This window comes from Centipeda felix, from assembly GCF_900186465.1.
Lineage (GTDB): Bacteria > Bacillota > Negativicutes > Selenomonadales > Selenomonadaceae > Centipeda > Centipeda felix.
On sequence record NZ_LT891958.1, the window covers coordinates 173,015 to 287,387 of the forward strand.

The 114,373-nt window shown below is 58.3% G+C and carries 119 protein-coding genes, 3 tRNA genes and 3 pseudogenes (2 of these 125 cut by a window edge); 13 read left to right on the plus strand and 112 right to left on the minus strand.

From position 1 onward, the window contains the following. The 8 genes from C1713_RS05185 to C1713_RS05220 form a co-directional block, all read right to left on the minus strand. Positions 1-194, minus strand: the 5' portion of a protein-coding gene (locus tag C1713_RS05185) for a methyl-accepting chemotaxis protein (protein WP_039981396.1). 367 nt of this gene lie to the left of the window's left edge; the window shows 194 of its 561 coding nt (coding positions 1-194); its start codon is at positions 192-194; its stop codon lies beyond the left edge, outside the window. A 106-nt stretch (positions 195-300) separates the two neighbouring features. After that, on the minus strand, positions 301-1,560 hold the full coding sequence (locus C1713_RS05190) for a copper amine oxidase (RefSeq protein ID WP_102493254.1): 1,260 nt from the start codon (positions 1,558-1,560) through the stop codon (positions 301-303). A 22-nt stretch (positions 1,561-1,582) separates the two neighbouring features. After that, positions 1,583-2,440: a polysaccharide deacetylase family protein gene (locus tag C1713_RS05195; protein WP_050341377.1), complete on the minus strand. Its 858-nt coding sequence runs from the start codon at positions 2,438-2,440 to the stop codon at positions 1,583-1,585. Further along, on the minus strand, positions 2,437-3,363 hold the full coding sequence (gene whiA, locus C1713_RS05200) for a DNA-binding protein WhiA (protein WP_050341379.1): 927 nt from the start codon (positions 3,361-3,363) through the stop codon (positions 2,437-2,439). Before whiA ends, C1713_RS05195 begins: the two co-directional genes overlap by 4 nt. A gap of 1 nt (position 3,364) precedes the next feature. Then, positions 3,365-4,660 carry a gluconeogenesis factor YvcK family protein gene (locus C1713_RS05205; RefSeq protein ID WP_102493255.1) on the minus strand — a complete coding sequence of 432 codons (1,296 nt, stop codon included), beginning with the start codon at positions 4,658-4,660 and terminating at the stop codon, positions 3,365-3,367. Between the two features lie 7 nt (positions 4,661-4,667). Then, a complete protein-coding gene (gene rapZ / locus C1713_RS05210) occupies positions 4,668-5,579 on the minus strand; it encodes an RNase adapter RapZ (protein ID WP_009754032.1) in 912 nt (303 codons plus the stop codon). A 9-nt stretch (positions 5,580-5,588) separates the two neighbouring features. Then, a complete protein-coding gene (locus tag C1713_RS05215; protein WP_061946301.1) occupies positions 5,589-6,383 on the minus strand; it encodes a Cof-type HAD-IIB family hydrolase in 795 nt (264 codons plus the stop codon). 4 nt (positions 6,384-6,387) lie between these two features. Further along, positions 6,388-7,224 carry a Cof-type HAD-IIB family hydrolase gene (locus C1713_RS05220; protein WP_102493256.1) on the minus strand — a complete coding sequence of 279 codons (837 nt, stop codon included), beginning with the start codon at positions 7,222-7,224 and terminating at the stop codon, positions 6,388-6,390. 118 nt (positions 7,225-7,342) lie between these two features. Between C1713_RS05220 and C1713_RS05225 the strand changes: the two genes are divergently transcribed. The 6 genes from C1713_RS05225 to C1713_RS05255 all read left to right on the plus strand — a co-directional run bounded on the left by C1713_RS05225 (position 7,343) and on the right by C1713_RS05255 (position 12,663). After that, on the plus strand, positions 7,343-7,831 hold the full coding sequence (locus C1713_RS05225) for a hypothetical protein (RefSeq protein WP_102493257.1): 489 nt from the start codon (positions 7,343-7,345) through the stop codon (positions 7,829-7,831). Positions 7,832-7,922: 91 nt separating this feature from the next. Continuing rightward, positions 7,923-8,261: a NusG domain II-containing protein gene (locus C1713_RS05230; protein WP_050341390.1), complete on the plus strand. Its 339-nt coding sequence runs from the start codon at positions 7,923-7,925 to the stop codon at positions 8,259-8,261. 1 nt (position 8,262) lies between these two features. Next, on the plus strand, positions 8,263-8,754 hold the full coding sequence (locus C1713_RS05235; RefSeq protein WP_102493258.1) for a Gx transporter family protein: 492 nt from the start codon (positions 8,263-8,265) through the stop codon (positions 8,752-8,754). A gap of 361 nt (positions 8,755-9,115) precedes the next feature. Then, a complete protein-coding gene (fumC, locus tag C1713_RS05245) occupies positions 9,116-10,480 on the plus strand; it encodes a class II fumarate hydratase (RefSeq protein WP_102493259.1) in 1,365 nt (454 codons plus the stop codon). A 205-nt stretch (positions 10,481-10,685) separates the two neighbouring features. Beyond that, positions 10,686-12,050 (plus strand): FAD-dependent oxidoreductase, encoded by a 1,365-nt coding sequence (locus C1713_RS05250; RefSeq protein WP_102493260.1) that lies wholly within the window; start codon positions 10,686-10,688, stop codon positions 12,048-12,050. A 10-nt stretch (positions 12,051-12,060) separates the two neighbouring features. Then, positions 12,061-12,663 (plus strand): hypothetical protein, encoded by a 603-nt coding sequence (locus C1713_RS05255; protein WP_050341397.1) that lies wholly within the window; start codon positions 12,061-12,063, stop codon positions 12,661-12,663. Between the two features lie 67 nt (positions 12,664-12,730). Here C1713_RS05255 and C1713_RS05260 read toward each other — a convergent pair whose 3' ends face one another. From C1713_RS05260 to C1713_RS05345, 18 genes are all read right to left on the minus strand, one after another. After that, positions 12,731-14,356, minus strand: coding sequence for a peptide chain release factor 3 (locus tag C1713_RS05260; protein ID WP_102493261.1), 1,626 nt, complete (start codon positions 14,354-14,356; stop codon positions 12,731-12,733). Between the two features lie 9 nt (positions 14,357-14,365). After that, positions 14,366-15,118: an exodeoxyribonuclease III gene (locus C1713_RS05265; RefSeq protein WP_009754022.1), complete on the minus strand. Its 753-nt coding sequence runs from the start codon at positions 15,116-15,118 to the stop codon at positions 14,366-14,368. Between the two features lie 14 nt (positions 15,119-15,132). Beyond that, positions 15,133-15,660, minus strand: coding sequence for a signal peptidase I (gene lepB / locus C1713_RS05270; RefSeq protein WP_009754021.1), 528 nt, complete (start codon positions 15,658-15,660; stop codon positions 15,133-15,135). Between the two features lie 132 nt (positions 15,661-15,792). Then, on the minus strand, positions 15,793-16,134 hold the full coding sequence (gene rplS / locus C1713_RS05275) for a 50S ribosomal protein L19 (RefSeq protein ID WP_009754020.1): 342 nt from the start codon (positions 16,132-16,134) through the stop codon (positions 15,793-15,795). A gap of 112 nt (positions 16,135-16,246) precedes the next feature. Next, complete coding sequence (locus tag C1713_RS05280; RefSeq protein ID WP_102493262.1) at positions 16,247-18,049, minus strand: GGDEF domain-containing protein; 1,803 nt, start codon at positions 18,047-18,049, stop codon at positions 16,247-16,249. 47 nt (positions 18,050-18,096) lie between these two features. Then, positions 18,097-19,197, minus strand: a complete 1,101-nt coding sequence (gene aroB, locus C1713_RS05285) for a 3-dehydroquinate synthase (RefSeq protein WP_102493263.1) — start codon at positions 19,195-19,197, stop codon at positions 18,097-18,099. A 1-nt stretch (position 19,198) separates the two neighbouring features. Continuing rightward, entirely contained in the window at positions 19,199-19,720 is a 522-nt protein-coding gene (locus C1713_RS05290; RefSeq protein ID WP_102493264.1) for a shikimate kinase, read from the minus strand. Next, the gene (gene aroC, locus C1713_RS05295) at positions 19,717-20,886 is read right to left on the minus strand and encodes a chorismate synthase (protein WP_102493265.1); all 1,170 of its coding nucleotides are present in this window, start codon (positions 20,884-20,886) and stop codon (positions 19,717-19,719) included. The genes C1713_RS05290 and aroC overlap by 4 nt, the downstream gene beginning before the upstream one ends. 116 nt (positions 20,887-21,002) lie before the next feature. Continuing rightward, a complete protein-coding gene (gene pilO, locus C1713_RS05300) occupies positions 21,003-21,539 on the minus strand; it encodes a type 4a pilus biogenesis protein PilO (RefSeq protein ID WP_102493266.1) in 537 nt (178 codons plus the stop codon). Beyond that, positions 21,539-22,699, minus strand: coding sequence for a PilN domain-containing protein (locus C1713_RS05305; RefSeq protein WP_102493267.1), 1,161 nt, complete (start codon positions 22,697-22,699; stop codon positions 21,539-21,541). The genes pilO and C1713_RS05305 overlap by 1 nt, the downstream gene beginning before the upstream one ends. After that, positions 22,677-23,141 (minus strand): hypothetical protein, encoded by a 465-nt coding sequence (locus C1713_RS05310; protein WP_102493268.1) that lies wholly within the window; start codon positions 23,139-23,141, stop codon positions 22,677-22,679. Before C1713_RS05310 ends, C1713_RS05305 begins: the two co-directional genes overlap by 23 nt. After that, entirely contained in the window at positions 23,131-23,652 is a 522-nt protein-coding gene (locus C1713_RS05315) for a PulJ/GspJ family protein (protein ID WP_102493269.1), read from the minus strand. The genes C1713_RS05310 and C1713_RS05315 overlap by 11 nt, the downstream gene beginning before the upstream one ends. Beyond that, positions 23,630-24,010 (minus strand): hypothetical protein, encoded by a 381-nt coding sequence (locus C1713_RS05320; protein ID WP_009754011.1) that lies wholly within the window; start codon positions 24,008-24,010, stop codon positions 23,630-23,632. The genes C1713_RS05315 and C1713_RS05320 overlap by 23 nt, the downstream gene beginning before the upstream one ends. Continuing rightward, the gene (locus tag C1713_RS05325; protein ID WP_102493270.1) at positions 24,000-24,500 is read right to left on the minus strand and encodes a pilus assembly FimT family protein; all 501 of its coding nucleotides are present in this window, start codon (positions 24,498-24,500) and stop codon (positions 24,000-24,002) included. Before C1713_RS05325 ends, C1713_RS05320 begins: the two co-directional genes overlap by 11 nt. Then, positions 24,500-25,060 carry a prepilin peptidase gene (locus tag C1713_RS05330; protein WP_102493271.1) on the minus strand — a complete coding sequence of 187 codons (561 nt, stop codon included), beginning with the start codon at positions 25,058-25,060 and terminating at the stop codon, positions 24,500-24,502. The genes C1713_RS05325 and C1713_RS05330 overlap by 1 nt, the downstream gene beginning before the upstream one ends. Positions 25,061-25,103: 43 nt before the next feature. Beyond that, on the minus strand, positions 25,104-25,514 hold the full coding sequence (locus C1713_RS05335; RefSeq protein WP_102493272.1) for a competence type IV pilus major pilin ComGC: 411 nt from the start codon (positions 25,512-25,514) through the stop codon (positions 25,104-25,106). A gap of 26 nt (positions 25,515-25,540) precedes the next feature. Beyond that, entirely contained in the window at positions 25,541-27,154 is a 1,614-nt protein-coding gene (gene ilvB, locus C1713_RS05340) for a biosynthetic-type acetolactate synthase large subunit (protein ID WP_102493273.1), read from the minus strand. Positions 27,155-27,214: 60 nt separating this feature from the next. Further along, entirely contained in the window at positions 27,215-28,075 is an 861-nt protein-coding gene (locus C1713_RS05345; protein ID WP_102493274.1) for an RpnC/YadD family protein, read from the minus strand. 250 nt (positions 28,076-28,325) lie between these two features. Here C1713_RS05345 and C1713_RS05350 point away from each other — a divergent pair, with 250 nt between their 5' ends. Continuing rightward, on the plus strand, positions 28,326-30,485 hold the full coding sequence (locus C1713_RS05350) for a PTS sugar transporter subunit IIABC (RefSeq protein ID WP_102493275.1): 2,160 nt from the start codon (positions 28,326-28,328) through the stop codon (positions 30,483-30,485). A 130-nt stretch (positions 30,486-30,615) separates the two neighbouring features. Beyond that, entirely contained in the window at positions 30,616-31,734 is a 1,119-nt protein-coding gene (locus C1713_RS05355) for a 5-methyltetrahydropteroyltriglutamate--homocysteine S-methyltransferase (RefSeq protein WP_102493276.1), read from the plus strand. Between the two features lie 69 nt (positions 31,735-31,803). On the opposite strand, the gene ttdB is transcribed toward C1713_RS05355, so the two are convergent. From ttdB to C1713_RS05370, 3 genes are read right to left on the minus strand one after another with little or no spacing between them, the layout of a single operon-like run. Beyond that, positions 31,804-32,415, minus strand: a complete 612-nt coding sequence (gene ttdB / locus C1713_RS05360) for a L(+)-tartrate dehydratase subunit beta (protein WP_102493277.1) — start codon at positions 32,413-32,415, stop codon at positions 31,804-31,806. Beyond that, positions 32,415-33,314, minus strand: coding sequence for a L(+)-tartrate dehydratase subunit alpha (gene ttdA, locus C1713_RS05365; protein WP_102493278.1), 900 nt, complete (start codon positions 33,312-33,314; stop codon positions 32,415-32,417). The genes ttdB and ttdA overlap by 1 nt, the downstream gene beginning before the upstream one ends. Before the next feature lie 46 nt (positions 33,315-33,360). Continuing rightward, positions 33,361-34,761 carry an anion permease gene (locus C1713_RS05370; RefSeq protein ID WP_102493279.1) on the minus strand — a complete coding sequence of 467 codons (1,401 nt, stop codon included), beginning with the start codon at positions 34,759-34,761 and terminating at the stop codon, positions 33,361-33,363. A gap of 175 nt (positions 34,762-34,936) precedes the next feature. On the opposite strand from C1713_RS05370, the gene C1713_RS05375 reads away from it, so the two are divergent. Beyond that, entirely contained in the window at positions 34,937-35,854 is a 918-nt protein-coding gene (locus tag C1713_RS05375; protein ID WP_061946258.1) for a LysR family transcriptional regulator, read from the plus strand. 228 nt (positions 35,855-36,082) lie between these two features. Here the strand turns inward: C1713_RS05375 and C1713_RS05380 are convergent, their stop codons facing one another. Next, entirely contained in the window at positions 36,083-36,502 is a 420-nt protein-coding gene (locus tag C1713_RS05380; RefSeq protein ID WP_102493280.1) for a rhodanese-like domain-containing protein, read from the minus strand. Between the two features lie 201 nt (positions 36,503-36,703). Here C1713_RS05380 and C1713_RS05385 point away from each other — a divergent pair, with 201 nt between their 5' ends. Next, a complete protein-coding gene (locus tag C1713_RS05385; RefSeq protein ID WP_071884716.1) occupies positions 36,704-36,889 on the plus strand; it encodes a type II toxin-antitoxin system HicA family toxin in 186 nt (61 codons plus the stop codon). A gap of 16 nt (positions 36,890-36,905) precedes the next feature. Beyond that, positions 36,906-37,301 carry a type II toxin-antitoxin system HicB family antitoxin gene (locus C1713_RS05390; RefSeq protein ID WP_061946255.1) on the plus strand — a complete coding sequence of 132 codons (396 nt, stop codon included), beginning with the start codon at positions 36,906-36,908 and terminating at the stop codon, positions 37,299-37,301. A gap of 170 nt (positions 37,302-37,471) precedes the next feature. Here C1713_RS05390 and C1713_RS05395 read toward each other — a convergent pair whose 3' ends face one another. Then, the gene (locus C1713_RS05395) at positions 37,472-39,055 is read right to left on the minus strand and encodes a flagellar hook protein FlgE (RefSeq protein ID WP_102493281.1); all 1,584 of its coding nucleotides are present in this window, start codon (positions 39,053-39,055) and stop codon (positions 37,472-37,474) included. 22 nt (positions 39,056-39,077) lie between these two features. Continuing rightward, positions 39,078-39,371, minus strand: a complete 294-nt coding sequence (locus C1713_RS05400) for a TIGR02530 family flagellar biosynthesis protein (RefSeq protein WP_232294868.1) — start codon at positions 39,369-39,371, stop codon at positions 39,078-39,080. A gap of 244 nt (positions 39,372-39,615) precedes the next feature. Between C1713_RS05400 and C1713_RS05405 the strand changes: the two genes are divergently transcribed. Next, on the plus strand, positions 39,616-39,810 hold the full coding sequence (locus C1713_RS05405) for a ribbon-helix-helix protein, CopG family (RefSeq protein WP_009753998.1): 195 nt from the start codon (positions 39,616-39,618) through the stop codon (positions 39,808-39,810). A 222-nt stretch (positions 39,811-40,032) separates the two neighbouring features. Here the strand turns inward: C1713_RS05405 and C1713_RS05410 are convergent, their stop codons facing one another. The 36 genes and pseudogenes from C1713_RS05410 to rny form a co-directional block, all read right to left on the minus strand. After that, a complete protein-coding gene (locus C1713_RS05410) occupies positions 40,033-40,791 on the minus strand; it encodes a sulfite exporter TauE/SafE family protein (RefSeq protein ID WP_061946977.1) in 759 nt (252 codons plus the stop codon). Between the two features lie 74 nt (positions 40,792-40,865). Beyond that, a tRNA-Glu gene (locus tag C1713_RS05415) sits at positions 40,866-40,940 on the minus strand. Positions 40,941-40,945: 5 nt separating this feature from the next. After that, a tRNA-Glu gene (locus C1713_RS05420) sits at positions 40,946-41,020 on the minus strand. A gap of 51 nt (positions 41,021-41,071) precedes the next feature. Further along, positions 41,072-41,221 (minus strand): annotated as a pseudogene (locus tag C1713_RS12565) (anaerobic C4-dicarboxylate transporter family protein); the annotation flags it as partial. A gap of 92 nt (positions 41,222-41,313) precedes the next feature. Further along, on the minus strand, positions 41,314-42,636 hold the full coding sequence (locus tag C1713_RS05425; protein WP_050341441.1) for an NAD(P)H-dependent oxidoreductase: 1,323 nt from the start codon (positions 42,634-42,636) through the stop codon (positions 41,314-41,316). Positions 42,637-42,814: 178 nt separating this feature from the next. Then, on the minus strand, positions 42,815-44,443 hold the full coding sequence (gene groL, locus C1713_RS05430) for a chaperonin GroEL (RefSeq protein ID WP_009753995.1): 1,629 nt from the start codon (positions 44,441-44,443) through the stop codon (positions 42,815-42,817). Between the two features lie 194 nt (positions 44,444-44,637). Next, complete coding sequence (gene groES / locus C1713_RS05440; protein WP_009753994.1) at positions 44,638-44,919, minus strand: co-chaperone GroES; 282 nt, start codon at positions 44,917-44,919, stop codon at positions 44,638-44,640. 255 nt (positions 44,920-45,174) lie between these two features. Further along, positions 45,175-46,899, minus strand: coding sequence for a methyl-accepting chemotaxis protein (locus tag C1713_RS05445; RefSeq protein WP_102493283.1), 1,725 nt, complete (start codon positions 46,897-46,899; stop codon positions 45,175-45,177). Between the two features lie 13 nt (positions 46,900-46,912). Further along, positions 46,913-47,833 (minus strand): sugar ABC transporter substrate-binding protein, encoded by a 921-nt coding sequence (locus C1713_RS05450; RefSeq protein ID WP_102493284.1) that lies wholly within the window; start codon positions 47,831-47,833, stop codon positions 46,913-46,915. Positions 47,834-47,863: 30 nt separating this feature from the next. Beyond that, positions 47,864-48,364, minus strand: coding sequence for an acetolactate synthase small subunit (gene ilvN / locus C1713_RS05455; RefSeq protein WP_009753991.1), 501 nt, complete (start codon positions 48,362-48,364; stop codon positions 47,864-47,866). A gap of 1 nt (position 48,365) precedes the next feature. After that, positions 48,366-50,048, minus strand: a complete 1,683-nt coding sequence (gene ilvB / locus C1713_RS05460) for a biosynthetic-type acetolactate synthase large subunit (protein WP_102493499.1) — start codon at positions 50,046-50,048, stop codon at positions 48,366-48,368. A 70-nt stretch (positions 50,049-50,118) separates the two neighbouring features. After that, the gene (locus C1713_RS05465; RefSeq protein WP_245871000.1) at positions 50,119-50,766 is read right to left on the minus strand and encodes a ComF family protein; all 648 of its coding nucleotides are present in this window, start codon (positions 50,764-50,766) and stop codon (positions 50,119-50,121) included. A gap of 786 nt (positions 50,767-51,552) precedes the next feature. Then, positions 51,553-52,605, minus strand: a complete 1,053-nt coding sequence (locus C1713_RS05475) for an L-threonylcarbamoyladenylate synthase (RefSeq protein WP_102493285.1) — start codon at positions 52,603-52,605, stop codon at positions 51,553-51,555. Between the two features lie 61 nt (positions 52,606-52,666). Next, entirely contained in the window at positions 52,667-53,545 is an 879-nt protein-coding gene (gene prmC / locus C1713_RS05480) for a peptide chain release factor N(5)-glutamine methyltransferase (protein WP_102493286.1), read from the minus strand. After that, positions 53,545-54,609, minus strand: a complete 1,065-nt coding sequence (gene prfA, locus C1713_RS05485) for a peptide chain release factor 1 (protein ID WP_102493287.1) — start codon at positions 54,607-54,609, stop codon at positions 53,545-53,547. The genes prmC and prfA overlap by 1 nt, the downstream gene beginning before the upstream one ends. Continuing rightward, a complete protein-coding gene (locus tag C1713_RS05490; RefSeq protein WP_102493288.1) occupies positions 54,603-55,526 on the minus strand; it encodes a DUF1385 domain-containing protein in 924 nt (307 codons plus the stop codon). The genes prfA and C1713_RS05490 overlap by 7 nt, the downstream gene beginning before the upstream one ends. A gap of 110 nt (positions 55,527-55,636) precedes the next feature. Beyond that, positions 55,637-55,837, minus strand: coding sequence for a 50S ribosomal protein L31 (rpmE, locus tag C1713_RS05495; RefSeq protein WP_009753984.1), 201 nt, complete (start codon positions 55,835-55,837; stop codon positions 55,637-55,639). A 213-nt stretch (positions 55,838-56,050) separates the two neighbouring features. After that, complete coding sequence (locus C1713_RS05500) at positions 56,051-57,334, minus strand: NAD(P)/FAD-dependent oxidoreductase (RefSeq protein WP_102493289.1); 1,284 nt, start codon at positions 57,332-57,334, stop codon at positions 56,051-56,053. Positions 57,335-57,486: 152 nt separating this feature from the next. Then, positions 57,487-58,854 (minus strand): MATE family efflux transporter, encoded by a 1,368-nt coding sequence (locus C1713_RS05505; protein WP_061946236.1) that lies wholly within the window; start codon positions 58,852-58,854, stop codon positions 57,487-57,489. 22 nt (positions 58,855-58,876) lie between these two features. Then, positions 58,877-60,049, minus strand: a complete 1,173-nt coding sequence (locus tag C1713_RS05510) for an N-acetylmuramoyl-L-alanine amidase (protein ID WP_102493290.1) — start codon at positions 60,047-60,049, stop codon at positions 58,877-58,879. Positions 60,050-60,224: 175 nt separating this feature from the next. Then, positions 60,225-60,833, minus strand: coding sequence for a MotE family protein (locus C1713_RS05515; RefSeq protein ID WP_009753979.1), 609 nt, complete (start codon positions 60,831-60,833; stop codon positions 60,225-60,227). A gap of 49 nt (positions 60,834-60,882) precedes the next feature. After that, positions 60,883-61,491 carry a lytic transglycosylase domain-containing protein gene (locus tag C1713_RS05520; RefSeq protein ID WP_009753978.1) on the minus strand — a complete coding sequence of 203 codons (609 nt, stop codon included), beginning with the start codon at positions 61,489-61,491 and terminating at the stop codon, positions 60,883-60,885. Then, a complete protein-coding gene (gene fliJ / locus C1713_RS05525) occupies positions 61,488-61,955 on the minus strand; it encodes a flagellar export protein FliJ (RefSeq protein WP_009753977.1) in 468 nt (155 codons plus the stop codon). Before fliJ ends, C1713_RS05520 begins: the two co-directional genes overlap by 4 nt. Continuing rightward, positions 61,952-63,328 carry a flagellar protein export ATPase FliI gene (gene fliI, locus C1713_RS05530; RefSeq protein ID WP_009753976.1) on the minus strand — a complete coding sequence of 459 codons (1,377 nt, stop codon included), beginning with the start codon at positions 63,326-63,328 and terminating at the stop codon, positions 61,952-61,954. Before fliI ends, fliJ begins: the two co-directional genes overlap by 4 nt. After that, on the minus strand, positions 63,325-64,116 hold the full coding sequence (locus C1713_RS05535; protein ID WP_102493291.1) for a FliH/SctL family protein: 792 nt from the start codon (positions 64,114-64,116) through the stop codon (positions 63,325-63,327). Before C1713_RS05535 ends, fliI begins: the two co-directional genes overlap by 4 nt. Beyond that, positions 64,109-65,128, minus strand: coding sequence for a flagellar motor switch protein FliG (fliG, locus tag C1713_RS05540; RefSeq protein WP_050341465.1), 1,020 nt, complete (start codon positions 65,126-65,128; stop codon positions 64,109-64,111). Before fliG ends, C1713_RS05535 begins: the two co-directional genes overlap by 8 nt. 2 nt (positions 65,129-65,130) lie before the next feature. Further along, positions 65,131-66,711 (minus strand): flagellar basal-body MS-ring/collar protein FliF, encoded by a 1,581-nt coding sequence (gene fliF / locus C1713_RS05545; RefSeq protein WP_009753973.1) that lies wholly within the window; start codon positions 66,709-66,711, stop codon positions 65,131-65,133. A gap of 69 nt (positions 66,712-66,780) precedes the next feature. Beyond that, positions 66,781-67,083, minus strand: coding sequence for a flagellar hook-basal body complex protein FliE (gene fliE / locus C1713_RS05550; protein ID WP_009753972.1), 303 nt, complete (start codon positions 67,081-67,083; stop codon positions 66,781-66,783). Between the two features lie 26 nt (positions 67,084-67,109). Then, positions 67,110-67,565 carry a flagellar basal body rod protein FlgC gene (flgC, locus tag C1713_RS05555; protein ID WP_102493292.1) on the minus strand — a complete coding sequence of 152 codons (456 nt, stop codon included), beginning with the start codon at positions 67,563-67,565 and terminating at the stop codon, positions 67,110-67,112. Positions 67,566-67,579: 14 nt separating this feature from the next. Beyond that, complete coding sequence (flgB, locus tag C1713_RS05560) at positions 67,580-67,999, minus strand: flagellar basal body rod protein FlgB (protein WP_061946229.1); 420 nt, start codon at positions 67,997-67,999, stop codon at positions 67,580-67,582. A gap of 147 nt (positions 68,000-68,146) precedes the next feature. Then, on the minus strand, positions 68,147-69,004 hold the full coding sequence (locus C1713_RS05565) for an Asp23/Gls24 family envelope stress response protein (protein ID WP_102493293.1): 858 nt from the start codon (positions 69,002-69,004) through the stop codon (positions 68,147-68,149). A gap of 27 nt (positions 69,005-69,031) precedes the next feature. Continuing rightward, positions 69,032-69,862, minus strand: a complete 831-nt coding sequence (locus C1713_RS05570; protein ID WP_061946225.1) for a PHP domain-containing protein — start codon at positions 69,860-69,862, stop codon at positions 69,032-69,034. 19 nt (positions 69,863-69,881) lie between these two features. Next, entirely contained in the window at positions 69,882-70,664 is a 783-nt protein-coding gene (locus C1713_RS05575; protein WP_009753967.1) for a TIGR00282 family metallophosphoesterase, read from the minus strand. 24 nt (positions 70,665-70,688) lie between these two features. Beyond that, positions 70,689-71,246, minus strand: coding sequence for a hypothetical protein (locus C1713_RS05580; RefSeq protein ID WP_170950781.1), 558 nt, complete (start codon positions 71,244-71,246; stop codon positions 70,689-70,691). A 25-nt stretch (positions 71,247-71,271) separates the two neighbouring features. Next, on the minus strand, positions 71,272-73,047 hold the full coding sequence (locus tag C1713_RS05585; RefSeq protein WP_102493501.1) for a sensor domain-containing diguanylate cyclase: 1,776 nt from the start codon (positions 73,045-73,047) through the stop codon (positions 71,272-71,274). Positions 73,048-73,161: 114 nt separating this feature from the next. After that, a complete protein-coding gene (rny, locus tag C1713_RS05590; protein WP_170950782.1) occupies positions 73,162-74,718 on the minus strand; it encodes a ribonuclease Y in 1,557 nt (518 codons plus the stop codon). Positions 74,719-74,923: 205 nt separating this feature from the next. Between rny and C1713_RS05595 the strand changes: the two genes are divergently transcribed. After that, entirely contained in the window at positions 74,924-76,000 is a 1,077-nt protein-coding gene (locus C1713_RS05595) for a M48 family metalloprotease (protein ID WP_039981378.1), read from the plus strand. Positions 76,001-76,053: 53 nt separating this feature from the next. Here C1713_RS05595 and C1713_RS05600 read toward each other — a convergent pair whose 3' ends face one another. From C1713_RS05600 to C1713_RS05810, 44 genes and pseudogenes are all read right to left on the minus strand, one after another. Beyond that, the gene (locus tag C1713_RS05600; RefSeq protein ID WP_102493295.1) at positions 76,054-76,506 is read right to left on the minus strand and encodes a hypothetical protein; all 453 of its coding nucleotides are present in this window, start codon (positions 76,504-76,506) and stop codon (positions 76,054-76,056) included. Positions 76,507-76,516: 10 nt separating this feature from the next. Then, positions 76,517-77,515: a flotillin-like protein FloA gene (gene floA, locus C1713_RS05605; protein ID WP_009753961.1), complete on the minus strand. Its 999-nt coding sequence runs from the start codon at positions 77,513-77,515 to the stop codon at positions 76,517-76,519. A gap of 37 nt (positions 77,516-77,552) precedes the next feature. After that, entirely contained in the window at positions 77,553-78,185 is a 633-nt protein-coding gene (locus C1713_RS05610) for an NfeD family protein (RefSeq protein ID WP_009753960.1), read from the minus strand. Positions 78,186-78,228: 43 nt separating this feature from the next. Next, a complete protein-coding gene (locus tag C1713_RS11995) occupies positions 78,229-78,504 on the minus strand; it encodes a hypothetical protein (RefSeq protein WP_138774477.1) in 276 nt (91 codons plus the stop codon). 334 nt (positions 78,505-78,838) lie between these two features. Beyond that, positions 78,839-78,915, minus strand: a tRNA-Pro gene (locus C1713_RS05615). 89 nt (positions 78,916-79,004) lie between these two features. Then, positions 79,005-79,736, minus strand: a complete 732-nt coding sequence (locus tag C1713_RS05620; protein WP_170950783.1) for a hypothetical protein — start codon at positions 79,734-79,736, stop codon at positions 79,005-79,007. 77 nt (positions 79,737-79,813) lie between these two features. Further along, positions 79,814-80,149 carry a hypothetical protein gene (locus tag C1713_RS05625; RefSeq protein WP_102493296.1) on the minus strand — a complete coding sequence of 112 codons (336 nt, stop codon included), beginning with the start codon at positions 80,147-80,149 and terminating at the stop codon, positions 79,814-79,816. 16 nt (positions 80,150-80,165) lie between these two features. Next, positions 80,166-81,764 carry a DUF342 domain-containing protein gene (locus C1713_RS05630; RefSeq protein WP_102493297.1) on the minus strand — a complete coding sequence of 533 codons (1,599 nt, stop codon included), beginning with the start codon at positions 81,762-81,764 and terminating at the stop codon, positions 80,166-80,168. A gap of 68 nt (positions 81,765-81,832) precedes the next feature. After that, on the minus strand, positions 81,833-82,588 hold the full coding sequence (locus C1713_RS05635) for a FliA/WhiG family RNA polymerase sigma factor (RefSeq protein WP_170950799.1): 756 nt from the start codon (positions 82,586-82,588) through the stop codon (positions 81,833-81,835). Between the two features lie 24 nt (positions 82,589-82,612). After that, a complete protein-coding gene (locus C1713_RS05640; RefSeq protein WP_102493298.1) occupies positions 82,613-83,038 on the minus strand; it encodes a hypothetical protein in 426 nt (141 codons plus the stop codon). Positions 83,039-83,053: 15 nt separating this feature from the next. After that, positions 83,054-83,539 (minus strand): chemotaxis protein CheD, encoded by a 486-nt coding sequence (locus C1713_RS05645; protein WP_009753953.1) that lies wholly within the window; start codon positions 83,537-83,539, stop codon positions 83,054-83,056. Between the two features lies 1 nt (position 83,540). Continuing rightward, the gene (locus C1713_RS05650) at positions 83,541-84,170 is read right to left on the minus strand and encodes a chemotaxis protein CheC (protein ID WP_009753952.1); all 630 of its coding nucleotides are present in this window, start codon (positions 84,168-84,170) and stop codon (positions 83,541-83,543) included. A gap of 59 nt (positions 84,171-84,229) precedes the next feature. Continuing rightward, entirely contained in the window at positions 84,230-84,694 is a 465-nt protein-coding gene (locus tag C1713_RS05655) for a chemotaxis protein CheW (RefSeq protein ID WP_102493299.1), read from the minus strand. A gap of 19 nt (positions 84,695-84,713) precedes the next feature. After that, positions 84,714-86,765, minus strand: a complete 2,052-nt coding sequence (locus tag C1713_RS05660) for a chemotaxis protein CheA (RefSeq protein WP_102493300.1) — start codon at positions 86,763-86,765, stop codon at positions 84,714-84,716. 18 nt (positions 86,766-86,783) lie between these two features. Continuing rightward, positions 86,784-87,401 carry a CheB methylesterase domain-containing protein gene (locus C1713_RS05665; RefSeq protein WP_102493301.1) on the minus strand — a complete coding sequence of 206 codons (618 nt, stop codon included), beginning with the start codon at positions 87,399-87,401 and terminating at the stop codon, positions 86,784-86,786. After that, a complete protein-coding gene (locus C1713_RS05670; RefSeq protein ID WP_102493302.1) occupies positions 87,394-88,086 on the minus strand; it encodes a flagellar brake protein in 693 nt (230 codons plus the stop codon). Before C1713_RS05670 ends, C1713_RS05665 begins: the two co-directional genes overlap by 8 nt. Before the next feature lie 18 nt (positions 88,087-88,104). Further along, entirely contained in the window at positions 88,105-89,049 is a 945-nt protein-coding gene (locus tag C1713_RS05675; protein ID WP_102493303.1) for a MinD/ParA family protein, read from the minus strand. Position 89,050: 1 nt separating this feature from the next. Beyond that, positions 89,051-90,451: a flagellar biosynthesis GTPase FlhF gene (gene flhF / locus C1713_RS05680; protein ID WP_102493304.1), complete on the minus strand. Its 1,401-nt coding sequence runs from the start codon at positions 90,449-90,451 to the stop codon at positions 89,051-89,053. After that, on the minus strand, positions 90,452-92,536 hold the full coding sequence (flhA, locus tag C1713_RS05685) for a flagellar biosynthesis protein FlhA (RefSeq protein ID WP_050341504.1): 2,085 nt from the start codon (positions 92,534-92,536) through the stop codon (positions 90,452-90,454). Positions 92,537-92,716: 180 nt separating this feature from the next. After that, positions 92,717-93,841 (minus strand): flagellar biosynthesis protein FlhB, encoded by a 1,125-nt coding sequence (gene flhB, locus C1713_RS05690; protein WP_009753944.1) that lies wholly within the window; start codon positions 93,839-93,841, stop codon positions 92,717-92,719. Beyond that, positions 93,804-94,586 (minus strand): flagellar biosynthetic protein FliR, encoded by a 783-nt coding sequence (gene fliR, locus C1713_RS05695; protein WP_009753943.1) that lies wholly within the window; start codon positions 94,584-94,586, stop codon positions 93,804-93,806. The genes flhB and fliR overlap by 38 nt, the downstream gene beginning before the upstream one ends. A 12-nt stretch (positions 94,587-94,598) precedes the next feature. Next, the gene (fliQ, locus tag C1713_RS05700) at positions 94,599-94,868 is read right to left on the minus strand and encodes a flagellar biosynthesis protein FliQ (RefSeq protein WP_006307428.1); all 270 of its coding nucleotides are present in this window, start codon (positions 94,866-94,868) and stop codon (positions 94,599-94,601) included. Positions 94,869-94,883: 15 nt separating this feature from the next. Continuing rightward, complete coding sequence (gene fliP, locus C1713_RS05705; RefSeq protein ID WP_102493305.1) at positions 94,884-95,633, minus strand: flagellar type III secretion system pore protein FliP; 750 nt, start codon at positions 95,631-95,633, stop codon at positions 94,884-94,886. Between the two features lie 28 nt (positions 95,634-95,661). Further along, entirely contained in the window at positions 95,662-96,174 is a 513-nt protein-coding gene (locus C1713_RS05710) for a FliO/MopB family protein (RefSeq protein ID WP_102493306.1), read from the minus strand. Then, a complete protein-coding gene (locus C1713_RS05715; RefSeq protein ID WP_009753940.1) occupies positions 96,174-96,536 on the minus strand; it encodes a response regulator in 363 nt (120 codons plus the stop codon). Before C1713_RS05715 ends, C1713_RS05710 begins: the two co-directional genes overlap by 1 nt. A 220-nt stretch (positions 96,537-96,756) precedes the next feature. Continuing rightward, positions 96,757-97,955, minus strand: a pseudogene (gene fliY, locus C1713_RS05720) (flagellar motor switch phosphatase FliY). Continuing rightward, a complete protein-coding gene (gene fliM / locus C1713_RS05725) occupies positions 97,948-98,949 on the minus strand; it encodes a flagellar motor switch protein FliM (protein ID WP_102493307.1) in 1,002 nt (333 codons plus the stop codon). Before fliM ends, fliY begins: the two are co-directional and overlap by 8 nt. Before the next feature lie 39 nt (positions 98,950-98,988). Further along, positions 98,989-99,510, minus strand: a complete 522-nt coding sequence (locus C1713_RS05730) for a flagellar basal body-associated FliL family protein (RefSeq protein WP_009753937.1) — start codon at positions 99,508-99,510, stop codon at positions 98,989-98,991. A 119-nt stretch (positions 99,511-99,629) separates the two neighbouring features. After that, complete coding sequence (locus C1713_RS05735) at positions 99,630-99,830, minus strand: flagellar FlbD family protein (protein ID WP_039981373.1); 201 nt, start codon at positions 99,828-99,830, stop codon at positions 99,630-99,632. A 168-nt stretch (positions 99,831-99,998) separates the two neighbouring features. Then, entirely contained in the window at positions 99,999-100,730 is a 732-nt protein-coding gene (gene recO / locus C1713_RS05740; protein WP_102493308.1) for a DNA repair protein RecO, read from the minus strand. Next, complete coding sequence (locus C1713_RS05745) at positions 100,731-101,408, minus strand: DUF502 domain-containing protein (RefSeq protein WP_102493309.1); 678 nt, start codon at positions 101,406-101,408, stop codon at positions 100,731-100,733. Between the two features lie 37 nt (positions 101,409-101,445). After that, positions 101,446-102,342, minus strand: coding sequence for a GTPase Era (era, locus tag C1713_RS05750; protein WP_102493310.1), 897 nt, complete (start codon positions 102,340-102,342; stop codon positions 101,446-101,448). After that, on the minus strand, positions 102,339-102,800 hold the full coding sequence (gene ybeY, locus C1713_RS05755) for an rRNA maturation RNase YbeY (RefSeq protein ID WP_102493311.1): 462 nt from the start codon (positions 102,798-102,800) through the stop codon (positions 102,339-102,341). Before ybeY ends, era begins: the two co-directional genes overlap by 4 nt. Further along, positions 102,763-103,770: a PhoH family protein gene (locus tag C1713_RS05760; RefSeq protein WP_061946181.1), complete on the minus strand. Its 1,008-nt coding sequence runs from the start codon at positions 103,768-103,770 to the stop codon at positions 102,763-102,765. Before C1713_RS05760 ends, ybeY begins: the two co-directional genes overlap by 38 nt. Before the next feature lie 12 nt (positions 103,771-103,782). Next, complete coding sequence (locus C1713_RS05765) at positions 103,783-104,412, minus strand: hypothetical protein (protein WP_009753930.1); 630 nt, start codon at positions 104,410-104,412, stop codon at positions 103,783-103,785. Continuing rightward, positions 104,409-105,314, minus strand: a complete 906-nt coding sequence (locus C1713_RS05770; protein WP_009753929.1) for a DMT family transporter — start codon at positions 105,312-105,314, stop codon at positions 104,409-104,411. Before C1713_RS05770 ends, C1713_RS05765 begins: the two co-directional genes overlap by 4 nt. 5 nt (positions 105,315-105,319) lie before the next feature. After that, positions 105,320-106,675: a phosphoglucosamine mutase gene (glmM, locus tag C1713_RS05775; RefSeq protein WP_102493502.1), complete on the minus strand. Its 1,356-nt coding sequence runs from the start codon at positions 106,673-106,675 to the stop codon at positions 105,320-105,322. 91 nt (positions 106,676-106,766) lie between these two features. Then, on the minus strand, positions 106,767-108,368 hold the full coding sequence (locus tag C1713_RS05780) for an NAD(P)/FAD-dependent oxidoreductase (RefSeq protein WP_102493312.1): 1,602 nt from the start codon (positions 108,366-108,368) through the stop codon (positions 106,767-106,769). Then, positions 108,365-109,294 carry a CdaR family protein gene (locus tag C1713_RS05785; protein WP_170950784.1) on the minus strand — a complete coding sequence of 310 codons (930 nt, stop codon included), beginning with the start codon at positions 109,292-109,294 and terminating at the stop codon, positions 108,365-108,367. The genes C1713_RS05780 and C1713_RS05785 overlap by 4 nt, the downstream gene beginning before the upstream one ends. Further along, positions 109,291-110,133 (minus strand): diadenylate cyclase CdaA, encoded by an 843-nt coding sequence (cdaA, locus tag C1713_RS05790; RefSeq protein WP_039981369.1) that lies wholly within the window; start codon positions 110,131-110,133, stop codon positions 109,291-109,293. Before cdaA ends, C1713_RS05785 begins: the two co-directional genes overlap by 4 nt. A gap of 217 nt (positions 110,134-110,350) precedes the next feature. Continuing rightward, positions 110,351-111,376, minus strand: a complete 1,026-nt coding sequence (locus tag C1713_RS05795) for a branched-chain amino acid aminotransferase (RefSeq protein ID WP_102493314.1) — start codon at positions 111,374-111,376, stop codon at positions 110,351-110,353. A gap of 69 nt (positions 111,377-111,445) precedes the next feature. Further along, a pseudogene (locus C1713_RS05800) lies at positions 111,446-113,033 on the minus strand (NAD(P)H-hydrate dehydratase). Beyond that, complete coding sequence (acpS, locus tag C1713_RS05805) at positions 113,033-113,407, minus strand: holo-ACP synthase (protein ID WP_009753922.1); 375 nt, start codon at positions 113,405-113,407, stop codon at positions 113,033-113,035. The pseudogene C1713_RS05800 and the gene acpS overlap by 1 nt, the downstream one beginning before the upstream one ends. Positions 113,408-113,494: 87 nt before the next feature. After that, on the minus strand, positions 113,495-114,373 hold the 3' portion of the coding sequence (locus C1713_RS05810) for a flagellar motor protein MotB (RefSeq protein ID WP_102493315.1). Its footprint extends 42 nt past the window's final position; 879 of the gene's 921 nt are visible here — the last part of the coding sequence; its start codon lies beyond the right edge, outside the window; it ends in the stop codon at positions 113,495-113,497.

A 114,373-nucleotide genomic window follows, 5' to 3' on the forward strand; every position in this document is an offset into this window, starting at 1 on the left:
AATTTCGCCTGCTGGACGGACTCCTGCCCTGCCTTTGCGAGCTCCGTCGCGCTCTTGGCGACCTGCTCGATCGCCTGAAAGACGGTCTGTGTCGACGTCGCGATCTGCTCGATCGACGTCATCAGGCGCTCGTGATCGATCTTCGCGCCTACCGTCTCCGCTGCACCCTTGGTCTCTTTCACTGCTTCTGCCATATCTCTTCCTCCCTGATCCACCCCGAGGATCATGCTCTCTTTCATTGTCACTTATTTATTCCACAGAGATAAAAAAATACCTTCTCATGATAAAGATTTTTTTCCGTTATTCGGGCAGGAGAATGATATTCACGGGCAGATTCGATGCCCCCGGCGGCGAGTAGGCAAAGGTGACGGGATGAACGGCGCTGTACGTCCCAAGATCGGCCAGCTCCGTATACTGCGTGAGGACGAGCAGTCCTTCCGTGCGTGCCTTTGCGATCTGCGGCGGTTCGGGCAGCGTCTGGTCGCCGAAGTACGCCCGTGACGCAGGCGTCTCGATGAGGCGGCTTTGTCCGTCGCTGACAGCCGTCACCGCGCCCGCATAGACGCCGCCGAGCGGGCTGAGGAAGCATCGCACCTGCCCGCGCCCCATAATGGGCAGTACAATGTGGTAGAGGATGCCGTAGTTGCCGTAGTTGACAACGGGCGTTCCATCCGTTGCATCCACGCCGCTGCGATAGAGATCGTGAACGTTGTCGCCGATGGGGAAATACGCCGCGCCGTCCCGCATAGGAGCGTAGGCGCGCGGCAGTGTGACGATGCGGTCCATACTCTGAAACGTGCCGCGCAGAGCGACCTCATCGCGCGGCAGGACACGCGCCGTGCGCAGGAAGGAAAACGGATCGACATCCGCCCCGTACATGACAACGGAGACGCGCACGGGGGCATTGGCGTGAAAGTCGTAGACACCGTAGACCAGCTCGCCGGGCGCAAGCACGGTCGTATTCATCACAGGGGAGAGAAGGCGCGGCCGCTCCTTTGCCACGTAGATGCGCTCCTCGTGCTGCGCGGGATCAAAGTAGGCGATCTGTGTTGCCTTGCCGACGCGCAGGTAGTCTGTGCTCGGCGTACTCGTGCCGCCGCGCGTAACGGAGACGATGGCGAGGTCGGCATCCGTCTCGAGGATGACTGCGACCTTCTTCGGCTGTGCCGTGTCGTTCAGATGATAGTAGAGAACGCGTGCATCGCCCTCCACCGTGTCGCGATAGAGGATGCCGCTCTCCTTGACATACTCCGGGCTGTCTGAAAAGAGCAGTGTCCCGCCGATATCCTCCGCCCTCACATCCCAGCGTCGCATCATGCGCGAGCTGCCGGAGGCAAATACACGGTTCTGCGGCGGCGTCGTTTCTCCGATGATGCCCGCGACGCGTTCACGGATATTCGTCTTTCCTGCCGTGCGCTCATGGATATTTTGTTCCGCCGCACCGCGCTCGCGTACCACAGTGGTCCCCTCGCTGTGCTGCGGGTCAGCTCCCGCATGCCCCGCGCAAAGAAGGACAGCAGCCATTGCTGCCGCCCATAGTCCCTTGATTCCCTTGTTCATTCCCCTATAGTCCCTTTCCTTATCAATGTCCACGCACCGCGCTGCACAGCTTCTCGATCGGTGCACGCAGTCCCTCGGGCAGCTCTGCCACCCGCACGGCGGCACGCGCCGCGAGGTCTGCCTTCAGCAGCCGCAGGCGGAACTCTGTCAGCCCGAGATGCGGCGCGGGGATGTTGACGCGATGCAGGCGATACGGATTCGTCTCGAACGTATTGAGTCCCGCCTCGCCCGTCACCGCCGTCAGGTAGTTCTCCTCCGCGAGCATGGCCACGACGGTATCGTCATACGCTCCGTTCGGATAGGAAAAGCTGTAGATCGTCTTCATCCCGCGCCACTCGAGGAGCAGCTTGGAGAGCCGCAGCTCGTCGCGCTGCTCTGTCGGCGTGAGCGTTGTGAGCGGGATGTGGTTCGCCGTATGACTGCCGATCTCCATACCGCTGTGCTCGAGATCAAAGAGGTTATCCCACGTCATGTAGCCGGGCTGTCCGATGTCGTTCGTCACGACGTAGAACACCGCCTTCATCCCGCGCTCCTGCAGCATCGGGAACACGACGCGCCAGTTGTCCTCATAGCCATCATCAAAGGAGAGGATCACGGGCTTTGCGGGCAGTTCCTGCTTGCCCTTGCGCGCGCGTGCATAGTCCTGCGGGGTGATGGTCGTATAGCCCTCCTGCGTGAGGTAGTCCAGCTGTGCCGCAAACTCGGCGGGGGGGACGGCGTAGCGCACCTCATCCGGTTTTGCGTCATCCTTCACCATGTGATATTCCAGTATGGGAAAGCCCGACGGCTGTGCCGTCAGCAGCCATGCAGCAGCCGCCAAAATAATGAGCAGCGGCAGCGGCAGTCCATGGGTGAGCCGCCGCGCAATACCTCGAATCAATCTGTTTCCTCCTCTGCCATCATGCGGAGTTTCCGCAGACGATGGCTCATTCCTGATTTGCTGATGTGGCAAAGCTCCGCCAGCTCCGCCATGCTGATCTCCGGATGGGCACGCCGCATCTCTGCTGTTTCGCGCAGCTCCTCCGGCAGGGCAGCAAGCCGCCCCGTCTCCTCCAGTCGCTCAATCGCCGCGAGCTGATCTGCTGCCGCATCCACCGCGCGCTGGAGGTTCGCCGTCTCGACGTTGACGAGGCGGTTCACCTGTGCGCGCACTTCTTTGAGGTTGCGCGCGACCTCGATCTCCTCTGCCGCCTCCTCCGCGCCGATGAGCGAGAGGAAATCCATGACGGCATCGCCCTCCTTGAGATAGACAACGTACATCTCGTGGCGGTCGGTCAGCCCGACAGGGAAGTGCAGGCGACGCAGGAGTGTATGGAGTGCGCGCGCCATCTCCTCGCTCCGCGCCGTGATCTCGAGGTGGCACGCTGCCTCGGGGCGGTTGACGCTGCCGCCGCCGAGAAATGCGCCGCGCAGATAGGCGGCACGACAGCATTTTTTACGAAGCAGGGCGAGATCGCTCGTGCTGCGCAGACTCCCTCCGGCAAAGCCGAGCTGCGCGAGCAGCGGCGTCACCGCTGCGCCGGCGGCAATATTGACGATGTAGGTGCGCCGCCGCAGCTGCGGCATGCGCTCCATCGCAACAGAGGTCTCAATCGCGCCGTCCATCGCGCGCAGCAGACGGATGACGCGGCGCGCCACAGCGGCACTCGCCGCCGTAAAGCGCAGCCCCGCCCCACGCGCACCGTCCGTCTGCACAGAGGCGCCCATGCGCAGGAGTGCCGCGAGCTCTGCCGTCTGGCAGCAGGCACGGTCGACATCCGTGCGCGAGAGCGCATTTTTCACATCCGCAGCAAAGGACGGCATCTCAGTTCACCCGAAAGTCGTAGACCATGCGCATGACGTTGCGGCTGAGCTTGTCGGGATCGTGGCGCACGGCATCCGTCTGACTGATGATGTCCGCCGCGACGAATCCGATGCCGAGGGCGTTGATCGCCTCCTCGTCCACGGCAACGGGGTAGATGTCCTGTGCGGCGTACTGTTTGCGCAGCTCGGCAGAGATCGGCGCGTTGTTGACGAGCATGAAGTCGATTGTCCCGCGCCCTGCGTGCCTTAGGATCGCCTCTGCGTGCATGGACGCTGTATAGCCGTCAGTCTCACCGGGCTGGGTCATCACGTTGCAGATGTAGATCTTGAGGGCATTGCTTTTGCGCAGTTCCTCGGCGACACCGCTGACGAGGAGGTTCGGCATGATGCTCGTATAGAGACTGCCGGGGCCGAGGATGATCGCATCCGCCGTGCGGATCGCCTCGAGGGCGGAGGGTACGGGCGCGACATTCTGTGGGAACAGGCGCACACGGCGGATGCGTCCCGGCGCCTCGGGGATGCGTGACTCGCCTTCGACGACCGTTCCGTCCTCGAGGATCGCGTCGAGCCGCACGGACTCCTTCGATGCGGGCAGGACACGTCCCTTGACCGCGAGAACCTTCGAGGACTCGCGCAGCGCCGTCTCCATGTCACCCGTGACCTCCGCCATCGCCGCGAGGAAGAGATTGCCGAAGCTGTGTCCCGCGAGGTCGCTTGAGCCCTCAAAGCGGTGCTGAAAGAGTTTTTCCATCAGTGGCTCGGTATCGGCAAGCGCGACGAGACAGTTGCGCAGATCACCCGGCGGGATGATGCCGAGCTCCTCGCGCAGGCGCCCTGAGGAGCCGCCATCGTCCGCCACCGTCACGACAGCGGTCACGTTGCTCGTCAGTTCCTTGATACCGCGCAGGAGCACCGAGAGCCCATGTCCGCCGCCGATCACCGTGACGGTCGGGCCGCGGCTGAGCCGCGTTTTTTCATAGACCAGATCAACGAGGCGCGCCGACGTTCCCTCGGGCATCAGAGCCGTGATGACGGAGCGGATAACGTGGCGCGTCGCCACGAGCATGAGTACACTGCCGACAAGAGACGCAAGCACGCCTGCCACAACTGTGAAACCGTAGTCATAGCTGCCCTGCCACGTATAGACAAAGCGGAAGATTGCCTCCTCGATGGAGTCAATGTACTTGTAGTTAAAGATTAGTGCAGCCCCGAGTCCGACAAGGAGCGTTCCGAGCGCAAAGACAAAGAGCCAGCGCTTGAACCCCATGCCGGGATAGAGCCATTTCATCAAATGCATGGATTCGTCATCCCTCGCTCACGTGTTCCCGCACCTCATTCTTCATGAGGTCACGATGTTCCAGATGCGCCGCATAGTGTTTCTTGATACGGTCATAGAGATGCTTTGCGATAAAGACACTGCGGTGCATCCCGCCCGTACAGCCGACGGCGATCACGAGCTGGCTCTTCCCCTCCTTCACATACTGCGGCAGGAGAAAATCGACGAAGTTGTCGAGATGTTCCTCGAACTTCTGCGTCACATCCCATGACTCGATGTAGGACGCGACCTGCGGAACAGTGCCGCTCTTGCTGCGGAGGGAGTCGATGTAGAACGGGTTCGGCAAAAAGCGCACGTCAAAGACGAGATCGGCATCGAGCGGGATGCCGTACTTAAAGCCAAACGACAGGATGTTCACGCTCATCTGCGCATCCGCGCCCGGCGCATCGTAGTGGCGGCGGATGATGTCGCGCAGCTCCGCCTTGCGCAGCTTCGATGTGTCGACGATCTGCGTCGCACGTTCCCGTATGGGCGCGAGGCGGTTCCGCTCGCGCGTCACGCCCTCGGAGATGCGCGCATCCGGGGCGAGCGGATGTGGCCGCCGCGTCTCCTTGTAGCGACGGATGATCACATCGTCCGAGGCCTCGATAAAGAGCAGCTCGTAGGGCACGCCGCCCGCATCCAGCTCACCGAGCACGCGCACGAAGTCGTCGAAGAACTCGCGGCTGCGCGTGTCCACCACGATGGCGGCACGACTGATCTGCCCGTGCGTCTCACGACAGAGATTAATGAACTTTGGAATGAATACCGGCGGGAGGTTGTCCACGCAAAAGTAGCCGAGATCCTCCATATAGCGCGCGGCGAGCGACTTTCCGCCCCCCGACAGTCCCGTCACGATCACGGGACGGAATTTCTCTGCGGGATGTTTTATATCCATCATCGTCACCTCCTACAGTACAAATTTTTCCACAGCGGCGGCAATTCCGTTTTCATCGTTGGATGCCGTGACATAGGATGCGTGCTCCTTCGCCACGGGGAGTCCATTCGCCGGGACGACAGAAAATGCGCCCATCGAGAGCATCTCCACATCGTTGTCCGCATCGCCTGCAACCATGACCTCATCGAGTGTCAGCCCCATCGCGTCCGCAAGCGCCTGCACGCCGACCGCCTTGTTGATGCCGGGCGGGTTGATGTCAACGCTCGTGCCCGTATTCTGCTGCGGCACAAGGCGTCCGCCGAAGTGCGCCCGCACCTCGCTGACGTAGGAGTCAACCCCGCTTTTCATCTCGCGCAGGACGAACTGCGGTACGTTCTCCGTGCAGCCGAGATAGCCGCTTCCCACCTCCGTCACCACGAAATTCGCCGTCGTCCGATAGGCGGTGAAATAGTCCTCCCGGTACGTGGGCGCATAGATCTCCGCCCCGCTGTACCAGTTCACATACCAGTCCCGCGCGTAGCAGAACGTCAGGAACTCCCCGACAAATGCGGGGTCAAAATAGCGGGCAAAGAGCGGCGCATCCGCCCCCGTGCCGACGTATGCCCCGTTGCAGCAGACGACGGGCGCACGCGAGCCGAGCAGCCGCGCGAAGTGGAGCGCGGAGCACAGCATCCGCCCCGTCGCAATGGTGACGGTGACGCCGCGTGCCATGGCGCGTGCAAGGATGTCCTTCGTCCGCACCGTAATCGTCTTGTCCGAGGTCAGGAGCGTGCCGTCGAGATCGAGTGCGATGAGTTTGATCGCCATGCCTTTATCCTCTCCGCATTGGTACAGGTGCATCCGCACCCATGCCGAGCACATACGTATAGATTGCCGCCGCAAGGCCATTCTCCGTGCAGGACAGCGTCTCGCAGTCTGCCTCCGCCTTGACCTCGGGGAAGGCGTTCCCCATTGCAACACTCGTGCCTGCTGCCTTCAGCATGGGCAGGTCGTTGTACGCATCGCCGATCGCCATTGTCTCCGCAATGGGGATATCCAGCTTTGCCGCGAGTGCCGTGAGTGCCGATGCCTTCGAGACGCCCTTCACAACGATCTCGACCAGCCGATCTGCCGAACGCGTCACGCCGATGTGTGCGCCGAACGCATCCAGGAGCATCTGTGCACGCGCCTCACTCACGGCGCGCCCCTCCGTCACGAGGAGCAACTTGCAGTTTCCTGTCACGTACGCAAGCATTCCATCTCTCCCAACAGCCTTGCCGGTGATCTTCTGTGAATCCTCGTAAAAACGCGACTCCTCACAGGTGACGGCATAGCGCAGCACACCACCGCTGTAGCTTTGAATGTACCAGCCCCGTGCCTGTGCAAAGGTGATAATGTCCCGTGCAAGCATCGGGTCGAGAGCATACTCCTCATAGATGTGTCCGCTCGGGCTCTTGATGAGCGCCCCGTTGTAGGCGATGATCGGCACATCGACGCCGAGCGCCTCAGCGACGGGCAGTGCCGCCTCGAACATGCGCCCCGTCGCAATCGTCACGGTGATCCCCGCGCGCACGGCACACTGCACAGCCGCGATATTCTCTGCTGAAACGACATTGCCGTTTGGCAGCATCGTACCATCCAGATCCGACACAAATAACTTTACCGCCATGATGGCTTCCCCTCCGTATCCATTTCCCAAGCATCCCCCCTGCACATCCCACGGGAAACTGCTGACAAAATCATTTCCCCTATGCTATAATCATCTCAATCAAGAAAGGAGCGTTCCTGTGCTCAGCATCTTTCGCCAACTGATCGTCGTCGTCGCCCTGCTCCTCATCCTCGTCGGCATCTTCGGGCTCTCGTACACGTACCGTATCGATCATCGCAGTGCGCGCAGTCTCTCTGCGTACGCGACCATTGATTTTCGCGCATCCTATACCGGAGAGGGCCGGCTTGAGGGCGCGACGCTGTCCCTGCTCGACTATCGCTACGACAGTGCGAAGTTTCTGCCCGACGTCATCCTCTACACCGACGGAGCGGCGTGGGAGATGAAGGCGGCGACAAAGTATACACCGCATCCCGTGGAGGGTGCGGACAGCCCCTACAAGAACGAGAACAAGATGTTCCTCGTGTTCCCGCGCGCCAGCCTGCCCGCCATCCGCAAGGCAGTGAGCGTTCGACTGCGCTTCTATTACGACAACGGGCAGACCGTCGACCTCCCGCTGAACGAGTCCGACCTCGCCTATTGGCAGCGCGAGCTCAGTCAGGGGATTTGAGAAAATTGCTGTTTATGGAAGCACTGATACATGCAGTAATTCCTTATTTATTGTACTGTGATAAAAAACATTCGTCAAGGCAGGACTGACCATGAAGAAAAATGACCTCATACTGATCGCTGCGCTGCTCCTCCTCTGCGGGATCGGCGCAATATTTTTTGCGCTGCGCACGGACGGTGCAGCACGTCACGCGGTCATCACGCAGGACGGCACACAGCTCTATGACATCCCGCTCACGGGACACACGGGGACGGAGGACATACCGATTGCGGACGCACACGGCGAGAACACGATCCGCATCGAGGGGGAGAGTATTGCCGTCGTCCATGCGGACTGCCCCGATCAGGTCTGCGTGCGGACGGGACGCGCGGAGAAAAAGGGCGACGTGATCGCCTGCCTCCCGCACAAACTCCTGATCGAAGTGAAATGATATGAGACCACTTCGTCTTACGGCGCGCATCGCCCTCCTCACTGCGCTCTCCCTCATCCTCTTCCTCCTAGAGGGCTTTCTCCCCCTGCCGTTTCCTGTACCGGGCGCGAAACTTGGGCTGGCCGCCATCGTCACCCTCATCGCGCTCCGCATCCTGCCGCGTACGCGCGACGCTGCCGCCGTCCTGCTCCTGCGCATCTTCCTATCCGCCTTCCTTGGCGGCGGATTCGCCCCACTCCTCTACAGCATGGCGGGCGGACTGGCGAGTTTTGCTGCGATGGCCCTCCTCCTGCGGCGCACACAGCTCTCCCTCGTCGGCATCAGCGCCGTCGGCGGACTCCTCCACAACATGGCGCAGCTGTTCGTCGCCGCCGCTGTCATGGAGAGCAGCGCACTCCTCCTCTACGCTCCGCTCCTCGGCGTTGTCGGCATCCTGACCGGCACGGGCATCGGCATCCTCGCGCAATCTACTATGAAAAAAATTAAATACTAGATAAATATTCTCAACCGCAATATTTTGTGCTATACTGTTCCTGTCGGAATATTGTGGTTCTAAACTGTCCCTGCAATACGCCTAGGGAATCACTGATAAAATGAGGTCTGCCAGATTGGCGTAGATTTTTCGTCCGAACGAGGTGGAAAACCGGACGCAGAGTGGTGCTCTGTGGAGGATTTTCCACCGAAGTGCGTGCAAAAAAGATGCGTCAAGATGGTTGTGCCGAATTTATCAGTGCTTCCCTAAGCCCCCCTAGTGAAGCAAGCGCACGACCACTTGCGCAACGAGGTGTTTGCGCGGCGTATGCAGACGACACACCGCAATATCTATCCTTTCTTGTGACAGGAGGTTCATATCCATGGAGTATCGCATTGAGCATGATTCCCTCGGCGAGGTCAAAGTCCCCGCAGACAAGTACTGGGCGGCGCAGACAGAGCGCAGCTTCGAGAACTTCCCCATCGGCATCGAGAAGATGCCCGCCGAGATCATCCACGCATTCGGCATCCTAAAAAAGTCTGCCGCTATCGCCAACCACACGCTTGGCAAGCTCGATGAGAAGCGGCTCTCCGCCATCTGCAAGGCATGTGATGAGATCCTCGACGGCAAGCTCGCCGCCCACTTCCCGCTCGCCGTATGGCAGACGGGCAGCGGCACGCAGTCCAATATGAACGTCAACGAGGTCATCGCGAACCGCGGCAACGAGATCGCGGGGGAGAAAATCCTCCATCCGAACGACCATGCGAATATGTCGCAGAGCTCGAACGACACCTTCCCGACCGCCATGCACATCGCCGCCGTCATCGCCATCGAGGACGGGCTGTTCCCCGCGATCGACCTCCTCGCCGCAACCTTCCGTCGCCTCATGGCAGAGAACGACGGCATCGTCAAGACGGGACGCACGCATCTGCAGGACGCCGTCCCCATCTCCTTCATGCAGGAGATCAGCGGCTGGCTTGATATGCTTGAGCAGTCGAAGAAACAGCTGCAGGCATCTCTCCCCTTCCTCCACGAGCTCGCCCTCGGCGGCACCGCCGTCGGCACAGGACTCAACGCACCGAAGGGATTTGATGTCGCCGTCGCACGCGCGGCGAGCGAGCTGACGGGCAAGCCCTTCGTCACTGCAGCGAACAAGTTCCACGCGCTCACGAGCAAGGATGCCGTCGTCTTTGCCCACGGCGCACTCAAGGGACTTGCCGCCAACATGATGAAGATTGCAAACGACGTGCGCTGGCTCGCCTCGGGACCGCGCTGCGGACTCGGCGAGATCACCATCCCCGCGAACGAGCCCGGCAGCTCGATCATGCCGGGCAAAGTCAACCCGACCCAGTGCGAGTCCGTCACAATGGTCGCCGTACAGGTCATGGGCAACGATGCTGCCATCGGCTTTGCCGCCTCGCAGGGCAATTTCGAGCTCAACGTCTTCATGCCCGTCATTATCTACAACTTCCTGCAGTCGACACGCCTGCTCACCGACTCCATCAAGTCGTTCAACGACCGCTGCGCCGTCGGCATCAAGGCGAACCGCGAGAAGATGCACGAGAACCTGCACCGCTCGCTCATGCTCGTCACGGCGCTCAATCCGTATATCGGCTACGAGAACGCCGCCAAGACGGCACACAAGGCGTTCGATGAGAACATCAGCCTGAAGGAGGCATGCGTCGCGCTCGGCTTCCTCACCGCAGAGAAGTTCGACGAGGTATTCCATCCCGAGGAGATGGTCTAAGGAAGCACTGACAAATTCGGCACGGCCATCTGGCATACCTCATTTTATCAGCGATTCCCTAAGGCATACAGATCCGCTCAGTACAATGGGGCTGCTGCAAACTTCATGCAGCAGTCCCGTTTTTTTCACAATAATTCTCTTTATGGGCTCAAAAAATGCTATAATAACTGCAGTGATACAAAGTTTAACAGAAACGGAGCACCCTATGCAAAATACAACATATCAAAACCTCATCATCGGCTTTGGCAAGGCAGGCAAGACGCTCGCGGGCTTTCTCGCGAAGAAGGGCGAGCGTGTCGCCCTCGTCGAACGGTCAAAGGAGCGCTACGGCGGTACCTGCATCAACGTCGCCTGCATCCCGTCGAAGTCGCTGGAGTACAGCGCGCGTCTCTCGGCGGCGGCGGGCGGCGACTTTGCGGCAAAGGCAGAGCGCTATCGTGCGGCGATTGCAGAGAAACGCCGCCTCACGAAAATGCTGCGCGAAAAGAACTACGCCAAGGTGACGGGCGCGGGTGCTGTCGTCATTGACGGAGAGGCATCGTTTGTCGATGCACACACTGTGCGCATTGTTGGAGCGGACGGAGCGCAGACCATCACGGCGGAGCGTATTTTCATCAATACGGGCGCGCTTCCCTTTGTCCCACCGATCAAAGGTGCGGCAGAGAGTACGCACGTCTACACAAGCGAGACGATGATGGAGCTGGACGAGCTGCCCGAGAAGCTCGTCATCATCGGGGGCGGCTACATTGGGCTGGAGTTCGCGTCATACTACGCCAACTTCGGGTCGTCCGTCACCGTCGTACAGGACGGCACGGCCTTCATCCCGCGTGAGGATGCAGAAATCGCCGCCCGCGTCCTGCAGCATACAAATGATCGCGGCATCCATATCCTGATGGGGGCAAAGGTGCAGCGCATCGAGGACAGCGCGGAGGCTGCGAACGTCGTCGTGCAGACGGCGGACGGAGAGAAGACGCTTGCGGCGAACGCCATCCTCATTGCCACGGGCCGCCGCCCGAACATCGAAGGGCTGAATCTTGCGGCGACGGGCGTTGCTGTGACGGAGCGCGGTGCGGTCGCCGTTGACGAGCATCTGCGCACGAACGTCCCGTATATATGGGCGATGGGCGATGTCACGGGCGGCCTGCAGTTCACCTACATCTCTCTCGACGACTTCCGCATTGTAAAGGATCAACTTGTGGGCAGCGGAACGCGCACAACGGCAAATCGCGGCGCCGTCCCCTACACCGTCTTCCTCGATCCGCCGCTCTCGCGCGTCGGCATGACGGAGGCACAGGCGGAGGCGGCAGGCTTTGACGTGCGCGTTCTCCGCCTAGAGGTCGCTGCCATCCCGAAGGCGCAGGTCTACAAGAAGCCCGCCGGCATGCTCAAGGCCGTGGTTGACGCAAAGACCGACATCGTCCTCGGTGCGCATTTCTTCTGTCCTGAGTCACAGGAGATGATCAACCTCATGAAAATGGCCATCGACCACGGCATTACCGCCGCCGCGCTTGGCTCTGCCATCTACACCCACCCGACCATGACCGAGGCACTGAATGATTTGTTTAGCTAAGGAGGCAACGATGACATTTGCACACAAAGCGGCGCGATTCTGCTGCGCCGCCATATTCGCCCCGCTGCTCCTCCTCGTGGCAGAGGCTGAGGCGGCACCAGAGACAGCCCCCATACCAGCGACAAGAACGGCGCCCGTCGAGAACACTCCTATACAGCAGCTCTCGATGGAGTTTCGCCATCCTGTCGCAGACGGCACGCTCATGCGTATGATCTGCCTGATCGACGTCCCCGCGAAAAATGCGCTCTCCGCTGAGGAGCTCGCGGCACGCGGCATCGACGGCGAGCACTTCATCACCTGCCTCGGCGAGTTCGTTGGCAAGGAGTTCTCAGACGGCCGCTTTCAGGATATCGCCGAGCACTACGTCCCATGGACAGAGGCGCGTGAAGCAGACTTTCGTGCGATGCTCGACGCGCACAATCTCGCTGCCGAGAACGACTACGGTGCACGGGCGGAGGCGGTGCAGAATCCCGCCTACAACATCGTCATCGCCTATCAAAGCGGACGCAGCCTGCACATCACCTCCGCAGGAGCGGCGCTGAACGAGCGCGAAAACGCCGTCGAGGACGCTGTCCTCACATGGGTGGATGACGCGTTTGCGGGGAAAAAATAAGGACACACTAAAACACAGGAGATCACAGCGCGCATTGACGTGATCTCCTGTGTTTTGTTGTTCCTATTCATGCCTCTTTACGGTCGAACGGTACTTGTCCAAGCTCAAGGTCGGGATTGTTCTCGCGGATCCAGCCAAGTGCCCACTCGTTGTTGACGAGGAGGACGGGATTGCCGTTGCGGTCGTGGACGAACATGCCGCGATCTGCGCCGCGCAGATCGGCGGGCTTTATCTCGCGCCCATCGGGGAACGCGAGCCAGCGCGCCGTCTCGAACGGCTGCATCTGCATCGTGATCTCCGTGTTGTACTCGTTCTTCAGACGGTATTCGAGCACCTCGAACTGCAGCGTGCCGACCGTGCCGACGATATAGCTGTCAAGCCCCGCACCGACCTGCTCAAAGAGCTGGATCGCGCCCTCCTGCGTCAGCTGCTCGATGCCCTTGACGAACTGCTTGCGCTTCATCGTATCCTTTGCCGCGACGCGTGCGAAGCGCTCGGGCGGGAACACGGGGAAGTCCTCGAACTTGAACTTGTGCGCGGGGTCGCAGAGCGTATCGCCGATGCCGAATACGCCGGGGTCAAACAGTCCCACGATGTCGCCTGGGTACGCCGTGTCGATGATCTGGCGATCCTGCGCGAGGAATTGCTGCGGCTGAGCGAGCTTGATAAGTTTTCCGCTCGGCGCGTGCCAGACGCTCATATTGCGGTCGAATTTTCCCGAGGTAATGCGGATAAAAGCGAGTCGGTCGCGGTGCGCGGGGTTCATATTCGCCTGAATCTTAAAGACGAATCCCGAGAACTGCTCATCGTCAGGCTCGATCACGCCGTCCGAAGACATGCGCGGTGCGGGCGTCGGCGCGAGACGGATATACTCCTCAAGGAAGTTCTGCACGCCGAAATTCGTCATCGCAGAGCCGAAGAACATCGGCGTCAGCTCACCCGCATCAATCGCCGCGCGGTCAAATGCCTCGCCCGCGTCGCGCAGCAGCTCGATGTCATCCGCAAGAGCGGCGGCGGCCTCCGCGCCGACACGCTCCTTCCACGCGGGATCATCCATCTCAAACACCTCGGAGACACGCGTCTCCTGCCCGTGGCTCGTATCCTCGGCAAAGAGCTCGATGCGATTCTTCTCGCGGTCATAGACGCCGCGATACGTGCCGTCCGTTCCGATCGGCCAGTTCATCGGGTAGGAACGGATGCCAAGTACGTTCTCCAGCTCGTCCATGAGATCGAGCGGCGCCTTGCCGAAGCGGTCGAGCTTGTTGACAAAGGTAAAGATGGGGATGCCGCGCTGACGGCAGACGCGGAACAGCTTGCGCGTCTGTGCCTCAACGCCCTTTGCCGCGTCGATGATCATGACGGCACTGTCCACCGCCATCAGCGTGCGGTACGTGTCCTCACTGAAGTCCTGATGCCCCGGCGTATCGAGGATGTTGATCCGATAGCTGTCATAGTCGAACTGCAGCACGGAGGATGTGACCGAGATGCCGCGCTGTTTTTCGATCTCCATCCAGTCAGAGACGGCATGACGCTGCGTCTTGCGCGACTTGATCGAGCCCGCGAGATGGATTGCCCCGCCGTAAAGCAGCAGCTTCTCGGTGAGCGTCGTCTTGCCCGCGTCCGGATGCGAGATGATGGCAAAGGTGCGTCGCTTCGCGATCTCGCGGTCGAGTTCTTCTTTCAGAGCTCCCATAAATCTCCCTTACTTTAGTGTCAGTGATACGGGGCAGTGATCGCTCCCGAATACATCCGCATGGATCTCCGCCGCCGCGATGCGGTCACGCAGCTCCTCGGAGACGAGGAAGTAGTCGATGCGCCACCCTGCATTCGTCTCGCGCGCATGGCGCAGATACGACCACCACGTATACGCCCCCGTGAGGTCGGGATAGAGCGCGCGGAACGTATCGACAAAGCCCGCATTGAGCAGCTCCGTGAACTTGCCGCGCTCCTCGTCTGTAAAGCCCGCGTTGCGGCGGTTGCTCTTCGGATTCTTGAGGTCGATCTCCGTATGCGCGACGTTGAGGTCGCCGCAGACGACGACAGGTTTTTTCGCACGCAGATCGAGCAGGAATGCGCGGAACGCATCCTCCCATGTCATGCGATAGTCGAGGCGCTCGAGTGCGCGCTTTGCGTTCGGTGTGTAGACCGTGACGAGATAGACGTCATTGAACTCCATCGTGATGACGCGCCCCTCGTGATCGTGCTCGGGGATGCCGATGCCGTACGCCACGGAGAGCGGCTTCACGCGCGTAAAGATCGCCGTGCCCGAGTAGCCCTTTTTCTCTGCGCTGTAAAAATACTGCTCGTAGCCGGGCAGATCGAGGATCGCTTGCCCCTCCTGCATCTTCGTCTCCTGCAGGCAGAAGGCGTCTGCGTCAAGCTCCTTGAACGCCTCCATAAATCCCTTTTTGAGTGCGGCGCGCAGGCCGTTGACATTCCATGATACAAAGCGCATCGCGTCGTCCTCCGTCAGAGCGTCTTATACGCCGAAATCGGCCAGAATACGAGCATCGCCTTCCCCTTGATGAGATCGTACGGAACGAATCCCACGTCGGCAAAGCGGCTGTCCTCAGAGTTGTTGCGGTTGTCGCCCATGACGAAGATATGTCCCTCGGGCACAGTCGCCTTGGGGTACTCGCTCCGCGTCTTTTCGAGGATATAGTCCTCTGTGAGCAGCTGATCGTTGACGAGCACGCGCCCCTCGCGGATCTCGATCGTATCCCCCGGCACGGCGATCACGCGCTTGATGAAGTCACGGCTCGGATCGCGCGGATACTGAAAGACGAGTACGTCCCCCTTCTCGGGCGGATGGAACCGGTAGATGAACTTGTTGACGACAAGGCGCTGCTCTGACTCGAGCGTCGGGCGCATCGACGGCCCGTCAACGACATAGAGCTCGACGATAAAGGTGCGAATGAACATCGCAAGAGCAACGGCGACGACGATGGAGACAATCCAGTCTTTGATCTCGGACGCCGTTGATGTTTCCTGTTCCATAGAGGCCTCCTTCCAGCCATACGGGAAGCACGGATAAAATCTACCTCTTTATTTTATCCCTGATTCCTAAGAAAAAAGATGAAAGAAACGCGAAAAATAGGGACTGCCGCAGCAGTCCCCATCTTCCATCGATCAGCGTTTTTCCCGAATACGAGCTGCCTTGCCCGTGAGACCGCGCAGATAGTAGAGCTTGGCGCGGCGGACGATGCCGCGGCGCGTCACCTCGATCTTTGCGATGCGTGGAGAGTGCACGGGGAAGAGACGCTCAACGCCGACGCCCGATGCGATGCGGCGCACGGTAAAGGTCTCACGGACACCCGTGCCCTGGCGGGCGATGACAACGCCCTCGAACACCTGGATACGCTCACGCGTGCCCTCGACGATACGGGCATGGACGCGTACTGTGTCACCGGGCGCGAACTGCGGGATATCCGAGCGGAGCTGTTCCTTCTCCAGGACTTCGATGATGTTCATACGTTTTCCTCCTTCGATCGGGCGTTCATACGCGACCCTCTGCCGCCCAGCGGACCACCCATACACATACTCAGTGACTATATCATAAGATGGATTTCTGTGCAAGCGTTTTTTAGCGCCACTGCAAATTCATTATATTGCTCTTTGTATGTTCCCCCTGCTTCTCTTTTACCGGGGCCTGTTCCTGTGGGCGGGGCGGCGGCATGCGGGTCTTCCCATCCTTCGGCTCGCAGCTGATGCGGTTGCGCCCCCCCTCCTTCGATGCATAGAGAGCGGTATCTGCACGCTTGACGAGCGCGGCGGCATCGTCGTCCGGACCATGCCAGACACCGATGCCGCCGCTGCATGTCACCTGCTGCGCCGTCAGCAGCCGTGCCTTGGCGACCCCCTCACGGATCTGATTGGCAAATGCCTGCGCCTTTGCACCGTCATAGTGCAGGCAGAGCAGGATGAATTCCTCACCGCCCCAACGAATGAGTATGTGCCGCCGATCGAGGAAGGAACGGATGGTCTGTGCAAAGCCAAAGAGCACCTCATCGCCGGCATCGTGTCCGTACGTGTCGTTGATCGACTTAAAGTGGTCGATGTCGAACATGACGAGGGAGAGCGGCTCACCTGTATCTCGCGCGATCTTTGTGAAGTCGCGCATCGCGGATGGGAATCTGTTCCGATTGTAAACCCCCGTAAGCGGATCGATCTCCATGCGCTTCTTAACTGCCTGCACCTCTCCCTCGAGGGTGTTGGAGCGCTCCATGAGCCGGCGCTCGGACTCCGCACGGTCGAGGATAAGCTGGATGATAAAGAAAGAGATCGTATAGATACTGAACGGTGTAAATGAGGTCTGTGCCTCATACAGCCGATACTGGAATGCAAGCGCATCGATGATGCCGAGCGGCACGATGATGAGCAGGGCGATCAGGAGAGCTGCGGCGTGCTTGTTGCCCGCCTTGCTCGACTTCCAGAGTGCGTATGCGACGTAGCTGCCCCAGACGGCGAGTCCCGGCACGTAGGGGAACTGCATCATGTAGAGGCCGAACTGCCCCATCATTTCAGCGATGATGCCGACCACGAGGAGCACGACGAAGATGTTGTTCAACCGCATGATCCACGAGCGATACTGCCGGTTCACGACCTCGACGAGGAGGATGCTGCCCGCAATAGGCAGCAGGAAGGATGAGATCAGCTCTGTGCGCCACCACAAAACCGGCCAGTCCATCCACATGAAGATGAGGTTCGAGGAGCTGAACATCCAGACAAAGAACGTCGTCAAGAGGAGCATGAGACGCAGATAGATGCCGCGCCGTGCCGCATCGACGACAAAGTACACGCCGATCACCATCATTAAGATGACGATGGCCGTCAGCCCCGCAACATAGGGAAAGTCATAAATAAAAAGCCGCTTGACGAGTTCGGACTCCTTATCGATATGCACGCGGTTGAGCTGTGTGAGTACCCACGGATTGTCCGAGGTCACGCGGATGATGAGCTCCCGTCCTGCCGCCCACGCGGGCAGATTGACGAGATGCCACTTGCGCCCGTACTGCTCCAGCTGCGGATCGCTGCTCCCATAGCGGTAGATGGCCGATCCATCCAGATAGACACGGACGGACTGATCAATGGTCGCGAAGAAGAAGCTCTCATCGCCCCGCATATCCGCCGGGACATGGACACGCAGCCATGCGCTGCGCGTTCCCTCGGGAGCAGAGGCCCCCTCACGCGGGTCGAACGGCACCCACGTCCCATCGCTCGAGGAAAAGGAGGGCGGCGCTTTCATCGCCTTGACATTGGTGTCAACGGTATTCTCCTGCCAGTATTCCCACGTCAGCGTTTCATCCTCTGCCGACGCACTGCTCCCAACGCCCAGAACCAGCACAAACAGTGCAAGGGACAGAAAAAACATCACGCTTCGCTTCATACATCCGTCACCTCCTATCTATTGTTTCGGTTCATTGAATGCTTTTCTTAATAGCGGACGTGGGTAAAAAGTCCTAAAATATTTTCGCGAACGATCTCCTCGGGTACGTCGCTGCGCACACATACCCTGCCGATATCCTCGGCGAGGACCCAGTGAATCCGCCCATCCACAGTCTTTTTGTCATGAAAGAGATCGTCGTACATCGCATCCGGCAACGCTCCCTCGACAGAGCAGGGCAGCCCCATCGCTTCAATCAGCTGCTCGATGCGCGCACACGTCTCCGCAGGGAGGAGTCCCATCGCCGTACTGATGCGCGCCGCGCCGATCATGCCGATGGCGACTGCCTCGCCGTGGCGGTAGCGCGTGTAACCCGTCTCTTTCTCAATCGCATGGGCGATGGTATGTCCGAAGTTCAGGATGCGGCGCAGGCCACCCTCGCGCTCATCCTGACGGACGACGTCTGCCTTGATTTCACAGGAGCGCGCGATCATGTGAGATGCCGCTGTGGGAGTGAGTGCGAGCACATCGTCACGATGCTCCTCCAGCCATGCGAAGAACGCCGCATCCGCAATAACGCCGTACTTGATGATCTCCCCGAGCCCCGTCGCGATCTCGCGCGCAGGCAGCGTCCGCAGACGGTCGAGATCCATGATGACGGCGTCGGGCTGGTAGAATGCACCGATGAGGTTCTTGCCAAGTGCATGGTTGACGGCGACCTTGCCGCCGACGCTCGAGTCCACCTGTGCAAGGAGGCTCGTCGGCAGCTGCACAAATGGCACGCCGCGCATGTAGGTTGCGGCGATAAAGCCCGCAAGATCGCCGACGACGCCGCCGCCGAACGCAAAGATCGGCGATTTGCGGTCGAGCCTCAGCTCAATCGCACGCGTATAGAGGTCGTTCGCTATGGTAAGGCTCTTCGAGGACTCTCCGGCAGGGACGGTGACGATCGCAGCATCCACGCCGCCGCGTGCGATCTGCTCTGCCGTATGGGCAGCATAGCGCGGGCCGACGTTCGTATCCGTGACGATCATGCCGCGTGCGGAGTATCCTGCCCCACGGACGAACGCCGTGAGCATTTCATCCATCCCGCTGCCGATCTCGATGGCGTAGCTGCGCGCACCAAGCGCGACCTCTACCGTACGTCTCATATCACTTTCTCCATATCCGCGTCGCCTGTACGATGTACTCTGCCACCTCGAGCGGCGAACGACGGCTCGTATCCACTGTAATGTCCGCCCCCGCATAGAGGGTGCGGCGTTCCTCCAGCAGCTGCACAACGGCAGCACGGCGGTCGCCCGCATCGGCACCATCGAGTACGGGGCGCGCGCCGCGTGCCGCTGTCCGCTGCAGTATGGTATCGACATCGGCCGTCAGCGCGACAAGGACACCGTTTTCACGCAGGATCGCAGCGTTCCCAGCATCCTTGACCGTCCCGCCGCCCGTTGCGATGACGAGCCCACTCCGCGCGGCGGCAGCACGTACGGCTTCCTTTTCCCGTGCGCGAAAATATGGCTCGCCGTACTGCGCGAATATCTGCGGAATGGAGATGCCGCACGCTTCCTCAATTTTTCTATCGAGATCGTGAAAGGCGCAGCCGAGCCGTCCCGCTAGGAGGCGCCCGACGCTCGTCTTGCCCGTCCCCATAAAGCCAATCAGTACAATGTTCTTCATGGATTCTGCCACACCTCGGCAAGGCGTGTGCGGTAGGCAGCGAGTGACACCTGAAGATCCGTCATGCTGTCCGCACTGAATTGCGAGCATACCGCATCCGCCAGCACAAATGCCGTCATTGCCTCACCGACCACGGAGGCAGCAGGGACGGCGCAGGTGTCGCTGCGCTCCTTGCTCGCCGAGACCGCCTCCCCCGTTGCGAGGTCGATGGTCCGCAGCGGCGCCATCAGGGTCGGGATGGGCTTCATCGCCGCGCGCACGATGAGCGGCTCTCCGTTTGTCATGCCGCCCTCAAGGCCGCCCGCGCGGTTGGTCTTGCGATAGGGACGTCCATCTGCGCCCATATAGAGCTCATCGTGGATCTCACTGCCGGGCAGATGCGCGCACGCAAAGCCCGCGCCAATCTCCACGCCCTTGATCGCCTGAATGGACATGAGTGCGCCCGCCAGACGGCCATCGAGCCGCCGATCCCACTGCGTATGCGTACCAAGTCCCGTGGGCAGGCCACGCACGACGATCTCAAAGATGCCGCCGAGCGTATCCCCTGCCAGTTTTGCCTCGTCGATGCGCTCTCTCATGCGCGCCCCCGCTGCCGCGTCACAGCAGTTCAAATCGTCGGAGTTGGTCACTCCGATATCGTCGGCACGGATGGCCGCCGCATCGACGGCCACACCACCGATCTCCGTGACGTGGGAGGCAATGTCAATGCCGAGCGCCGCGAGAAGCTGGCGGCAAACAGCTCCGACCGCGACGCGCATCGTCGTCTCGCGTGCACTCGACCGCTCGAGGATGTCACGCGCATCCCTGCGGTCGTACTTCAGCACGCCCGCCAGATCGGCATGTCCGGGGCGTACTGCCGTGATCCGCTCCCCCGTCGGTGTGCCGAAGGGATCCATGCGATCCGTCCAGTTCACAAAGTCGCGGTTCACGACCTGCAGGGTAAGCGGTGCGCCGATGGTCTCGCCAAAGCGCAGTCCCGAGAGCACGAGCACGCGATCCGTCTCGATCTTCATGCGCCCGCCGCGTCCATAGCCGCGCTGGCGGCGCGCAAGCTGGGCATCGAGCTCCGCACGCGAGAGCTGCAGCCCCGCCGGCAGACCATCGATGATTGCCGTCAGTGCCGCGCCATGCGATTCTCCCCCCGTGATAAACCGCAGCTGTCCCATGTGAATCCCCCTCTAATCGTCCCACTTCGTTTTTTGTATATATATGTATATATTTGTAATAATTTCGATATATTAAGTACTTTTCCTGCCAACGAACAATTAAAAATTAGTTATCTCTACTCGTGCGCCGCCAGTGCCGCCGTCTCAACTGTAATCACTGCATGGAGCATCGTGCCGTCCGCTGTCAGACTTAGTGCCTTGAACACGGCCGTACGTTCCCCGCTTTCCACCTCGCGCAGAAAGGAGTTCAGGGAGAAATAATCGCCGCTCACGTAAATCTCAGCACTCTGCCGTACGACCTCCCCATCCGAAACGGCGGGATGCGGAACCATGCGGACAAGTGTAACCCCGGCATGGCGGGCACTGCGCTCTACAGATGAAAAGAAAGCCCCCTGTGCATGTTCCTCAGGCAGAGCCGCCGCAAGGCGTGCCTCACGCAGACGCAGCTTGTCCTCCGCCTGCTCATCTGCGTGGACCGTGCGCTGATACACCTCTGTCCGCGCAAGGACAGCACGTGCCGCATCGCGCTCCGCCCGCGCGGCCTCCCGCTCCGCAGAAAAATACGTCGACAGAAGTGCCGCGTATAAAAGGGCAAGAAAAAACGCCCAGATCAGCGCCGCCATCATCTGCTGACGCTTCGTCCACCGCCGCATCACAGCCCCACACCATCCGTGCGCAGGACAAAGCGGATGTATCCATCCTCCCGTGATACCTCCGCCAAGACCGGCGGGGCACGGAAAAATCCATCCTCTGCGATCTGTTCCGTCATTGTCGCGAGAGCCTCGTAGCTCTCCGCCTCCCCCTCAATCTCCAGCATCTGCCCCGCGCGCAGCGCGGTGAGCTGAATGCCTTTGAGCGGCAGCGTGCCGAGATGTACGAGGAGTGCACACAGAGGCAGGGACTCCGCCTGTACTTCCGCCAGCGCACGCTCACGCTCTGCCACAGCGGCACGCCGCATCGCATACTCCTCCATGCGGCGTACATCTGCATCATGAAGGCGCAGCTCCTCCTGCACCGTCTCTGTCGCTGTGCGCTCCGCCATAAGGCCGGCCGCATCCGCCGACACGGCTGCGGCAAAGAAGAGCGTCGCCGCTCCCGCAGTCAGCTCCGGCGCGCGGCGGCGCAGACGCGGAAAGATGCAATGCTCTGCCTGCCAAGAGAGGGAGGAGGAAGGCTTAGGAACGAGCAGCCCCGCATAGATTGCCGTGCACTCTCCCGGGTGCTCCTCCAGCTCCTCCCACGGCATCTGCGGTTCCCGTGCCGCCGCAATCAAGGGGGCAAGAGTGCCGCCGTCGGGCGGGCAGATCGTCAGCCGACGCAGACGGAGGCCGCGCGCAGAGAACGCCGAAAAGTATGCCTGCACACGGGGCTCCTCCATGGCTGCCGTCCAATAGCGGTGTGTGTTGGCATCCGTCTCCATAGGCGCACAGCAGAGCCGCAGATCGGCGGGCAGTGTGCTCCCCTCTCTATCCGCCTCCGCGCGCATCGCCCAGATGAGTGCCGCCTGCAGCTCTGCCCCCGTCAGTGCGGCGGGGAGTTCCCGCTCCGCCGTCATGGCAAGCTCCGCAGGCAGCGCAAGACCGAGCGGCAGGTGCATCCATCCGAGCGAATCCAGCGCTGCGCAGGTGGCAGCAGCGAGAGAAGCGACATCTGCTCCGTCACAGGAACACGCCGCTCCCGATGATGCAGTGACCGTCCACACTCCATCCCTCTCCTCCGGTGCAGCAAGGCGGACGAGCCGCAGCCCCTCCGCCGTCATGCTGATGCCCACCGCCTCGCGCGGGCGCAGACTAAAACCATCGACGCCAAACATAGTGTCCATCCTTCTTTTCCATCTGCGCACGGACGATCTTCGCCCGCGTCCAGTGCTCACCATCCGATACATTCGTATCATGCCGCTGATCTATAGCAGCAGCCGTGACCCAGATCGTTCCGTCCGTCTGCGGCTCGATCACGACGTGCAGGTCGATGTCCGCCGCCATGGGGATATCGTGCACGGCGACGCTCCGCCGTCCCCCTGCGGGCAGTTTCTCGGCGGCGGGTGAATGCCGCTCCAGCGTGTCTGCTGCCGTCAGTACACCACTCTCCGCCGCAAGGCGCAGCTGCATCTCACGCTCATACTCCGCCGCGACAGTTCCGCCGCTGCGCGTCAGGGACGCGGCGGTCATCGCGATGAGGGTAAGCAGTGCAAGGATACACAGTCCGAGCGCCGAGGCGAAACCATCCTGCCCGTACCGAAATGTTTTACCGCCCACCTTGATCCTCCCGCAGATAGACGGAGGTTGCAGTAGTGCAGCTTCTGCCCGTCGCCACGCTCTCGCCCGTCATCTCGATGTGATAGAGGCGCGGGCATTGTGCGTCCGGCCGTATGGAAAACGACGAGATGTGTACGCCTGCGCCTGCATAGCCGCCTGTCAGCGGCGCAGCGGACGTCTGATACACCAGTCTGCCGCCGGTGAGCCAATAGGAATCCAGCGGCGTCCCCACATGCTTTTCCTCCATGCTGTGCCGCATCCGATAGATGCCCTGCGTGTCCTGCGCAACGTATGACGAAGAGAGCACGGACTCCGTAATGCGCGACATGGCGAGCTGCATCTCCTGCCGCAGCTCAGCATCGGCGGCCGTACGCTGATAGCTGCGCCAGCCCCACACGAGGGCAAAGACAAGAAAGGTCAGCAGGAGCGCGAAAATCGGCAGACTGACGGCGAGCTCTGTCAGCACGACGCCGCGCTCCCCACATGCTCTACGGTGCTGCCTGCGTATCATATCGCTTCATCCTCCGCACGTAGTCTGCCGTCTCCGCGCGCCCCAAGACGCGCCATGAGAGGTGCAGGGTCACATCATAAAAATCTCCCTGCCGCACAACATCTGCACGCAGGGTATAGGTCACATCGTTCACGCGAACCGAGGGCGCGCTGACCGTCGGAAACGCCCCATGCTCAAGTCCCGCCTCCATTCCAGAGAGCTCCTGCCGCGCCAAGAACGCCGCATCCATACGCGCGGCGGACTGCTCTGCGAGCAGCGCACTGCGGGCAAAGATTCCGAGCACGGCGGCGGCGGAAAGCACAATGCAGCCGAGGATCACTGCCTCCATGAGTACCCAGCCGCGCGCGTCATTCCTCATCGCGGCCTCCGCGCTGGAGTCGGATGCGTGCCGCGCTGTCGATGATGACGTTCAGCGCATCCCGCGCATATCCCTCTGCCTCGATGCGAATGGTCATATTATTGCTCCCCTGCCCGATGCCGCCATTGCGGTCGAATGCCATAGGTTTCCCGCCCGCGGTCACCTGTGTGACCCGCACGAGCGGAAGCATCCGATGAACGCGCCCTGCCCCGCCGTGCGGCACGATTTCATAGCTGCCGCCCTGCACATAGAGCTGCGGCTCGCGCGACCCTGCCGCCGTCCCTCCAAGCATGTAGAGCGGCATCGCCGTCGTGCGGCTGACTGCCTGGATGCGGCGCAGCTCGCCGATGAGATGCACCGCCTCATACTCCACTGCCGCCCGCACATAAAGAGAGCGCGCACGCGGGAGTGCGACGGCGGCAAGTACAGCCATGATCGACGCGGCGAGCAGGACGTGGAGGAGCATCATGCCGCGTGCATCCCTCCGCATCACGGCAGCCCCCAGTAGAGCTGCCAGAGCTGCCGCCCCGCAAGATAGCCCACATAGCCACCGACGGCGAGAAATGGACCAAACGGGATCCCATCATGCCGGCTCTTGCGCCCCGTGAGGAGAAGAAACGCCGCCGCCGCGCCGCCGAGCAGGAACGCTGTCCAGACGGCGACAATCGCTGCCTCCCAGCCGAGCCAAAGACCAAGTCCAGCAGCGAGCTTTACATCACCACCGCCAAGTCCGCCGCGCGCGGCAATGTACAGGCAATAAAATAAGACGCCGCAAAGCGTCCCGCCCAAAAGTGCATCTGAAATTGAGTCCAGTCCTGAGACCATCAGTCCGAGGACGGCAAATGGCATTGTGATGCAGTCATAGAGCATCCCATCACGCAGATCGAGATAGGAGAGCCAGAGCAGCACCGCCGTAAAGAGCACGCCGCATCCGCCGTGCAGTCCCACACCGTAGGTCGAGAGAACGCCGAGACTGCCCGCACACCAAAGCAGGAGAAGGGCTGATGCAGCACAGCGCGACGGACAAAACGTGTGCGCCGGCTCCTGCATCGCGCCAACCTCCTCCAAGGAATCATGGCAATCCCACGATGTCCTAATTTCGCGTATGGTACTCCTCCGCCGTGCGGCCTGCGCAGGTCGCACGCCAGACACCATCCTTTTTCTCTATCTGATAGGAGACGTTCTCCGTGGAGAGTTCCTGTGCGCCGGCGCGTATCGTCCCCGCAGGCGGTTTCAGATGCTTCAGATCCGTCACGTAGTCCGTGAGATCATCAACGTCCGTGGGGTTTTTCCCCTTTGCCGTCTGATAGAGCACAATCGCCGTATCGAGTGCCGTGAGATCCGCCTGCACCTTCACCGTGTTTGCCGTCGCAAGTGCCGAGGAAAAACGCGGCACGGCAATCGCAAGGATCACCGCCAGAATCATCACGGCAAGGAGGGTCGAGAGCAAGGAAAAACCACGCTCGCTGCGCGTCCGCCGTTCATTTGTGATCGGCAATTCCATCGCACACACCGTCCCTTCGCCATGGGCTACACGAAACTGCGGCACACATCCATCACGATCACACGCGGATGTGTGCGATCCTCCAGTGCCTTGCTGAGTGCCGCCGCAAACTCGTCCTGCGTCGACACGCGCACGGCCTTGATGCCAAAACTCTCCGCGTATTTTACATAGTCCATCTCGTGGTCCAACTCGCAGGCGATATAGTGCTCCTTATAGAGCTTCTTCTGGAGCTGGCGGATCATTCCGAGGCTGCGGTTGTTCGAGAGAATCGTGATCACAGGCAGGCCGAGGCGCGCAATGGTGTAGAACTCATTGCCCGTCATCTTGAGACTGCCGTCGCCCGTGATATGAATCACGCGGCGCTCGTCGCCCCACGCAGCCTGTGCTCCCATCGCCGCCGGCAGACCATAGCCCATCGTTCCGAGCCCGCCTGAGGTCAGCCACGTCCGCGGTTCCTCCACGTGCAGGTGAAGTGCCGCCCACATCTGATGCTGTCCCACATCCGTCACATAGGCGTAGGGCTTCCCTGCCGTCATGCGCGCGACCTGATGGAGCGCCCAGGGGACGGTCAGAGAGTCGACGTGGTAGTCATCCTCAAACTTCTCCTGCCACATATGGATCTGCTGCCACCATGCCGTGTGGTCACGTTTGGGCTCTTTGCGCATGAGCAGGTTCAGCACAACGCGCATATCCCCCGCAAGCCCGATGCTGCTGCCGACAATCTTGTCGATCTCTGCAGGGTCGATGTCGATGTGGATAAACCTGCGGTTCGCCGTAAACTTGCTGAGATTGCCCGTCAGGCGGTCGGCAAAGCGACTGCCGAGTGCAATGACGAGATCGGCGGCACCGACAGCGTAGTTCGCCGCCTTTGCTCCGTGCATACCGATAAAGCCAAGCATCTGCGGATGCGTGCTGGGAACAGCGCCCATCCCCATCAGGGTATGAACTACGGGGAGCTGGTATTTCTCGATGAATGCGACCGTCTCCGCCGATGCCCCGGCGGAGATCACACCGCCGCCCACGATGACAAGCGGGCGTTCCGCATTCACGATCTCCGCTGCCGCCTCCGCTGCGCAGATAATGAAATCCGCGTCAGGCTTTCCGGGCTGATGCTCCGCCCGCTTCTGCTCCGTATAGGCGACCTCCTCGAGAAAGAGGTTGCGCGGCACATCGATGAGCACGGGCCCCGGGCGCCCGCTGCGCGCGAGATCAAATGCCTCGCGGATCGTCGGTACGAGATCGGCAGCGTTCTTAATCTTGTAGTTATGCTTTGTCACGGGCATCGTCACATCGAGGATATCCGTCTCCTGGAACGCATCGCGGCCGAGCATCTCCAGATCGACCTGTCCCGTGATAGCCACCATCGGGATCGAGTCCATGTACGCCGTTGCGATGCCCGTCACGAGATTGGTCGCGCCGGGCCCCGAGGTCGCAATACAGACGCCGACGCGCCCCGTCGCACGCGCATAACCGTCGGCGGCATGCGCCGCGTTCTGCTCATGCGTCACGAGGATCTGACGGATCTCCGTCTGTCCATAGAGTGCATCGTAGAGCGGCAGAATCATGCCGCCGGGGTATCCAAACACCGTATCCACGTCCTGCTCTCGCAGACACGCAAGAACCGCCTCCGCGCCTCTCATTTCATCCGACACCCCTTTGTTGACAGATTAGTCACACACATTATAGCATACGCAGCATTCTCAGAGCAAGTGGTGCATCTGCCCGATCTCACGAATTTTTTCGAGTGACATCTCTGACACACGCGCAATCATCTCAAGCGGGAGTTTTTCCTTCAGCATGCCAAGCACAGCAGAAACACGTCCCTGCTCAAGACCTTGTTCCAGCCCCTGTTCAAACGCCGCCTCTCTGAACAGCTCCTCATTCCACTCAAAGTTAACCATATCCACCACCTCGCGTTCATGTTCAAGTAAAAAATCCTTCATGATATCATGTTCTATGCAATACCGAATCGTTTCACGTATTGCATCTTCGCGTGCTCCCCCACGATGCAAATGCTCCTTTACCAAGTACACAAACCTCGCATAGTCACGAAGTGCCCGACAGCGGTGCAGCAGTGCCTTGCTCTCAGCATAGACAACATTGTGGAACTTTACCTTCAGCTCCAAATTAACAGCATCATCGGCATCGGCATAGGCATCCGAAAGTCTCATCTCATATTCCTCGGGGGCATTCGCCTCACCCGTATAGAATACATGAAATTCCGGGACAGGAAGCCGAATCCGCTTTTTCGCGTAGAGATCTTTTGCAGTAATATCCTTGCGCAGCTGTTCGCATACATAGTAAAGACAACGCAACGGCATATTATCATTCGGCGTACTCTGATGTTCAAGAAAGACCAAATAACGCCCCGCAAGCAGAAATGAAATATCATTCTTGACCTGCGTCAGGAATGTTCCATCAAGCGTCACGATTTCGAGCCGCTCCCCGGGTGAATACATTTTCCCGTGCAGAGCCCCGGCGAGTTCCCGCAAACGCGCCTCATCGTTAAAATACATACGAAAAACAGAATCCTGATACTGACGCCCGCGCTCTGCGTTCATAGGTTCTCCTTTACGGTATTCGTTGATAGAATTATTATAACATAATTTCAACGCAGGACAAAATATTTCTGACATCACCTATGATAAACAAGTCTAATTTCCTTTTGCACTTCCTCTGCGTTTACAGTATAATTTCCATATATCATTTCATCAATACCGTTTTCATCGCGTCAGTGCATCTACTACATTGACATTGTGCGTCTAAAAGGGAGGACGCACGGGGTGGAGGCGGGGAGAAAGGGGAAATACTATGAAAGATGAAATCTTTAGTGTGCTCCAGCGCGTCGGGCGCAGCTTTATGCTGCCGGTCGCGATTCTGCCGATCGCGGGCATTCTGCTCGGCATCGGCGCGTCGTTCACGAACCCGACGACCATTGCGACATACGGTCTCAGTGGAGTGCTCGGCACAGGAACACCGCTGCATATGCTGCTCTCGATCATGTCGAGCGCAGGCAGCACGATCTTCGGCAATCTGCCGATCATCTTCGCGGTCGGCGTCGCCATCGGCATGACAAAGGAGGAAAGAGAGGTAGCCGCACTCTCGGCGATGATTGCCTTCTTCGTCATGCATACGTCCTGCAACGCCATGCTGAAAATCGGCGGACAGATCCTCGCCGACGGCACGGTCGCACCAGGCGTCCTCGACGGCACGATCGCGCCCTCCTGCGGTATCATGTCCTTCCAGATGGGTGTATTCGGCGGCATCATCGTCGGCATCGGCGTGGCACTCCTACACAACCGATACCATAAGATTATCCTGCCGAATGCACTCTCCTTCTTCGGCGGTTCGCGCTTCATTCCCATCATCTCGACCATCGTCTTTCTCTTCGTCGGGATTGCTATGTACTTTGTCTGGCCGCTTGCACAGCAGGGCATCTTCGCCCTCGGCGGCCTTGTCACGGGCACGGGCTACATCGGCACGCTGATCTTCGGTATCATCAAGCGTGCACTCATCCCCTTTGGACTGCATCACGTCTTCTACCTGCCATTCTGGCAGACGGGCGTCGGCGGCTCAATGATGATCGACGGACAACTCATCCAAGGCGGTCAGAACATCTTCTTCGCGCAGCTCGCCTCGCCGGATGTCGCACATTTCAGTGCGGATGCAACGCGCTACTTCTCCGGTGAGTTCATCTTTATGATCTTCGGCCTGCCGGGTGCGGCTCTCGCGATGTACCACTGCGCACGTCCCGAAAAGAAAAAGGTTGCGGGCGGACTGCTCCTCTCGGCGGCACTCACCTGCATGCTCACGGGCATCACGGAGCCGATCGAGTTCTCGTTCCTCTTCGTCGCCCCCGCGCTCTTCGCCGTGCAGGTCGTACTCGCGGGTGCGGCATACATGATTGCGCACATGCTGAACATCGCCGTGGGTCTTACCTTCTCGGGCGGGCTTCTCGACTTCTTCATCTTCGGTATCCTTCAGGGCGAGGCAAAGACGAGCTGGATGTACGTCATCCCCGTCGGCGTGATCTACTTCTTCCTCTACTACTTCATCTTCCGCTGGATGATTCAGCACTTCGGCTTCAAGACGCCGGGGCGCGAGGACGATGACGAGGAGACAAAGCTCTATACCAAGGCGGACTACAAGGCACGCGAAGGAGCCGGCAGCTCTGCTGACGGTGATGCAGGTTTCGATGCCAAGAGTGCAGCGATTGCCAAGGGACTCGGCAGCAAGCGCAACATCACGTCCGTGGACTGCTGTGCGACACGCCTGCGGTGCTCGGTCGCAGATTCCTCTCTTGTAAATGAAAAGCTGCTCAAGGCGACGGGTGCCGTCGGCGTCATCGTCAAGGGTACGGGCGTACAAGTCATCTATGGACCGCAGGTTGCCGTTATCAAGTCCAATCTTGAGACCTACCTTGAGACAGCGCCCGAGGTCGAGCCGGAGGACGCCCCCGCCACAGTTGCTGAGGAAAAGCCCGCCGAGGCGGCGGCACAAGAGACGGCCCCCTCCGCAGGAGAAAAGCGTACGCTCTGCAGCCCCGTCACAGGCACAGTACATCCGATCACGGAAGCACCCGACGAGGCATTTGCGAGCAAGATGATGGGTGACGGCTTCTTCATCTACCCGAGCAAAGGCGAGGTATTTGCGCCCGCCGACGGCGAGGTGGTCTTTGTCTTTGACACGAAGCACGCTATCGGCATGAAGAGTGCGGACGGCACGGAGTACCTGCTCCACATCGGCGTCGACACCGTCGCACTCGGCGGCAAGGGCTTCAACGTCTTTGTCAAGGCAGGACAGCAGGTAAAGAAAGGCGACAAGCTGATGGAGTTCGACATCGACTACATCCGCGCCAACGCGACATCGGACGCCTGCCTTGTGATCTTCACAGGACTGCCCGAGGGCACAAGCGTCGAAATGACTGCCACGGGCGAGGTCAAGGCCCTTGATCCCGTTGCCAGAATCTGACCCCCGTGTCATAGAAAAAGCAGTTTGTCGATGAGCAGACTGCTTTTTCTGTACCATTTGTTACTCGCATAGATATGAATGTCTGTGGTATAATGGCATTGTTTCAATCGTACATCAGGGGGAAATGACAATGAACCATACAAAAACAAAAGCACCATTTCGCTATGACATTGTGGGAAGCTTTCTGCGCCCCGCCGCACTCATGAAGATGCGTGAGGCATACGCCGCAGGAAATGCAGGCGCAGAGGAACTGCGTGCAGCGGAGGATACGGCAATCCGTGACCTCGTCGCAAAGGAGAAGGAGGTTGGGCTGCGCGCGGTCACGGACGGCGAGTTCCGCCGCCGTTACTGGCATCTGGACTTTCTTGCAACACTGGGCGGCGTCGAAGAGGTCGGTGCATCGCATTGGTCGGTCGCGTTCAAGGGCGCACAGCCAAAGGCGGCGACGGTAAAAATTGTGGACAAGGTGGACTTCGGAGCGCATCCGTTCCTCGACCACTTCCGATTTTTGAACGGTCTCGCAGGGGATGCCGTCGCAAAGATGACCATCCCCTCGCCCAGCATGCTGCACCTCATCTGCTGCGTGCGTGCGACAGACTACGCGCCGATTCCGCGCTACGAGAACGAGGATGCGCTCTTTGAGGACATCGCACTCGCCTATCAGAAGGCCATCCGTGCATTCTATGAGGCAGGCTGCCGCTATCTGCAGCTCGACGATACGTCCTGGGGCGAGTTCTGCGATCCCGAGAAACGTGCCGCATACAAGGCACGCGGCTTCGACCTCGACCGCATCGAGCGTGCCTACGTTGCCATGATCAACCGTGCATTGGAGGCAAAGCCTGCGGACATGACGATTACCATGCACATCTGCCGCGGGAATTTCCGCTCAACATGGTTCTCCTCGGGCGGCTATGAGCCCGTCGCGGAGATTCTCTTCGGCGGCTGCCATGTCGACGGCTTCTTCCTCGAATATGATTCCGACCGTGCAGGCGGGTTTGCCCCCCTCGACTATATCAAGGATCAGCGCGTCGTCCTCGGACTGGTCACTTCGAAATCGGGCACACTCGAAAAGAAGGATGATATTGTCGCCCGCATCCACGAGGCGGCGAAGCACGTCCCGCTCGATCAGCTCTGCCTCAGCCCGCAGTGCGGCTTCTCCTCGACCGAAGAGGGAAACCTCCTGACGGAGGAGGAGCAGTGGAACAAACTGCGCTTTATCAAGGAGATCGCGGAATCCGTCTGGAAGTGAGCACGTGTGATACAGCAGCGGCGGCACATCAGTCATTCGTACCGATGTGCCGCCGTTTTCTTTGCATGTTTATTTGATAAACCCAACTTGCTTACAAATTTCTTCGCACGCCTTTTCCTTACGTTCGTTGAAGATCACCTTGTTTTCCTCAAATAGATTGCGCCCGTGGCTGTCGATGGAGACAATGAGCGGACCAAACTCCTTCACCTTGCACGTCCAGAGCGTTTCGGGCATCCCAAGGTCGAGCCAGTTCGCGTCCACGATCTCCTCGACACAGGTTGCGGCGACGACGGCGCAGCCAGCCGGAAAGACACAGTGGAGCGCCTTATGGTCACGACAGCCACGCATTGTGCCGTCTTTCATGCCGCCCTTGCCGATGATGAGCCGTACACCCGTCTCAGCAATAAACGCCTCCTCGAATTTCTCCATGCGCATACTGGTTGTTGGTCCGACCGTGACCATCTCATATTTTCCCTCACCGCGTTTACGGATGATGGGGCCTGCATGGAGAATGGCACCGTTCTCCACATCGACGGGAAGCTTCCTCCCCTCCTCGATGACGCGGCGATGCGCCACGTCACGGCAGGTTGTGAGATACCCGGTGAGGTAGATCACATCACCAACGTTGATGTCCGCGAGATCTTCGGGCTGAATCGGGGTCGTCAGAACTTTCTTCTCCATCAGAAATCCACCTCCGCATGCGAGAGAATCTTATAGTCAAGATTCTTGTCAAAGATGATGTGTCCGCGCCGATGCGACCAGCAGCCGACATTTACGGCGACGCCGATTACGGACGGATGGCGCGCGCTGTTCTCGATATTCACGCCGAGCACGGAGTGTTTGCCCATGAGTCCCTGCGGACCAAGCCCGATGGCGTTGATGCCGTCCTCGAGCAGCTGCTCCATCTTAGCGGCACGCGGATTTGGATTGTGTGACCCAATGGGGCGCATGAGTGCCTTCTTTGAGTGGAGCGCCGCAACCTCGACCGACGTGCCGACACCAACGCCAACGAGCAGCGGCGGGCAGGCATTCAGCCCATAGCTCGTCATAACATCGAGCACAAAACGTGTCACGCCCTCGTAGCCCTCGCCCGGCATCAGCACCATTGCCTTGCCCGGCAGCGTGCAGCCGCCGCCCGCCATATAGGTATGGATCTCGATATCGTCACGGTCAGGCACGATCTCCCAAAAAATCGACGGAATCTCTTTACCGACGTTCTTGCCCGTGTTAAACTCGTCAAACGTCTCCACGGCGTTGTGTCTGAGAGGCGCGTCCGCCGTCGCCTGTACGACAGCCGCGTGCAGGATCTCCTCCATCGCGCCCATATATGGGAAGTCCGCCCCGCATTTCAGGAAGAACTGCGCCGCGCCCGTGTCTTGACAGCTCGGGCGGTTCAGCTTCATCGCGAGTTCCTGATTCTTCTCCATCGTCTCATAGATTGACTTCGCCAAAGGAGCATCCTCCTCACCAGCGAGTTCGGCGATCTTGGCCCGCACATCATCCGGCAAGCGCTTCCCCGTGTACGCTACGAACTTCGCGAGCACATCCGTCATGCGCGCAGAGGCTTCCGCTTTCGTCATAGAAATCTCTCCTTTATATAAATACACAGAGTTACCGAACACAACGTTACCAAATACCGAGGAGCTTCCACCAGACGGGGCCGATGCCGATCCATATAAGGATGTTGATGACGGAGCAGAGGAAGCCCATCCTCCACCACTGTTCCTGCGTCACATAGCCCGCACCGAAGTAGATGGGAGCCGACCCTGTGGAGTAATGTGTCAGCCCCGCCATAAGATTCGAGAGAAAAGCCAGTCCGAGCGCGGCGAGATAGGGCGGTGCGCCTGCAGCCACGGCGACGGCGAGGAACGCCGCATACATCGCTGTTGCATGCCCCGAGAGGCTCGCAAAACCATAGTGACTGTAGAGGTAGACCAGAAAGAGAATGCCGAGTGTCAGACCCCATGAAATCCCTGTCATCGCCCCCGTGACGCTGGCGGCGAACCATGGAATAAAGCCAATCTTATTCAGTGCACCCGCAAGGCTGACGACGCCGCCCATCCACATCATGCCATCCCATGCGCCCTTTTCCTTCAGCACATCCTCCCATGTGAGGACGCCTGTGAGGAGCATTGCCGTCACACCGAGCAGAGCGGCAATGGTTGCATTCACGCCCGTATAGCCCGATGTACTCCAAAGGAGAAGCGCACCGACAAAGATGCCGCAGATGATTTTCTCATCGCGTGTCATCCGGCCCATCTCCGTAAGTTTTTCACGCGCAAGTGACTGCGCCTCGGGCGTTTTCCGAATCTCGGGAGGATAGAACTTATAGAGGACATAGGGCAAAACAATCATCGAAAGCAGGACGGGCACGATGCCCGCCGTCGCCCAAAGGCCCCACGAGAGTTCGATCCCAGCCGTGTCGCGCGCCAGCTCCGCCATCAGGGGGTTCGGTGCGCACGCCGTCAAAAACGCAGCGGCAATCGGCGCATCCACCTGGAAGGATACAACGAGCAGGAACGCACCGATTCTGCGCGCTGTCGCGCCCGGCTCCGACCCAAAAACCGAGGCGAGACTGCGTACAATCGGAAAGAGAATACCGCCCGAACGTGCGGTGTTCGACGGCGTTGCGGGCGCAATGATGAAGTCGCTGAGAACAAGCGTATAGGCTAGTTTCAGGCTGCTCGATCCAAATTTCAGAATGAGACAGTAGGCGATCCGCCGCCCGAGTCCCGTCTTGATGAAGCCCTGTGCGAAGAGGAACGCCGACACAATCAGCCAAATGACCGTATTGCTGAATCCCGCGAGTGCCTCTGCCGGCTTGATCGTATTGGTCAGCGCCGCAAATGTAATCGCCGCAAGTGCGACCGTTCCAAGCGGGAATGGCTGCAAAATGAACCCCAGAATCGTCCCCGCGAAGATCGCAAACAGATGCCATGCCGCAGGAGTCAGCCCATCGGGTATCGGCATGAACCAGAGGACGGCAATCAGTCCTGCCGTCAGAAAGCATCGTACTCCCTTACTCAAAAGAGTTCCCTCCCTTAATGATATATAATACACAGTGGACGGTTGTTCGCCCATTCCTCCGAGAGCATCTGCACAGACTCTTTACTTATATTTGATTATACGTTATTCTTTCCTATAAGTCGAATACGTAAAATCCTATTTTATTGATAAGAAAAATCTTATATCGAGGTGCATCATGGAGTTCCGACAGTTCCGCTATATCTTAAAAATTGCCGAGGAGGGCACACTCTCAAGTGCAGCGAAAAAACTCTACGTCTCACAGCCATCGCTCTCACAGATGCTTGCCGCCCAGGAAAAGAAGATCGGGGCACCGCTTTTCGACCGCGGCGGCACATGCCTCACACCAACCGCTGTCGGCAGGCTGTATCTTGAAACAGCGCGCAGCATCATCGCACTCGACGAAGCGTTCCATCAGCAGGTGGACGACTGCATGCGCGGCGCAGCAGGTAATGTGACGGTTGGGCTGACGCAGTTTCGCAGTACACATCTTCTCGCGCCCATGTTGCCCGCCTTTCGTGCAAAATATCCAAAGATCATGCTGCATCTTCGCGAGGACACGACCTACCGACTCGAGGAGCTTGCCGAGGCGGGGGAGACGGACTGCATCATTTCGCTGCTGCCCGTAAGCGAGCATCGTTTCGACTACGATGTGCTCTTCAAGGAGCGGCTTCTGCTCGCACTGCCTCCCGCGCATCCCATAAGCACGGCTCTCGGACTGTTGCCCGGTGACCGTACAGCACCGCCAATCGTCCCGCTTGCCGCACTTCGCGACACACCGTTCCTCCTGATGCACCGCGAGCAGAAACTCCATGATACGCTCTTCATGTTCTGTAAGGCGGCAGGCTTCCTCCCGCAGGTTACGCTTGAGACGCGCAGCATGAACACGGCACATGCGCTTGCGGGCGCAGGACTCGGTGCCGCGATTCTCCCCGAAACACTCATTGTCGCTGCACCGCCCGCCAATCCGCCCTGCTACGCTGCCATCGAGGGCGACCCGCACCGCACAATCATCCTTGCCCGTGCAAAGAACCGCTACCTCCCCCGCGCCGTTGATATTTTTCGAAAGGAACTGCAGGCGTTTTGTGCAAAGTGAGGATAAAAAAACTGCTGTACGAAGCTAAAAGATCTTCGTACAGCAGCCCTGCTTTAATTTTCCAGGAATCCATCACCAACAAGAGAAGCCTTCAGACCCGGCGTGATTTTTTCGTCCGATCATGGTGAAAAACCGGACACGCGGCAAAGTCTATGTGGGGAATTTCCCGCCGAAATGCGGGAAAAAAGATGCGTCAAGACAGCGCGGCTGAAGTTATCAGTGCTTCCCTTACTTCACAACATCCCCATGCCAGTTGTTGATTCCGCCCATCTCCACAATATGCGTATAGCCCATGTTCGCGAGCTTCTGCGCCGCCTGCTGACTGCGTGCACCGCTGCGGCAGTAGACAAAGATCATCTGATTCTTGTCGGGCAGCTCCTTTGGCGGCACCGTAGTAATGGATTCGTTCGGCACATTGATGGCATGCGGAATATGTCCGCCTGCATATTCCCCCGCGGTCCGCACGTCCAAAATAATATAGTTCGTATTCTCCGCCATCATCCGCTGCGCCTCATCGGATGCGACGCGCTGAAATGCTGCCATCGCCTCTTCCTTTCCCTCCGATGCCGCTGACGACTGTGCTCCGCCGCAGCCGGAGACAGACAGCATCAGCATAACGACGAACATCAATACCATCCATATTCTCATCGTATCACTCCTTCAAAATAGATTTGTTCTTTTATTATAACAGTTATCCGTATTTTTTGCAAACGGTATACGAAAAAACCGCCGCACCAGAATGATGCAGCGGCTCTAAGATAAGAAACTAATTAAAAAATATCATCACACGGCATAAACGCCATTGAAAAATATATACAAATATATATAATACTCTTATGAGGTGAGGATATGACAACGGCGGAACTGCTAAAACTTCTAAAAAAGAATGGCTGCACCTTCGTCCGAAACGGTGGTCGCCATGACATATACTTCAGCCCCATAACAGGAAAACAATTTCCCGTCGGTCGACATAACAAAGAAGAAGTTCCAAATGGCACCCTGCAAAATATTCTCAAATGCGCCGGGCTCAAATAATTTGGAGGTGTATCCTATGCAGTATATATACCCAGCACTCTTCAAAGCAAACGATGACGGTATCATCGTCACATTCCCAGACCTAGAAGATACGTTTACAGACGGTGAAACGATGCAGGAGGCGTTCGAGAATGCCGAAGATGTGTTGAACCTGATGCTGTGGAATCGCGAAGAAGAAAATGCGACAATTCCTCCGCCATCAACGCCGGAGAAAATTCTAGTGCCACATGGAACTATTCTGACGATGATTAAGGCAGATACTCTCGCCTATCGCAAGCGCCACGATCAAAAGACCATTCGTCGCAGTGTGACACTTCCACGTTGGTTGGACAGCATAGCTCGCGAGCGCAATATCAACTTCTCCCAACTGATGCAAAACGCCATTCGCAGAGAATGCGGCATCAGCAGATAAAGAATGCCGTACTGCGGAGCAATAACGCTTCGCAGTACGGCATTTTTAGCAGTGCCTTTACCCTTTTGCCACCGGCCACCGTCAGTGAAACAGAATCATAATCGCACCGCCGATGGTCGGCAGGGCAGCAATCCAAAAGCGCAAAACAGGCAGCGGCTCTGCGTTATGCCTTATCGTTTCATGTTAATCAATGTTTCAAGCATCTCATCTCCGACGGTAATGATTTTGGAGTTGGACTGGAATCCACGTTGTGTGATAATCATATCGGAGAACTGGTCAGCAAGATCGACGTTTGACATCTCAAGTGAGGACGGTGTGATTTTTGCTCCCGCGCTCTCAACGGTCTGCCCGCAAACAGCTTTCACGTTGGAGTTGTTCGAGTCCTGATAGAGGTTTCCACCGAGTTTGGTTAAACCGGACGGGTTCGCAAAAACGGCTACCGCCACCTGTGCCTCTGCACGTCGCACCCCGTTCGTGTATACACCCGTAATGACACCTGCAGAATCAAATGACACGGATGCAAGGGTACCGCTTGCGTACCCATCTGCGGCAGCCTTGATCGTATCATATCCTGCATACTGCGTGAGCGGAGATTCGTCATTGGCGAACTGGAGCGAAATTTCATTGGCTTGCCGTGCACCATTGGGTGCTGTCTGCTCAGCAGACAGCGTCGCTACTTCTGAGCTACTCGCCGTCGTCGGTGGAGGTGCAACGGGCGTAGTGACATGACTGTCCGGATCCGGGGTCACCGTCTGAATGCCTCCGAGAGCACCTGCACGAAGCACACCGTCTTCATCAAAGGAAATTGTGGTCGGCGGTAGCGTATGCTTCGTCTTCGACCCATCGATATTTTTTACCTCCGGATTGCCAACACGGGCAATCCACGTACTGGCTTTCTTCGTTACTGTATTGCCATCTTCATCCGTATAAGTCACCGTTGTAACAAGTGCCTTTTCCAAAAAAACGATACTTTCATGTTTACGCCCAAGCGTGTCAAAATAACCAAACGAGGTTACTTTTGGCATAGATCGACCAATTGTGTAGGTCCCCGATGTCACCGTCTGCTTCGTGCCGTCACTCAGCGACAATGTCACAGGCTGTGCCTTACTTGCTGTAATATACATGCCATCGTTCGCGCTTGTTCGCACTTTCGCCGTCGGTGGTGTCGTACTCGTGTCCATGAATGTATAGCCTGTAATCATCGACGTGTTGGAATCCAGGTTCTCAGAGTACTTTGAAACCTCCGTTGCCTTGGGCGCCATCATCTTCCCCGCCTCAATGACAATATTTTCCGTTGCACCACTTGTCTGGACCTTGGTGTGCTCCGTCGTCTTATTCATCCAGCCCTGAACATAAAGACCGGAACTCGGCAAGACATAGTTTCCTGCTGCGTCAAACTCAAATGCTCCGTTACGCGTGTAAAAGGTCTGCTCCCCCTGCTTCACCATAAAGAGTGCATTTCCCGTTAAGGCAAGGTCGGTATTCTTTCCCGTTCCCTGTACAGCGCCGTCACCAAAGATAGTATCGATGCCGCCAACACTTACGCCAAGACCGATCTGTTTGGGATTTGTTCCGCCAATCGTCGTACCCGGGCTCGATGCACCTGAGAGCGTCTGCGAGAGCATGTCCTCAAAGGTCACACGCCCCCGCTTGAACCCCGTCGTATTTACATTGGCAATGTTGTTGCCAATGACATCCATACGCGTGTTATGACTTTTCAGCCCTGATACTCCTGAAAAGAGTGAACGCATCATAATAAATCTCTCCCCTCACATATTACAAAATGGCAGCACTGTCGATGTTGGTAAAGATGTTTTCCTTCGCACTCGCGTCATCGAGTGCCGTGATCACCGTGCGATTTTTTACGCTGACGACCATGGCAAGCCCATGACTCATGTAAATGAGCGCATCGCGCACGCCCTTTGCCGCCATACGATCAACCGCATCATCAATCCGTGCGAGATCATCTGCCGTGAGATCGACGCCGCGCTGTTCGATCCGCGCCTTTGCATGCGCCGAGAAACGCGTACGGCTCTCCGCCTGATTGAGCAGTGCCTGAAAAGCATCCATGGGTAGAGACGCTCCCTGTCCCCTGCCGACGCGTGCGCTTCCCTGCTCGGCGCCCCCTTGTACAGCAGTATTTACTTTCATTTTTCACCTACACTTTATATCATATTTTATAACATAATTTTTCAATCACTATATCGTATATATTTCATATTTACTTAAGCATTTTATAGATATGTTTTACAACAATATATCAATCATATATTTTATAACCACTCATATATAAACTAACCATGAGGTGATATATATGACCACAAAACTAGTAATCACAAAGAAAAAACGCGGAGAGGATGGGCATAAAACCCTATCCATCCGCGTACGGGAAGATATTATTGACCGTCTGGACGACCTCGCTGGTCAGACGGGGCGCTCACGCAACGAATTGATCGGACTATTGCTCAATTTCGCGCTGAACAACAGTGAAGTCGTCGCTGAGCGGTAAGTAATCGCTGATAGATTCAACCTGTTTTTCACATCGAAATCTTGCTCTGACGGCAAGAGCGGAGGGGATTCGTCTGAATCAGTTGGCTGCCGCGCTAATTGCCGGTGGGCTCAAAAACGTTACGAATACATACGAAAAGAGCCATGATACGGCATAATTTCCGTATCACGGCTCTTTTCGTTCCATGACAAATCATTCTATATCACTTCTGCAGCAACACCGTCAGTGAAACAGAATCATAATCGCACCGCCGATGGTCGGCAGGGCAACAATCCAAAAGCGCAAAACAGGCAGCGGCGCGAGGTGCGTCAGCTTTGCCCCGGCGTACGAGCCGAGCGAGAGCGCGACGAGCGTCTGGATGAACAGCCACGGCTCCAGCTGTCCATAGAGGAGATAGCCGATGCCGCCGCTGATCGAGATGGGCACGATGATCATCATCGTTGTTCCGATGGCCTGCAGGAGCGGCACACCGAACACTACCATGAGGGCGATCTGTATATAGGCCGCAGAGCCGATGCCGAACGCGCCAGAGAGGACGCCGCAGAGAAAGCCGATGGGCAGTCCATAGAGATAGAGCCGCCGCCCCGTCAAGAGCTCCTCACGTACGTGGATATGCGCCGAGAGCCACACGGCACGGTAAATGCGCAGATAGAGGAGGAAGGCGCTCGACAGGAGCATGACGCCCGTAAAGAGGCTGAGATTTGGTGCCTCCATGTGGTTGGAAATCACCGCACCGAGGAGCGCCCCGAGAAGGCCGCCCGCGCCAAGTACCGCCCCTGTCAGGGGCACGACTTCACGCTCGCGGTAGTGACTGACTGCCCCCGACAGTGTCGTAAATGCCATAGATCCGAGGGCGACGGCAAGCGCCTGATGGATGGGCACGCCGAATCCGACGACGAGCAAAGTGATGATCACGCCGCTGCCGCCCGCCCCGACAAAACCGATAATTCCGCCCATGAGAAGCATCGATAAGAAGAGCATACCTGCCCCGCCCCCATTTTTTCATTACGATAGAAAACAAAAAAGGAGCCGTAAACGGCTCCTATCCATTCCGATGGTGACGCCTATGGGATTCGAACCCATGAACCCGCCGTGAGAGGGCGGTGTCTTAACCACTTGACGAAGGCGCCGAATTTGGTGACGCCTATGGGATTCGAACCCATGAACCCGCCGTGAGAGGGCGGTGTCTTAACCACTTGACGAAGGCGCCACATATGTCAACGGAAGTTACTATATCATAGGGGGGGAGAAAAATCAAGGAAATTTTTTGAATCACTTTTTTGGGCGTACAGCCAAAGCCAAAGATGAGTACGGCAAGGGAGACACCGCTCGACATGCCGAGAAAGATGCCGCCAACGCGTGCACCGACGAGAAGCATCCCCAACACAACAATGAGTTCAAGCCAAAACATACATTACATCCTCATATCTCAGTTTCTCAAAAGTGAACCCCCCACGCCTGCATCGTGGGGGGCATTGTATTTTAGGAAGCTCAGCAATTCCTTTACTTCAGCGCGTACCCGTTGCCATACATCTTGTCCTGTTCTTTACGCACCTGATAGAGCTGCGTGGACGTATCGAGGTCGACCATGTCGAGTGTGAGGAGTGTGCCCTTTTTGACATCGCATTTCATGCGTGCGTTTTTGTTGACGAGGGGGTAGACGACGTAGCCGTTTCGGTACGTCTCCTCGGCTGTCGCAATCGAGGCGTAGGTCGTGTAGCCGCCGATGCCATCAAGGCTTTCCCCCGCCTTCAGGTCGCGCTTGGCGACGGTGATGCACTCGCTGACCGGGCCGTCAAGCGGGATGATGGTCGGTTCGCCGTCGATGACGATTTTCGCCACGCTGAGCGGCGTCTCGAGGTTGCAGAGATGATAGGGACGATAGAGGGTCCAGAGGGGGCCATGCCCCATCTGGAGATAGTCCATCACGTAGGCAGCATCCTCATTCGGACATGCGACGGTGACAAAGACGCCGGGCGCAATGCCATTGACATACTCCACGACGCCGTGCCGATTCAGGATACCGCCATCCTTCTTGAGCTTAAAGAGTTCGTTGAGATCGGCGCAGCAATGCTGCGGCGAGCCCGCGGGACCGTGAGCACCGATCACGTCGGGGACAAAGCCTGTGGCGTTCGACATCGCCGTCATCTCGACCATGGTCTTCGTGCCGTCCTTGAACGAGGTGAGCATGCGCGGGTTCATCTTGCGGCGGACTGCTTCCTCGTACACGGTATCGGGATTGCAGTCATAGTCGATCTTGTTGTTCTTGCCCTTGCCAATGACCTTGACATCCAGCCCCATCGCACACGCAAAGGAGTAGAGCTCCATGACCGCACCCGGCTCGTCGCCTGCCGAGCCGGTATAGATGACGCCGTTCTTGTCGCCGAGCTTCTTGAGATAGCTGCCGATGACCACATCGGTCTCAACGTCCATCATGACGACGTGCTTTTTGTTGTTCAGTGCGTCGATCGCGATCCGCACGCCGACTTCGGGCACGCCTGTCACATCAATGGCGACCTCGACGAGGTTCGCGTGCGAGATAAATGTGTCGTTCTCTGTCGCAACGTACTTGCCCTGCTCCATGTAGCGATTTGCCTCATCGATGGTCTTTGCGACGGCGATATCCTCGTCACGGACACCCGCGGTATGAAAGGCCTTGATGACCTTATCCAGTGTATGATCGGCAACAATGGCAGGCATAATGCCCTTCATGAGCACCATCTGCGAAACCAGTCCGCGCCCCATCTGCCCCACACCCACGATGCCTGTGCGGATGATCTTGCCCTCTGCCTCGCGTTTCGCGAGTTTCTTATCTATATTCAGCATGCGAAACTCCTTTTGCTCCTCTGTCGATGGAGCTCTATTATCTTCATGCTCTGTAGTATAGCACTGTATCTGTATTTTAACAATCCGTCGATATAGATTGTAAAACAAAAAGAAGCATGCTCCACTGATAGGAAACATGCTTCTTCGCTATTTCACGATATGATCGAGGGCAACTGCCTTACATCATGCCGCCCATACCGCCCATGCCGGGTGCACCTGCAGGTGCCGGAGCCTCAGGCTCGGGCTTGTCCGTGACGAGCGTCTCGGTCGTGAGCACCATGGCAGCGATAGATGCCGCATTCTGCAGGGCAGAGCGCGTGACCTTCGCCGGGTCGACAATGCCCGCGCCGATCATGTCGACGTAGGTGTTCTCGAGTGCATTGAAGCCAACGCCATCGCCCGCCTTCTTCACGCTGTCGACGACAACCGAGCCCTCAAGGCCTGCATTCTCAGCAATCTGGCGCACCGGAGCCTCGACCGCACGGCGCACGATCTCGACGCCGACCTTGACGTCGCCCTCGACGTTCAGCTTGTCGAGTGCCGGGAGGATGTCGATGAACGTCGTACCGCCGCCGGCAACGATGCCCTCTTCGACTGCCGCACGCGTTGCATTGAGTGCATCCTCAACGCGGTACTTCTTGTCCTTCATCTCGACTTCTGTCGCTGCACCGATCTCGACCACAGCAACACCGCCGGCGAGCTTTGCCAGACGCTCCTGCAGCTTCTCACGGTCAAAGTCGGACGTGGTCTCTGCGATCTGCTTCTTGAGCTGTGCCACGCGTGCGGAGATCTGTGCCTTGTCTCCTGCACCGTCGACAATCGTCGTCTCCTCCTTGGAGGAACGCACCTGACGTGCACGGCCGAGATCCTCGATCGTGACGCTGTCGAGCTTGCGGCCGACCTCTTCGCTGATGACCGTGCCGCCCGTGAGGATAGCGATATCCTCGAGCATCGCCTTGCGGCGGTCGCCAAAACCCGGTGCCTTGACCGCGAGTGCCTTGAACGTGCCGCGCAGCTTGTTGACCACGATGGTCGCAAGAGCCTCACCGTCAAGGTCCTCTGCGATAATGACGATCTGCTTGCCCTGCTTCACCACCTGCTCCAGAACGGGCAGGATATCCGCGACCGAGGAGATCTTGCGGTCGGTGATGAGCACATAGGGATCATCCATGACGGCTTCCATCTTGTCCGTATCCGTCACCATGTACGGCGAGATATAGCCGCGATCGAACTGCATGCCCTCAACAACGGAGAGGTTCGTGTCCATGGTCTTGGACTCCTCAACCGTGATGACGCCGTCCTTGCCGACCTTCTCCATCGCCTCTGCGATGAGCTCGCCAACCTCGGAGTCTGCCGAGGAGATCGACGCAACCTGCGCGATCTTTGCCTTCGTCTCGACCTTCTGTGCCTTGCTCTTGATCTCCTCGACCAGCGTCTTGACCGCCATGTCGATGCCCTTCTTGACGATCATCGGGTTCGCGCCCGCCACGACGTTGCGCATGCCCTCCTGGATCATCGCCTGTGCGAGGAGCGTCGCCGTCGTCGTGCCATCGCCCGCGATGTCGTTCGTCTTCGTCGCAACTTCCTTCACGAGCTGTGCGCCCATGTTCTCGAACGGATCCTCGAGCTCGATGTCACGTGCAATCGTCACGCCGTCATTCGTGATCGTCGGTGCGCCGTACTTCTTATCGAGGACAACGTTGCGTCCCTTCGGGCCAAGCGTTACCTTGACCGCATTTGCCAGTGCATCAACGCCGCGGCCAAGAGCGCGGCGTGCCTCTTCGTCAAACAGAATCTGCTTTGCCATTTATATTGCCTCCACGTTTCGTCTATCTAAGGTAACACTGATAAAATGAGGTCTGCCAAATTGGCGTAGATTTTTTGTCCGAACAAGGTGGAAAACCAGACGCAGAGTGGGGCTCTGTGGAGGATTTTCCGCCGAAGTACGGGCGAAAAAGATGCGTCAAGATGGTAGTGCCGAATTTATCAGTACTTCCCTAATTACAGGATTGCCAGAATGTCGCTCTCGCGAACAATGAGGTAGTCCTTGTCGTCAACCTTGATCTCAGAGCCCGAGTACTTCGAGAAAACGACGCTGTCGCCTTCCTTGACCTCAAGGCCTGCACGCTGTCCGTTCTCGAGGAGCTTGCCCGTACCGACCGCAACGACCTTGCCCTTCTGCGGCTTTTCCTTTGCCGTATCGGGGAGCACAATGCCGCTCGCCGTCGTGACATCGCTCTCTGCGACTTCAATGACAACACGTTCGCCCAATGGCTTAATCATGGTATCTTCCTCCTAGTTTATCCCAAATCTTTTTGTCGTGTTAGCACTCTCATTGACTGAGTGCTAACTTACGTTGTCTATAGTAAATGTTTTTAGTCAAAAAGTCAATAGGTATTTTGTAAAAAAGTCAAAAAAACAACAAAGAGCCATAAAAGGCTCTCTGCATAATATGTAAATTTTTCGTGCGAATGGGCGATGCCTCTAAGCGAACCCTAGTGGAACAAACGAGAAAAGTGTGCGGTATGCCCAGCAGCATTACTCCTTGAACGCCGCCACGAGGTTCTTGAGGCGCGCCGTCCCTTCCTTGAAGGTCTGGATCTTTGCAAGGATATTCTCGTACTCTGCCGCCATGGAGACGACTCTCTCCGCGATGCGCGTGTTGCCCTCCGCACCCTCGTGTGTCGCGTTGCGAATCCCCTCCATCGCCGCATTCATCTCGCTGACGGAGCCCAGCAGTTCCTGTGACCGCGACGTTGTCGCCTCTGCAGTTTTGCGGAAGAACTCCGCATCTGCCTTGTACTGCACTGCTGTTTTGTCCATCAGGTCATAATCGCCGCGGATGTTTTCATCAATGAAGGTGAGCAGCCTATGCGTACCGTCGGAGAGAGCCTGCACCGAGCCCGTAACCTGCCCCGTGAGGCCCTTGATCTTCTCTGCCGTTCCGCGCGACTGCTCGGCGAGCTTTCCGACCTCGCCCGCGACCACGGCAAAGCCGCGTCCCTGCTCACCTGCACGCGCTGCCTCGATGCTTGCGTTCAGAGCGAGGAGGTTCGTCTGTTCGGCGATCTCGGAGATCTCCAGCGTGAGCTGTCCGATCTGGTCGACGACCTTCGAGGACTCGATCGCCTCTGCCACAGAGTCCTTCGTCGAGCCGTAGATCTGACGCGTATTGAGACGCGACTGCTCCATCGTCGTCTGGAGATCGGCGGCACGCTGTGCAACCTCGCGCGTATACTCCTCGCTCTCGCGTGCTGCGTCCGCTGCCCCCTTGATCCCATCGTTCAGCTCCCCGCTGAGATGCTGGACACTGGATGTAGATGCTGCTGTCTCCTCCATGCCTGCGGACATCTCCTCGGTCACGGCAGACATGTCCTGCGTGTCATTGTTGAGCCCGTGCAGCATTTCCTCAAGCTCCGCGACCATCGCATCGGTCTGCTCTGCCTCCTCGTGCACCTGCTTCATAAAGCCCTGCATCTTGCCGAGTGCCTTGACCACCGTACCGATTTCATCCGCACGGTCAGAGAGTTCGCGCGGGATCTCACGCGAGAGGTCGCCGGACGCGACGGCACTCAGATGTCCGATGGAGGAAGCGAGCGGATCGGAGATGTTATCTGCAATACGGCGCGACACAAGAACACCAAAGGCCACCGCAATGACGATGATGATGGCAAAGCTATAGACTGTACGGTCATAGCGCGCATTGTTCGCCTCAAAGAGCTGCTTTCCCTGGAACACGTTATCGGGTGTGAGCACCGCCATATTGCTTGAGATGACGGTGAGCGAGGCGAGATTGTCAAAGATCGCGACGCGATCCTCGGGGGTCGTCCCCATATTGTTGACCGCGCCGACCTTGTCCGCCGCGACGCTCAGATTCTTTTCCAGTTCGGCAATCGTCGCCTGTGCCCGCTCGCTCGTGTCGATCTTCTTGAGCTCCTCCATGTCGTGATGGAGCGCGTTCAGATTACCGAGCACATCGTCCACGAGAATCTTGCGGTTGTCCGCTGTGATTCCCTCCTGTAAGATGTACGGCACATTGACGCTGATTTTCCGCAGACGCGTATTGGCATCGTTCAGATACTGTGTCGACATGAGATTATGGTGATACATATCGTCAAGCGACTGCTTTGCCTGATCGTTCGAGTAGATACCGACGACGGCGACAACGAGGATGGCTGCCAAGAGGAATACGGACAGGATGAACACCTTTGTCCGCACGGCATAGTCCTTCATTGCCTCCGCAGAGATGAACGGCAGATTCATGGCACTCCCCTCCTCACTTCGCCTGCGCGAGATTGTCCGCAGTTATGGACGTAAACGGAATCGCAAGATCCCCACTCGGCGGATTCCCCTTGAGGAAGCCCTCTGCTAGTGTGAGTGCCCCCTCACCCTGCGCTTTTGCATCCTGCTTGACCGTCTGCGCCATCTCGCCCGCCTCGACAGCGGCAAGTCCCGCAGGGGTGGCATCGACCGCAGAGACAAGGCATCCACTGAGGCGGTTTGCCCCCTTGAGTGCGGCAATCGCACCGAGTGCCATCTCATCATTTCCTGCAACGACACCGTTGATCTCGGGGAACATATTCATCCAGAGCATCATGGTCTTCAAGGCCTCGGCCTTGCTCCATCCGGCATCCACGAACGAGAGCAGCTGAACGTCGGAACGCTTGTCCAGACACGCTGCCTTGAACCCCTCCCAACGGCCGACGGCACTGCTCTGCGTCTCATCGCCCTGCAAATACACGATCTTCGCGTTCGGCGGCAGATGCGCTGCCATGTACTCGCCCTGCATACGCCCTGCTTCCACATCGTCGGAATAGGCGCGGAGCACCTGTCCGCCCGCAACGCTGCGGTTGACTGTGATGACGGGAATGCCCGCATCGTTTGCCTTTTCAATGGTCTTAACGATGCTGGAACCATCGGCAGCAAGCAGGATGATCGCCCCCGCGCCGCTGCCAATCGCCTCGTTCAGCTGGTCGATCTGCATATTTCCGTCGTTCTTCGCGTCGAGGAATTCGACCTCAATGCCGTCCGCCTTTGCCTTTGCGGCAAACGCGTCCTTGATCTGCGCGCAGAATCCGTCACTGTCATCGTAGTTTGCGTAGATGACCCGATCCGAACTCGCCCCCGGCAGCCCGCAGCCCGCCAGCGAAAGGCATGCAGCAGGCAGGAGCAGAAGCCCCCATGCCCTGAGATTCATGTCAAAACACTCCTTCCCTACCGAAAAAAACTACATCTGCTTGACGGGCACAGGTCCACGCGAGAGCGCAATCGCCCCCGTTCGTGCGATCTCGATGATGCCGTAGTCGGACAGCAGCTCCGAGAGGGCATCGATCTTCTTCGCGTCGCCCGTCAGCTCAATGACGACATTCTCCACGCCGACATCTACGATGCGCGCACGGAAAATGTTCACCACGTCGATGATCTCCGCACGGTTCTCCTTCGTTGCGTGCACCTTGATGAGCACAAGTTCACGCGTGATCGACTCGAACTGCGTGAGGTTGACGATCTTCACCACGTCGATGAGCTTGGAGAGCTGCGTCACGACCTGCCGCAGTTCGTTCTCCGAAGCGACCGAGACAACGATATTGATGCGCGTGACCGAGGTTTCCTCTGTATAGCCGGCAGAGATGCTCTCGATGTTGAAGGCACGGCGGCTGATGAGCCCTGCGATATGGGTCAGGACGCCCGGTTTGTTGTCGACGAGGACGGCAAGCAAATATTTGTCCATCTTATCTTCCTCCCAACACCATCTGATCGAGACGCTTTCCGCCCGGCACCATCGGCACGACATCCGCCTCCTCGGGCACGATGACGTCGATGAGGCGTGCTCCTTTTTCGCGGAGCACGCGCGGCAGAACTTCTGCGAACTCCGCCCGCGTTTCGATGCGACATCCCGCGACGCCCATCGCCGCAGCGAGCTTGACGAAGTCCGTCTTGCCCTTGAGCTCCGATGCGGAGTAATGATGATTGTAGAACAGACGCTGCCACTGACCAACCATGCCGAGGATGGAGTTATGTACGATGACAACCTTCACATCAATATCGTTGTCCGCGATGGTCGCAAACTCTTGGCAGTTCATCATGATGCTGCCGTCGCCCGTAATCAGCACAACTTCCTTGTTGGGACGCGCGAGCTTTGCCCCGATCGCCGCAGGAAGCCCGTAGCCCATCGTGCCGAGTCCGCCCGAGGTGAGGAAGCGGCGCGGCTCCGTACACGCATAGTACTGTGCTGCCCACATCTGATGCTGCCCCACATCCGTGACGCAGATGGTATCGGGGCCGACGATTTCGCGCACGCGGTGCAGGAGTTCCTCGGGGCGGATCGCCTCACACTCCTTCCATCCGAGCGGATGCTTTTCCTCCATGGTGCGGACACTCGCCTGCCACGCCGGCATACGGGATGCCACATCTGCCGCCGCAGGACGCAGGGCATCGAGGAAGGCGGGCAGACTCTCGCGCAGATCTCCGAGGACAGGGATGTCGGCGCGCACGTTCTTGTTGAACTCGGCAGGGTCAATGTCAAAGTGGACGATGCGTGCCTTCGGGGCAAACTCTGCCGCTGCGCCCGTCACGCGGTCGCTGAAGCGCGTACCGACGGCGAGCAGCAGGTCGCAGTCCTGGATCGCCATATTGGAGGCATAGGTGCCGTGCATCCCCGCCATCCCCGTATAGCCGGGCGTATCGGCAGAAACGCCGCCGAGCCCCATCAGTGTGGAGACGGCAGGCATCCCCGTCAGGGCGAGGAGTTCCCGTACATACGCTGCCGTATCCGAGAGGATGACGCCGCCGCCGACAAAGAGCAGCGGCCGCTCTGCCGTGCGGAGGGCGTCCGCTGCCGCGCATACGGCATCGACATCCAGAGAGACACTGCCGCTGTATCCGCGCAAGGCGGCGGCAGCAGGAGAGGCAAAGTCGATCTCTGCATCAAATACATCCTTTGCCACGTCGATGACGACGACGCCGGGACGTCCCGTCCGCGCGATGAAGAAGGCCTCCTTGATCACGCGCGGCAGATCATGCACGTCCTTGACGAGGTAATTGTGCTTCGTGATCGGTGTCGTAACGCCGACGATGTCCGCCTCCTGAAAGGAGTCCTTGCCGATATAGGGATTGGCAACCTGTCCCGTGATGCAGACCATCGGAACGGAGTCCATATTCGCCGTTGCAATCCCCGTCACGAGGTTCGTCGCACCCGGTCCCGAGGTCGCAAAGACCACGCCAACCTTGCCCGAGGCGCGCGCGTAGCCGTCTGCCGCATGTGCAGCACCCTGCTCATGGCGCGTAAGGATATGCGGAAATTTCATCTTATATACTTCATCGTACAGCGTGAGGACGGCGCCGCCGGGATAGCCAAAAACGACCTCCACACCCTCCTGCCTAAGGCTCTCCAAGAGAGCCCGCGCTCCATTCATCACCAAAGTAACTCCCCCTTTATCATAGAGTGAATTATAGAGCATTTCTGTCCATTTGACAAGGAAGGACTCAGCGATGTTCCCCCGCGAGTGCAATTGCATAGACACGTCGTGCTCCGCCGTGCCGCAGAACGTGCGCACACTCCGTCAGCGTTGCCCCCGTCGTCATGATATCATCCACGAGCAGGAGATCCTTCCCTTGCACATCTGCACCATGTACGAGGGCGAACGCGCTGCGCAGTTCCTGTCGCCGCTCCGTACGTGTCATCTCATAGAGCGGCATCGTCTCACGCGTGCGGACAAGAATAGGTTCAAAAGGGATGCCATACGACGCAAACCACGGAGCAAAGATCTCCTCTGTCTGGTTAAAGCCGCGCTCTTTCTGCCGCTGTGGTGCAAGTGGGACGGGAACGGCGATAAGGGACGGCGGCAGCTCCTCCAGTACCTCCTCCCCCGCAGCGAGAATCGTACGCAGATTGTCAAGCACTGCCATCTTTCGGTGATATTTCAGCGCGCGCAAAAGATCACGGATACCGTCACGATAGTGCGCTAGGACCCAGACGCCCGTCAGATCTTCCGCCATCACGCCCATCTCCATCATGCGGCGCATGCCGATGAGCTGCCGCGCACACGCCGGGCAGAATCCCTGCCGCTCTACACAGGCGTGACAGGATGGACAGCGCGGCGGGAAGAGGAAATCGAGAAGTGCAGAAAGCAATTGCATCCCCTCCATCACAAAGAGCCCACTGAGCAATTCTATCTACATGAATTATACATCAATTCAGACCTTTCCGCATTGTTTTCCTTGTAAAAATCTATTGCATTTCCAGTTTATTTATGATATGATAAATTCAGAAAAGAGATATATCTCCTTGGTCATAAATGCTGGAAAGGAGAATGTCTATTGACACAAATTCTTCGGCAGGGCGGTATCGTCTCCTGAGCAGTATGCATCTTTGAAGAAGAACTGAGCCTGCATCGGCAGGTGCTCCGTTGGCATCATCTCATGAGAACCGTCTAGGTCCGGTCGTCCTCGGGTAGTGTGAGCAGACGACACTCGTGTTACTGTACGATTCATTTTTCGAAAACCACGCGCGCAACTTGGATGATACAGAGATCTCCAAAACGGTTTCAGCTGAACGTACAATATGCGGCTGTGCAGACACACGCGGTGATCTGTGCGGCAAAAAGCAAACACAACTGAATAAGGACGTGGAAACACATTTATGATTGCCAAATGACCGGCAGCTTGCTCGAAACAGAGCGGCTGTCGGTTCTTTCGTTTCTCTGCCGTCAATGCTGTAATGGCGGCACTTTCTTTAGGAAGCACTGATAAATTCAGCACCGCCATCTTAGCGCATCTTTTTTGCCCGCACTTCGTCGGAAAATCCTCCACATAGCTTTGGCTATGCGTCCGGTTTTCCTCCTTGTTCGGACAAAAAAATCTACGCCAATCTGACGGACTTCATTTTATCAGCGATTCCTTTATTCAGCGACTTCCTGTTCAAACATAGATGATGTTGCCCCCGCTCGCCTTACGCAGACGGTTCATGATCGCAATCCCGAGTCCGACCGAACCGGTTCCCTCCGCCAGAAGCGAGGTGGCATCCGTATCGTCAAAATGGCGCAGTGCATCGTAGAGACAGGCGGCAAGCGTACTCTGATTGCCACGCGCGCCGCAGTAGTAGGTATACGCCGCAGGCAGGAGTCCACTGAGGGCCATGATGGTATCGTTGCTCGCGATCAGCGCAGGCCGCTCGCCTGCCGCCATACGGCGCTCGATCTCTATCCGCAGTGCCCTGACGACATCCGTCCCCGCCCCTGCAAAGACCGTGAGCGGCACGCGCGGCGCGTAGTGTGTGTACTTCATGCCGGGGGCACGCGGCGCGGTATCCGCCGAAACGAGGGCCGCATCCATGCGGACGGTGAGATGCGGCAGCTCGGCGGAGATCATCTCAGGGGTCACCGCACCGGGGCGGAGGATGGTGATGCAGCCCTCCTCCGTGCAGTCGACGATGGTGGACTCTACCCCCCAAGAACAGCTGCCGCCATCGAGGATGAGCGGAATCCGCCCCATCATATCTGCCGCCGTCATCGCTGCCGTCGTCGGGCTCGGACGCCCCGAGATGTTCGCCGAGGGTGCAGCAATCGGCACCCCCGCCGCGCGGATGAGTCGACGTGCCACATCATGCGCAGGACAACGCACGCCGACCGTTGCCAGCCCGCCCGTGACCAGCGGAGGAATATGTGCGGCTTTCGGCACGATGACGGTGATGGGGCCCGGCGCGAATGCCGTAAGCAAATGTGCGGCGGCGGGCGGCACATCCTCTGCCGCCTCGTGCAGCATGGAGAGATCGGCGATATGGAGGATGAGCGGATTATCGGAGGGACGTCCCTTCGCCTCGTAGATCCGCGCACACGCCGCTGCATCGAGCCCATTGGCGCCGAGTCCATAGACCGTCTCCGTGGGGAATGCGACCAGCTGTCCGTCGCGGATCAACGCTGCGGCACGCGCAAAATGCTCCGTGGATGTGGGGCGAAGAATCTCCGTCTTCACGTTTTCCCTCCTTCAACAGATCATATACTGCCTACCGGCGAATCCTCCGCTATCGACAGAATCAAATGGTCTCTCCAACGACCACGCGCTCAATCCCCGCCAGATCGCGGAGTGTCTTTGTCCGCACGATGCGCGGATGCGCCGCCATGAGTGCCGCAACGTCCGCTGCCTCATGTACGCCCACCTCAACGGCGAGGACGCCGCCCTCCGTCAGGAGGTCAGGCGCATCCCGCAGGTGGCGACGATAGACGGCGAGCCCGTCTGCTCCACCGTCAAGTGCGAGATGCGGCTCATACGCCTGCACATCCTCCATCAGGGTTTTTACATCAGCAGATGGGATATACGGCGGATTGGACAGGATCATAGCATAGCTGCGTCCGAAGAGCGGCGCCGTGAGGTCACCCGTCAGTACCTCGATGCGCTCCGTCAGTCCCAACGTTGCCGCGTTCTCTGCGGCAACTGCCGCGGCAGCGGGAGAGATGTCCACGGCATCTGCGCGCGTCCCCTCCGTATGGTGCAGGACGGAGAGCGCGATTGCCCCCGTCCCCGTGCCGATATCGGCAAAGCGCAGCTCCCCCGCCCCTGCCTCTGCTCGTGCACGCAGGGTATCCACGGCGAACTGCGCCAGAATCTCCGTATCGGGACGCGGGATGAGCGTATCGCGCGTGACGCGGAAGGCCAGCCCCATGAACTCGCGTCTGCCCAATATGTAGGCAATCGGCACGTGCGCCCCGCGCTCCTTCACATAGCTGCGAAACGTTGCCAGTTCCGCAGGCTCGAGCGGCTCGTCAAAATGCACATAGAGATACATGCGATCCCGACCGAGCACGGCAGCGAGCAGCACCTCGGCATCGAGGCGCGATGTCTCTATGCCGCGCGTGCGGAAAAAATCCGTTGTCCACGTCAGCAGTTCCTGTATTGTCCATACACGCTGCGCCATCAGTTCACCTGTTTCAGACGTTCTGCCTGATCGGCCGTAATCAGCCCCGCCAGCAGCTCATCCAGCTCGCCGTCCATCACTGCATCAATTTTATAGAGCGTCAGTCCGATACGGTGATCGGTCACGCGTCCCTGCGGGAAATTGTAGGTGCGGATGCGTTCGCTGCGGTCGCCCGAGCCCACCTGGCTGCGGCGGTCGGCCGCAACGGCATCTGCCTGCTCCTGCTGTGCACGGTCGTAGAGACGCGCCCGCAGTACCTTCATCGCCTTCTCGCGATTTTTCAGCTGGGATTTCTCGTCCTGACACTGAACGACGATACCCGTCGGGATATGCGTGATGCGGATCGCCGTCTCCGTACGGTTGACATACTGCCCGCCCGCACCCGACGCACAGTAGGTGTCGATGCGCAGATCGTTCGGATCGATGGTCACCTCGACCTCCTCTGCCTCGGGCAGGACGGCGACGGTCACCGCCGAGGTGTGGATGCGCCCGCCGGACTCCGTGACAGGAATGCGCTGGACGCGATGCGTCCCGCTCTCATACTTGAGTTTGCTGTATGCGCCGGCACCGCTGACGAGAAAGGTGATCTCCTTGAATCCGCCGATCTCCGTCGGATTGCTGCTGAGCACCTCGGTACGCCATCCCTGTCGCTCGGCATAGCGTGCATACATGCGAAAGAGGCTCGCGGCAAAGAGCGCCGCCTCCTCGCCGCCCACGCCGCCGCGAATCTCGACGATGACATTCTTATCGTCGTTCGGGTCGCGCGGCAGGAGGAGAATCGGCAGCTCGGCGGCGAGACGATCGCGCTCTGCCTCCGCCTCTGCGATCTCCTCCGTGAGCATCGCCTTCATCTCGGCATCGGCCTCGGCGAGCATCTCCTTATCCTCATCAATGGTGGCCAGCGCCCGTCGGTAGGATTGGTACGCCTCGACGATCGGCGTAAGCGCCGCGTGCTCGCGTGTGTAACGCTGCCACACCGCCATATCCGCCATCACGGACGGATCGCTCAGCAGTGTCTCAAGCTCACGGTATTTATCTTCTACTGCAGCAAGTTTGCTTAGCACGTTGTCTCCTTATGCTCATTCCGATAATTTCCACTGCCCGCGGGGATATCCTCTGCCGGCAGCACAGCCTTCAGCGACTCGATCGCCACCTCGACCATCTCATCGGCGGGCGGGCGCGTCGTCAAGTACTGCAGCCACAGTCCGGGCGTGATGAGGATGTGCACAAGGCGATTCTCACTGCGTCCTGCAAAGCGGATGATCTCGTAGGAGGCACCCGCCACGACAGGCAGGATCGCAAGGCGGCTCAGGATACGCAGCCAGAGATCAGGCCAGCCGAAGAAAACGTGAAAGACGATGGCGACCACCATGACAATGAGCAGAAAGTTTGTTCCGCAGCGCGGATGCAGACGCGGAAATTTCTGCACGTTCTTCACGGTCAGTGCCTCTCCTGCCTCGTAGCAGTGGATCGTCTTGTGCTCCGCACCGTGGTATTGGAACACGCGGCGAATGCCGCCCATAAAGGAAATCCCCCAGATATAGAGGAGGAACACCAGAAGGCGGATACCTCCCTCAATGAGGTTGAATACGATGGGATCATCCGTATATGCTGCCGCGAGGTGTGCCGCTCCGGTCGGGATAACGATAAAGAGGATGCTCGCAAGGACGAGGGCAAAGAGGATTGTCATCGCGATTTCCTTCTTCGTCATCTGCTCGTTCTCCTCACCCGCCGCCTGTGCTGAAAAGGAGAGTGCGCGCATCCCGATGATGAGCGACTCCACCATGATGACCGAGCCGCGCACGAGCGGCAGGTTGAGGATGGGATAACGCTCGCGGATAGAGGAAACGGTACGTGTCTCGACATCGATGTCACCGCTTGGCAGGCGCACGGCGGTCGCTGTCTTTGATGCATTGCGCATCATTACCCCCTCAATGACCGCCTGACCCCCGACGGCAAGATCTGTCATTTTCTTTGGCATAGTTTTCCTTTGTCACATAAAAAAGACCATTGCACGATCTCTCGTACAATGGCCTCCTCCTAGTTTTCGTGCAGTGAAGAGGCAAGGTGCAGTGCACCTCACCGCCGTCACTATTTCTTTGCATAGCGCTTCTGGAACTTCTCGATGCGTCCGCCCGCCTGAACGTCACGCTGACGCCCCGTGAAGAACGGATGGCACTTCGAGCAGACATCGATACGCAGATCCTTCTTCGTCGAACCGGTCGTGAACGTATTGCCGCAGCCACACGTCACCGTCGCCTCGAAGTACTCGGGATGAATGCCTTCTTTCATGTTAATACACCTCGTTTCTTTTGCCGGATACAAGCACCCTTATGTGCGCTTGGTTGAACTCGACTGTCTCGCCGAGAACGGGTGAAGGAAGCACAAACCCATACGAAGCCCATTTGAGCGGCTTTACGGATCCGTGATTTCTTACGTATGGAAACAAACGCCCTGCGTTCATTACCGCGCAAGTATAGCATAAAATATTAATATGCGCAAGTCCTACTCCAGCTTGCTGTGAATGATGCGGGCAAGACGCGTGCCGAAAAAGAAGTTCCAGATCCACTTGATAGAAACGGTAAAGTCTGCATATTTTCCAGCAAGTCGGATGAGATGGACAAGCATCCACGCAAACCACGCAAAGAAGCCGCTTGCCTTGAGATTGAATCCAAGTACGGGCATTGGTCCGTTCATGACCGCCTCGCCCCTGCCGATGGTCGCCATCGCGCCAAGGTCATGGTAGACAAACTTGCCGAGCTGGTCGGGCATCTTCCCACTGATGAGTGCCATGATGTTCGCCTTGACCTGCATTGCCTCCTGCGTCGCCACGGGGGCGACTGTCGGGAGCGGACGCTCCGTTCCGTGCTGGAAGTTCGCGCAGTCGCCGATCGCGAAGACACAGTCGCTGCCCTTTACGAGAAGGTTCTCCTCGACAATGATGCGCCCCGCGCGGTCAACCTCGCCGCCGCAGTCCTTGATGAAGTCCTGCGCACGCACGCCTGCCGCCCAGATCACGGTCTTCGTTGAAATGATCTCTCCATCCTTGAGGACGAGATCGTTGCCGTCATACGCCGTCACCGCTGTATTGAGGCGGACATCGACGCCCTTCTTGCGCAGGACGTCGATGGTGTGCTGCTGCAGATCGGGCGGCACCATCGGCAGGACGGAGCCCATCGCTTCAAGCAGCGTAACGTGCACCTCGGAGAAATCAATGTTATGGAACTCTTTCTTGAATACGCCGATGAGCTCCATGATCGCACCTGCCATCTCGATGCCCGTCGCACCGCCGCCGACGATGACGAAGTTGAGGTGGCGAAGGCGCTCTTCCGTATGAGAGGGATCGGTCTTCTTCGAGGCACGCTCGAACTCATGCACAATGTGTCCGCGCAGGGCAATCGCCTCCTGCAGCGTTTTCATGCCGTAGGAGTTGCGCGCAACGCTCTCATTCCCGAAGAAGTTCGTCGTGCCGCCCGCCGCAAGGACGAGATAATCGTAAGAGATCTCGCCGTGATCCGTCAGCAGCACGTGCCGCCCCTGATCGACACCCGTCGCTTTTGCCATAAAGAAATTAACATTGTTGTTGTTCCGGAAAAACGCACGCGTCGGATAGGCAATCTCAGATGCAGAGAGCACCGCTGTACTCACCTGATAGAGCAGCGGCTGAAACAGATGGTAGTTGTGACGGTCAACGAGCGTAATGCGCACGTTCTCCTGTGCCAGCTCCTTGGCAAGGTGCACTCCGCCAAACCCCGCACCAACGATGACAACATGCTTCTGATCTGCCATGACAAATCCCCTTCTCATAAAGTGAAAAAAATCACACAGCTATGTCACATCAATCCTACGAAGAGATTATATACCGAATCCTCCGTTCCATTTGCATTATCATACCATATTTCAGGGTAAATTCAATAGGATTTTTTCACAGAGCACAGCCTTTATGACTGCTCGGCCTGCATCGTTCTGCGCATCCGCTGCTCGATGATGCGCAGGCGGATCATGAGGAGCACCGCGCCGACGACGATCCCGCCGATCAGCCCCGCCCAGTAGCCATACGGACCGAGATTGGTATACAGCGCGAGCAGATACCCACTCGGCAGTCCGATCCCCCAGAAGGACAGAATGGCGAGCCAGAACGTCACCGTCACGTCCTTGTACCCGCGCAGCGCCCCCTGCAGCGGCGCATTGACACAGTCGCTGAACTGCATGAGGAGCGCGTAGAGAAGAAACACCTGCAGCAGCTCCTGTACGGCGGGATCCGTCGTGTAGAGCGCGGCGACCGTATCGCGCATGGCTGCGAGGACGAGTGCAACGACACCGACGAAGAGCAGCGTGAGTACGCGGCTGAGGCGGATGTAGGCGCGCGCACCGCTCTCGCGGCCGCCGCCGATCTCATAGCCGACGAGAATCGTAATCGCCATGGAGACGGAGAGCGGCAGCATATAGACGATGGTGGTGAAATTCATCGCCGCCTGATGCGCCGCAAGCACCGTCGTCCCGTACGCCGCCATCAAAAGGCCGACCGCGCCGAAGATGCTCTGCTCACAAAATACCGTCAGCCCGATGGGGACGCAGATGGCAAGCAGTGCCCGCCATGTTCCGAGTGCAGGGCGCGGCAGATGCGAAAAGACGCGATAGCGGCGGAACTGCGCCATACGCAGTGTGACGACGATGTTGAGGATGAGATTGACACAGTAGCTGAGCGCCGCCCCCAGTCCTGCACCTGCTCCGCCGAAGGCGGGGACGCCGCACGCGCCGTACATGAAGATGTAATTGAGTACGATGTTGAGCGGCACGGTCGTCATGGTGATGAGCATGGTTAATCGCGTCCGCCCATGCGCATCGATGAGGTTGCGCAGGACGCTCGCCACGGCAATGGGGATGACCCCCCAACCAATGTAGGAGAGATAGCGCAGGGTGATCCCCTCCACCACGGGCTCGAGCGCGAGTGCGTGCACGAGATGAGGAACGGTGAGTGCGCCGATTGCATAGAGCAGTACAGCAAGGAGCGTCGCCCAGCAGAAGCTCTGCTGAACGACGCTCCGAATCTCACGCGTGTGCCCTGCCCCGTAGTGCTGTGCAATGATAGGAGTGAGTCCCGAAATCAGTCCGATGAATGCACCGAATACGGGGAAGAAGATGCTCGCGCCGACGGCAACACCCGCGAGATCCTCCTTGCTGATGTGTCCCGCCATGACCGTATTGAAGAATCCCGGTGCCATGAGGGAAATCTGCGTGATCAGTATGGGAAAGAGCACGATAAAGAACTGCCGTGCACGTGCCGGATAGCCGTGAACCTCCTTCAAGGTCTCCCTCCCCTCTCATCAATCATCCAAAATAGTCTGCAATCCCGTCCGCAATGCCGCGCGCGATATTTTTGACGCCCTCCTCACTGTTCATCATCCGCTCCTCATCTGCGTTCGAGATGAAGGAGATCTCCACGAGTGTGGCGGGCATATCCGTATGCTTCACGACGTAGAAATTGCAGGTCTGCGTGCCGCGGTCGAGTGTGCCGATGGCGTCGATGAGTGCCAGACGCACACTGTCAGCAAGACGTTTGGATTTCTCCGATGCCTTTGCATAGTAGTACGCCGTCGTCCCCTTGACCTCGCGATTGGTAAACGCATCAGCATGAATCGAAAGGAAGATATCCGCATTCGCGCGATTTGCGATCTCGCAGCGCGCCTCCAGTTCCTCGACGGCCGTAGCATTTGCTCCCTTGTCAGAGACTTCCGTATCCGTCGTGCGTGTGAGCACAACCGTTGCGCCCTCTGCCTCAAGGAGACGCTTCAGCTCACGGCTGACGCGCATCGTCACATTCTTCTCCATGACTCCCGTCGGACCAATCGCGCCTGAGTCGCTGCCCCCATGACCGGGGTCAATGGCGATCTTCTTCCCCTTGAGTCCGATGATGTCGGAGATATCATGGCCGACATCATCGCCCGTATGGTCGCCATCCCGTTGATCTGAGGGAGGCGTCGTCTTGGGCGGTGCTGGCTTCACCGGTTTGGTCGGCTGCTGCGTCGGAGCAGGCTTTGCAGGCGGTGCCTTCGTCCCCGCTGTGGCCTTCGGTGTACGGCCAAAGTCTAGGACGATGCGCGGCTTTCCACCATCGAGGGAGAACACCTTCCAGCCGTCCTTCCCGACGGTCGTATCCACCACGATGCGCACCGTTTTCTCATCGAACTGTGCGGCGCGGACCCCCGAAACGAGGGGCGAATTCACCGAAACGTTTTTCTTTGCCTCTGGCATGATCCACGCATTTTGAACGTCCAGTACAACGCGTGTCGGGTTCGCTAGGACAAACTGCCGATAGGTGACGGGATGATCAGAGTCCACCACGATGCGGACATTCCCCTCGGTGCGTCCAATGCGGATGCCCGTGATCTTCGCCATATCCTTTGTCCGGTCGCTGAACGCGGCATCTGCTGTCCCTGCGGGAAGGAGGACGCCGAGCATCCCGATGAGAAGTGCGGCGGCCAGTAAAAATATGCGGTGCAAGCGTATACCCCCTAACGGAAGTTTGACCATGCCCACGGACAGACTTCCAAAAAGCCTGCGAAGAGCTTGGGCAGCACCGCTCGATTCAGCGATTCCTTCCAGCAGCTTCACAGGCTCTCCCATTGACCCTCTGCGGCAGTGTCGATTCACTCAGCACTGCATCTTCATCAGTGTATTATTGTTCTGGCGGTGCGCTCTGCGCTTCTCCGGGGACAGCACTTTCCTCTGCCTCACCCGGCACAGGAGCATTGCGACGTGTCGTCGCACGGCGCGGTGCGCCCTCATACATGATCTGTGTGATCTGCGCCGCACGGTCAGGCTCGAACTCCGTCAGCACCTTCGCCGCATTTCCTTCGTCCATACGCTGGAGAATGGCAATGCAGAGATTGATGTCGAGCGACTCCATGACCTTGGCAGCATCCGCCGGTTTCATATCGTTGTAGAGGCGAGCGAGCTTCGTGATTCGCTTCTTCTCTGCCGTCTCGCGTTCCTTCTGCTGCTTTTCGATTTCCTCTTTGGTGATCTTGACGCTCTCCGGTACCTTCTTTTGCTTCGTTGCCGTGCTCGTCGTCGAAGACGATGCGGACGAGGACTGCGAACTCTCTTCCTCGCTCTCCGCCGGCGGCACAAAGTACTCACCGACCACAGGCAGCTCATGGAGTTTATACTCCTCGTTGAGCTCCTTCGTATCAAAGAGACGGAGATAGACGCCGAGAGCAAATCCGCCTACAATCAGCACGAGGATTAAGATCAGCACCAATAGGATCTTCAGTTTTTTCCGCATGGATTTCCTGCCCTCTTTCTCTTCCCCTTATCCTGCCCATCTCATCCGATTAGCGGTATATATCGAGAACGCGATTCACGTAATCCTGCGTCTCCGCATAGGGAGGTACGCCGCCGTATGCCTTTACCGCATTGGGTCCTGCGTTGTAGGCAGCAACCGCCTTTTTCACATCGCCGCCGAAGGTGTTCATCAACTCGCTCAGATACTTCGCGCCGCCCTCAACATTGCCCTCCGCACTGTACGGGTCAACCCCAAGCCCGGCGGCAGTCTCCGGCATGAGCTGCATGACGCCGACCGCGCCCGCAGGAGAGACGGCATCCTGATGTCCGCCCGACTCGACCTCGGCGACGGCCGAAACGAGTTTTGGGTCGACGTGGTACTTCTGTGCCGCCTGATGAATCATCTGCGTGAGGTCGGGATTGGCCAGATCCGCCTTTCCTGCCTTCTCCGCGTGCGTCGGTGATGCAACGGGCTTTGTCCCGTCAACACGCTGCGCAGCCTGTGCTTTGGACGCCGCCGCAGCCGTGTTCTTATCGATCTCCTGCTGGAGTTTTGAAGCGAAATCCAACCCCGGGAGATTCTGCTGTTTGAGGTTGAATTCTCCCTCGATCTCGGCGATGCGCGCCTGAATCTGCTGAATGCCCGAAAGATCTATCATACGGCTTCCTCCCATTCCCTATTGCGCATGGTCAGCTGCAGGCCGATCTCATCAAGCATCTTCTGCTCTTCCCGCAGTGCCTCCGCCTTGTACTCGGCAAGGCGTTTTTCCCTTAGTTTCTCAATGCTCTTGAGCGCGCTCATCTGCTCCATCAGTACTTTCAGTGCTTTCTGGCGCACGGCGTTCGCCCGCAGGATCACCTGCTGCTGATCTTCGATCTGCTGCCGTTTCCATCCAAAGAATTGGTTAAAACTCATGAGCCGACCGATCTTGATGTGCGTGCCCTCCTTGGAGATCTTCTCGTAGTCACGCTGTCCCTGTGCCATCTCCTCGAGCAGCTGCCGCTGATAGGCACGTTCCTCCTCCAGAGCTCGCACAGCTTTGGCAAAGGCGACCTCCGCCTCTTCCTTCTTCATGCGCGTCACCTTGAGCAAGGTCTCGAGCTGAAAGCGAAATTTTTTCATGATGCCGCCTCATTTGCGGACGTTTCTTTCCCTGTCAGGCCGATGAGCTGCTGCTCCGTCTCCGCGTAGGAAGTCACCTCGTAGATGCCCTGACAGAGAAAGTCGTTGATGCCGTCGATCTTCTGGATTGCGGCGTCGATCTTCGGGCTGGAGCCCTTGACGTACGCACCGATGTGGATGAGATCCTCCGCTTCCTGATAGACGGCCATGAGTTGACGCATTTCCTGCGCCGCCTCGAGATGATTCTTCGCAACGACCTCATACATGACACGACTGACGCTGCTGAGTACGTCGATGGCAGGAAAATGGTTCTGCGCGGCGATCCGCCGCGAGAGCACGATATGCCCGTCTAGGATCGAACGCACCGCATCGGCAATCGGCTCATTCATATCGTCGCCGTCAACCAGCACGGTATAGATGCCCGTAATGGATCCCTTTTCGCTCGTGCCCGCGCGCTCTAAGAGACGCGGCAGCATGGCGAAGACCGACGGAGTATAGCCGCGCGTCGCGGGCGGCTCGCCGATGGTGAGCCCGACCTCGCGCTGCGCCATTGCAAAACGTGTTACAGAGTCCATCATGAGCACTACCTTGCGCCCCTGATCGCGGAAGTACTCCGCAATCGCCGTTCCCGTCATAGCTCCCTTGATGCGGACGAGTGCCGGCTGGTCAGAGGTGGCAACCACGACAACGGAGCGTTTCAGACCCTCCTCGCCGAGATCGCGCTCGATGAAATCGCGCACCTCACGTCCGCGCTCTCCGACGAGCGTGATGACACTGATGTCCGCCTCTGTATTGCGTGCAATCATGGAGAGCAGCGTGGACTTGCCAACGCCGGAGCCCGCCATGATGCCGATGCGCTGTCCGTCCCCCATCGTGATGAGCCCGTCAATCGCGCGCACACCGACGTAGAGGTTGTCATGGATGCGCGGCCGCGTCAACGGAGGCGGCGGCGGCGCCTGCAGGGGATACTCCTCCTTGGCGAGGATGGGGCCCTTGCCGTCGATTGGATTGCCGAGTCCGTCAAGCACACGGCCGAGCAGCTCCATACCAACCTTCACGCGGAGCTGGCGCCCCGTTGCGACAACCTCGCAGCCAGGGCCGATGCCCTGCATCTCGCCGACCGGCATGAGGAGAACGCTCCCCTCGCGAAATCCGACGACCTCCGCCGGCACGGGCGGCATCCCTGCAAAGTGAGAGCTCACATAGCAGAGCTCACCGACCGTCACCGTCGGCCCCTGCGACTCGATGACCAACCCGATGATCTGCGTCACCTTACCCGTCAGCTTCATCGGTGAAGCAGCGCGGAGTGCATCCTGGAACTTATGGATATTTATGGAAAATGGGGGATTTCCCCCCGTTTCACTCGTATTCATAGCATAACTTCCCGCACCGCCTTCTTCAGCTGTTCGATCTGCGTCTGCAAACGCGCATCAACACTGCCGTTAGGCGTCTCCACAAGGCAGTCGCCCGGCTTCAGGCTCTCATCGGATGTAATCGAGAGACTGCTGTCCCCCGCTGTCACAATGCTGCGCAGTTCATCGCGTGCCATCAGCACAAAGTCATAGCTGTCCGGCGGAACGTGGACGACAATCTCTTTCTGATCCTTGACGCGCTCGATGGCATCGCGCACAATGGGCAGAACCATCTGCGGCACATCGATGAAATGCTGCGGAAGAACGCGCTCCACGGCAGTCATCGCAATAGATACGATGACCTCCTCCGCCTGCATGAGGTAGTCACGCATCGCGTCGTGTGCATCGCGCAGGGTCTTCTCCGCCTTCGCGTTGGTCTGGCGGATGAAATCCTCCATCTCCTCGCGTACGGCGGCCTCGCCCGCCTCTCTGCCAGCAGCAAAGCCCTCGTCGTGCCCCGCTTGACGCGCCTCCTCGCGATCCTTTTCGATCTGCTCTTTCGCCTCGCTGAGAAGCTTCTCCCGCTCCTGTTCGATTTCACCGCGGCGTACGGCGATCTCCATGTCCAGCTCTTTACTGCGGACATCAATTGCGTGTTCACGCTCCTCGATGCGCGAGAGCAGGAACTGGACGGTCTCCTCGCTGACACCATCCTCCATGCCATCTGCGGACGGCGGAACGGAGGGGGCGGGGACGTCGATGAGATGCGGGTTCTCCTCCCAGATGGCGGCCTTGATAACTCTAGACAATCATCTCGTCTCCCTTGCCGCGCGAAATCACAATCTCGCCCTTGTCCTCGAGTACGCGAATGACGGCGACAACCTTCTGCTGTGCCTCCTCCACGTCGCGAATCTTGACCGGGCCCATGAACTCGATCTCCTCGCGCAGCATATCTGCCGCACGCGTCGACATATTCTTGTAGACTTTCTCTGCAACTTCCTGTGGCGTTGCCTTGAGCGCGAGGGAGAGATCCTTGGTCTCGACCTGACGCAGGACAAGCTGCAGGGAGCGGTCGTCGATCTGGACGATGTCCTCGAACACGAACATGAGCTTTTTGATCTCCTCGGCAAGCTCGGGGCTGTCGACCTCGAGGGTTTCGACAATCGCCTTCTCCGTCGTACGGTCGACGCGGTTGAGCACCTCGACAATCGCCTTGATGCCACCTGCCGATGTAAAGTCCTGTGTTACCATGGACGACAGCTTCCGTTCCAGCACACGCTCGACCTCGCGGATGGAGTCCGGCGAGGTGCGATCCATGGTTGCGATACGCTTCGTGACCTCGACCTGAGACTCCGGAGGCAATGCTCCGAGAACAACTGCTGCCTGATCTGGCTCCAGATACGCCATGATAAGGGCGATGGTCTGGGGATGCTCGTTCTGGATAAAGTTGATAAGCTGTGCTGGGTCGGTCTTGCGCAGGAAGTCGAACGGACGCACCTGCAGACTCGTCGTGAGACGGTTGATGATCTCGAGCGCCTTGTCCGGACCGAGGGCCTTTTCCAGGACGTTCTGTGCATACTGCAAACCGCCCGAGGAGATGTAGTCCTGTGCCATGCACATGGAATAAAACTCCGAGATGACCTCCGCCTTGAGAGCGGACGAGACCTGCTTCTGGTTGGCGATCTCAAGCGTCAGCTGCTCGATCTCGTCGTCATCCATGTGCTGAAACAGCTTTGCGGAGTACTCAGGACCAATGGCGATAAAGAGGATCGCCGCCTTCTGCTGGTTGGTCAGATCACCGCTGCCATATAGATCCGGCATGGTTACTCCTCCTCCGTAAGCCAAGTCTTGACCAGGAGCGCAACCTCCTCAGGCTTGCTGTCGATGAGCGCAAGAAGCGCGAGTTTCTCGTTCATCTGCTGCTGCTCCTCCTCAGAGAGATCCTCTTCCTCGACCTCGCCGGCAGCGATTGCGGCGGCACGCTCCTCGGCAAGGCGCTCTTCTTCGAGACGCTTTGCCTCCTCGGCAGCCTCGCGCTCGAGACGCTTCTTGCGGCGATACATGAGAATCGCGGCAACGATGAGTGCAATGATGAGAAGAACGGCGCCAACCTGCATGTAGAAGATGCGGTCCTGACGATCCTTCTCTGCCTGCAGCTCCGCCGCACGGCGGTCTGCCGCCTCCGTGCTGAACGGCAGCGGCTCAACGGAGATCGTATCGCCGCGCGTCTGATTGATGCCTGCCGCGCTGCTCACCGTGCGCAGGATGCTCTCCTGCTGCGGCTGCGTCACGTCGTCATTGACAAGGACAGCAACCGTCATACGGCGGATCGAGCCCGGGGAAGCGATTACGTGCTGGCGTTCCTCGTTGATCTCATAGTTCTTCGTGGATTCTTTTTTCTCGTAGGCAGCGTTCGCGTTTGACTCCTGCTCAACATAGCCCGGGACGTTGCTCTGGACGCCCGCAGGGCCGCCGGGATTCGTCGAACTGCCGTTGTAGCTCTCGGAGATGTCCTGCTGGCTGCGGATGATGCCTGCATCATCTACCACAGGGGTAAAGGTCTGACGATCTGTCAAGCGGTCGTCAAAATCCAGCTCCACACTGACGCGGGCAAATGCACGCCCTTCCCCGAGCGTCTGATCGAGCAGGGTCTGCACCTTTTTCTCGATGTTGTCCTGCACCTTGCGCGTCATCTCAAGCTGGGTGATGGTCTTTGCGCCAAGCCCCTTCTCATCCTGATCGTCTGGATCATTCAGGATCTTGCCCGTATCGTCGACGATGGTGATGTTCTCCGGCGTCAGCCCCTTGATGCTGTGTGCTGCGAGATTGACAATACCTTTAATTTCCTTTTTCGTCAGCTCTGCATGCGGCTTCAAGCGCAGCATAATGGAAGCCGTCGCCGGCTTCTCCTCTTTTTTGTAAAGGCTGTCCTCGGGCAGCACGATGTGAACACGTGCCTTATCGACTGCCTCGATCTGCTCGATGGTACGCGTCAGCTCGCCCTGCAGTGCCTGCAGATAGTTGACACGGTTCTGGAACTCGGTCACGCCGAGTTTGCTGTCGTCGAAGATCTCAAAGCCCTTGTTCCCGTGCGGAAGTCCCTGCACGGCAAGGTTGAGGCGAGCCTCATGCACATTCGCCGTCGGAACGAGAATCGTCGTGCCCGACTTATTCTCCTGTATTTCGTAGCTGATCTTCGATTCACGCAGCTGATTCGCGACCTCGCCCGCATCTTTGGTCTCCATGTCGGTAAACAGCGGAACCATATCGGGCTTGCTGCCGTACCAGAAACTAAGGCCGAAGACCAGTACGAGAATTGCGAGTGCCGAGCCGAGCATGATGTAGCGCTGCCGCTTGTCAAAGCGTTTCCACAAGGCAAGGCTGCGCTCTTTCCACTCTCCCATAATCTCTTTCCCTTCAAGTCACCGCGGTTGTGCTTCCCCGCGAGGGTGCAAACAGAACGGCAGTTTCAGTTATACCTGCATCCGCATGATTTCCTGATAGGCAGAAACGGCACGATTGCGCATCTGCAAGGTAAGCTGCAGGGCAATTTCAGCCTTCTGCCCTGCCACGATAACCTGAGAAACATCTTCCACCTCACCCGCAGCGAGCAGCTTCGTCTGCTCCTCTGATGCAAGCTGAAGATGATTGACTTCGGAGAGGGCATCTTTTAGGTAGGTGCCGAAATCTTTGCGTTGGGATTTGTCGATGGTCTCGCCCAAATGGCTGGGTGCACGCATCGTTACAGGAGTCATTTGCAGTGCTTGTACTTCCATAATGGATCCCCCTTACAATGTGTGCATCAGTTTCCGCCGCCGATGCGGAGTGCCGCATTGACCATGGCCTTCGCTGCATTGATCGTCGTCGTATTCGCCTCGTAGCCGCGCGACGCCGAGATCATGTCGACCATCTCAGCGACGATGTTGACGTTTGGGCGCTCCACGTAGCCGTCTGCGTTTGCATCCGGATGCCCTGGCTCATAGACCAGAGGTCCCTGCGTGTTGTCTGCGCGAATGCCGACAGCACGTACGCCGTCACCGGGGCGCATGCGGTTCGACGCACGTGCCAGGAAGGACTCAAAGCCGATGCCATGTCCCTTCTCACGCGGCTGAAACACGACATAGCGGCGGTGATAGGCACCCCCGCCCTGCGTCCGCGTCGTATTCGCATTCGCGATATTGTTGGAGATCACGTCCATGCGAAGGCGTTCCGCTGTAAGCCCGGAGGCCGCCGTATCAATTCCCAAAAACATTCCCATATCATGCCCTCCGATCAGCCCTGACCACTGGTGATGACACTCTTCATCCTACTGATGTGTCCCCCCAGCTGATTGGCAAGTACATTGTAATAAAGTTGGTTCTTTGCGACCTCTGCCATCTCAACGTCAATGTCGACATTGTTGCCGTCCAGGCGCATATTGGTCGTATTCTCCTGCTCGATGACACCGTGTGCCTTTCCGCGATACGCTAGCGGGAGGTGGCGGTCATGCGTACGCACGACTGGCATCAGCGGATCGTCCTCCAGCCCCAATTCCTTCTTCAGCAGATCCTCAAAGCGGACATGACTCCGCTTGAAGTTCGGTGTATTCACGTTGGCGATGTTGTTGCTGAGCACCTCATGGCGAAGTGTCGATGCTGCCATGGCACGGCTGCTGACATCTATCACCGAGGTATTGACCACCTGCTCCAGCATGAAACGTCACATTCCTTTCCTCGATATTTTTACGCACACAAAAATCGACATACGTAATAGATATATATTTAGTTCTACGTCCCCATAAAAAATCCTTTTGATTCTGCCTTTTTTTCTTAAAAAATGATAAGGCTTTTCGTCACCGCGTTATCCTTCGGCACGCAGAGAGGGCTGCGCGTCGACATAGAGGCTCTTGACCAGGATATCGACCTCGTGAACGACCATCCCCGTCATGCGCTCGATCTCCGTCTGCAGACGATGGCGCAAGGCGACCATGGTCTCCTTGATCGCATGTCCATAGGCGAAGACAACCTCCAATGAGACCGTGATGCCGAGATCGTCGTCCCCGTTCACGATGTGGCGGACGCGCGTCCCACCGACACGGTATACGTTCTCGAACTTCTCGGCGGCAATGCGCACGATGTTCTTGATAACTGAGTCGTCGATGATGAGTTTTCCATAGTAGCTGAATACAGGGCGTACGATGGAGCGCTCCCCGAGCTTGCGGCGCTTCGACGAGGAGGTCTTGAAAAAGCTCTTGATCGGGTCAATGAGATAACCCGAAAAATGTGGCTTCAGTTCGATGCTTGGTACGGGAATGATGTGCTCGCCGCGTTTCAGGCGGTGATACTGGGCGATCTCCATATCCTTCTTGGAGGCGACGTCCTCGATGCGGATGATCTTACCGACTGGACCGATACCAAGTGCCTTCGCGATCTTCTGCACCATATTCTCCGAGGTGCCGAGGATCAGGATGCGGCGCGGCGCACACTCTTCAATCGCGCGCCGTACATCGGCGGCATGTCCCGGAAGGACGAAAATCGCACGCCGTACCGCCATGATGCGGTTCTTTTCCTTCTTTGCTGATGTGCCGCCGACCACTTTCCCATCTTTGATGAGGATGCCGTCATCAATGATGGCATCTGCGCCATTTTTTCGGGCGACCCACAGTGCGCGGTGACTTTTTCCCGTTCCGCTCGGGCCGACAAGGGCAATTACGTCCATTGTGTCCCTCCTCTTTTCACGGTATCCTCACGTATGCTGCGGCGGGCGATAAAAATTTTCCGCATAGACATCCTCGATCGTGAACTGCCCGATCTTCTCTGTTCCGCGTCCGGGAAAGCCACGGTAATCCGAGCCGCCCGATACGAGAAGTCCATACTTCTGCGCCACATCCAGGTAGTGCTGCGTATCCTGCCTGTCGTAGGTGGGATAAAATGCCTCAACCCCCTGAAGTCCCTGCCCGACGAGCGTCATGATGATCGTCTCATCGCCGACAGACTTGGGATTTGCGAGGACGGGGATCCCGCCCGCCCCGCGGATGAGGCTGATGAGCTCTTCGGCAGAGACGCGGAAATGCGGCACATAGGCAGGCTGCCCACGCTTCAGCAGCTGGTCGAAGCAAGTGCGGACGGAGTCAAAATAGCCCTTTTTCACCAGCACGCGTGCAACGTGAGAGCGACCGATTGCCTTGCACATTCCCTCGTCCGTCAGCACCTCAGTCTCACCAATCTCATAACCGAGGCCGCGCAGGAGCTCCACGATCTTCGTGAAGCGCGTCCACCGTGCCTCGCTGATCTCCTCGAGTTTTTCCTGCAGCCCCGCATCGTAGATGTCGATGTTGTAGCCTAGGATATGGACGTCGTGCCCGCCATCGCCCGTGCTGAATCCCACCCCGGGGATCACCCGCAGGCTGCCGGAGGAAATGTGTCCGCTCTCATACAGCTCCGTCACGCCCTCAACCGAGTCGTGATCCGTAATGGAGATGTAGCGCAGCCCCGCAGCCTTTGCCGCTTCCATGATCTCCTCCGGCGTATTCCTGCCGTCGGAGAAGGTCGTATGGATATGCAAATCGCTTGGCATATATCTTCTCCTTGACTCCCTATTCCGCTTCGCGCAGCAAAAGCGGTTCAATCGTTGCAGGGCGCTGCCCCGCGGGATCAATATCCACGATGACCGCCGCGTATTCCGCAGGACCTTCTGCCATATCAAACCGCACAGGCATCCCCGTACGGAACTTCTGAATGACGAGATCCGTGCGCACGCCGAGCACCGAATTCTGTGCCCCGACCATGCCGAGATCGGTGATGTACGCCGTCCCGCCCGGCAGGATACGCGCATCTGCTGTCTGGACATGTGTATGCGTGCCGACAACGATGTCCGCACGGCCGTCCAGATAATGTGCCATCGCGAGTTTCTCCGACGTGGTCTCCGCGTGAAAATCCAGTACGATGAGATCCGCCTGACCCTCCAGCACGGCAAGAATCTCATCTGCCTTCTGGAAGGGACAGTCCATCGGCGGCATAAACGACCGCCCCGAGAGATTCATCACGCCGATGCTCGCCGTCTTGGCGGGAAAGACGCAGAATCCTTTTCCTGGCGCCCCCTCAGGATAGTTGGCAGGACGAATGAGAAACGGCTCATCATCCACGAAGGAGAAAACCTCCTTTTTATCCCAGACGTGATTGCCCGAGGTGACAATATCGGCTCCGCCTGCATAGAGCTCATCGAGCGCCTTGCGCGTATAGCCCTTGCCGCCAGCCGAATTCTCTCCATTGACGATGACGACATCAATGCCGCGCTCCGCGCGCAGACGCGGCGTAAGAGCACGAAAGGCACGCCGTCCCGCGTGTCCGACGACATCACCGACGATCAGTATGCGCACGGCGTCCCCTCCTCTCTTACTCCATCAGCGGTTATAAACCACAACCTGGTCGCGCTCCCGAATCCCAACGAGACGATCGCGCAGCGGCATCTCGCGTACGGCGGTCAGCATGCGATCGAGTGTCTCATGCTGCATCTGTCGGAATTCCGCATCGGGCAGGTCCGCCCCATGTACGTCCACGAGCAGCGCATCGCCGAAGCGATCGGTCAGAAGCTGTACCGTAAGCCCAATCTCCCGCTCCGTCACCTCATCCATCCGCCGTGCGAGATGCAGCATCATGAGCCCATCATGCCGCTCATAGGAGAAGTCCATCGCCGTCACAACACTCCCCTCGATCGCATGAAAGCTCTCAATGCTCTCACCAAGAAACGCGGTAAACTCCTCCGCCTCTGCGGGTGACAGCTGTGCGCGAGCGAAAAAAGCCATCGTCAGCATTCCCTCGCATGGATCGTAGGAAACCGCCGCAATCTCAGGAAAGCAGACGAGCACGGAAGCGAGCAGCTGCACACCCGGACGTGCCTGTTCACGAGACGTTCGAACCGATCTTTGCCCTAAAAACATACTGCGAAAAGAATCCCACATGTTGCGCCCCCCTTTCCATGACCGACTATTCCTCACTGCTCACACGCCCAAAGCCGAGCGCATATACCACATTGCGTCCTGCCTTCTTCGCCTGATAAAGTGCTTCGTCAGCATTCTTGAATAGCTGGAGCTCATTATCCTGCTCCGGATCGAAGGCAGCTACGCCGACACTGATCGTGACATTGTGGTGAAACGGCATTTTCGCCTCCTCCACCCTGCGGCGAATACGCTCCCCGACTCTGCCCGCAACTGCGAGCGGCGCCCCCTGAAGAATAATGAAGAACTCGTCCCCACCCCAGCGGCAGCCCGCATCTGAGCCACGGATCGTGTGGGAGATTGCATCCGACACCGTAAGAAGTACCTTGTCCCCCATATCATGTCCATAGGTATCGTTGACGCCCTTGAAGTTGTCGATGTCCATAAGGATGACCGAGAGTGGTGTCTTTTGCGTCTGTGAGACTGACACCGCCTCCTTCAGGAGGCGCTCCATCTCGCGGCGGTTCAGCAGATTCGTCAGCGTGTCGCGAATGGCAAGCTGCGTGAGCTGCTGATTCACTGTATGCAGCTCCTCCTCCGAAACACGGATGAAGTGCGACATGAATGCAAGCATTTTCCGATCGTAGGACAGCGGTGCCACGCGCTTTGGCTCCAGCTTTGCGGCCTTGACGTAATTGGATTTCTCCTTCATGCCTACGAGCAGGACATTCAAATTTGCCGGAACAATGCGTCGCCCAACGCGCCGAACCTCCCCGAATACAAATACAGTCGACGAGGGGAGCCCAGCGCAGGGGGACATTTCCGTCACGACATCTTCGCCAAGCAGGAGATAGTGCCCGATGCACGCCACACCGAAAATTGCCTGCGGTGAGAACGCAGACATATCACGTGCGTTTTCCGCCGCCTTCGTGAGAATGCCGTAGGGGTCGCCGTAAGCAAGGCGAAACTTCGTCCCCGCCTGCATGGGCAGGCCGAAGGTGAGTTCTCCCGATCCCTCCTCTATCTTAAGAGGGACACGCGCGGAGACCGAGCCATCCTCCTCCTCGAAGCAGAGCGGGAAGAGTGCCGCATCCGAACTGAAGTCGCCATTCCCCTTGATGCCGAAATAGCGCTCATAGATATGCAGCGGTATGCCGCCGTCCAACTCCTTGACCGTGCAGCCGTCTACACGTGTCGCAACAATCTCACGGCCGAGTTCATTCCAGCCGAAATTGCGTACTGCATGCGCATCCAGCGTCTCGCCGTGGAACACAATGGCGGCCATTCCAAGCCGCAGCTCCGCATCGTCCGCAATCAGATAGCCGTGCACTCCCATAGGCGGCGAATCAACAAAGGCTCCAAACACCGCGATGCGTTCGTCCATCGCAGTGCCCTCCTCAAGCAGTGCACCGAGCTGATCCATAAGGCCGACCACAAGGATTTCGACTGCCTTGGTATGCGGACGTGTGCCGATAAAGCGGGCAATACTCTCCTTTGCCTCTGATATCGGCGTATTTCCTTTGACCGTGACAAATTCCACCCGCGATGACTCAAACGCCGTAAAGGTCAGCATGGCCCCTTCCGTATCAAGGCACAGATCCGCCATCTTGAGGGCACAGGTATGCGCCAGGATCCGCGCATGCGGGAACAGCTCCCGCACAGCATTCACCATGCTCCCTGCCTTCTCAGCCGGCATATCACAGGGGGCGGCAATCGTAATGAGCAGAGACTCCACATGCGGAATCCGATCCAGTTTTTCCTTTGCCTGTTCCGCCTTGCGCTGCGCATCGGCAGTCCCGGAAACAATATAGGTCAGCTGCTGCATGATGCACTCCTTGTTGAACGTCGGGCAGTTCCGCTTTTTCACCGCGGATATTGTCCATCCTCCATATTTCCCATAAATAAAGGGCAGATGTCCCCTATTTATATGTTTCTTGCCTCACTTCGCATAATCGACAACGCGCGTCTCACGGATCACCGTTGCCTTGATCTGCCCCGGATACTCGAGATCGCCCTCGATCTTCTTTACAATATCATGAACGAGAACTGCCGCTCCCGCATCATCCACCTTGTCCGGCTTTACCATCACGCGGATCTCACGCCCCGCCTGAATGGCAAAGCAACGCTCTACGCCGTCAAATGACTCCGCGATCTCCTCGAGCGCCTTCAGTCGCTTGATATAGGACTCAAGGCTCTCTCGCCGTGCGCCGGGACGTGCTGCAGAGACAGCATCCGCCGCCGCGACGAGCACGGCCTCCACCGTTGTCGCCTCCTCATCACCGTGATGTGAAGCAATGATATTGATGACCTCCTTCGACTCACGGTACTTGCGTGCGAGTTCGGCGCCCACTGTGACATGCGGGCCCTCGATCTCATGGCTGACTGCCTTGCCGATGTCGTGGAGGAGGCCGCCGCGCTTGGCGAGCATGACATCGCAGTCCAGCTCCGCCGCCATCAGCCCCGCGAGATGCGCGACCTCGATGGAGTGCGCCAGCACGTTCTGTCCGTAGCTCGTGCGATAGCGCATCCGCCCCAACAGACGCACCAGCTCGGGATGGATGCCGTGCACGCCCGTCTCGAACGTCGCCTGCTCCCCTGCTTCCTTGATGCGCTGGTCGACCTCACGGCGCGCCTTCTCGATCATCTCTTCGATGCGTGCGGGATGGATACGACCGTCCTGAATCAGCTTTTCGAGCGCAATACGCGCCACCTCACGGCGTACGGGATCAAAGCCCGAAAGAATGACCGCCTCGGGCGTATCGTCGATGATGAGGTCGATGCCCGTCAGCGTCTCCAATGTGCGGATGTTGCGCCCCTCGCGCCCGATGATGCGCCCCTTCATCTCATCGTTCGGCAGAGCAACGACCGAGACCGTCGTCTCCGCTACGTGATCGGCAGCACAGCGCTGGATGGCGACGCTCAGGATCTCACGTGCTGCCTTGTCCGCCTCGTCCTTCGTCTGTTGGACATATTCCTTGATCTTGCGTGCCTTTTCATGCTTCAGCTCTTCCTCTGCCTCTGCCATGAGCACGGTGCGTGCCTCCTCGGAGGAGAGCCCAGAGATGCGCTCGAGCTCCTGCCGCTGACTCTCATAGAGCGCGCTGACCTCTGCCTGCGTCTTGTCGATGCGTGCTTCCTTACGTGCGAGACCTTCCTCCTTTTTCTCGATGGATTCCAGCTTGCGGTCGAGATTCTCCTCCTTCTGGATCGTACGACGCTCCATGCGCTGCAGTTCACTGCGGCGTTCCTTCGTGTCACGCTCAAAGTCCTGCCGCTGCCGCTGGATCTCCTCCTTGGCCTCGAGCAGTGCTTCCTTCCGCTTCGTCTCCGCCGCCTTCCCGGCCTCGTCGACAATGCGTTTTGCTTCACTTTCGGCTGATCCTATCTGTGCCTCTGCCGCACGCTTGCGTGCCGTATAGCCGGCTGCAGCGCCAACGCCAATGGCGATAATTATCATGAGTATTTCCGTAAAGATAACGGCCACCTCCTCGTTCATAAATAAGCGCATATTCTTATATATTTTAATGTTTTTTGTGGATGGTGTCAAGAATAGCGCCCCCTCTGCACACGCAGGAGAAAAAAGTCCTACTCTCCTAAAACCTGCTCTGCGCTTACAGCGACACGCTTCTTTCCCTCTGTACTGGACAGAAATATTTTCATCCGATATAATATGTTCATCGGTTCATATGTTAGGAGGAATTATGAATAAGAAAAAATTGATGCGAAGTGGTGTCGCACTTGCTCTCTCCATCTCCATGGCGGGTGGCATTACCCTCAGTACCCCAGCCGTGGCCGAGGCAAGCACGGGCAACATCATCGGTGCGATCGTCGGCGGTATTGCAGCGTCCGCTGAGATGAACAAGGAGATTAAGTACTACAACACAACTGAGGAAGGTCGTCAGGCGCTGAACAATCAGCTGCGCGAAAAGTACGGGGTCAATGACGACTACGCGCTCAACAATCAGCTCGACCGCATCTTCACCAATCTGACGGCGGCGATCGGTTCACAGGACGCGACCATCTATGACCGTCCGTACCTCTATTTCATCAACAACGAGAACAGCTTCAACGCATTCTGTACGCTCGGACATAATATGAGCGTCAATACGGGGCTTTACAACTACCTCAATAACGAGGATGAGATCGCCGTCGTCCTCGCCCATGAGATGGGGCACGGGCAGAAGGATCACCCTGCAAGGGGCATGAAGCGTTCGCTCGGGCCTGCAATTCTTGCGAGTGCGACGGGTACGGTGCTCGGTGCAATCGCCGCCAATATATGGAGCGGACAGGGACTCACCAAGCCGATGGAGTGGGAGGCAGATAACCTCGCCTTTGACTACATCTCGCACTCTCCGTACAACCCAGGAGCAACGGCAGCGGTATGGCAGCGTGTCATCGATATGGACGGCAACAACTCCGCCAATGTCGTCTCCATCATGTCCGGTGCCGCCGATCATCCGTCGAATGCCTCGCGCCGTGACAACTACGCCAAGAAGCTGACGGAGATGAGCGGCGGCAAGGTCACAGTGAACAACGGCACCGTCTATATCAACAAAAAGGAGTTCGTGACCCCCGCCCCTGCCAACGGTATGACCTCGGCGGAGCGCGCCTACTTCGTTATGGGCAACCTCGCGGCAGCCTATAAGAATGGGCACGCCGCCGCGGATGCGTACGCGGACGGCTCCACGGTCATGCTCGGCGCACAGCCCATCATCACAGCGGTGGAGGGTGACCGCAGTGCGGCAGACATGGCAGATCAGCTGAATAAGATCAAATAAGAGAATCACAAAAAAACGAGGATTGCCGATGTGGCAATCCTCGTTTTTCTTTGCTATCGCTGCGGAAAGCGGCGCAGAGCGCGTGGCTTCCCCAAGATCTCCGCCATCACGACCGCCTGCTTCATCGTCTGCGGCGTCCACTGCGGCAGCCCCTTTATCGCAGGAGATGCTGCAGCAGACAGTATCTCAGTGCGCCGTTCCTGCGCGGCGCGTTGCTTCTCCGCATGCTGGTGGGCCGCCGCCGCTTTCTCGGTGGCTCTGCGCTCCGTCTCCCACTTTTCGCGCAGGGCGCGCTCCGCCTCCGTCGGATCGACGGTCCCGATCTCGATGCGGCTGGGGATGCCGCGCATCGGCGGGATCTCGAACGCACCGCCTTTCTGTCCCCCGCGCCTCTGACGGGGAATCTCCTGCGGCACGGTCGGCGGCGGAACTTTTTTCTTTCCGCGCACACGGTCATCGAGCACGCTGATCGCGATCAGGATGCCGACTACGACGAGAAATTCCATGGTGCATTCCTCACTTTACGGGGACAGACGGATGCTTGTCATCCTGCTTCCCCGATGCGCTGATCGCATGGCGCATATCCGTATCCGACTGGATGTTGTTCAGCTGATAATAGTCCATGACACCGAGCTTGCCCTCGCGCAGCGCCTGTGCCATAGCGTGCGGCACCTCTGCCTGCGCCTCGACCACCTTGGCCTCCATCTCCTGCGTGTACGCCTTCATCTCCTGCTCACGAGCAACTGCCATCGCGCGGCGTTCCTCCGCCTTTGCCTGTGCGATGCGCTTATCCGCCTCCGCCTGATCGGTCTGCAGCTCTGCACCGATGTTCCGCCCGACATCGACATCGGCAATATCAATGGAAAGAATCTCAAATGCCGTTCCTGCGTCGAGGCCTTTGCCAAGCACAGTCTTCGAGATGTCGTCCGGATTGGCAAGCACGTCATTGTGACTCTGCGAGGAGCCGACCGTCGTCACGATGCCTTCGCCAACACGTGCAATGATCGTCGGTTCCCCTGCACCGCCAACGAGGCGATCGATGTTCGCACGCACCGTAACGCGCGCCTTGATTTTCAGCTCGATGCCGTTCGCTGCCACAGCGGAGACAATTGGCGTCTCGATGACCTTTGGATTGACACTCATCTGCACCGCGTCGAGCACATCGCGCCCCGCGAGGTCAATTGCCGCTGCGCGCTCGAATGGGAGGGCGATCTGCGCGCGATGCGACGCGATCAGCGCATCCACCACCTTGTCCACATTACCGCCTGCGAGATAGTGTGCCTCGAGCTGGTTGACGCTCACATCCAGCCCTGCCTTATTCGCCTTGATGAGCGGCAGAACAATGCGGCTCGGCGGAACGCGGCGCAGGCGCATCCCGACCAGCGAGACAATGCCGACCGAGACATTTGCCGAGATCGCCGAGACCCACAGCCCGAGCGGAACAAAATGCAGAAAGATCGAAACCGCCAGGATAACGATGACAACGAGGAATGCTCCTCCGAATAGTGTACCCATGAAAACCTCCTAGATGTATGTTCATCCATCCGAAATATTATGCCTCACGCACTACCACACGGCTGCCGCTCACAGACAGGACGACAACGCGCGTCCCCTTTTCAATAAATGCGCCCTCCGAGACGACATCAACAGGGCGGCCGTCAATCTGTACCGTTCCCGCAGGCCGCAGCTCCGTGAGCACCTTGCCCATCTTCCCAATGAGATCAACTGCCCCAACGGCACTGACATAGCCCTCCTCCGTGCGCGAGCTATTGTGAAGGACCAGCTTGTTCCACAGCCGGCTCGATGGCAGACGGGCAACGACGAGCAGGAATACCGCCACAGAGATGGCAAGCGCGATGCCGAGCGCAGCGAGTGCGCCGATGTCGCCGCCGAGCGCGAGCACTATGCTGTAGAGCATCGCTGCAACGCCCAGCCCCGCGAGCAGTCCGACCGTTGGCAGCAAGATCTCCACAATGATCATCAGCACACCGACAAGAAACACCGCGATGTGATAGAACTCCACCAGACCGCGCGTATACTGGCTGCCCCAGAACACCGCCGCCGCGACAATCCCGAGCAGGACACCGACGCCCAGCCCGCCCGTCTTGATCTCTACCATAATGGATAGAAACATCACGGCGAGCAGCAGCACCTGCAGCACGCCACGATCTACGATAACATCCATACCTGCCCTCCTTCGACAGATGCCGCATACGCCATCCGTCCGATCACGCTGCAAAAGAAAAACCGCCCCTACGTCCCAAACGTGAGCGGTGTATTTCATAGCCATGTGAAGAAGCAGCCGCCAGAGAGGGGTCCTCCTTTTCTGTCTTTATGATAACAGATTCACACAGCGTTCGCAAGATGTTTGTATAGATTCTGTCAATAGCAGCAAGACCATGTACCAACTTTTCATCCAAATCGTTGCTGCTTGCACTTTCCGAAAAGCATTTGTATAATGCCTGAAGAGAACCACTAAAGGCAAAGGCGGCTAACTTCTTCACCTCTCCAACTCTATAAGCGGGAGGTGGTGCACTATGGGTTATTACGAGTTCATTTTAATCATTGTTCTCGTCACTGGCTACATCGTTGCCATAAAAAAGAAATAACCGCCCTGTCCTTCAAAACGTGAGCGGTTAATCCGTAATTCGTGAAGAGGTGACGCCTTGCGGTGTCTCTCTTTTTGTATCTTTATCTTAGCAGATTTGTCCTCTGTTTTCAAGTCACCTCAACGCTGATTCTGAAAAACGGCATCGCTCAATCCTACACGTACGCTTACCCATAATAAAAAGAGTACTCAGCATCACATACTGAATACTCCAGCAATGTTCAAAAGAATGGTCGGAACGACAAGATTTGAACTTGCGGCCTCTTCCACCCCAAGGAAGCGCTCTACCAAGCTGAGCTACGTCCCGAACAGTGGCTATTATACCGACCTTTTCGCATCTTGTCAAGGAATCGCCGATAAAAATGAAGTCCGTCAAGTGTCGGATTTGTTTCTTTCTCAATCCTTTTGCGTCATCTGCTTCATCAGGCGAAGCGCACCGATCTCGACACCGGTCTCACGCGCAACCTGTTCGATGGTGCGTCCGGCGCGCAGGAGGGCGCGTGCCTTGCCCATGGACTCATCTTCCTGCGCGGCGGGCTGCATCTCTTCCTCCGGCATACCGTCCTCTTCCCGTGGTGCGGGAACCGGCGTCTGCTGCGGCACAGGTGGCGGAGGCGCAACGGGACGTGCCTGTGGCTGTACCTGCATCGCAGGCTGCATGGTTTGCTGCGGATGCGGTGCAGCGGGCATCGCTGCGGGAGCGGTACTGCGCATCTGCTCGCGCAGGATGGACTGATGCAGGACGGCGGCAAAGGCATCGCCGTCCGTGCGCTGCGCCTCCGTCAGCTGAACCGAAGGCGGCATCGGAGGAACAGTGCCCGCGCGTGATGCGGTATAGGCCGCAGGGGGCACGGTTCCGCCGAGGTCGCGAAGACGGCGTTCGAGTTCTTCGATACGTTGCTGGAGTGCCCACTCGAGGCGCTGTGCATCCGCCACACGCGTTTCCAGCTGCGTGCACCGCTGATCTGCCTCACGCAGGAGTCCTTCGAGTTTTGTCACGTGGGTGCCTAGGCGCTTGATGATGGTGTCCGCCGACTGTCGGAGCTCTTTTTTTAGTTTCTCGATGGATTCTGCCAGTTCCTCATCATCTTCCTCGCTGCGCTGGCGGCGATGGATGATGTAGCGCACGATGAGGAGCAGTACAGCTCCCAGTATGATGAGTGCGCCTAGGATTTCGGTGATGGAAATAATAACAGGCCGCCTCCCTACAAGCTAATATCGAGGTGCACGCCACGATTGGGGTCAGCAGCAAGCCGCTGAAGGAGTTCTGCACCATGATCCTCCCGCCGCTCTCGTCCGCCCTGTCCCCTTCCACGCTGTCCCTGACGGCGTTCTCGTTCCGGATCGTCCTTGACACGCGCGTCGTCACTCGCCTTTTCCTTCGCACGCACCTGCTGACGTGCGAGCTCCGCATCCTGTTTCTGGCGCAGGGATTCAAAGGTCTGCTGAACATTGACCTGATTCTGCATATTGCTTTGAACATTCCCCGCCTCATTGGACTGCGGGATCATCATCTGCATGCTGATTGGCGTGACGTTCATGGTGCTGTCTCCTTTTCTACAGAATGCCTGTGACGACTTCCCCTTCAAGAACCTGCAGCTTAGCATGGCGCAGTTCGCTGTCCACGGTCTTTTTCACCCCACTGATGATGATGTTGACCCCCGGGAAAATGGTATCCGACGCCTCGACGGAGCCGTTTTTCATCTGCTCCAACTCCTCGCGCATCTCCTCCAGCTCCTCCTTCATCCGCTTGATCTTGGTCGCCAGCGGGAATTGCACATGGGTCAGTTCGGCAAGCTGCTCTCGACGGCGTTCCGACAGACTCATGAGCGGTTGTTTTTTCAGTGTCTCAAGGGCAAGCCGCACTTGGGTCAGCTGTTTATCCGCCGCCTGATATTCTTTCAGCAGGTTGTCGTATTTGTGCTTGAGATTCGGATCGATGCCGACATTGATGTTGGTCTGCACATAGAAGTTATTCCCAAGGATTTTTGCGCGTATGGACTCCCCTGCCCCAACGGAGCCGCCCGTAATAAATCCGCGCTGCCCCTCAACAGTGACATGGTGCCCTGCGCGCATCACCGAGTGAAGCACGACATCATTGACGAAGATATCGCGCTCTGCTGTGATGTTCGCATTCTCAACGAAGGCAATGCTCACATCCTCGCGCGCATGGATCTTCCCTACGTTCATGCCGCGGATGCCGCCGTGTACGATGACGTTGCGCCCCTCGACCTCCGCACCGCCGATCATGCCCTTGATCTCAACATCGCCCGCTGCCTTGACGGAGAAGCCGCTCTCGACGTCACCGCGTATCTCCACACTGCCGGCAAAGTCAATATTGCCCGTGCCCACATCGACACTGCTGTCGATGACAAGATGTGGGTCGACACTGACCTTCTTCCCGTCATCGACGATCTGCCCATCGATGACGGCGACCAGCTCGTCGTTGTTGACCACCTTGGTATTCTTTCCCTGTGGAAGATTGATCGGCTTTCCGGGTCTCGACGCAACCTCCTCGCCGAATACATTCTTCCCCGGGATGCCCTGTGTCTCCGGGATACGGACGACAAGGACATCACCGATTGCCGCCCGAAGAAAGATGTTCATGTCCTTGTAGTCGACGCGGTCAAAGGCTCGCTCTGCGGGACGCCCCTTGACGCCCATGTCGAATTTCTTTTCGAGCCGTGCATCTTCGCCTGCGACGGGTGCTGTCCCGCGCGCCGCCATAAAGGGAGTGAGACGCGCAACGCCGCGCCCAATCGCTGCGCGGTCAATGCCGTAGACGACCTTCTTCTCCTTCAGCGCATCCAATACATCCGCGACGGACGGCGGTAGATTTCCCTTCTTATCGTCGAAGCGTACTGCTGCCGACATTGCATCGTTCGGGATCTCGATGGTAAAGGGGATGGTGAGGTTATCCTCCCCATTCTCAGCGGCAGCGTTAAGTTTTTCCTCAACCCCCTCCGCCGCACGCACGAGATGCGCGAGCTGGAGGACATCGTAGTCCGTAACGCCCGCCGCCTCGATCTTCTCACGCAAAGCGGACAGGTCAACGACGTCCGCATCCGGCTCCTCCGGATAAACGGTAAGGTAGGCGCCATCCTCACGCAGGGCAAGTTGAAAGCCCTCTTTTCTTCCCCCAACGATACGTTCCATAAGTCCCACTCCAGATCCTTCATAATTGCGCTTCGATTACAACGATTTTCGTCGGGGCGATGCGCAGGTTAACCAACATCATTCATCCGTGCCAGAGAGCCCCGCATACGGAAGATTGCCTTCGTATGCAGCTGGGAAATGCGCGCCTCCGACAGGTGGAGAACAGCCGCAATCTCCTTTAGTGTCATTTCGTCATAATAGTAGAGCGCCACGACCGTCCGCTCCTTCTCGGGGAGTTTTTCAATCGCAGCAGCAAGCGTTTCCTTGATCTCCGTCCACTCTGCATGCTCCACAGGACCATCCTCGAGGGATGCCTGAGCATCGGTGCGGAGATACTCCTCAAGGGGGATCACGGTCGCTGCACTGACCTGGCTCTCAAGACGATGTAATTCCTCTATGCTGAGATCCATTTCCTCCGCCAGCTCCTGATCTGTCGCCGTACGCCCAAGAGTCCCTTCCAGATGAGCTACAGCTTTTTCATAGCGCTTGATGTTCTGACGTACGCTGACGGGAATCCAGTCCTTTGCACGCAGGTGGTCAAGGATCGCGCCGCGTACGCGTACGCCCGCATAGGTCTCAAATTTATTGCCGCGTGTGAGCTCGTATCGCTCGATCGCATCGAGCAGGCCAAAGAACCCACTGCTCAGAAGATCCTCCCGATCGACGTGCTGTGGCAGGCTGATGGCGATGCGTCCGGCAACCAGGCGTACGAGAGGGAGATAGTGTTCGGCAATACGGTTTCGCACCTCAACGGTCCTTTCCGTCTCATACGCCTTCCACAGAGCCTCAATATCCTCTTCTATCGGCTCCGCCATCTGCATCATCTCCTCTCCGCGCATCCGCCAGCTCTACGCCGGGGCCACTGCTGTGGGTTCCTCACCCGTCGACGTCTCAGCCACCGGCGGCTCATGCACCTCATCCGGTGACGTCATGTGCGTCAGCGTCTCCGCCGACAGCGGACGGAAATCCTTGGGCTCAGCAAAGGCAATTGCATCCTCTGCGCCGTCGTCCTCTGCGTCAAAGTCGATGTCATCGGCATCATAAACGATCTTCTTCATATCTTCCATGCGCTCGTCCGGCATCTTGTCGTACGCTGTCCAACCTTTTGCCTCGAGAATGAAGGTGACAAGATAGGTAAATGCACCGGCACAGACGAACGCGATGAGGCTGCGCAGAAATGCTGTGCCAATACGCGCATCGGTAAAGAGCCCCGTCAAAAAAACGACGAGAGCAGCGATCACCGAAAATGCGAGCGCCATCCCCACTTTGAACAAGAAATCACCTTCCCCCTAGATGGTTTTATCCCCTTTGCTGACGGTCTTGACGGTATACGTACCGTCATTCAAGTCGATGGATACGGTGCGTCCATAGTTGAGCCCCGTATCCTCGGCGATGAGGCGGATGCCATGTGCCGCCAGAAGATCCTTTGCCGCCTGTGCATTTCGCTCGCCGACGCGCATGACGCTCGTCGAGTTGGAGAACGCAAACATCTGCGCTCCGCCCGCGATCTTTGCAACGAGACGGGACTTTACCCCCCCAAGTTTCAGAACGTCCGCCAGCATGAGCGGAAATCCCGTATCGATGAACTTCGCCGGTGTATCGGAGGGGCGTGCCTGCTTACTGTCCGGCAGCATATAGTGGAGCAGGCCGCCCACTTTTTCCTTAGGGTCATATAGTGAAAGGCCGATGCAGGAACCCAGTCCATAGCTGATGAGTGTGGCGGGAGCCGCACCGACCTTGTAGTCGGCCATGCCGACTTTGATCAAATTCGGCATATCATACAACTCCTACCGCATTCATAATGCTGCTCAGTGAGCCCGGATCGGGGACAAGGAAAAAATGTCCCTTGATGCTGCGGTCATCCGCGACAAAATTCGTCTCTATGAGAAGTGCGTGATCCCCCATCTCTCCGAGCTGAACCAGAACAACATTGAGAATCGCCCCCGCCATGTCCACGGCAAGTGCCGGCACGGACGGGAGCATGCTGATCCCCGTAAAGCTATAGAACGCATTGAGGTATGAGCCAGCAAGAATGTTTCCGACCTCCATCAATGCGGATTCATCCATCGGGCTGAGCTCTGTCGTCGTTGTTCCGACCTCACGCCCGCACATCGTATCCGCGAGAGCAAACGCGCTGTCACGCGGAATGAGAAAAAGGATGTTACTCGGTGCTTTTCCGTAAACGCGCAGGAAAATACCGACGACCACGAGTTCCGGTCCGCCGACAAATTCCGGTACATCTTCAATTGGAACCAGTGCCACCTGCGGCACATTCATCTCGATGCGATGCTGGATCAGACGGGAAAGTGCCGTCGCGGAATTACCCGCGCCGACATTTCCGATCTCCTGCAGCACATCGAGCTGCATATCCGACAGAGCTGTCAGGTCTTCCCCTTCTACAGTCATCGACTCAATCCTTTTCTCATGCGGTGCAATTCCTCAAGGATTCACTGCACACTCCTGTGTTATTTTGCCTCCTTGAGGCCGACGATCTCCTCCAGATTGAGCAGAATGATCAGTCGTCCTCTGATATTTCCGATGCTGCTGATAAACTTGCTGCTCTCGCGCGCATTGGTTGCCTTCTTCGTATCGATAGGCGCGTTTTCGAGACTCAGCACCTCTGTCACTGCATCGACGAGCATGCCGACGTGCACATCCTCGACAGATACCGTAACAATACGCGTGCGGTCGGTATACGGCGTCTCCGCGAGACCAAGGCGCTGTTTGAGATCAATGACCGGAAGAACAGCACCACGCAGGTTGATGACACCCTTGATGAAGTCCGCCGCATAGGGGACACGGGTGATATCGGTGAGATTGCGGATCTCCTGCACGTTCAGAATGCTGACACCATATTCTTCATCACGCAGGTTGAATGCCACGTACTGGTTGTTCTGCGGCGCGCCGCCCCGATTCATATCCTCTGCCATCTTCTTTTCCCTCCCCTGCTCACTGCTGAATCATCGTTGCGACATCGAGAATGAGTGCAACTCTACCGTCGCCAAGCACCGTTGCTCCGCCGAAGAGCTTGAGTCCGGCGAAGAGGTTCCCCAGTGTCTTGATAACGATTTCCTGCTGACCGATGAGGTTGTCCACCACGATGCCTGCCTTCGCCTCGCCGGCATGGACAACGACGACAAAGAGCTCCTCGGAGTCCTTCACATGCGGAACCTGCAGTGCCTCCTCCATGCGGACAATCGGGATGATCTCACCGCGCAGGACGATGACCTCCTTGTTCTGGATGGTCTGGATATCCGTCGGCTCGATGTTGACCGTGCTGTCGATGGAGGTGAGCGGAATGGCGTACATCTCTTCCTGTACGCGGACAAGCATCGCCTGGATGATCGCGAGCGTCAGCGGGAGCTTGATCTTAAAGATGGATCCCTCGTCGATATGCGTCTCTACATCGACGTGCCCGGAGAGTGCCTCGATCTTGCTGCGCACAACGTCCATGCCGACGCCGCGACCCGAGATATCGGTGATCTGCTCCGCCGTGGAGAATCCTGGCAGGAAGATGAGGCGGACGGCATCTGTATCGTCGAGGCGGTCTGCCTCATCCTGCGTGATCATGCCCTTTTCGACCGCTTTGCGGCGAATCTTATTGGCGTCAATGCCCGCACCGTCATCCGTAATCATGATGACGACGTTATTGCCTTCGTGACGCGCAATCAGCCCGACCTCACCGACGCGCGGCTTGCCCTTTGCCTCACGCGCATCAGGGCTCTCAACGCCATGGTCGAGGGAGTTGCGCAGAAGATGCATGATCGGATCGCCGATCTCGTCGATAACAGTACGATCAAGCTCCGTCTCTTCGCCCTCGATGGTGAGGTTGATCTCCTTTCCCAGTTCCTTCGATACGTCGCGCACCATGCGCGGGAAGCGGTTGAACACGGCACTGACTGGAACCATGCGGACCTTCATGACGATGTTCTGCAGATCACCCGTCACACGATCCATCTGTTCGAGTGTCTCCATGAGGTCACTCATGCGATGGGTCTGTCCGATCTGTTCAAGACGTACCTTGTTGATAACCAGCTCGCCCATGAGGTTCATGAGCGTATCGAGCTTTTCGATGTCGACACGAACGCTCTGGCTCTGGTGCTGCTTCTTCGGAGCCGCCTTTGCGCCTTCCTTCTTTGCCGGAGGTGCCGCCTTCTTTGCCGCAGGTGCTGCCGCAGCTGCCGGAGCGGCAGGAGCCGGCTCAGCCGGCTTGGCGAGCGCATCAGGATCGAGCTCCTCCACACCGATGTCCTCGATCTCAGAGACGGTATCAACGGCATTCGTCACAGCCTCAGCGTCGCTTGCTGTTGCGAGTACGATATCGAAGCTGCGCTCAAATTTCTCCTGCTCGAGATCCTCCGCCGAGGGAACGCTCTTGATGACATCACCTATCTCATCCAATGCATGCATGACCATGACAGAACGCGCTGCCTTGAGCACACAGCTCTCCATCAGTGTAACCTTGACATGGAAGACGTTCATCCCAGCGTCCTTCGCCTTTTTCATGACATCGAGGTCAATGTCATCAATGCCGAGATCGCCCCCCGCTCCGCCAGATGCATCACCCGCCGCCGGGGCAGCCGAAGCTCCCCCTGCAGCAGGAGCTGCAGCCGGAGGAGGCGTTCCCTTGGAGATAGAGCTGAGCTTAGCGACGAGGTCGGAGACATCGACGACATCCTCCGCCTCACCGTTGCCGACGCTATCCACCATCTGCTCCAGTGAGTCAAGACACTTGAAGAGCGTGTCTATGATGTCCTCGTTGAGCTTCAGCTCTTCCTTGCGGACAAGGTCAAGGACGTCTTCCATCTCATGCGTCAGCTCCGCGATCTTCGCGAAGCCCATCGTCGCAGACATGCCCTTCAGCGTGTGAGCGTTGCGGAAGATGTCGTTGACGACACTGATCTCCTCCATGTTCTCTTCGAGACGCAAAAGGCCTTCGTTCAGGGACTGCAGATGCTCATGCGACTCATCCAGGAACATATCCATATACTGGTTATCCATTGATATTCCCCCTACTTCCTATCTTCTCACAGCCGCCTGAATCGCTCCCGCGATCTTGGGCAATGGGCATATCTCATCGGCCAGCCCCGCATCGACCACAGATTTTGGCATTCCGTAGACGACACAGGTCGCTTCATCCTGCGCAATGCAGTAGCCGCCATTTTGCTTGATCCGGCGCATCCCTTCCCTACCGTCACATCCCATCCCCGTGAGGATGACGGCGACGACATCGTTCCCTAGATGCGCCACAGAGTCGTACATGACATTCACCGCAGGACGGTGATTTCCAACGGGCGGCTCATCGCTGAGTGCGATACGCCGTCCCCCCGCCTCCTGCCGAACGCGCAGCTGCCGATTCCCCGGCGCGATATAGACGCAGCCGGGCCGCAGCACATCGCCGTCGCAGGCCTCCCGAACCTCAACACGGGCAACTCCGTTCAGGCGCTCCGCCAGCGCTCCCGTGAATCCGGCCGGCATGTGCTGAACGACGACAACAGGACAGGGGAAATGTTCCGACAGCCCCGTAATGACCGTCTGCAGTGCCTGTGGCCCGCCTGTCGATGAGCCGATGGCGACAATCCGACGGTTCTGTGGGGCTCCGCGGACATGGGTCTCATAATGCTGTAAATCAGTCATTGCTCACGCGCTCCACTTGAGCACGCTGCACTTGGAAAAGATAGCGGATGATCTTATCCCTCATGCTGCGTGACACTGCCAGAAACTGGATGCCGATGTGATAGATCGGCGTATCGTCCTCACGCTCCACGCGCGTTACGCGCATCACCTTCGACATCATCTCGATCGTCCCAATGCCAGGAATATCGTTGATATCGAGTGCTACGCCGGTATCGACGGGCAGACGCCGCGGCCAAACAAACGAGAGTCCGCTGCCGCTGAGATCGACAATCGGCACGTTCGTCGGCGCATCAATCGTCCCCTCGGCGTCGATGTGGCGGATCGTCGCCGTAAGATTCACCTTGGTACGGAACAGCCCGCGCTTCTGGAAGCGCTCGACAAACTCAGGGATGGAAATACGCAGCGTCGGAATCCGCCCGTCATGACGCCCATGCCCGCGATGTACGCTAAAGAAGCGATAGTGACAGCCATCGCCCCCTGCAAGTACATACAAATTCTCGCCGACACGGGGGATGATCGGAACGAGCCGCTCATCCACGGGCATCGCGACGATGAGATCATCCCCGACAATGTCCTCCACGCGGCTGGTATATCCGGAAGTCCCCTCCTCGGTATTTTCAAAGAATATTTCCAATCGCTGTCCGATGGATAAAATACTCCTTGCATCTACCAATTCGCCCGCCATCTAAAATTTCCTCCTTGGCTAAGCTGAAAAGTTAAAAATTTGTTGCAAAAAACCTTTCCAGCCTCTTTTTACTTTCATTTCTTCCCCGGTGATAATTGCCTCTGCCAGCGCATCAATGCAGCGCGCGGCCGCAGATGCGGGTGCCGCCTTGATGAGCGGCTGCTGGCGCCGTACCGCCTTCGTCACGGAGGCGTCCTCAAAGACATAGCCGAGGCAGTCTACGGGCATGTGCAAGAACTTCTCTGCGGCCCGTTGGAGTTTCAGTGCAACCTCACGGCTCTCCTTCGGCTCGTAGACGCGGTTGATGACAAGGCGGAGATTCTTCTGTGCGGCGTAGATGCTGTATGCTTTCATAACAGCGTACGCATCCGTCAGGGAGGTCGGCTCCGGCGTCGTCACGAGGAGCACCTCGTCCGCCGCGAGGATAAAGTCCATCACGTTGCGCCCCAGTCCCGCGCCTGTGTCAACGAGGATCACATCGGCACGCGCGGCACAGTCGGCGAGCTTCTGCTGCAGGAGCAGCTTCTCCGCACGATCATATTCCAGAGCCTTCTCAATGCCCGAGCCGCCCGAGATGTACTGAACACCATGCGGCGACTCAACGATCACATCGTCCAGTTTGATCTCCGGCCGCAGGAGATCGAGCAGATGGCGCCGCGACGAGGTGCCGAGCATCACGTCGACATTCGCCATTCCGAGGTCGGCGTCGATGACGAGCACGCGATACCCCTTATCGCGCATTGCAATCGCCAGATTGACGGCGATGTTGGTCTTTCCGACACCGCCCTTCCCGCTGGTGATCGCAACGACGCGTACATCTGCCCATGCCTTCGCCTGAGCAGACGAGAGCATCGGCCGTTCCGGCACTGTCTGCTGCGCAGGGGGAGGCGGCTGCGCCTCCGTGGGGGCAGGCTCTCCCTCGGCACCGACCATCTGTCGCAGCCGCGTTGCCTGATCTGTCATATCATTCCCTCAAAAGCAGTTCCGCCAGCCGCTCCGCTGTCGCCGGAATGATGTCGTCCGGCACGCTCTGTCCGTTGGAGAGAAACGAAAGAGGCAGTCCGCGGTTGGCAAGAAGATTGAGCACCATCCCGAACGTCTGCGTCTCATCCATTTTCGTAAAGATGATGCAGTCGGGTTTGCACGGAGCAAAGCGTTCAATGATCTGCACGGCATCCTGCTCCTTCGTCGTCGCGCTGACGACGAGGTGCTTCTCCATCCGCGCATACGCGGCAAGCAGCGAGGTCAGCTCCTCCATCTGGAATTCGTTGTACTGGCTGCGCCCCGCCGTATCCACGAGGACAAAATCCTTGCTGCGGTGACGCGCAATCGCCTTTTTGAGATCTGCTGCCGAGTAGACGACCTCGACGGGAAGCCCCAGAATCTCCGCATATTTTTTGAGCTGCTCCACCGCCGAGATGCGATAGGTATCTGCCGTGATAAGCGCTCCCTTGAGATTCTGCTCCAGCACAAAATGCGCGGCAATTTTTGCGAGTGTCGTTGTCTTACCGACGCCCGTCGTGCCGATGAAGGCATAGACACGCGCGCCGTGCGTCCCGGGTTTCAGTCCATCGGTGAACTGCATCACCTGTGACAGGTAGCCCGCCAAAACACCTGCAGCGCGGGGGTCAAGGCTGTCGAGATTCGCATCGGCGATGGGAATCTTCCCCGCCATATCCTCGCACAGTTCCTCACGGACATCCTGCTTGACGAGCGCATCACGGATGGAGACCACCTCTTTGGGTTTGTTTGCCGCCATCATGGAGGCGAGCATCGTCTTCATCTGCGCAAGCTCATCCTCGAGCATGCGGATGCGCTCTGCCGAGCGGTCCTCATCTGCCACAGGGGCAGATGGCGGGGCTGCTGGCAGCTCTGCCACAGGCGTGGGCTGGGGCACCGTCTCATAGGCGGGTGCCTGCGCCGGAGCAGCGACAGGGGGCTGTGCCGGCGGAACATAGCCATCCTGCGGATAGGCGGGTGCCGGGGGTACCGGTGGTTCCACCGGTGCAGCAGGCGGCGCTGCATAGGGCAGCTGCACCACGTCGGGGGCGTAGACATCGTACACGGGCCCCGCCTGAGGGGCGGCTCCTCCCTCTGAACCTGCCGTTTCATTCATCCGATATCGGTTCACCACATTGGTCGGCAGGATCGGCGATGCCGGGGGAACATAGGCCGGAGACGGCTGCGGCGCCCGCTGCTGTGATTCATCCACCGCAGCAGTCACCTCGATCATCTCCGCGCCGCCAAGAACCCCCTCCTCACGATATTTCTTCGTGTGGAGGAGCACGGCATTACTGCCGAGTTCGTCCTTGATCTGCTCCATGGCCTCCTTGACCGAGGATGCGCGTACCGTTTTAACCTGCACTTAGATCTTCACCACCCCAAGGATTTGAATTTCAACATTCTGTTCGATTTCCGCGTGCGAGAGAACAATGAGGCCCGCGATCGAGCGCTCAACTAAATTACGGAAATACGGACGCACCGTCGGACTCGTGAGCACAATCGGCTGATAGCCCTGATCAGTCAGCTTATGGAGCTGTTCCTGCAGCGCCGTAAGGAGTTTCTGCATCGTATCAGGGTCGAGGCTGACATAGGAGCCATGCTCGGTCCGCTGTACGCTGCCCGCGATCTTGTTCTCGATGGCAGGATCAAGCGTAATGCAGGGGAGCACCCCGTTCTGGACGTTCTGCTGCGTGATCTGCCGCGCCATGGCGTGACGGACATACTCCGTCAGGACGTCCGTATCCTTCGTTGCTGGCGCGTAGTCGGCAAGCACCTCCAGAATCGTGCTCATATCGCGGATCGAGATGCGCTCGCTCAGGAGATTGGCGAGCACCTTCTCCACTTCGCCCACGGTGAGCAGATTCGGAACGACCTCCTCGACGAGAGCCGCGTTGGTCTTCTGGAGATTGTCGAGCAGGTTCTGCGTCTCCTGACGCCCGAGGATCTCCGCCGCATGCTCCTTGATGATCTCCGTCAGGTGGGTGGCGAGCACGGAGACCGCATCCACGACCGTGTAGCCGTTCAGCTCCGCCTGCTCGCGTTCGTTCTCCGAGATCCAGAGTGCGGGGAGGCCGAACGCCGGCTCCGTCGTCTCGATGCCCGGCACCTCCTCAAAGACGGTTCCCGAGTTCATCGCGAGATAGTGGTCGAGCATCAGCTCGCCGCGCGCAATCTCCACGCCCTTCAGCTTGATGATGTAGGCATTGGGTTTGATCTGGATATTATCGCGGATGCGGATGGTCGGCACGACGAGTCCGAGCTCCAGTGCACATTGGCGGCGAATCATGACGATGCGGTCGAGGAGATCGCCGCCCTGCCCCGTATCGACGAGCGGGATAAGGCTGTAGCCGATCTCGAGCTCCATCGGATCAACCTGCAGGAGCGAGACGATATTTTCGGGCGTCGTTGCTTCCTTCTTTGCCTTGGCTTTCTGCTCGACCTGCTGGACTTCCTGCTCCACCGCCTGACCACGATGGAGATTCCATGCGATGAAGCCGCAGAGTGCCGCGAGGGTAAAGAACGGAATGCCCGGCAGTCCCGGCATGATGGCGAGGAAAAGGAGCACACCCGTGAGAATCATAAAGATACGCGCGTTGCGGAAGAGCTGCTTGACGAGATCGCCGCCGAGGTTCCCCTCTGCCGCCGAGCGCGTGACGATGATACCGGTTGCCGTCGATATGAGGAGCGCAGGGATCTGTGCGACGAGCCCCTCACCAACAGTCAGCAGCGTATAGGTCTGGAGTGCCTGCGCCGCATCCATATCGCGCTGGAGCATCCCAATGACAAAACCGCCGCCGATGTTAATCATCATGATGACAATGGCGGCGATGGCATCGCCCTTGACAAACTTCGATGCACCGTCCATTGCGCCGAAGAAGTCCGACTCGCGCTGCACCTTCTCGCGGCGGCGCTTCGCCTCCGCATCTGTAATTGCCCCTTGATTGAGATCCGCGTCGATCGCCATCTGTTTGCCTGGCATCGCATCGAGGGTGAAGCGCGCCGACACCTCAGCAACGCGTTCCGAGCCCTTCGTGATAACGATGAAGTTCACAATGACGAGGATAACGAACACGATAAAGCCGACGACCGCATTGCCGCCGACAACAAAATTTCCGAATGCCGTAATGACCTCGCCGGCGTTCGCATTGAGCAGAATCAGACGCGTTGACGAGATATTCAGCGCCAGCCGAAAGAGCGTCGTAATGAGGAGGAGCGATGGAAAGACGGATAGATCCAGTGCCTCCACATTGTAGATCGCCGACATGACGACGAGCAATGCAATGGTGATATTGAGACAGATCAGGACATCCAATAAGACCGTCGGCAGTGGAATGATCATCATAATGACGATCGTCACGATGGCGACGGCGATCAGAACATCGCTGTATCGCTGTATGAAACTGCCGGACGAAAGAGGATTTACACTGCCGGTCTGCGGTGCTGCCATGCTCTTACTCACTCCCCTTGTTCCCGTTTCTCTTACGTGGATATATGATCCACCATATAACATTATATCAAATATTGAAATCTCGTCAAATGATAAATGTGTTCTTAGAGCACCGATTGTACAGGTGTATCAAAGTCTGTCCGAGTGGCATAGAAGTTCGTTCTGCTTCCACTGTTTTCCTTACGCTCCGCGTCGTGCATGCTTCAGGCGGTAGACGTATGCCAGCACTTCAGCGACCGCTTGGTAGAGCTCCTGCGGAATTGCATCACCGATCTGCACGGCCGCATAGATGGCACGCGCGAGTGGCTTGTTCTCGATGATCGGGACACGCGCCTCACGTGCGATCTCCTTGATGCGCTGCGCAACGAGATCCTGTCCCTTCGCAACGACCAGCGGCGCCGACATCCCCTGCTGATAGGAGAGTGCAATCGCATAGTGGGTCGGGTTTGTGACGATGACATCCGCCTTTGGCACTTCCTTCATCATGCGCGCCATCGCCATCTGCCGCTGTTTCTGGCGAATCTTTCCCTTGATCTGCGGGTCGCCTTCAGACTGCTTCATCTCATCCTTGACTTCCTGTTTGGTCATCTTGAGATCCTGCGTCGTCTGCCACTTCTGGTAGCCATAGTCCATGAGCGCCATAATCATGATGACACCGATAACGATGAACGCCATCTGGAAGATGATCTCCGCCACAAGTGCAAGGCTCGTTGTCAGGTCGAAGAACATGAACTGCGGCATCGCGAGAATCTGTTCATGGATGAATCGGTAGAGAAAAAAACCAATGACGAGAATCTTGAAGAATGACTTCGCCAGCTCGACGAGCGAACGCTTGGAGAAGATGCGCCCGAAGCCGTTGATTGGATTCAACTTGTCCAGTTTGAACTCAATGGACTCGGTGTTGAACGTGAGCCCGACCTGAAAGAAATTGATCGCCAAGCCGATCAGCATGATCGCAAACATGACGGGAAAAGCGGTCTTGGCGAGCACAACAATGATGCCGATAAAGATGTGAATAATGTTCTCAGTGTCGACGCTCTGGTTCAGATTTGTGAACACATACGTGGTATAGGATGCAATCGAAAGATAGATCGAGTCCCACAGGAGCTTCAGTGTAAAGAACCCCACGAGCAGTACGAATGCCGTGTTCAGCTCCTGGCTGCGTCCGACCTGCCCCTTCTTTCGCGCGTCGGCGCGTTTCTTTGCCGTCGGCTCTTCCGTCTTTTCCCCGCCTGCGAAACGCTGGAGGTCAAAGACGAACGTCGCCCTATTGGAGGGCGCGTATCGCAAGTGATATATTTCCATACATTTCATTGAACAGCACATCCAGGAATAAGACATAGAACGGAATGATCATTGAGAGCACGGTGATGCCGATCATCAGCTGCATTGGAATGCCGACAACAAAGATGTTCATCTGCGGCATCGTACGCGAGAGGATACCAAGCCCCACATTCGTGAGAAGAATGGCGAAGGTGATCGGCATGGCGATCTTCATGCCCGTGAGAAAGATCGTGCCCGTGAAGTTTGCTATGAGCATCGCCAGCGACAGATTCCCCTCCATCCCTGCAATGGGAACGACGCGAAAGCTCTCAACGAGTGCCGCCAGAATCATGTGATGTCCGTTCGTCGCAAGGAGAACGATCACCGCCAAATTATAAAGAAAACTTCCGATAAGCGGTATCTGCTGACCGGAAGTCGGGTCGACAACATTGACGATGGCAAACCCCACCTGCATATCCATGACCTTACCCGCCATCGTGATGGCGGCAAAGGAGATATACGCCACGAAGCCGATCAGCCAACCGATAAAGAGTTCACCGAGGGCAGTCACGCCGAACATGATGACATTCTCCGGGACATAGGGCGTTCCCAGCCCATCCACGACCGGAAAGAGCAGGATCGTGATGGCGAGTGCCGTACCTACGCGAAAATAGATGGAGATGTTCATACTGCCAAAGAACGGCGAGATGAGGAAAATTCCGCTGACCCGCACAAGCATCAGCAGGAATACGGCAATATGTCCCTGAAGCAGCTCATACAGATCCATGTGCTGCCCTCCTCATCGCAGGTACATAGGGAGGTTGATAAAGACGTTCGATACGTACTCCACCATGATGCGCAGCATCCAAGGGCCGAAGATCAGAATGGCGACAAACACTGCAATAATCTTCGGAATGAACGCCAGCGTCTGCTCCTGAATCGACGTCGTCGCCTGGAACACCGCGACCAAGAGGCCGACGATCAGACCGAGCCCGAGCATCGGAGCGGAGACCAGAAGGACGATCATGAGAGCTTCCTGTGCGAGCTGAATGACCAAATCTCCGGACATATCAGCGCCTCCCCATCAGCGGAAACTCATGATGAGCGACTGAATCAAGAGATGCCACCCATCGACCATAACGAACAGCAGAATCTTAAACGGCAGGGAGATCATGACCGGCGGCAGCATCATCATACCCATGGACATGAGGGTACTCGCGACGATCATATCAATGACGATAAACGGAATGTAGATCATAAAGCCGATCTGGAATGCCGTCTTGAGCTCACTGATGATGAACGCAGGGATGAGTGTAAACGTCGACACATCCTCCGGGCCATCGGGACGCGGCGCATCCGACAGGTTGACAAAGAGTGCGAGATCAGACTCCCGCGTCTGACGCAGCATGAACTCGCGCATCGGGTCCACGATGTTCTCCAGTGCCTGCTCCTGTGTAATCTGCCCCTCGAGATAGGGCTGTATGCCGTTCTCGTTTGCCTGTCCCCAGTAGGGTGCCATGATGTAGAACGTCAGAAACAGTGACAGAGCAATGACCACCTGATTCGGCGGCACATTCTGTGTCGAGAGCGCATTGCGCAGGAAGCCGATGACCACAACGATGCGGACAAAGGACGTCGTCATGACAAAGATCGCGGGCGCAAGCGACATGACCGTGAGTACAGCGAGCACCTGCATACTGGTCGCAACATCCTGCGGATTGTTGGACGTACCGACCCCGACGTTGACCGTCGGGATCAGCGGGGCGGCAGATGCCTGCCCCACACCGAAGAGCAGGAACGCCGCAGCACCCAAGATCGGAAAAATGCGCCCCAATTCCCTTCCCCCATTCCTCTCTGTCCGCCTACTTTCGGAAAAGCGGCGGGATTTTCTGTACGAAATCCGAAAGAGATCCGAACTGCTCGCTGAATACGCCGCCCTCCATCGGAGCGGCATGGCGGATCTCCTCAAGTGTCTCGGGGTCGTCGATCTCCGTGATCAGACGGATGTTGGCATCCGTCACACCGAGCACGAAGACACGCCCGAAGAGTTCCACCACGCAGACCGAGCGATTCGGACCAAGCGGCAGCTGTAAGTAGACCTGTCCGCCGCGCGCCGCAAGCGTGCGCATGGAGCTCTTGCCAAAAGCGCGTGCGACGAGATAGGCGAGGATGACCACGAATGCAAAGACAGCAAAAAGGCTGACCACATAGGCGACCGTCGACCACCATGATACGGCCGACGGGCGCGGGTCAGCCTCTTGATATCCGGCTAAATATCCGCCGCCCGTCTCACCTGCGGCAGACACATCCCCTGTACATAGAGCAAAGAGCACGCATCCGAGCAGCAAGGACAGAGTCAATATCCACGCACGCATCAGCCGACGGCTTTGCGAATTGCCTCCAGAACGCGGTCTGCCTGGAACGGCTTCACGATGAAGTCGCGCGCACCCGCCTGGATGGCCTCGATAACCATGGCCTGCTGTCCCATTGCGCTGCACATAACGACCTTGGCGCCCGGATCGACCTTCTTGATCTCCTTGACTGCCGTGATGCCATCCATCTCCGGCATCGTAATATCCATTGTCACGAGGTCCGGCTTGAGTTCCTGGTACTTCTCCAGTGCCTTCATGCCGTTCTCTGCCTCACCAACGATCTCATAACCGTTCTTCGACAGGATGTCCTTCACCATCATTCGCATAAAAGCTGCATCATCAACGACCAGAACGCGAGTTGCCATTTTCTCATCTCTCCTTAATCCGACAGAACATCCCCTATTCCCAAGGGCATTACCTGCACACAGCGGTGCTTCCTAAATCGCTCTCATTATAGCGAAATATGCCTTCGGTGACAAGGACTTTCTACACTTCTCTTTCCGGCAAATTGCATAACTATGCCGCAATTCCCCGGGAAATACGGATCAGCGCGGCTGTCCGTACTTCTTCAAGACATTCTTTCCGTCACTGGAGACGTGCCGCACGCTCAAGCGGGCTGACAATCTCCGTGATTCGGACGCCGAAGTTCTCGTCGATGACAACAACTTCCCCCTTTGCCAGATACTTTCCGTTGACCATGATGTCAACGGGTTCTCCGGCAAGTTTATCAAGCTCCACGATCGACCCTTTCGTCAGATCGAGGATCTCCTTGATGGACTTCTTTGTGCGGCCGAGTTCGACATTGACCTGCAAAGGTACGTCGAGGATCAGGCCGATATTGGCATCATTGACCTGTACCGGTACCGTGCTGAGCGGCGTAAACTGCGCAGACTGTACGGGGACATTCGATGCGACATGTGGCTGCATAGGCTGTGCTCCATATCCATTACTTGCCGGCGCCGCAGCGGCTGCTGCCGGTGCCGAAGCGGGTGCTGCGGCAGGGCAGGTGCCGCCGGCGGCGATGCCGCAGCGGCTGCGATGGCTTCTTCCTCATCGTCAACATCGGGCTGCTGGTTCATCAGCGCATCGACCATCTCACGTGCAACATCGAGCGGCAGCAGCTGCATGATCTCACTGTCGATGAGACCATCTACCTCCATGCGGAACGATGCCTGCACGATGGGATCCGCCTTGTCGAGCAGCTTTGAAACGACTTCCTCCGTCCCGAGATCGACAAGCGTCACAACGGGCGGAGTAATATCCACCTTCTTGTTGAACATCGAGGAGAGCGAGGTCGCAACGCTGCCCATCATCTGATTCATGGACTCGCTGACCGCACTCATGTGGATCTCGCTGAGTTCTTCGTCGGGGTTTGTCCCGTCATTGCCCATCATCAGATCGGCAATGATCGCCGCGTCCTTTGCTTGGATACAGAGGACATTGTTTCCCTCGATGCCGATGCTGTAGCCGACCTCAACCACAAGGAAGGGGATGGGGTACTTCTCCTTCAGCTGGCGCATGTTGGAGATGGAGACTGTCGGCGTTGTGATCGACACCTTGCGTCCAAGAAGGACGGAGAGTGTCGTCGCCGCGCCGCCCATGGAGATGTTGCCGATCTCACCGAGGGCATCCCGCTCCATATCCGTTATCGTATCTCCGGTGGGAGCCGCACCTGCAGCAGATGCGTCGTCCGAGGCTGCCGCGTCATCCGCAGGCGCATCATCGCCGCCTCCACCGCTCAGGAGGGCGTCTATCTCCTCCTGTGAGATCATATCGTCACTCATTCGCGTCGTCCTCCCCTTCTATAATCCCGGAAATCTGTACGGCCATGCGCTTTCCGGCCGTACCCGGACGCGCGAGGAACTTTGGATTCGACCCGACATAGCAGACCAGCTCATCCTTTGTCAGGGTATCGAGCTGGAGAACATCACCAAACCCAAGGGTCAGGAACTCGTTGATTGTCACGTGGATCTCACCGAGCTGCACTGTGAACGGCACGGAGGTGCGCTCAATCTTGCGCTGCAGTTCCGCGACCTGCTCCGGCGAGCTCTCACGATCCATGGAGGACGCCACCCAGAACGATGTCGTCAGCTTCGGCATCACCGGTTCGAGCACCAGATATGGGATACAGATGTTCATCATGCCCTCGACCTCGCCCATCTTGATATGGATCGTGATGAGCACGACCATATCGCTCGGCGGAACGATCTGGGCAAACTGTGGATTCGTCTCCATCGTCTCGAAGTTCGGACGGAACTCCACGACGTTGCTCCACGCCTCTCGGAAATAGTTCGTCACCGTATCGATGAACCGGCGCATCACCGCCGCCTCAATATCCGTCAGCACACGGGGCTTCACGCCCGGCCTGCCCTCACCGCCAAAGATACGGTCGATGTAGGCAAGCGAAATGTCCGTACTGAGCTCGATGATGATGTTTCCCTTCAGCGGCGGCAGTGCAAGGATGCCGATCACGGACGGGTTCGCCATGGATTGAACGAATTCCTGATACGTCATCTGCTCGACGGACAGCACCTCGATGTCGATCATCGTGCGCAGGCTCGCCGACAGATAGGTATTCAGGAGACGCGAAAAACTCTCATGCAGCATGAACAGTGTCCGCATCTGATCCTTGGAGAACTTGTCCGGCCGTTTGAAGTCGTAGACCTTGACCTTGCGTTCCTCTTCCTCCGCCTTGACTTCCTCGGCGGAAACCGAGCCATCCGAAAGTGCCGAAAGAAGCTTGTCTATTTCGGATTGAGACAGTACGTCCTCAGCCAAGACTCTTCCCCCTTCCCTTTGTGCAGCACTTCATCGAACTTACTGCAGCAGGAAGCTCGTGATGTAAACATCGTAGACCGATCCCTGTCCAAGGCGGTCATTCAGGGCATCTTTCAGCTGCTTCTTCAACGCATCCTGTTTGGTTGCATCAAACTCCTCAAGCGGTGCAGCACGCAGGAACTGCATCGTCGTGTCGAGGATCTTCGTCTCCGCGACAGGGTTGACCTTGCCGTCCTTCACCACATCGGACTTGCCGGGATTGAGTTCCATGACAATGCCCGCCTTGAGATACTTGCCGGCACGACCGCCGCCGACATTGACCAAGATGCCTTCCTTCGGATCGCCGAGCTTGTAGAACACGCCCGGATCATGGCTCGCCTTGCTGCTGCCTCCATCCTCCGCATGAGACGGGGACTCCGCCTGTGAGAAGATGTAGTATGAGATCCCTCCGGCTGCTGCCACTGCAACGAGAACCGCCACAACCACCACGACGATCATCATCAACATCGGTGATTTCTGCTTCGGCTGTTCTGCTACCTGCTCTTCCTTTTCCTCCGCCATGAGTAAATTCCCTCCCTAAAAATGACTACGAAGCCGCAGCGGCTCCACACCGGGGCACTCCCTTGCCGCATAGAAGAACACTGTTCTTTCATTATAGCAAAGGAATAGAAATTCGCCAACTAATTTTGATAGAGCGCACGCCGATACTTTACCGTGCGGCGCACGATTTCCTCCATCGGCTCCTCGACGATCAGCTTCTTTCCGTTGGTGAGTGTGATGACCGTATCCGGTGTCTCCTCGATGCTTTCGATGATCTCTGCATTGAGGACAAACTCGCCCTTCTTGTTCGTCTTGGAGTTGAACTTCGTCAGCATGATCATGACAGGCTTCCCCTCCATTCCCTTTGTTCAGTCTTCCCTACGCACAGAAAAAGCATTGAAAACTCTACCTGATATACTTTCGCCGTCGTCTTCACTTTTCCTTTTTTTTTACGACGTTTTTTTCATCATAGCTTAAAATTTTAACAAAAAAATATCTCATCACAAAAATCATCCGAGCTGCGCGAGGAATGCCAATGAGCGCAGCGGCCGACCGACGAGTTCCTGCACATGGGCGAGCACCATGCTCTCCGCCGCCATCAGTGTCCCGCCGCGGACGCGCAGCGGCGCGGGATGCTGCCAGTCAATCTGCCGCAGTTCTGTGAGCAGCGTGCGCAGCTCTGCGGAAAACGGCATGGCGCCCTCCCCCGCACAGTCCGCGCAGAGAGCGCCGCCCTCCGCTGCGTGAAAGAACGCGTCGCCCTCGATGAGCGTGCCACAGTGAAGGCAGTGATCATAGGTCTGCTGCAGTCCCGCCGCATCCAGCGTGCGCAGCACGGCGGCGAGCGCAGTGACGCGCGGCTGCCGCGTCTCAAACGCCGTCATGATCTGTGCGAGCGCATCGAAAAACGGCTCATCTTCTACGCCCTCGGGCATGAATGCACAGACGACCTCCGCCGTGAATGTCGCATAGGCGAGCGCCGCGAGATCGTCCGCGATACGATGGTGGGAGGCGCGTACGGATGCCGTCTTGACCGTCTCAAGGCGCGCCCCCTCCGCGAGCTGCAGATCTGCATGGACGAACAGCTGCATTGCTCCGGCCAGTGGGCTGCGCGGGCGGCGACAGCCAAATGCCGCCGCGCGCACGAGCCCATGCTCCTTCGTATAGAGCGTCACGACCTTGTCCGCCTCGCCCCAGCTGCGCGTGCCGAGGACGATTCCCTCCGCTCCGTAGACCGCCATCTACGCGTGCCTCTCCGATCCGTCGTCCGCCGCAGCAGGCGTCTTGCGGACATTCTTCTGTGTGATGTCCTTTTTTCGCTCCGCCATCGGCATCACCGCCCCCGCCGTCAGCATATACTGGAGCGCCTCCTCCTTCGATATGTTGATCGTCACGGCATCCTCCTCACGCACGAGGAGCGTCGTCCCCGAGGTCATATTGAGGCTCCACGGGATAAAGACGCAGAGATAGCCGCCGCCCAGTGCCTCCTGAAAGCGCGGCGGCAGATCCGCCATAACGAAGCCGAGGGCGCGCCCGCCCATGTACGGCACATGAACGACATGCGTGAAATTACTGCTCGAGTCGAGCACCGCCTCGGAGAGCCGCTTGACACTCGTATAGATAAATTTGACGAACGGGATCGTCCCGATCATCGTCTCGCCGAGAGAGATCAGCTTCGCGAGCGCCCAGTTCGTCGAGCCCCAACCGACGAGATAGATCACTGCCATGAGCGTGATGATCCCCATGCCCGGAAAGTAGAACGGCAAATACTGCCCAAGTACCCCCTCGGTGAATCGCAGCGTCCACTCGATGACGAACGCCGTGATGACAACAGGGACGAGCACGAGCAGCCCGTTGACAAAGCGGCGCGAGATACGCCGCATCGCGCGCCGATAGATATGCCCCAGCTGGCCTCTCATCGCTTCCGCCCCCTTTCCTTCTCATGCGGCGCGGCGGTCAGTCCTCCTCGGCAAAGCCGAAGTCGCGCAGCGCTCCCGTCTTGCTGCGCCAGTCCTTGCGCACCTTGACCCAGAGATCGAGATAGGCCTTCGCGCCGAGCAGCGTCTCGACATCCGCACGTGCCCGCTGCCCGATCGTCCGCAGCAGTGCGCCGCGCGCCCCGATGATAATCCCCTTCTGTGAGCTGCGCTCGACGTAGATCACGGCACGGATGTAGACATCCCCCTTAGGGCGCGTCGTCATCTCCTCGATGTCCACGGCGACGGCATGGGGCACCTCGTCCCGCGTCAGTTCAAGCACCTTTTCACGCACGAGTTCCGCAATAATCAGCCGCTCGGGCTGATCGGTCACCATGTCCTCGGGGTAGTACTGCGGCCCCTCGGGAAGTTTTGCCTTGATCTCATCGACCAGCCCTGTGAGATTCTCCTCCTCGCGCGCCGAGATCGGGACAATCGCTGCAAAATCATACGCCTTCGCATAGGAGGCGATCACGGGCAAGCTCTCCTCACGTGGGATGCGGTCGATCTTGTTTACGGCGAGAAGAACGGGCGCGTGTACCTGTGCAAGCTGTGCGAGGATATAGCGCTCGCCTGCCCCCATCTTCTCCGTCACATCCACGACGAAGACGACGACATCCACGCCGCGCAGAGCTCCCTCCGTCGCCTTCGCCATATAGCTGCCAAGCGCATCCTGCGGCTTGTGAATGCCGGGCGTATCGAGGAAGATGATCTGTGCGTCCTTCTCCGTCAGGATGCAGAGGATGCGGCTGCGCGTCGTCTGTGGCTTATCGCTCATGATCGCGATCTTCTGCCCGATCAGTGCGTTGATCAGCGTGGACTTCCCGACATTCGGCCGTCCGACGACGGCGACAAATCCCGATTTATGTGTGCTCATCGTGCAATCCCCAGTACATCCATCACATGCCTCTGCTCCTCTTCCATTTCCACCCGATCTTCCTCCTCGATATGGTCATAGCCGAGGAGGTGCAGCATCCCGTGCACCGTGAGAAAGGAAAGCTCCCGCAGAACGCTGTGTCCATACTCCTCCGCCTGTGCCGCCACACGCTCAAGTGAGATCACGAGATCGCCGAGCACCACGCCGTACGGCGCGTCGAGGATCGCGGGTTCCTCGCTCTCCGTAAGGGCAAAGGAGAGGACATCCGTCGGACGATCTACACTGCGATAGTCACGGTTGAGCACGTGGATGTGCGCATCATCCGTCAGCGTCACACTGACCTCTGCATCCATTACGCCGTACAGCTCTCCGACCGTCAGCACGGCACGGCGCACAGCGTCCAGAGCTTCCTGTGGTACGTCAAGATTTTCCGGCTCTCGTCCGATCGTGATCTCCATCGTGCTTCTCCCGTCTCTTTTCCCATGCACCGTACGCCTCAACGATCCGCGTGACGACCTCGTGGCGGATGATGTCGACTGGCTCAAGGCGCACGACACTGACGCCCTTCACACCCCGCAGGATCTGACACGCCTGCCGCAGCCCGGAGACCGTACCGCGCGGCAAATCGACCTGCTCGAGGTCCCCCGTCACGACCATGCGCGATCCGAAGCCGAGGCGCGTGAGGAACATCTTCATCTGCGCACCCGTCGTATTCTGCGCCTCGTCGAGGATGACGAATGCGTCCTCAAGTGTACGCCCGCGCATGTAGGCGAGCGGCGCCACCTCGATCAGCTGACGGCTCATCATCTTCTGATAGCCCTCCGTCCCGAGGATGTCCTGCAGGGCATCGTAGAGCGGGCGCAGGTAGGGGTTGATCTTCTCCGTCAGATCCCCCGGCAGGAAGCCGAGATGTTCCCCCGCCTCCACCGCAGGGCGCGTGAGGATGATGCGGCTGACCTCACGGTTGCGGAGTGCCGCCACTGCCATGACGACGGCGAGATAGGTTTTTCCCGTTCCCGCAGGCCCCACGCCGAGCGTCACGGCATTCCGACGGATCGCCGCAAGATAGTCGCGCTGGCCGACGGTCTTCGCGCGCACCTCCCGCCCCTTTGCCGTCACGAGCAGCACCTCGAAGTGGAGGCCATGCAGCTCCTCCGTGCGTCCTGTCCGCACCATGCGTGCCCCGTAGTGCACCTCATGCGTCGTCAGGCGCATCCCCTGCCGATGGCAGAAGAGCAGCTCGCCGATGAGCGTCCGCACCGCGGCGACATCCGCTTCTGCGCCCGTCACCGCAATGCTGTTGCCGCGGCTCACCATGCGGCAGGAGAAGTCCTCCTGCATGATTTGCAGGAAGGCGTCGCGATCGCCGAGAATCGCATACGCCTCCTGCTGATCCTTAAATTCGATGATATCTGTCGTCTCCGCCAAAGGCAGTCTCTCCTATATAAAATACTCGATGGTCGTGTCCGCCGTGCGTCTTGTCCGCAGGTCAAAGAGCAGCACCGCCTCACGCGATGCCACGGGACCGAGCGCGTACAGCTCCTTCGTCTCGCGGTTGAAGCAGGAAAAGGGCACGACGCGGTTGTACTCATGCGGATGTTCGCACGTCACCTCGATGCCCTCGCGCGCAAAGGCAGGCTCTGTCTCCTTCACATAGTACGGGTCAAAAAGACGGATGCGATCCCCCGTCACGCCCGTGAGAAGCGCATAGTGCTCGACCTCGTAAAAGAGGCGCACGACCGCGACGCCACCGCGCACGAGCGCATCGTTGACGTGGCCGTGCGCGTCGATGCGCACGCTGTGCCCCGCAATATACTGGCAGGTCAGGGGGAACTGCGTAGCACGCGAGAACCCTTCAAGCCAGTTCGCGAGGTACATCATCGCCATGCGCGAGGTCCCCTCCTTGCATGCCGTGCCATCCATCCCGTAGCAATCGAGGGAGTAGAGCATGACGCTGCGGATGACCTCGGGCGGGATCTCAGCACGCGGAAAGAGATAGCTCATCGCGTCGAGCAGCGCTGTCGGGCCGCAGTCGTACTCCGACATTTGATAGCGCAGAGGAATCTTCATGTATACCCCCCTTTCCGCAGGAGATTCGGCGTCAGGATTGCGAGGATGACGAGCACAATCCCGCCCGCCTGCACGGGGGAAAAATGCGTGCCAAAGATCAGCCATGCAAAGAACACGCTCGCAACCGGCTCGATTGTCGCCGTGATCGCCGTCTCCGCTGGGCTGAGCCAGCGCAGCCCCAAGGCGAACGCAAAGAAGGCGACCACCGTTCCAAGTCCGATGATCACAAAGAGATCAAACCATGTCTGCGCCGTAAAGAACGCGCCGACATCTGCGATCGCCTGCGTCGCGGGCAGCAGGGCAATCCCCCCGAAAAGCATGCAGACAGCAAGCAGGAAGAAGCGGTCAAAGCGCCGCAGAAGATGTACGGGATAGATCATCGCAAAGACAAACGTCGCCCCTGAGATGAGACTCCAAACGACGCAGTCCGAGGGGACAGAGAGCCGCGTGAGATCGCCGCCCGTCACGAGGAGGAACACCCCCGCCACGGCGGCGGCCACGGTCAGCATCTCTGCCATACGCGGCAGCCGCCGATGGCGCGCGGCGAGATAGAGGATCATCAGTGCGGGGCTCGTCGAGCAAATCACCGTCGTCGCCGCCGCATCCCCCGCCGCAATCCCCTTGAAATACGAGAACTGCACGATCATGATGCCCAGGATGCCGTGCACCGCCATGCGCAGGAGCAGACGCGGGCTGTGGCGCAGGGTACGTACGCCGCGCTGCAGTCCGCCGCTCCACCACGCGAGCAGGAAGAACAGCCCGCTCGAAAGGAAGAGTCGCACCTGCGTCAGCTCCACAGGGAGATGATGTGACTGGGCATAAAAATCCTGTGCCGCCGTCCCGCTCGCCGCCCACATCGTCCCGGCAAGCAGGACGAGAAGCACCGCCGAGACGTGCGACATCGCGCTCAGGCCTCCCCCTGCTCCCGCTTCACCACATCAGCAATCGCCGTACAGACTTCCTCCAACTGCTTCTGGTCACTGCCCTCCGCCATCACGCGGATGAGCGGCTCTGTGCCCGAGGGGCGCACGAGAACGCGACCCTCACTGCCGAGAATGCGTTTCCCTTCGGCAATTGCATCACAGATGGCAGGATTTTTCTCCCATCCCTCCTTGCTCTTAACGTGCACATTAACGAGGAGCTGCGGATAGGTTGTCATCATGGCGTTCAGTTCGGACGCCTTTTTCCCGCTGCGGTGCAGTGCTGAGAGCACCTGCAGTGCCGTGACGAGGCCGTCGCCCGTTGTCGCATGTTCCGCAAAGATGATATGCCCCGACTGCTCACCGCCGATCGCATAGCCGCTGCGGCGCATTGCCTCAAGCACGTAGCGGTCTCCGACCGCCGTCACCTCAACGCGTCCGCCGAGTGCCGCAATCGCCTTGTGGAAGCCGATGTTTGCCATCACTGTCGTCACCACTGTCTTGTGCGGCAGATGCCCCGTGCGCATCATCTCTGCTGCACAGGCGACAAGAATGTGGTCTCCATCGATCAGCGTGCCTGTCTCATCAATACAGAGGCAGCGGTCAGCGTCGCCGTCATGGGCAATGCCGATATCTGCACCGCATTCGAGTACCGTGCGGCACAGCGAGTCCAGATGCGTTGATCCGCATCCGTCATTGATGTTCACACCATTGGGGAGCGCGTGGATCACTTTGACGTCGGCACCGAGGCGGCGCAGGACCTTCGGCATTGCCTCATACGCCGCACCGTTCGCACAGTCGAGGACGATTTTCATCCCATCAAAACGCTCTGTGCACGTACTCACAACATAGTCGATGTACTGATTCAGCAGATCGTCACGGTACTCCACCACGCCGACATCCTTCCCCGTCGGACGTGCCTCATGGTCGCCGCTCTGAAGACCGCGGACGAGTGATTCCAGTTCATCTTCCACTGCATCGGGCAGTTTGTAACCATCCCCGCCAAAGAACTTGATTCCGTTATCGTGAAACGGGTTATGCGATGCCGAGATGACAATGCCTGCACTGGTCTTGTGTTCCCGCGCAAGGTAGGCAATCGCAGGAGTTGGCATAACCCCCGCAAGAAGAGCGACTCCTCCTGCCGAGCAGATGCCTGCCGTCAGTGCCGCCTCGAACATCTCACCCGAGACACGCGTATCGCGCCCGATCAGAATGCGCGGACGCGCCTTGGAATGTGCACCGAAATAAAGTGTCGCCGCGCGTCCGAGCTGATATGCCAGCTCCGGTGTAAGCTCTGTATTTGCGACGCCTCGCACACCATCCGTCCCAAAAAGTCTCACAATAACAGCCTCCTGTGTATCTTCAGCATCATCTGCTGTGCATCGGAATGTGCGGATCCCCACACAGTCACATTCCCTTTATCCTCACCATAATCTACTGTATTCGCTCCAAAAAAGCAAGTGCGGCTTTCATGCCGTCAAGTGCGGCACTCATGATGCCGCCCGCATAGCCTGCGCCCTCGCCGATTGGGTAGAGCCCCGCTGCGCTGATCGACTGCATCGTCACTGCGTCGCGTAGAATGCGGCAGGGCGCAGAGGAGCGTGCCTCCACGCCCGTCAGCGGCACATCCGCCGCACTAAAGCCCGGCACGCGCTGCTCCCAGTGGCGCAGGGCACGTGACAGGGATGCGCTGCACGCATCGGGCAGGATCGTACCCAAGGCAGCAGGGCGCACCCCCGGCATGTACGTCGGAGCAACCGCAAAATCCATCGTCCCCGTCCGCCCGCTCAGGAAATCGCCCACCGCCTGCACGGGCGCACGGTAGTCTCCGCCGCCCGCAGAGAAAGCGCGCCGCTCCAGCTCTCGCTGAAAAGCGATCCCGCCGAGCACCGCCCCGCCGAAATCGGCGGGGGGGACCTGCACCAGGAGGGCACTGTTCGCCGTCCCTGCGTCGCGACGGGAGTTGCTCATCCCATTCGTCACGAGATGCCCCTCCTCCGACGCCGCTGCGACCACCAGACCGCCGGGACACATACAGAAGGAGTAGACCCCGCGGCCGCCCTCCTCATCCCGATAGGTCAACGCATAGTCCGCCGTCGGCAGAAACGGGCTCCCCGCCGCTGCGCCGTACTGCATCCGATCCACGAAGTCCTGTGGATGCTCGATGCGCACTCCGACGGCAAACGCCTTCGCCTCCATGCGCACACCCGCTCCATGGAGCATCGCATACGTGTCACGCGCCGAGTGCCCGATACCGAGAAACACCGCGCGTGCGGGGATCTGCTCTGCCCCATTCACCGTGAGCGTGGCGATCCGCCCCGCAGTCATCGTGATGTCCGTCACCTGTGTGCCAAAGCGTACCTCGCCGCCCATCGCGATGATCTTCTCGCGCAGGCGCTTCACCACCGTGCGCAGCACATCCGTCCCGATATGCGGCTTTTGCAGATACCGTATCTCCTCGGGCGCACCTGCCGCGACGAACGCCTCGATGATCTCGTTCATCCGTGGATCGCGATTGCGCGCCGTCAGCTTCCCGTCGGAGAACGTTCCCGCACCGCCCTCGCCGAACTGGACATTTGACGTGGGATCGAGCCGCCCCGTCCGCCAAAACTGCGCCACATCACGCGTACGCCGATCCACATCCTGCCCACGCTCGAGGACGAGCGGTGCCGCCCCCGCACGCGCAAGCAGCCACGCGGCAAAGATCCCCGCGGGGCCGAACCCCACGACGACGGGGCGCTCACGTCCTTCTTGCGGCGTATAGGGTGGAACACGGAGTGGACCGTGCTCCTCTGCTCGCCCGACCTGCGCGTCGCGACGCAGACGCGTGAGGATGCCGCGCGCGCCATCTGCCGTCACATCGAGCGTATAGTTCCACCGAATCGGCGCCCCATTCCTGCGCCGTGCATCCAGCGCCTTATGAACGACAATCACCCCGTGCACTGCACAGGGTGATACACCGAGTCGCTCTGCGGCAAGCTCTGTGAGGATGCGTGTCTCATCATACGGCACAGAGAGATTCTTAATGCGTATCATTGCATCGGCCCAACCTTGATCTCCACCGTCACCGTCGGATTCGTCGCCGTCACGCCGGCGGGCAGATGCAGCTTTACCTGCTGCGTACCGCTCTCCTTCACATCCGCGAGGGAGAACTCCTCCGTTTCGATTCCCGTCACCTTATCGAGCGCCTCCTTCGTTCCCGTGATCTCGATGCGCGCCGGCTGCACCGTCACACTCTCGAGCTTCAGCTGCGGCGGCAGATCACTGCGCGGCTTTGCCTGCACCTCCACCACCTTATGCTGGAGACCGCGCGTCAGCTTGACCGAGATCTCCATCGTGTCCGGATGCATCGTCAGCCCCTGCACTTCTTTTCCGTCCGTATTCAACGCGACCAATGGAATCCCCATCGTCACGTCCTCCTTGCGCCCATTCATATTGAAATAGGCGGCGACGGAGGCGACCTGATCGACGAGGGAGCGCGGTCCTTCGATCGTCGCCTTTTCGACGGACTGGCGGACGCGATCCACCGTGAAGCCCTCCGCCGGCGTGCCGTTGACCGTCAACAGCACCGAGAACACGCGCTGAATGATGCGGTCTAGCGTCACGTCGATCCGGTCAGGAGACACACTGATCAGCTCAAATCCGTACGGGATCGACGTCTCCACTGCGTAGAGCCGATCGCCCTCCGCAAAGTCGGACAAATTCACACGCGCACGGAAATCACTGTTATCCGCTGTCACAAAAGCTGAACGTGCCCCACGCACACGCAGCGTCACCGTATCGGCTGCGGCATGCATCTGATAGCCATCCGGCACATGCTCCATCACCACGGGGACGGTATAGGACGCCTCCATGGATGGATTCTGATCGTTCATCACATAGAGCCAGAGCACCACGGCCACAATAAGTGCCGCGATCCTGGCGAGCAAATTATGCTGCACAAGGCTGCGAAGTCTGCTCATGATTTCTCCCTCCAGCTCCGAATCGTATCCAGAATCGACGAACGCGAACTGTAGGCAAACGCAGGTGTCAGGATATGTGTCAGCTGTTCACCGTCCAGATGGCGGTGGAGATGCCCGTTCTCCGCGATCGAGATCGTCCCCGTCTCCTCACTCACCACGACGATAAGGGCATCGCACTGCTCCGAGAGTCCGATGGCCGCACGATGGCGCGTGCCGAGCTCCGTCGAGAGCGAGCGATTCTCTGTCAGCGGCAGGAGGCAGCCCGCCGCGATCAGCCGCTTGCCGCGAATGACCGCCGCACCGTCATGCAGCGGCGTATTCGGAATGAACACATTCATCAGAAAATCCGACGTGATGAGACCGTCGATCTGGATGCCCGTCGCACTGATATCATTCAGCCCCATGTCGCGCTCGATGACGAGCAGTGCGCCGATCTTATTCGCCGAGAGAATCTTTACCGCGCTGCGAATCTCGCGGATCGTGCTCTGCGCCTCCTCATCGTCGAGGAGCGTACCGGGGCGGAAAAACTTGCCCTGACCGAGATGCTCCAGCGCGCGGCGCAGCTCCGGCTGAAAGACAATCGGGAGCGCGACAAAGAGCAGCGTCACCGCCTTTTGCAGCAGCCACGAGATCACGTGCAGATTCAGATAATTCGCCACAACCGTTACACCGAGCAGGACGAGAATGCCCTTGCCGAGCGTAATGGCGCGCGTATCCTTCAGCATCACATAGACACGATAGAGAATGACCGCCACGATCAGGATGTCCAGTACATCCAGCAGCGTGATGGTCGAAAGGATGCCGCGAAACTGCGTCGGCATCGTAAAATCAAGTGGCATAGCAACCCCCCACGTTCCAAGCATCCCATTTCTGTATATATTAACACTTCTAGCCGAATGGGAAAAATCCTTGTGACCTGAGGGGCCCTCAAAAAAAATTTCGGGACGGTGCGTGTAGAATTGCCTCCACATACATCCGTCCCGAAACATATTCAAGGAAATGCTGATAAAATGAAATCCGTCAGATTGGTGCTGAATTTATCCGTGCTTCCTAAAATTAGCAGATCTTGCGGATCCACCCCTCCGGTGCCTCCACCGTACCGAGCTGAATGCCGCGCAGCGTATCGTAGAGCTTCTGCAGCACGGGCCCCATGTGCTCCATGCCGCTCGGGAATGCGATCACCTGGTCGCCGTGCGTCACCGAGCCGACGGGAGAGATCACTGCCGCCGTACCGCAGAGCCCGCACTCTGCAAAGTCATTCAGCTCCTCGAACGCCACGGGGCGATGCTCCACCTTCAGCCCGAGCACGTGCTCTGCGATGTAGACGAGCGAGCGGCGCGTTACAGACGGCAGGATCGACGGTGACTTCGGCGTCACCACTGTGCCGTCCTTCTTGATGAAGAGGAAGTTTGCTCCGCCCGTCTCCTCGACATGCGTGCGTGTCGCCGCATCGAGGAACATATTCTCGTCGAACCCTGCCGCATGTGCGGCCATATAGGCGTGCAGGCTCATCGCATAGTTCAGCCCCGCCTTGATATGGCCCGTGCCATGGGGAGCCGCACGGTCAAACGCACTCACGCAGAGGCGGATCGGCTTGATGCCGCCCTTGAAGTACGAGCCCACGGGCGTCGCGAAAAGGCGAAACTGATATTCATCGGCGGGCTTTACACCGATGACCTCGCCCGACGCGAAGATAAAGGGGCGCAGGTAGAGCGACGCGTCCGTACCGTAGGGCGGAACGTAGTCACGGTTCGCCTTGACCACCGCATCGACCGCCTCTAGGAAGCGCTCCTTCGGAAAGGACGGCATCTCCAGATACGCTGCCGAGTCATACATGCGCGCTGCATTGAGATCAGGACGGAACGTCACAATATGCCCGTCCACCGTCTCATAGGCCTTCAGCCCCTCAAAGACCTCCTGGCAGTACTGCAGAATCCCCGCACACTCGCTGATCGCGACCGTTGCGTCGGAGGTCAGGCCTCCCTCGTCCCACGTCCCATTCGCATAGTTCGACACATAACGCTGCGGCAGAGAACGATAGGCAAATCCCAAATTCTCCCAGTCCAAATCCGCCTTTGCCATAAAAAGTGCCCCCTTCTTTCAAGATGTACGTCCTATCATAGTACCATCATCCGTCCTTGTCAAATGGATTTACCGCGCCGCCGCATCCAGCTCCCTGCGTGCACGCGGCAGACGCTTTAGAATATCGCCCGCGATCAGACCGTTTCCGCGCTTCTCGTAGGCGCGATCTCCCGCATATCCGTGCAGCCACACGCCCACAATCGGCGTCATCCCGCTCTCCATCTGGCGCATCAGCCCGACAATCGCGCCCGCGAGCACATCACCTGCGCCCGCCGTCGCCATGCCCGCATTGCCGCAGGTCGTAAAGAACGCATCGCCATCGGGATAGACCACAATGGTGCACGCCCCCTTGACCACAAACACCGCCTGATGATCACGTGCCGCGTCCCGTGCCATGCGGAACAGATCCTCTGACGCCTCCTCCGTCTCCACGCCGAGGAGCGCGGAAAACTCACCGAGATGCGGCGTCAGAATTGGCACCTGCGGCAGATCGCGCAGTGCATCGAGATGCCCCGTGAACGCTGCGATCGCATCCGCATCCATCACAAGCGGAGCCTTGACCTCCGCGGCAAAGAGCCGCACAAACTCACCCGTCTCCGCCGCACGCCCAATGCCGGGACCGATGAGCACGGCATCCGCACGCGCCGCGAGCGAGAGCGCCTTCTGCCGCGCATCCTCTCCACCGAAATAGCCCATGCCCTCATCGGGCAGCGGAACGACCATCACCTCGGTCAGCTTCGCAGCCAGAACAGGATAGATGCGCTCGGGCACGGCGAGCGTCACGAGCCCCGCGCCGACGCGCAGTGCCGCCTCTGCTGCGAGTGCCGCCGCGCAGTGCCGCCTCTGCTGCGAGTGCCGCCGCCCCCGTCATGCCGAGCGAACCGGCGAGCACGAGAATACGTCCGCACGTCCCCTTGTGTACGTCACGCGCACGCGGCGGCAGCAGCTTTGCCGCTGCATCCTGTGTGATGAGCGACTGCCGCATCCCCTCACCGGCAAGAAGGGCATGGGGGATGCCGATGTCATCGACGAGCAGCTCGCCCGCCGCATTCGCTCCCTGACCGAGGAAGTGCCCCACCTTCGGCAGGCCGAGGGCGAGCGTCCGATCGGCGCGGACGGCGATGGAGGCGATCCGACCCGTATCCGCCTCCACTCCACTCGGAATATCGATGGCAAGCGTTGGCTTGCCCGCTGCATTGATCTCCTCGATCAGGCGCAGTGCCGTCTTGCGGAGCTCTCCCTTGACGCCCGTGCCGAGGATACCATCCACCACCGCATCGGCAAAGCGCAGCGAAACGCGCAGACGATCCCAATCGCGGTCACCCGCAAGAGGACGAATCTCTATGCCCATCGCCCGCAGCGCGCTGTACATCGCGTGAGCCGCAGGACTGAGACGCTCCTCTGCCCCAATGAAGAACATCTTCACGCGCGCGCCCATGTTGATGAGATGTCGCGCCGCAGCAAAGGCGTCACCGCCGTTATTGCCGCCGCCCGCAAAGACAGCGAACACCTTGCCTGCCGCGCCGCCGATCAACTGCGCTGCTTCCTCGGCCGAGCGCCGCCCCGCATTCTCCATCAGGGCAGCAGCAGGCAGCCCGTAGCTCTCCTCCACTGCGCCGTCGATCCGACGCATATCCTCTGCAAACGATACGTTCATCACTGACCCTCCAATATACAGTAAGCCGTCGCATATTCCTTCTCGTGACTGAGCGTAACCCAGACGCGCGTCACGCCCATCTCCGCCGCACGCGCCGCGAAGAATCCGTGAAGATGCACCTTGGGCGCACCGAGCGCATCGGGCAGAATCTCCACATCGTGGAGCGTACCACCGCGCAGCCCCGTGCCAAACGCCTTCAGCACCGCCTCCTTGCCCGCAAATCGCGCGGCGAGACTTGCAGCGCACCCTGCGCCGCGCTGCATGGCGTAGGCACGTTCAGCGGGCGTATAGACGCGCGTGAGGAAATGCTCCTTCTCTGCCGCACGCGCCACGCGTGCCACGCGGATAATATCACAGCCGACCCCCAGAATCATGACATCTCCTCTATCATAACAGAAAAGGGATTATTGCGCCACGCAATAATCCCTTCAAAATTCATGGATACATCCCTGCCGTGCCTGTCAGTGACGCAGCGGCTCGGGCACGACGCCGGGCGACTGCGGTGCCGGGCGCATATCCGTCGACAGCTTGTACGCGTCGCCGGACGCTCCCGCGCTGCCCGCTGCAGGCGCAGCCGTTGTCGGTGCCGTCGTCCCCGTCTTTGGCTCATTGTCGCTGCCATCGGTCGATGCACCGGCGAAGCGCATACTGCGCGCGATGAACACCTCAACGCGGCGGTTCTGCGCACGCCCCTCCTCCGTATCGTTCGACGCAATCGGACGATACTCGCTGTAGCCGAGCGCACTGAACCGCGCCGGGTTCAGCGAGGGCTGCACTGCCATCACGCCGCGCATCAGGCTGACGGCACGCGCCGAGCTCAGCTCCCAGTTCGACGGATACTGTGCCGTTGCAATCGGCACATTGTCCGTGTGACCGGAGATCGTTACGCGCTCGGGAAGCGAAGCGAGCACCCCGGCAATGACAGGAACAATCTTTTCCGCGTCTCCTTGAAGGACAGCAGACCCGGAGGAGAAGAGCGCCTTCTCCTTCAAGCGAACCATTAATCCTTCTTCGGTTAGTTCCGTGCTCACCTGATCCTGCAGATTATTGTCCTTAATATATTGGTCCAGCTTCTTTTGTGCCTCTGAGAGATCCTGATTCTCCTTCATGTAGGCGGCGTCTGCCGTATTGGCACCGTTCGTCATCGTTGGAGGACTGGGTGCTGTCGATGGTCCCATCCCGCTGAAGAACGACGGACCGCCCATATTGAATGCCGCCGTGAAGGCCTGCGCGAGAGCCTGCATCTTCGACGCATCCGTCTGCGACATGGCAAAAAGTGCAATAAAGAGCGCCAAGAGCAGCGTCATCAGATCAGAGTAGGGCAGGAGCCAAGCCTCGTT

What these genes read in the sequence shown, in the direction of transcription:
- C1713_RS05190 (WP_102493254.1), bottom strand. Translation starts at nt 1,560, where the DNA reads ATGAACAAGGGAATCAAGGGACTATGGGCGGCAGCAATGGCTGCTGTC.
- whiA (WP_050341379.1), bottom strand. Translation starts at nt 3,363, where the DNA reads ATGCCGTCCTTTGCTGCGGATGTGAAAAATGCGCTCTCGCGCACGGAT.
- C1713_RS05205 (WP_102493255.1), bottom strand. Translation starts at nt 4,660, where the DNA reads ATGCATTTGATGAAATGGCTCTATCCCGGCATGGGGTTCAAGCGCTGG.
- rapZ (WP_009754032.1), bottom strand. Translation starts at nt 5,579, where the DNA reads ATGATGGATATAAAACATCCCGCAGAGAAATTCCGTCCCGTGATCGTG.
- C1713_RS05215 (WP_061946301.1), bottom strand. Translation starts at nt 6,383, where the DNA reads ATGGCGATCAAACTCATCGCACTCGATCTCGACGGCACGCTCCTGACC.
- C1713_RS05220 (WP_102493256.1), bottom strand. Translation starts at nt 7,224, where the DNA reads ATGGCGGTAAAGTTATTTGTGTCGGATCTGGATGGTACGATGCTGCCA.
- C1713_RS05230 (WP_050341390.1), top strand. Translation starts at nt 7,923, where the DNA reads ATGAAGAAAAATGACCTCATACTGATCGCTGCGCTGCTCCTCCTCTGC.
- C1713_RS05235 (WP_102493258.1), top strand. Translation starts at nt 8,263, where the DNA reads ATGAGACCACTTCGTCTTACGGCGCGCATCGCCCTCCTCACTGCGCTC.
- fumC (WP_102493259.1), top strand. Translation starts at nt 9,116, where the DNA reads ATGGAGTATCGCATTGAGCATGATTCCCTCGGCGAGGTCAAAGTCCCC.
- C1713_RS05250 (WP_102493260.1), top strand. Translation starts at nt 10,686, where the DNA reads ATGCAAAATACAACATATCAAAACCTCATCATCGGCTTTGGCAAGGCA.
- C1713_RS05255 (WP_050341397.1), top strand. Translation starts at nt 12,061, where the DNA reads ATGACATTTGCACACAAAGCGGCGCGATTCTGCTGCGCCGCCATATTC.
- C1713_RS05260 (WP_102493261.1), bottom strand. Translation starts at nt 14,356, where the DNA reads ATGGGAGCTCTGAAAGAAGAACTCGACCGCGAGATCGCGAAGCGACGC.
- C1713_RS05265 (WP_009754022.1), bottom strand. Translation starts at nt 15,118, where the DNA reads ATGCGCTTTGTATCATGGAATGTCAACGGCCTGCGCGCCGCACTCAAA.
- lepB (WP_009754021.1), bottom strand. Translation starts at nt 15,660, where the DNA reads ATGGAACAGGAAACATCAACGGCGTCCGAGATCAAAGACTGGATTGTC.
- rplS (WP_009754020.1), bottom strand. Translation starts at nt 16,134, where the DNA reads ATGAACATCATCGAAGTCCTGGAGAAGGAACAGCTCCGCTCGGATATC.
- C1713_RS05280 (WP_102493262.1), bottom strand. Translation starts at nt 18,049, where the DNA reads ATGAAGCGAAGCGTGATGTTTTTTCTGTCCCTTGCACTGTTTGTGCTG.
- aroB (WP_102493263.1), bottom strand. Translation starts at nt 19,197, where the DNA reads ATGAGACGTACGGTAGAGGTCGCGCTTGGTGCGCGCAGCTACGCCATC.
- C1713_RS05290 (WP_102493264.1), bottom strand. Translation starts at nt 19,720, where the DNA reads ATGAAGAACATTGTACTGATTGGCTTTATGGGGACGGGCAAGACGAGC.
- aroC (WP_102493265.1), bottom strand. Translation starts at nt 20,886, where the DNA reads ATGGGACAGCTGCGGTTTATCACGGGGGGAGAATCGCATGGCGCGGCA.
- pilO (WP_102493266.1), bottom strand. Translation starts at nt 21,539, where the DNA reads ATGCGGCGGTGGACGAAGCGTCAGCAGATGATGGCGGCGCTGATCTGG.
- C1713_RS05305 (WP_102493267.1), bottom strand. Translation starts at nt 22,699, where the DNA reads ATGTTTGGCGTCGATGGTTTTAGTCTGCGCCCGCGCGAGGCGGTGGGC.
- C1713_RS05315 (WP_102493269.1), bottom strand. Translation starts at nt 23,652, where the DNA reads ATGATACGCAGGCAGCACCGTAGAGCATGTGGGGAGCGCGGCGTCGTG.
- C1713_RS05320 (WP_009754011.1), bottom strand. Translation starts at nt 24,010, where the DNA reads ATGAGGAATGACGCGCGCGGCTGGGTACTCATGGAGGCAGTGATCCTC.
- C1713_RS05325 (WP_102493270.1), bottom strand. Translation starts at nt 24,500, where the DNA reads ATGCGGAGGGATGCACGCGGCATGATGCTCCTCCACGTCCTGCTCGCC.
- C1713_RS05330 (WP_102493271.1), bottom strand. Translation starts at nt 25,060, where the DNA reads ATGCAGGAGCCGGCGCACACGTTTTGTCCGTCGCGCTGTGCTGCATCA.
- C1713_RS05335 (WP_102493272.1), bottom strand. Translation starts at nt 25,514, where the DNA reads ATGGAATTGCCGATCACAAATGAACGGCGGACGCGCAGCGAGCGTGGT.
- ilvB (WP_102493273.1), bottom strand. Translation starts at nt 27,154, where the DNA reads ATGAGAGGCGCGGAGGCGGTTCTTGCGTGTCTGCGAGAGCAGGACGTG.
- C1713_RS05345 (WP_102493274.1), bottom strand. Translation starts at nt 28,075, where the DNA reads ATGAACGCAGAGCGCGGGCGTCAGTATCAGGATTCTGTTTTTCGTATG.
- C1713_RS05350 (WP_102493275.1), top strand. Translation starts at nt 28,326, where the DNA reads ATGAAAGATGAAATCTTTAGTGTGCTCCAGCGCGTCGGGCGCAGCTTT.
- C1713_RS05355 (WP_102493276.1), top strand. Translation starts at nt 30,616, where the DNA reads ATGAACCATACAAAAACAAAAGCACCATTTCGCTATGACATTGTGGGA.
- ttdB (WP_102493277.1), bottom strand. Translation starts at nt 32,415, where the DNA reads ATGGAGAAGAAAGTTCTGACGACCCCGATTCAGCCCGAAGATCTCGCG.
- ttdA (WP_102493278.1), bottom strand. Translation starts at nt 33,314, where the DNA reads ATGACGAAAGCGGAAGCCTCTGCGCGCATGACGGATGTGCTCGCGAAG.
- C1713_RS05375 (WP_061946258.1), top strand. Translation starts at nt 34,937, where the DNA reads ATGGAGTTCCGACAGTTCCGCTATATCTTAAAAATTGCCGAGGAGGGC.
- C1713_RS05380 (WP_102493280.1), bottom strand. Translation starts at nt 36,502, where the DNA reads ATGAGAATATGGATGGTATTGATGTTCGTCGTTATGCTGATGCTGTCT.
- C1713_RS05385 (WP_071884716.1), top strand. Translation starts at nt 36,704, where the DNA reads ATGACAACGGCGGAACTGCTAAAACTTCTAAAAAAGAATGGCTGCACC.
- C1713_RS05390 (WP_061946255.1), top strand. Translation starts at nt 36,906, where the DNA reads ATGCAGTATATATACCCAGCACTCTTCAAAGCAAACGATGACGGTATC.
- C1713_RS05395 (WP_102493281.1), bottom strand. Translation starts at nt 39,055, where the DNA reads ATGATGCGTTCACTCTTTTCAGGAGTATCAGGGCTGAAAAGTCATAAC.
- C1713_RS05400 (WP_232294868.1), bottom strand. Translation starts at nt 39,371, where the DNA reads ATGGATGCTTTTCAGGCACTGCTCAATCAGGCGGAGAGCCGTACGCGT.
- C1713_RS05405 (WP_009753998.1), top strand. Translation starts at nt 39,616, where the DNA reads ATGACCACAAAACTAGTAATCACAAAGAAAAAACGCGGAGAGGATGGG.
- C1713_RS05410 (WP_061946977.1), bottom strand. Translation starts at nt 40,791, where the DNA reads ATGCTCTTCTTATCGATGCTTCTCATGGGCGGAATTATCGGTTTTGTC.
- C1713_RS05425 (WP_050341441.1), bottom strand. Translation starts at nt 42,636, where the DNA reads ATGCTGAATATAGATAAGAAACTCGCGAAACGCGAGGCAGAGGGCAAG.
- groL (WP_009753995.1), bottom strand. Translation starts at nt 44,443, where the DNA reads ATGGCAAAGCAGATTCTGTTTGACGAAGAGGCACGCCGCGCTCTTGGC.
- groES (WP_009753994.1), bottom strand. Translation starts at nt 44,919, where the DNA reads ATGATTAAGCCATTGGGCGAACGTGTTGTCATTGAAGTCGCAGAGAGC.
- C1713_RS05445 (WP_102493283.1), bottom strand. Translation starts at nt 46,899, where the DNA reads ATGAATCTGCCGTTCATCTCTGCGGAGGCAATGAAGGACTATGCCGTG.
- C1713_RS05450 (WP_102493284.1), bottom strand. Translation starts at nt 47,833, where the DNA reads ATGAATCTCAGGGCATGGGGGCTTCTGCTCCTGCCTGCTGCATGCCTT.
- ilvN (WP_009753991.1), bottom strand. Translation starts at nt 48,364, where the DNA reads ATGGACAAATATTTGCTTGCCGTCCTCGTCGACAACAAACCGGGCGTC.
- ilvB (WP_102493499.1), bottom strand. Translation starts at nt 50,048, where the DNA reads ATGAATGGAGCGCGGGCTCTCTTGGAGAGCCTTAGGCAGGAGGGTGTG.
- prmC (WP_102493286.1), bottom strand. Translation starts at nt 53,545, where the DNA reads ATGGCGCAGCGTGTATGGACAATACAGGAACTGCTGACGTGGACAACG.
- C1713_RS05490 (WP_102493288.1), bottom strand. Translation starts at nt 55,526, where the DNA reads ATGCCAAAGAAAATGACAGATCTTGCCGTCGGGGGTCAGGCGGTCATT.
- rpmE (WP_009753984.1), bottom strand. Translation starts at nt 55,837, where the DNA reads ATGAAAGAAGGCATTCATCCCGAGTACTTCGAGGCGACGGTGACGTGT.
- C1713_RS05500 (WP_102493289.1), bottom strand. Translation starts at nt 57,334, where the DNA reads ATGGCAGATCAGAAGCATGTTGTCATCGTTGGTGCGGGGTTTGGCGGA.
- C1713_RS05515 (WP_009753979.1), bottom strand. Translation starts at nt 60,833, where the DNA reads ATGCGGAAAAAACTGAAGATCCTATTGGTGCTGATCTTAATCCTCGTG.
- C1713_RS05520 (WP_009753978.1), bottom strand. Translation starts at nt 61,491, where the DNA reads ATGATAGATCTTTCGGGCATTCAGCAGATTCAGGCGCGCATCGCCGAG.
- fliJ (WP_009753977.1), bottom strand. Translation starts at nt 61,955, where the DNA reads ATGAAAAAATTTCGCTTTCAGCTCGAGACCTTGCTCAAGGTGACGCGC.
- fliI (WP_009753976.1), bottom strand. Translation starts at nt 63,328, where the DNA reads ATGAATACGAGTGAAACGGGGGGAAATCCCCCATTTTCCATAAATATC.
- fliG (WP_050341465.1), bottom strand. Translation starts at nt 65,128, where the DNA reads ATGCCGGATCTATATGGCAGCGGTGATCTGACCAACCAGCAGAAGGCG.
- fliF (WP_009753973.1), bottom strand. Translation starts at nt 66,711, where the DNA reads ATGGGAGAGTGGAAAGAGCGCAGCCTTGCCTTGTGGAAACGCTTTGAC.
- fliE (WP_009753972.1), bottom strand. Translation starts at nt 67,083, where the DNA reads ATGGAAGTACAAGCACTGCAAATGACTCCTGTAACGATGCGTGCACCC.
- flgC (WP_102493292.1), bottom strand. Translation starts at nt 67,565, where the DNA reads ATGGGAATGTTTTTGGGAATTGATACGGCGGCCTCCGGGCTTACAGCG.
- flgB (WP_061946229.1), bottom strand. Translation starts at nt 67,999, where the DNA reads ATGCTGGAGCAGGTGGTCAATACCTCGGTGATAGATGTCAGCAGCCGT.
- C1713_RS05565 (WP_102493293.1), bottom strand. Translation starts at nt 69,004, where the DNA reads ATGGACGTAATTGCCCTTGTCGGCCCGAGCGGAACGGGAAAAAGTCAC.
- C1713_RS05570 (WP_061946225.1), bottom strand. Translation starts at nt 69,862, where the DNA reads ATGCCAAGCGATTTGCATATCCATACGACCTTCTCCGACGGCAGGAAT.
- C1713_RS05580 (WP_170950781.1), bottom strand. Translation starts at nt 71,246, where the DNA reads ATGTGGGATTCTTTTCGCAGTATGTTTTTAGGGCAAAGATCGGTTCGA.
- C1713_RS05585 (WP_102493501.1), bottom strand. Translation starts at nt 73,047, where the DNA reads ATGCAGCAGCTGACCTATATTGTTTCCGGGACTGCCGATGCGCAGCGC.
- rny (WP_170950782.1), bottom strand. Translation starts at nt 74,718, where the DNA reads ATGAACGAGGAGGTGGCCGTTATCTTTACGGAAATACTCATGATAATT.
- C1713_RS05595 (WP_039981378.1), top strand. Translation starts at nt 74,924, where the DNA reads ATGAATAAGAAAAAATTGATGCGAAGTGGTGTCGCACTTGCTCTCTCC.
- C1713_RS05600 (WP_102493295.1), bottom strand. Translation starts at nt 76,506, where the DNA reads ATGGAATTTCTCGTCGTAGTCGGCATCCTGATCGCGATCAGCGTGCTC.
- floA (WP_009753961.1), bottom strand. Translation starts at nt 77,515, where the DNA reads ATGGGTACACTATTCGGAGGAGCATTCCTCGTTGTCATCGTTATCCTG.
- C1713_RS05610 (WP_009753960.1), bottom strand. Translation starts at nt 78,185, where the DNA reads ATGGATGTTATCGTAGATCGTGGCGTGCTGCAGGTGCTGCTGCTCGCC.
- C1713_RS05625 (WP_102493296.1), bottom strand. Translation starts at nt 80,149, where the DNA reads ATGAACGTCACGCCAATCAGCATGCAGATGATGATCCCGCAGTCCAAT.
- C1713_RS05630 (WP_102493297.1), bottom strand. Translation starts at nt 81,764, where the DNA reads ATGGAACGTATCGTTGGGGGAAGAAAAGAGGGCTTTCAACTTGCCCTG.
- C1713_RS05635 (WP_170950799.1), bottom strand. Translation starts at nt 82,588, where the DNA reads ATGATGCAGATGGCGGAGCCGATAGAAGAGGATATTGAGGCTCTGTGG.
- C1713_RS05645 (WP_009753953.1), bottom strand. Translation starts at nt 83,539, where the DNA reads ATGCCGAATTTGATCAAAGTCGGCATGGCCGACTACAAGGTCGGTGCG.
- C1713_RS05650 (WP_009753952.1), bottom strand. Translation starts at nt 84,170, where the DNA reads ATGACTGTAGAAGGGGAAGACCTGACAGCTCTGTCGGATATGCAGCTC.
- C1713_RS05655 (WP_102493299.1), bottom strand. Translation starts at nt 84,694, where the DNA reads ATGGCAGAGGATATGAATCGGGGCGGCGCGCCGCAGAACAACCAGTAC.
- C1713_RS05660 (WP_102493300.1), bottom strand. Translation starts at nt 86,765, where the DNA reads ATGGATAACCAGTATATGGATATGTTCCTGGATGAGTCGCATGAGCAT.
- C1713_RS05665 (WP_102493301.1), bottom strand. Translation starts at nt 87,401, where the DNA reads ATGACTGATTTACAGCATTATGAGACCCATGTCCGCGGAGCCCCACAG.
- C1713_RS05670 (WP_102493302.1), bottom strand. Translation starts at nt 88,086, where the DNA reads ATGGCGGGCGAATTGGTAGATGCAAGGAGTATTTTATCCATCGGACAG.
- C1713_RS05675 (WP_102493303.1), bottom strand. Translation starts at nt 89,049, where the DNA reads ATGACAGATCAGGCAACGCGGCTGCGACAGATGGTCGGTGCCGAGGGA.
- flhA (WP_050341504.1), bottom strand. Translation starts at nt 92,536, where the DNA reads ATGGCAGCACCGCAGACCGGCAGTGTAAATCCTCTTTCGTCCGGCAGT.
- flhB (WP_009753944.1), bottom strand. Translation starts at nt 93,841, where the DNA reads ATGGAAATATATCACTTGCGATACGCGCCCTCCAATAGGGCGACGTTC.
- fliR (WP_009753943.1), bottom strand. Translation starts at nt 94,586, where the DNA reads ATGGATCTGTATGAGCTGCTTCAGGGACATATTGCCGTATTCCTGCTG.
- fliQ (WP_006307428.1), bottom strand. Translation starts at nt 94,868, where the DNA reads ATGTCCGGAGATTTGGTCATTCAGCTCGCACAGGAAGCTCTCATGATC.
- C1713_RS05710 (WP_102493306.1), bottom strand. Translation starts at nt 96,174, where the DNA reads ATGCGTGCGTGGATATTGACTCTGTCCTTGCTGCTCGGATGCGTGCTC.
- C1713_RS05715 (WP_009753940.1), bottom strand. Translation starts at nt 96,536, where the DNA reads ATGGCAACTCGCGTTCTGGTCGTTGATGATGCAGCTTTTATGCGAATG.
- C1713_RS05730 (WP_009753937.1), bottom strand. Translation starts at nt 99,510, where the DNA reads ATGGCGGAGGAAAAGGAAGAGCAGGTAGCAGAACAGCCGAAGCAGAAA.
- C1713_RS05735 (WP_039981373.1), bottom strand. Translation starts at nt 99,830, where the DNA reads ATGATCATGCTGACGAAGTTCAACTCCAAGACGAACAAGAAGGGCGAG.
- recO (WP_102493308.1), bottom strand. Translation starts at nt 100,730, where the DNA reads ATGGCGGTCTACGGAGCGGAGGGAATCGTCCTCGGCACGCGCAGCTGG.
- C1713_RS05745 (WP_102493309.1), bottom strand. Translation starts at nt 101,408, where the DNA reads ATGAGAGGCCAGCTGGGGCATATCTATCGGCGCGCGATGCGGCGTATC.
- era (WP_102493310.1), bottom strand. Translation starts at nt 102,342, where the DNA reads ATGAGCACACATAAATCGGGATTTGTCGCCGTCGTCGGACGGCCGAAT.
- ybeY (WP_102493311.1), bottom strand. Translation starts at nt 102,800, where the DNA reads ATGGAGATCACGATCGGACGAGAGCCGGAAAATCTTGACGTACCACAG.
- C1713_RS05765 (WP_009753930.1), bottom strand. Translation starts at nt 104,412, where the DNA reads ATGAAGATTCCTCTGCGCTATCAAATGTCGGAGTACGACTGCGGCCCG.
- C1713_RS05770 (WP_009753929.1), bottom strand. Translation starts at nt 105,314, where the DNA reads ATGTCGCACGTCTCGGCGGTGCTTCTCGTCCTGCTTGCCGGGACGATG.
- C1713_RS05780 (WP_102493312.1), bottom strand. Translation starts at nt 108,368, where the DNA reads ATGATACGCATTAAGAATCTCTCTGTGCCGTATGATGAGACACGCATC.
- C1713_RS05785 (WP_170950784.1), bottom strand. Translation starts at nt 109,294, where the DNA reads ATGAGCAGACTTCGCAGCCTTGTGCAGCATAATTTGCTCGCCAGGATC.
- cdaA (WP_039981369.1), bottom strand. Translation starts at nt 110,133, where the DNA reads ATGCCACTTGATTTTACGATGCCGACGCAGTTTCGCGGCATCCTTTCG.
- C1713_RS05795 (WP_102493314.1), bottom strand. Translation starts at nt 111,376, where the DNA reads ATGGCAAAGGCGGATTTGGACTGGGAGAATTTGGGATTTGCCTATCGT.
- acpS (WP_009753922.1), bottom strand. Translation starts at nt 113,407, where the DNA reads ATGATTCTGGGGGTCGGCTGTGATATTATCCGCGTGGCACGCGTGGCG.